At 70.2% G+C, this 115,343-nt stretch carries 93 protein-coding genes and 1 riboswitch; of the genes, 50 read left to right on the forward strand and 43 right to left on the reverse strand.

Annotated features, from left to right (window positions below; translation table 11 throughout):
- Nucleotides 1-47 precede the first annotated feature (47 nt).
- Nucleotides 48-395 carry an ATP-binding protein gene (locus tag AB0F17_RS45300; RefSeq protein WP_358036463.1) on the reverse strand — a complete coding sequence of 116 codons (348 nt, stop codon included), beginning with the start codon at nucleotides 393-395 and terminating at the stop codon, nucleotides 48-50.
- 385 nt (nucleotides 396-780) lie between these two features.
- Between AB0F17_RS45300 and AB0F17_RS45305 the strand changes: the two genes are divergently transcribed.
- Nucleotides 781-1,614: a helix-turn-helix transcriptional regulator gene (locus AB0F17_RS45305; RefSeq protein WP_358036465.1), complete on the forward strand. Its 834-nt coding sequence runs from the start codon at nucleotides 781-783 to the stop codon at nucleotides 1,612-1,614.
- 11 nt (nucleotides 1,615-1,625) lie between these two features.
- A complete protein-coding gene (locus AB0F17_RS45310; protein WP_358036467.1) occupies nucleotides 1,626-1,829 on the forward strand; it encodes a DUF397 domain-containing protein in 204 nt (67 codons plus the stop codon).
- A 233-nt stretch (nucleotides 1,830-2,062) separates the two neighbouring features.
- Here AB0F17_RS45310 and AB0F17_RS45315 read toward each other — a convergent pair whose 3' ends face one another.
- Complete coding sequence (locus tag AB0F17_RS45315) at nucleotides 2,063-3,007, reverse strand: acyltransferase domain-containing protein (RefSeq protein ID WP_358036469.1); 945 nt, start codon at nucleotides 3,005-3,007, stop codon at nucleotides 2,063-2,065.
- 113 nt (nucleotides 3,008-3,120) lie between these two features.
- Nucleotides 3,121-3,663: an SMI1/KNR4 family protein gene (locus AB0F17_RS45320; RefSeq protein ID WP_358036471.1), complete on the reverse strand. Its 543-nt coding sequence runs from the start codon at nucleotides 3,661-3,663 to the stop codon at nucleotides 3,121-3,123.
- 259 nt (nucleotides 3,664-3,922) lie between these two features.
- On the opposite strand from AB0F17_RS45320, the gene AB0F17_RS45325 reads away from it, so the two are divergent.
- Nucleotides 3,923-4,888, forward strand: a complete 966-nt coding sequence (locus AB0F17_RS45325; protein WP_358036473.1) for a DNA-processing protein DprA — start codon at nucleotides 3,923-3,925, stop codon at nucleotides 4,886-4,888.
- Nucleotides 4,889-4,890: 2 nt separating this feature from the next.
- The gene (locus tag AB0F17_RS45330) at nucleotides 4,891-5,715 is read left to right on the forward strand and encodes a hypothetical protein (RefSeq protein ID WP_358036475.1); all 825 of its coding nucleotides are present in this window, start codon (nucleotides 4,891-4,893) and stop codon (nucleotides 5,713-5,715) included.
- On the opposite strand, the gene AB0F17_RS45335 is transcribed toward AB0F17_RS45330, so the two are convergent.
- The 3 genes from AB0F17_RS45335 to AB0F17_RS45345 are packed head-to-tail and all read right to left on the reverse strand — an operon-like array spanning nucleotide 5,690 to nucleotide 8,982.
- Nucleotides 5,690-7,231: a hypothetical protein gene (locus AB0F17_RS45335; RefSeq protein ID WP_358036477.1), complete on the reverse strand. Its 1,542-nt coding sequence runs from the start codon at nucleotides 7,229-7,231 to the stop codon at nucleotides 5,690-5,692. The genes AB0F17_RS45330 and AB0F17_RS45335 overlap by 26 nt on opposite strands.
- Before the next feature lie 33 nt (nucleotides 7,232-7,264).
- Entirely contained in the window at nucleotides 7,265-8,098 is an 834-nt protein-coding gene (locus AB0F17_RS45340) for a carbohydrate ABC transporter permease (protein ID WP_358036479.1), read from the reverse strand.
- Nucleotides 8,095-8,982, reverse strand: a complete 888-nt coding sequence (locus tag AB0F17_RS45345; protein WP_358036481.1) for a sugar ABC transporter permease — start codon at nucleotides 8,980-8,982, stop codon at nucleotides 8,095-8,097. The genes AB0F17_RS45340 and AB0F17_RS45345 overlap by 4 nt, the downstream gene beginning before the upstream one ends.
- 200 nt (nucleotides 8,983-9,182) lie before the next feature.
- On the opposite strand from AB0F17_RS45345, the gene AB0F17_RS45350 reads away from it, so the two are divergent.
- From AB0F17_RS45350 to AB0F17_RS45375, 6 genes are all read left to right on the forward strand, one after another.
- Nucleotides 9,183-10,472 carry a sugar ABC transporter substrate-binding protein gene (locus AB0F17_RS45350; protein ID WP_358036483.1) on the forward strand — a complete coding sequence of 430 codons (1,290 nt, stop codon included), beginning with the start codon at nucleotides 9,183-9,185 and terminating at the stop codon, nucleotides 10,470-10,472.
- Complete coding sequence (locus AB0F17_RS45355; protein WP_358036485.1) at nucleotides 10,456-11,457, forward strand: Gfo/Idh/MocA family oxidoreductase; 1,002 nt, start codon at nucleotides 10,456-10,458, stop codon at nucleotides 11,455-11,457. Before AB0F17_RS45350 ends, AB0F17_RS45355 begins: the two co-directional genes overlap by 17 nt.
- On the forward strand, nucleotides 11,454-13,088 hold the full coding sequence (locus AB0F17_RS45360) for a heparinase II/III family protein (RefSeq protein WP_358036487.1): 1,635 nt from the start codon (nucleotides 11,454-11,456) through the stop codon (nucleotides 13,086-13,088). The genes AB0F17_RS45355 and AB0F17_RS45360 overlap by 4 nt, the downstream gene beginning before the upstream one ends.
- Nucleotides 13,078-13,815, forward strand: coding sequence for an amidohydrolase family protein (locus tag AB0F17_RS45365; protein WP_358036489.1), 738 nt, complete (start codon nucleotides 13,078-13,080; stop codon nucleotides 13,813-13,815). Before AB0F17_RS45360 ends, AB0F17_RS45365 begins: the two co-directional genes overlap by 11 nt.
- 68 nt (nucleotides 13,816-13,883) lie before the next feature.
- A complete protein-coding gene (locus tag AB0F17_RS45370; RefSeq protein ID WP_358036491.1) occupies nucleotides 13,884-14,690 on the forward strand; it encodes an amidohydrolase family protein in 807 nt (268 codons plus the stop codon).
- Nucleotides 14,669-16,015 (forward strand): transcriptional regulator, encoded by a 1,347-nt coding sequence (locus tag AB0F17_RS45375; protein WP_358036493.1) that lies wholly within the window; start codon nucleotides 14,669-14,671, stop codon nucleotides 16,013-16,015. Before AB0F17_RS45370 ends, AB0F17_RS45375 begins: the two co-directional genes overlap by 22 nt.
- A gap of 346 nt (nucleotides 16,016-16,361) precedes the next feature.
- Here AB0F17_RS45375 and AB0F17_RS45380 read toward each other — a convergent pair whose 3' ends face one another.
- The 6 genes from AB0F17_RS45380 to AB0F17_RS45405 form a co-directional block, all read right to left on the reverse strand.
- Nucleotides 16,362-17,069, reverse strand: a complete 708-nt coding sequence (locus tag AB0F17_RS45380) for an FkbM family methyltransferase (RefSeq protein ID WP_358036495.1) — start codon at nucleotides 17,067-17,069, stop codon at nucleotides 16,362-16,364.
- 42 nt (nucleotides 17,070-17,111) lie between these two features.
- The gene (locus tag AB0F17_RS45385) at nucleotides 17,112-17,807 is read right to left on the reverse strand and encodes a response regulator transcription factor (RefSeq protein WP_358036497.1); all 696 of its coding nucleotides are present in this window, start codon (nucleotides 17,805-17,807) and stop codon (nucleotides 17,112-17,114) included.
- On the reverse strand, nucleotides 17,804-18,943 hold the full coding sequence (locus AB0F17_RS45390; protein ID WP_358036499.1) for a histidine kinase: 1,140 nt from the start codon (nucleotides 18,941-18,943) through the stop codon (nucleotides 17,804-17,806). The genes AB0F17_RS45385 and AB0F17_RS45390 overlap by 4 nt, the downstream gene beginning before the upstream one ends.
- A 53-nt stretch (nucleotides 18,944-18,996) precedes the next feature.
- Nucleotides 18,997-19,200 carry a (2Fe-2S)-binding protein gene (locus tag AB0F17_RS45395; protein ID WP_358036501.1) on the reverse strand — a complete coding sequence of 68 codons (204 nt, stop codon included), beginning with the start codon at nucleotides 19,198-19,200 and terminating at the stop codon, nucleotides 18,997-18,999.
- Nucleotides 19,197-21,104, reverse strand: coding sequence for a GAF domain-containing SpoIIE family protein phosphatase (locus tag AB0F17_RS45400; protein ID WP_358036503.1), 1,908 nt, complete (start codon nucleotides 21,102-21,104; stop codon nucleotides 19,197-19,199). Before AB0F17_RS45400 ends, AB0F17_RS45395 begins: the two co-directional genes overlap by 4 nt.
- 678 nt (nucleotides 21,105-21,782) lie before the next feature.
- The gene (locus tag AB0F17_RS45405) at nucleotides 21,783-22,544 is read right to left on the reverse strand and encodes a DUF4352 domain-containing protein (RefSeq protein ID WP_358036505.1); all 762 of its coding nucleotides are present in this window, start codon (nucleotides 22,542-22,544) and stop codon (nucleotides 21,783-21,785) included.
- 108 nt (nucleotides 22,545-22,652) lie between these two features.
- Here AB0F17_RS45405 and AB0F17_RS45410 point away from each other — a divergent pair, with 108 nt between their 5' ends.
- Nucleotides 22,653-22,931 (forward strand): hypothetical protein, encoded by a 279-nt coding sequence (locus tag AB0F17_RS45410; RefSeq protein ID WP_358036507.1) that lies wholly within the window; start codon nucleotides 22,653-22,655, stop codon nucleotides 22,929-22,931.
- A gap of 33 nt (nucleotides 22,932-22,964) precedes the next feature.
- On the opposite strand, the gene AB0F17_RS45415 is transcribed toward AB0F17_RS45410, so the two are convergent.
- The 8 genes from AB0F17_RS45415 to AB0F17_RS45450 form a co-directional block, all read right to left on the reverse strand.
- Nucleotides 22,965-23,810 (reverse strand): (2Fe-2S)-binding protein, encoded by an 846-nt coding sequence (locus AB0F17_RS45415; RefSeq protein ID WP_358036509.1) that lies wholly within the window; start codon nucleotides 23,808-23,810, stop codon nucleotides 22,965-22,967.
- Nucleotides 23,811-23,849: 39 nt separating this feature from the next.
- Nucleotides 23,850-24,046, reverse strand: a riboswitch (cobalamin riboswitch).
- A gap of 14 nt (nucleotides 24,047-24,060) precedes the next feature.
- Complete coding sequence (locus tag AB0F17_RS45420) at nucleotides 24,061-24,972, reverse strand: cobalamin-binding protein (protein WP_358036511.1); 912 nt, start codon at nucleotides 24,970-24,972, stop codon at nucleotides 24,061-24,063.
- A gap of 176 nt (nucleotides 24,973-25,148) precedes the next feature.
- Entirely contained in the window at nucleotides 25,149-26,312 is a 1,164-nt protein-coding gene (locus tag AB0F17_RS45425; protein WP_358036513.1) for an ATP-binding cassette domain-containing protein, read from the reverse strand.
- 307 nt (nucleotides 26,313-26,619) lie between these two features.
- A complete protein-coding gene (locus AB0F17_RS45430) occupies nucleotides 26,620-27,333 on the reverse strand; it encodes a calcium-binding protein (RefSeq protein ID WP_358036515.1) in 714 nt (237 codons plus the stop codon).
- A gap of 120 nt (nucleotides 27,334-27,453) precedes the next feature.
- Nucleotides 27,454-28,005 carry a GNAT family N-acetyltransferase gene (locus AB0F17_RS45435; RefSeq protein ID WP_358036517.1) on the reverse strand — a complete coding sequence of 184 codons (552 nt, stop codon included), beginning with the start codon at nucleotides 28,003-28,005 and terminating at the stop codon, nucleotides 27,454-27,456.
- 4 nt (nucleotides 28,006-28,009) lie between these two features.
- Entirely contained in the window at nucleotides 28,010-28,612 is a 603-nt protein-coding gene (locus AB0F17_RS45440; protein ID WP_358036519.1) for a superoxide dismutase, read from the reverse strand.
- 59 nt (nucleotides 28,613-28,671) lie between these two features.
- Nucleotides 28,672-29,100 carry a Fur family transcriptional regulator gene (locus AB0F17_RS45445; RefSeq protein WP_358036523.1) on the reverse strand — a complete coding sequence of 143 codons (429 nt, stop codon included), beginning with the start codon at nucleotides 29,098-29,100 and terminating at the stop codon, nucleotides 28,672-28,674.
- On the reverse strand, nucleotides 29,097-29,912 hold the full coding sequence (locus tag AB0F17_RS45450; protein WP_358036525.1) for an MFS transporter: 816 nt from the start codon (nucleotides 29,910-29,912) through the stop codon (nucleotides 29,097-29,099). The genes AB0F17_RS45445 and AB0F17_RS45450 overlap by 4 nt, the downstream gene beginning before the upstream one ends.
- 105 nt (nucleotides 29,913-30,017) lie before the next feature.
- Here AB0F17_RS45450 and AB0F17_RS45455 point away from each other — a divergent pair, with 105 nt between their 5' ends.
- Nucleotides 30,018-30,170 (forward strand): hypothetical protein, encoded by a 153-nt coding sequence (locus AB0F17_RS45455; protein ID WP_358036527.1) that lies wholly within the window; start codon nucleotides 30,018-30,020, stop codon nucleotides 30,168-30,170.
- A 108-nt stretch (nucleotides 30,171-30,278) separates the two neighbouring features.
- Here the strand turns inward: AB0F17_RS45455 and AB0F17_RS45460 are convergent, their stop codons facing one another.
- The 5 genes from AB0F17_RS45460 to AB0F17_RS45480 are packed head-to-tail and all read right to left on the reverse strand — an operon-like array spanning nucleotide 30,279 to nucleotide 35,513.
- Nucleotides 30,279-31,187, reverse strand: coding sequence for an SIS domain-containing protein (locus AB0F17_RS45460; RefSeq protein ID WP_358036529.1), 909 nt, complete (start codon nucleotides 31,185-31,187; stop codon nucleotides 30,279-30,281).
- A complete protein-coding gene (locus tag AB0F17_RS45465; protein ID WP_358036531.1) occupies nucleotides 31,184-32,578 on the reverse strand; it encodes a hypothetical protein in 1,395 nt (464 codons plus the stop codon). The genes AB0F17_RS45460 and AB0F17_RS45465 overlap by 4 nt, the downstream gene beginning before the upstream one ends.
- Nucleotides 32,575-33,558, reverse strand: coding sequence for a BadF/BadG/BcrA/BcrD ATPase family protein (locus tag AB0F17_RS45470; RefSeq protein ID WP_358036533.1), 984 nt, complete (start codon nucleotides 33,556-33,558; stop codon nucleotides 32,575-32,577). The genes AB0F17_RS45465 and AB0F17_RS45470 overlap by 4 nt, the downstream gene beginning before the upstream one ends.
- A 17-nt stretch (nucleotides 33,559-33,575) precedes the next feature.
- Entirely contained in the window at nucleotides 33,576-34,655 is a 1,080-nt protein-coding gene (locus AB0F17_RS45475) for an AraC family transcriptional regulator (RefSeq protein ID WP_358036535.1), read from the reverse strand.
- Nucleotides 34,656-34,664: 9 nt separating this feature from the next.
- A complete protein-coding gene (locus AB0F17_RS45480; RefSeq protein ID WP_358036537.1) occupies nucleotides 34,665-35,513 on the reverse strand; it encodes a fumarylacetoacetate hydrolase family protein in 849 nt (282 codons plus the stop codon).
- 115 nt (nucleotides 35,514-35,628) lie between these two features.
- Here AB0F17_RS45480 and AB0F17_RS45485 point away from each other — a divergent pair, with 115 nt between their 5' ends.
- The 3 genes from AB0F17_RS45485 to AB0F17_RS45495 all read left to right on the forward strand — a co-directional run bounded on the left by AB0F17_RS45485 (nucleotide 35,629) and on the right by AB0F17_RS45495 (nucleotide 39,173).
- On the forward strand, nucleotides 35,629-36,924 hold the full coding sequence (locus AB0F17_RS45485) for a glutamate-1-semialdehyde 2,1-aminomutase (protein ID WP_358036539.1): 1,296 nt from the start codon (nucleotides 35,629-35,631) through the stop codon (nucleotides 36,922-36,924).
- Nucleotides 36,925-37,047: 123 nt separating this feature from the next.
- Entirely contained in the window at nucleotides 37,048-38,376 is a 1,329-nt protein-coding gene (locus AB0F17_RS45490) for a hypothetical protein (RefSeq protein WP_358036541.1), read from the forward strand.
- A complete protein-coding gene (locus AB0F17_RS45495; protein WP_358036543.1) occupies nucleotides 38,373-39,173 on the forward strand; it encodes a transporter substrate-binding domain-containing protein in 801 nt (266 codons plus the stop codon). The genes AB0F17_RS45490 and AB0F17_RS45495 overlap by 4 nt, the downstream gene beginning before the upstream one ends.
- On the opposite strand, the gene AB0F17_RS45500 is transcribed toward AB0F17_RS45495, so the two are convergent.
- From AB0F17_RS45500 to AB0F17_RS45540, 9 genes are all read right to left on the reverse strand, one after another.
- Nucleotides 39,170-40,180 carry an ABC transporter substrate-binding protein gene (locus AB0F17_RS45500; RefSeq protein WP_358036545.1) on the reverse strand — a complete coding sequence of 337 codons (1,011 nt, stop codon included), beginning with the start codon at nucleotides 40,178-40,180 and terminating at the stop codon, nucleotides 39,170-39,172. The two genes, AB0F17_RS45495 and AB0F17_RS45500, sit on opposite strands and share 4 nt — an antisense overlap.
- 133 nt (nucleotides 40,181-40,313) lie before the next feature.
- Nucleotides 40,314-42,620, reverse strand: a complete 2,307-nt coding sequence (locus AB0F17_RS45505) for a discoidin domain-containing protein (RefSeq protein ID WP_358036547.1) — start codon at nucleotides 42,618-42,620, stop codon at nucleotides 40,314-40,316.
- Complete coding sequence (locus AB0F17_RS45510; protein WP_358036549.1) at nucleotides 42,617-43,654, reverse strand: hypothetical protein; 1,038 nt, start codon at nucleotides 43,652-43,654, stop codon at nucleotides 42,617-42,619. Before AB0F17_RS45510 ends, AB0F17_RS45505 begins: the two co-directional genes overlap by 4 nt.
- The gene (locus AB0F17_RS45515) at nucleotides 43,651-45,072 is read right to left on the reverse strand and encodes an alpha-L-fucosidase (RefSeq protein WP_358036551.1); all 1,422 of its coding nucleotides are present in this window, start codon (nucleotides 45,070-45,072) and stop codon (nucleotides 43,651-43,653) included. Before AB0F17_RS45515 ends, AB0F17_RS45510 begins: the two co-directional genes overlap by 4 nt.
- Entirely contained in the window at nucleotides 45,069-45,248 is a 180-nt protein-coding gene (locus AB0F17_RS45520; protein WP_358036553.1) for a hypothetical protein, read from the reverse strand. Before AB0F17_RS45520 ends, AB0F17_RS45515 begins: the two co-directional genes overlap by 4 nt.
- Nucleotides 45,249-45,263: 15 nt before the next feature.
- A complete protein-coding gene (locus AB0F17_RS45525; RefSeq protein WP_358036555.1) occupies nucleotides 45,264-46,127 on the reverse strand; it encodes a carbohydrate ABC transporter permease in 864 nt (287 codons plus the stop codon).
- A gap of 11 nt (nucleotides 46,128-46,138) precedes the next feature.
- Entirely contained in the window at nucleotides 46,139-47,065 is a 927-nt protein-coding gene (locus AB0F17_RS45530) for a sugar ABC transporter permease (RefSeq protein WP_358036557.1), read from the reverse strand.
- Nucleotides 47,058-48,380, reverse strand: coding sequence for a carbohydrate ABC transporter substrate-binding protein (locus AB0F17_RS45535; RefSeq protein WP_358036559.1), 1,323 nt, complete (start codon nucleotides 48,378-48,380; stop codon nucleotides 47,058-47,060). The genes AB0F17_RS45530 and AB0F17_RS45535 overlap by 8 nt, the downstream gene beginning before the upstream one ends.
- Before the next feature lie 119 nt (nucleotides 48,381-48,499).
- Nucleotides 48,500-49,516 carry a LacI family DNA-binding transcriptional regulator gene (locus AB0F17_RS45540; RefSeq protein WP_358036561.1) on the reverse strand — a complete coding sequence of 339 codons (1,017 nt, stop codon included), beginning with the start codon at nucleotides 49,514-49,516 and terminating at the stop codon, nucleotides 48,500-48,502.
- An 81-nt stretch (nucleotides 49,517-49,597) separates the two neighbouring features.
- Between AB0F17_RS45540 and AB0F17_RS45545 the strand changes: the two genes are divergently transcribed.
- Entirely contained in the window at nucleotides 49,598-51,424 is a 1,827-nt protein-coding gene (locus AB0F17_RS45545; RefSeq protein WP_358036563.1) for a glycoside hydrolase family 35 protein, read from the forward strand.
- Here the strand turns inward: AB0F17_RS45545 and AB0F17_RS45550 are convergent, their stop codons facing one another.
- Complete coding sequence (locus AB0F17_RS45550) at nucleotides 51,425-53,344, reverse strand: beta-N-acetylglucosaminidase domain-containing protein (RefSeq protein ID WP_358036722.1); 1,920 nt, start codon at nucleotides 53,342-53,344, stop codon at nucleotides 51,425-51,427.
- A 2-nt stretch (nucleotides 53,345-53,346) separates the two neighbouring features.
- Nucleotides 53,347-54,450 (reverse strand): LacI family DNA-binding transcriptional regulator, encoded by a 1,104-nt coding sequence (locus tag AB0F17_RS45555; protein ID WP_358036565.1) that lies wholly within the window; start codon nucleotides 54,448-54,450, stop codon nucleotides 53,347-53,349.
- Between the two features lie 139 nt (nucleotides 54,451-54,589).
- On the opposite strand from AB0F17_RS45555, the gene AB0F17_RS45560 reads away from it, so the two are divergent.
- The 7 genes from AB0F17_RS45560 to AB0F17_RS45590 are packed head-to-tail and all read left to right on the forward strand — an operon-like array spanning nucleotide 54,590 to nucleotide 66,933.
- Nucleotides 54,590-57,679: a glycoside hydrolase family 38 C-terminal domain-containing protein gene (locus AB0F17_RS45560; RefSeq protein WP_358036567.1), complete on the forward strand. Its 3,090-nt coding sequence runs from the start codon at nucleotides 54,590-54,592 to the stop codon at nucleotides 57,677-57,679.
- Complete coding sequence (locus AB0F17_RS45565) at nucleotides 57,676-58,953, forward strand: extracellular solute-binding protein (protein ID WP_358036569.1); 1,278 nt, start codon at nucleotides 57,676-57,678, stop codon at nucleotides 58,951-58,953. Before AB0F17_RS45560 ends, AB0F17_RS45565 begins: the two co-directional genes overlap by 4 nt.
- On the forward strand, nucleotides 58,950-59,846 hold the full coding sequence (locus AB0F17_RS45570; RefSeq protein ID WP_358036571.1) for a sugar ABC transporter permease: 897 nt from the start codon (nucleotides 58,950-58,952) through the stop codon (nucleotides 59,844-59,846). Before AB0F17_RS45565 ends, AB0F17_RS45570 begins: the two co-directional genes overlap by 4 nt.
- A complete protein-coding gene (locus AB0F17_RS45575; protein WP_358036573.1) occupies nucleotides 59,846-60,682 on the forward strand; it encodes a carbohydrate ABC transporter permease in 837 nt (278 codons plus the stop codon). Before AB0F17_RS45570 ends, AB0F17_RS45575 begins: the two co-directional genes overlap by 1 nt.
- Before the next feature lies 1 nt (nucleotide 60,683).
- A complete protein-coding gene (locus AB0F17_RS45580; RefSeq protein WP_358036575.1) occupies nucleotides 60,684-61,985 on the forward strand; it encodes a glycosyl hydrolase in 1,302 nt (433 codons plus the stop codon).
- The gene (locus AB0F17_RS45585; RefSeq protein ID WP_358036577.1) at nucleotides 61,972-64,254 is read left to right on the forward strand and encodes a glycoside hydrolase family 3 N-terminal domain-containing protein; all 2,283 of its coding nucleotides are present in this window, start codon (nucleotides 61,972-61,974) and stop codon (nucleotides 64,252-64,254) included. The genes AB0F17_RS45580 and AB0F17_RS45585 overlap by 14 nt, the downstream gene beginning before the upstream one ends.
- A 9-nt stretch (nucleotides 64,255-64,263) precedes the next feature.
- Entirely contained in the window at nucleotides 64,264-66,933 is a 2,670-nt protein-coding gene (locus AB0F17_RS45590; protein ID WP_358036579.1) for a hypothetical protein, read from the forward strand.
- A 49-nt stretch (nucleotides 66,934-66,982) separates the two neighbouring features.
- Here the strand turns inward: AB0F17_RS45590 and AB0F17_RS45595 are convergent, their stop codons facing one another.
- Nucleotides 66,983-68,059 carry a helix-turn-helix domain-containing protein gene (locus AB0F17_RS45595; protein WP_358036581.1) on the reverse strand — a complete coding sequence of 359 codons (1,077 nt, stop codon included), beginning with the start codon at nucleotides 68,057-68,059 and terminating at the stop codon, nucleotides 66,983-66,985.
- A 119-nt stretch (nucleotides 68,060-68,178) separates the two neighbouring features.
- Between AB0F17_RS45595 and AB0F17_RS45600 the strand changes: the two genes are divergently transcribed.
- From AB0F17_RS45600 to AB0F17_RS45610, 3 genes are all read left to right on the forward strand, one after another.
- Entirely contained in the window at nucleotides 68,179-71,139 is a 2,961-nt protein-coding gene (locus AB0F17_RS45600) for a S8 family serine peptidase (RefSeq protein WP_358036583.1), read from the forward strand.
- Nucleotides 71,140-71,491: 352 nt separating this feature from the next.
- Nucleotides 71,492-73,099, forward strand: coding sequence for a phospholipase A2 (locus AB0F17_RS45605; protein ID WP_358036585.1), 1,608 nt, complete (start codon nucleotides 71,492-71,494; stop codon nucleotides 73,097-73,099).
- 169 nt (nucleotides 73,100-73,268) lie between these two features.
- Nucleotides 73,269-75,674, forward strand: coding sequence for a S8 family serine peptidase (locus AB0F17_RS45610; RefSeq protein WP_358036587.1), 2,406 nt, complete (start codon nucleotides 73,269-73,271; stop codon nucleotides 75,672-75,674).
- Here the strand turns inward: AB0F17_RS45610 and AB0F17_RS45615 are convergent.
- Nucleotides 75,656-76,864 (reverse strand): MFS transporter, encoded by a 1,209-nt coding sequence (locus AB0F17_RS45615; protein ID WP_358036589.1) that lies wholly within the window; start codon nucleotides 76,862-76,864, stop codon nucleotides 75,656-75,658. The two genes, AB0F17_RS45610 and AB0F17_RS45615, sit on opposite strands and share 19 nt — an antisense overlap.
- 289 nt (nucleotides 76,865-77,153) lie before the next feature.
- Here AB0F17_RS45615 and AB0F17_RS45620 point away from each other — a divergent pair, with 289 nt between their 5' ends.
- Nucleotides 77,154-78,218 carry a LysR substrate-binding domain-containing protein gene (locus tag AB0F17_RS45620; RefSeq protein ID WP_358036591.1) on the forward strand — a complete coding sequence of 355 codons (1,065 nt, stop codon included), beginning with the start codon at nucleotides 77,154-77,156 and terminating at the stop codon, nucleotides 78,216-78,218.
- Here the strand turns inward: AB0F17_RS45620 and AB0F17_RS45625 are convergent, their stop codons facing one another.
- Nucleotides 78,219-78,827 (reverse strand): TetR family transcriptional regulator, encoded by a 609-nt coding sequence (locus AB0F17_RS45625; protein WP_358036594.1) that lies wholly within the window; start codon nucleotides 78,825-78,827, stop codon nucleotides 78,219-78,221.
- A gap of 80 nt (nucleotides 78,828-78,907) precedes the next feature.
- Here AB0F17_RS45625 and AB0F17_RS45630 point away from each other — a divergent pair, with 80 nt between their 5' ends.
- The 6 genes from AB0F17_RS45630 (at nucleotide 78,908) to AB0F17_RS45655 (ending at nucleotide 88,520) form a co-directional block, all read left to right on the forward strand.
- On the forward strand, nucleotides 78,908-80,440 hold the full coding sequence (locus tag AB0F17_RS45630) for a carboxylesterase family protein (protein ID WP_358036596.1): 1,533 nt from the start codon (nucleotides 78,908-78,910) through the stop codon (nucleotides 80,438-80,440).
- A 203-nt stretch (nucleotides 80,441-80,643) separates the two neighbouring features.
- A complete protein-coding gene (locus AB0F17_RS45635) occupies nucleotides 80,644-81,036 on the forward strand; it encodes a hypothetical protein (protein WP_358036598.1) in 393 nt (130 codons plus the stop codon).
- Nucleotides 81,037-81,114: 78 nt separating this feature from the next.
- Nucleotides 81,115-82,116, forward strand: a complete 1,002-nt coding sequence (locus AB0F17_RS45640) for an MvdC/MvdD family ATP grasp protein (RefSeq protein ID WP_358036600.1) — start codon at nucleotides 81,115-81,117, stop codon at nucleotides 82,114-82,116.
- A complete protein-coding gene (locus AB0F17_RS45645; protein WP_358036602.1) occupies nucleotides 82,113-83,936 on the forward strand; it encodes an ABC transporter ATP-binding protein in 1,824 nt (607 codons plus the stop codon). Before AB0F17_RS45640 ends, AB0F17_RS45645 begins: the two co-directional genes overlap by 4 nt.
- Nucleotide 83,937: 1 nt before the next feature.
- Entirely contained in the window at nucleotides 83,938-86,907 is a 2,970-nt protein-coding gene (locus AB0F17_RS45650; RefSeq protein ID WP_358036604.1) for an amino acid adenylation domain-containing protein, read from the forward strand.
- Nucleotides 86,904-88,520: a tetratricopeptide repeat protein gene (locus tag AB0F17_RS45655; protein WP_358036606.1), complete on the forward strand. Its 1,617-nt coding sequence runs from the start codon at nucleotides 86,904-86,906 to the stop codon at nucleotides 88,518-88,520. Before AB0F17_RS45650 ends, AB0F17_RS45655 begins: the two co-directional genes overlap by 4 nt.
- Here the strand turns inward: AB0F17_RS45655 and AB0F17_RS45660 are convergent.
- A complete protein-coding gene (locus AB0F17_RS45660) occupies nucleotides 88,515-89,414 on the reverse strand; it encodes a LysR family transcriptional regulator (protein ID WP_358036608.1) in 900 nt (299 codons plus the stop codon). The genes AB0F17_RS45655 and AB0F17_RS45660 overlap by 6 nt on opposite strands.
- 80 nt (nucleotides 89,415-89,494) lie before the next feature.
- Here AB0F17_RS45660 and AB0F17_RS45665 point away from each other — a divergent pair, with 80 nt between their 5' ends.
- The 7 genes from AB0F17_RS45665 to AB0F17_RS45695 all read left to right on the forward strand — a co-directional run bounded on the left by AB0F17_RS45665 (nucleotide 89,495) and on the right by AB0F17_RS45695 (nucleotide 98,111).
- Nucleotides 89,495-90,736, forward strand: coding sequence for an MFS transporter (locus tag AB0F17_RS45665; protein ID WP_358036610.1), 1,242 nt, complete (start codon nucleotides 89,495-89,497; stop codon nucleotides 90,734-90,736).
- 2 nt (nucleotides 90,737-90,738) lie between these two features.
- Complete coding sequence (locus AB0F17_RS45670; protein ID WP_358036612.1) at nucleotides 90,739-91,629, forward strand: SDR family oxidoreductase; 891 nt, start codon at nucleotides 90,739-90,741, stop codon at nucleotides 91,627-91,629.
- A gap of 264 nt (nucleotides 91,630-91,893) precedes the next feature.
- Nucleotides 91,894-92,880 carry a 5-dehydro-2-deoxygluconokinase gene (gene iolC, locus AB0F17_RS45675; protein ID WP_358036614.1) on the forward strand — a complete coding sequence of 329 codons (987 nt, stop codon included), beginning with the start codon at nucleotides 91,894-91,896 and terminating at the stop codon, nucleotides 92,878-92,880.
- A complete protein-coding gene (locus AB0F17_RS45680) occupies nucleotides 92,877-93,779 on the forward strand; it encodes a deoxyribose-phosphate aldolase (protein ID WP_358036616.1) in 903 nt (300 codons plus the stop codon). Before iolC ends, AB0F17_RS45680 begins: the two co-directional genes overlap by 4 nt.
- Complete coding sequence (gene iolB, locus AB0F17_RS45685; RefSeq protein ID WP_358036618.1) at nucleotides 93,776-94,672, forward strand: 5-deoxy-glucuronate isomerase; 897 nt, start codon at nucleotides 93,776-93,778, stop codon at nucleotides 94,670-94,672. The genes AB0F17_RS45680 and iolB overlap by 4 nt, the downstream gene beginning before the upstream one ends.
- On the forward strand, nucleotides 94,669-96,621 hold the full coding sequence (gene iolD, locus AB0F17_RS45690; protein WP_358036620.1) for a 3D-(3,5/4)-trihydroxycyclohexane-1,2-dione acylhydrolase (decyclizing): 1,953 nt from the start codon (nucleotides 94,669-94,671) through the stop codon (nucleotides 96,619-96,621). The genes iolB and iolD overlap by 4 nt, the downstream gene beginning before the upstream one ends.
- On the forward strand, nucleotides 96,618-98,111 hold the full coding sequence (locus tag AB0F17_RS45695; protein WP_358036622.1) for a CoA-acylating methylmalonate-semialdehyde dehydrogenase: 1,494 nt from the start codon (nucleotides 96,618-96,620) through the stop codon (nucleotides 98,109-98,111). Before iolD ends, AB0F17_RS45695 begins: the two co-directional genes overlap by 4 nt.
- Before the next feature lie 72 nt (nucleotides 98,112-98,183).
- Here AB0F17_RS45695 and AB0F17_RS45700 read toward each other — a convergent pair whose 3' ends face one another.
- Nucleotides 98,184-99,218 (reverse strand): LacI family DNA-binding transcriptional regulator, encoded by a 1,035-nt coding sequence (locus tag AB0F17_RS45700; protein ID WP_358036624.1) that lies wholly within the window; start codon nucleotides 99,216-99,218, stop codon nucleotides 98,184-98,186.
- 169 nt (nucleotides 99,219-99,387) lie between these two features.
- Here AB0F17_RS45700 and AB0F17_RS45705 point away from each other — a divergent pair, with 169 nt between their 5' ends.
- The 7 genes from AB0F17_RS45705 to AB0F17_RS45735 all read left to right on the forward strand — a co-directional run bounded on the left by AB0F17_RS45705 (nucleotide 99,388) and on the right by AB0F17_RS45735 (nucleotide 109,094).
- Nucleotides 99,388-100,587, forward strand: a complete 1,200-nt coding sequence (locus tag AB0F17_RS45705) for a Gfo/Idh/MocA family oxidoreductase (protein ID WP_358036626.1) — start codon at nucleotides 99,388-99,390, stop codon at nucleotides 100,585-100,587.
- A 34-nt stretch (nucleotides 100,588-100,621) separates the two neighbouring features.
- On the forward strand, nucleotides 100,622-101,614 hold the full coding sequence (locus tag AB0F17_RS45710) for a sugar phosphate isomerase/epimerase (protein WP_358036628.1): 993 nt from the start codon (nucleotides 100,622-100,624) through the stop codon (nucleotides 101,612-101,614).
- 238 nt (nucleotides 101,615-101,852) lie between these two features.
- The gene (locus AB0F17_RS45715) at nucleotides 101,853-102,938 is read left to right on the forward strand and encodes a sugar ABC transporter substrate-binding protein (RefSeq protein ID WP_358036630.1); all 1,086 of its coding nucleotides are present in this window, start codon (nucleotides 101,853-101,855) and stop codon (nucleotides 102,936-102,938) included.
- Nucleotides 102,939-102,980: 42 nt separating this feature from the next.
- Complete coding sequence (locus tag AB0F17_RS45720; protein ID WP_358036632.1) at nucleotides 102,981-104,033, forward strand: ABC transporter permease; 1,053 nt, start codon at nucleotides 102,981-102,983, stop codon at nucleotides 104,031-104,033.
- 2 nt (nucleotides 104,034-104,035) lie between these two features.
- Nucleotides 104,036-104,845, forward strand: coding sequence for an ATP-binding cassette domain-containing protein (locus AB0F17_RS45725; RefSeq protein ID WP_358036634.1), 810 nt, complete (start codon nucleotides 104,036-104,038; stop codon nucleotides 104,843-104,845).
- Nucleotide 104,846: 1 nt separating this feature from the next.
- A complete protein-coding gene (locus AB0F17_RS45730; protein WP_358036636.1) occupies nucleotides 104,847-105,713 on the forward strand; it encodes a sugar phosphate isomerase/epimerase family protein in 867 nt (288 codons plus the stop codon).
- Nucleotides 105,714-105,965: 252 nt separating this feature from the next.
- On the forward strand, nucleotides 105,966-109,094 hold the full coding sequence (locus tag AB0F17_RS45735) for a LuxR C-terminal-related transcriptional regulator (RefSeq protein WP_358036638.1): 3,129 nt from the start codon (nucleotides 105,966-105,968) through the stop codon (nucleotides 109,092-109,094).
- 13 nt (nucleotides 109,095-109,107) lie between these two features.
- Here the strand turns inward: AB0F17_RS45735 and AB0F17_RS45740 are convergent, their stop codons facing one another.
- On the reverse strand, nucleotides 109,108-109,527 hold the full coding sequence (locus AB0F17_RS45740; protein WP_358036640.1) for a hypothetical protein: 420 nt from the start codon (nucleotides 109,525-109,527) through the stop codon (nucleotides 109,108-109,110).
- Nucleotides 109,528-109,683: 156 nt separating this feature from the next.
- On the reverse strand, nucleotides 109,684-110,721 hold the full coding sequence (locus tag AB0F17_RS45745) for a helix-turn-helix domain-containing protein (RefSeq protein WP_358036642.1): 1,038 nt from the start codon (nucleotides 110,719-110,721) through the stop codon (nucleotides 109,684-109,686).
- Nucleotides 110,722-110,803: 82 nt separating this feature from the next.
- Between AB0F17_RS45745 and AB0F17_RS45750 the strand changes: the two genes are divergently transcribed.
- The 3 genes from AB0F17_RS45750 (at nucleotide 110,804) to AB0F17_RS45760 (ending at nucleotide 115,324) form a co-directional block, all read left to right on the forward strand.
- On the forward strand, nucleotides 110,804-111,715 hold the full coding sequence (locus AB0F17_RS45750; protein WP_358036724.1) for an alpha/beta hydrolase: 912 nt from the start codon (nucleotides 110,804-110,806) through the stop codon (nucleotides 111,713-111,715).
- 61 nt (nucleotides 111,716-111,776) lie between these two features.
- The gene (locus AB0F17_RS45755) at nucleotides 111,777-113,615 is read left to right on the forward strand and encodes an ABC transporter ATP-binding protein (protein ID WP_358036644.1); all 1,839 of its coding nucleotides are present in this window, start codon (nucleotides 111,777-111,779) and stop codon (nucleotides 113,613-113,615) included.
- Nucleotides 113,612-115,324: an ABC transporter ATP-binding protein gene (locus tag AB0F17_RS45760; protein ID WP_358036646.1), complete on the forward strand. Its 1,713-nt coding sequence runs from the start codon at nucleotides 113,612-113,614 to the stop codon at nucleotides 115,322-115,324. Before AB0F17_RS45755 ends, AB0F17_RS45760 begins: the two co-directional genes overlap by 4 nt.
- Nucleotides 115,325-115,343: the final 19 nt, after the last annotated feature.

A 115,343-nucleotide genomic window follows, 5' to 3' on the forward strand; every position in this document is an offset into this window, starting at 1 on the left:
CCGCCCAGTCCTCCACCTTGATCACCCTCCAGAGTGACTGAAGGGGGTCAGTTTTCAGCCGTCGCCACGGGGTCAGTTTTCACCCGTCGTCGACACTGGAACGGGGTCGGCCACGCTGTGCTGCGGTCGGCCACCTCGGCTCGTACGCTCCGCCCTTGACGATGCAGTGAAAGGGTCATGGACGTTCTCGCGTGCACGGTCGCGTTGGTCACCACCTCAGAAATGACCGCGGTCATGTCGTCGGCCAGATCGGACAGTTCCCACGCGATGAGGGTCTCGCGTACGAGCCGACGTGCTCGGCTCACGGTTTCGGGTATGGCGGGCAGGTCCCGGCACACCTTTCCTTTATCGTCGTCTTGGATGGGACGCGGGCTGACGGAGTTAAGGTTCCTCATAGGTGAGGGGAGCTCCGAATTCCTGATCCAGTCCTCGGGCGGGTGGTTGCGTCACCATGCCCGAGGACGCCGATGGTTGTCTCCGCTCGCCGAATACTCGTCAAGCGGGGACGAGCAACATCGATCGGTGGCAAGCGATGTGAAGATCCCGACGCTCGCCGTAGCCGCTCCCCAGGCCGACATGCTGGGTCGACCTTGACTGCCGGTCGCTATGTCAACTTTTAGTGCCGTAACACCTACTCTCTGTTACGGGAGCGGCTAGCCTCATAGTGCTCTGGCCGACCCAAAGTCGCAATACCTAAAATCGGCAATACCTGAATCTGTGTTATGTGCGAATTGCCCCGATGTGCGAAGGGGAGTGAATTGCGTGGCATATAGCCCCACGGTGAGGAGAAGGCGTCTCTCCAATGCTCTACGCCAGTTCCGTGAGGCTGCTGGTCTCGACTCCAAAGAGGTCGCCCGGCGTCTCGGGTGGCAACCCAGCAAAGTGACCCGGATCGAACGGGATGAGTGGCGTCGGCCCACAATCAACGACGTCATGGACCTGCTCGACGTCTACGGTGTGACGGATGAGGCCAGGCGGCAGGCCGTGATCGCTCTGGCCCGAGAAAGCCGTCGGCGCGGATGGTGGGAGGAGGAGTTCAAGGACATCCTGGGCGGAGCACTCGTCGGCCTGGAATGGGAGGCCGCAGAGATCCAGACTTTCGAGGCGATTCTCATACCAGGTCTGCTTCAAACCGCCGACTATGCCAGGGCGGTCTTCAAAGGCGGACGGGTGATGGAGAAAGGCGACATCGAACGCCTTGCCGAGGCGCGCCTGGCCCGTCAACGGATCCTGGATCGCGAGGACCCGCCAGCCTTCTGGGCCGTGATCGACGAGGCCGCGCTTCGCAAGCACGTCGGCGGCGCCGCTGTGATGCGCGACCAACTCCACCACCTGTGCCGGATGGCCGAACGCCGGAACATCGGCATCCAGGTGCTCCCGGACGCGGTCGGCGCGCACACCTCGATGACCGGTGGGTTCGCGATCCTCGACTACCAAGCGTCCGAGGACCCGAGCATCATCTATGTGGAGGTCGGCGCGGCCGGTGATCTCTTTCTGGAGAAGCCTGAAGACGTGGCTCACTACCGGAAGAGTTACAGCTATCTTCGCGCATCCGCGCTGAGCGCAGATGCGTCTGTGGCGTACATTAAGGATCTAGCTAAACAGCTCAAGTAAGGGCGGACGGCATGGACATTACCCAATCCGGTCTTATCTGGCGCAAAGCCTCCCACAGTTCGGCGGAGGGGCAGAACTGTGTCGAGGTCGCGACGCTCCCTGGCGGAGGTCGTGCCATACGGGACTCCAAGGACCCGGATGGCCCCATGCTTTCGTTCACCCCGGGTGAGTGGGACGCGTTCATCAAGGGTGCCAAGGACGGCGAGTTCGGCTGACTCGAACGCGGGGGACGCGTCGGGCATCAGACTCTTCGGTTCCGGGCCGAGCAGCAGGTGCGGCGTGCGTCTCGGCCTGGATCCATGGCGTGTTTCTGGGCAAGACACGCGATGGCCCGGGCAGATCGCTAAGGGCCGAATCCTTGAACTGCGGTGCCTCAGAATCGATGAGACGAATCGATGAAGTCACGTCTCATCGATCATGAGGCGGGTCTGTGGGTGTCTCGGCCCGGTTAGATCGGGAAGTGGCCGCGGCGGATGCGCCAGTGGCCGCCGGCCTTCAGGTGGTCGATGATCGCGCGCTGGAGCGCGGTGCGGCGCGGCAGTTGGTCGAGCGGCGTGGTCAGAGTGCGGAACACGAACCGCAGCACCTCGACGTCGGCGTCCTGCCCCTCCGGCTCCTCGTAGAGCTCCAGCTCGAACCTCCGCTGGAACCGGACGATGTTGGAGTCCTCGGGCAGGTACTCCAGGAGCTGCGGGTCGAGCAGCCACGAGCCGCAGGAGAACGCCGTGTAGTGCTCGTCGGGAAAGTGGCGTGGGAAGAACGCGCGGGCCTGGTCGAGCGACGCCGCGACCGCCTCCGGGGTCATCGGCCCCGACTCGGGGATGTGCAGGCTGATGGTGCTGCCGCCGCGATGGTGCTGCAGCCGGCCCAGCTCGTAGATGGCGCCGCGCGCGTGCAGCGTCAGCCAGCTCTGCATGACCGGCCAGCCCTCGCGGTGCATCCGCCGGTCGATCGCGAGGTTGCGGCCCAGATCCGCGAGGGTCACCCACGACACGGCATCGGCGATGCCGTGGTCGCGGTGGTACCCCATGGCGACGTCGACCAGGGCCAGGTACGCGTACACGTAGAGATGCCGCCAGGCGGGGCCCCGTTCGCGCGGCAGCTCCGGACCGGGCGACAGCCAGCCGTGGCCCCCGAGATCGGCGCGGACCAGGGCGATCGAGCGGTCGAGCAGCCAGCGCAGCTCCGGAGTCCACAGCGGAGAGTCGGGGTCGGGCCAGCCCGCCATGATCTCGGCGGTATCGTCCGGCCGCACCGCGAGCCGGTCGAGGATCGCGGGCGCGTCGGCCTTGGCGGGCAGCGGAGCCGACGGCCGGTCGCCGGCGAGCCGGTGCACGCGGTCGACGTCCTCGACGGGTACGCCGAGCCGGGCGGCGGTGTCGTCCAGATCCACGCGGACGATCCTACGATCACGGCAACGCCACGGAGAAGAGTCAAGGGATCTACCTTTTATCCTGTTTTGTTGATCTCCTGGGCGCGAGAGGACTGCGAGCAGGTGAGTCTCGCTCAGCGGCACATCGCGTCGATGAGATCTGAGAAGTGCGGGAACTCCGCTCGTGCGGCGGTCACGATCTGGGTGGGGGCCCGGCGGCGGCCGGGTGCGTGTCGCTCGGCGATCGCATGGAAGGCCTCATTCGGCTGTGCGGGGGAGTCGGGGTCCGTGAAGGCCTCGGCGGGGCCCAGGCCGGCGGCGAACAGCCACAGGAGGTCGCCGAGATCCCGGGCGATCACCCCGCACTCACCCTCGGAACCGATGTAGACAACGGGCTGGCCGGTGATCGCCGTATCGGGCCGTACCAGCCAGAAGCCGGTGTAGTCACCCGCCCCGGTCGTGCCGAAGAAGCGGAACTCACTGCCGTCGACCTCTTGGTTGCCGGTCCACAGGCGGAACCACCACGCCGTCCGGTCGGGCTCCTCGAACCGATCGTACGGCTCGAAGTCACAGCCGCGGGCCTCGTCGGTCTCCTCGTCCCACTCCCACTCGAAGCCGACCTGGGCTACCTCGGCCAGAGCAGTAGGCAATGCGAGATCTTCGGATATGTCCGCCACCCCTGAGAGATTAAACGATCGCTTGAAAGCTGCTGCTGGAAACGTGGTGATTCAAGCGAGCCGGATGCCCACAGATCGCCCGGCAGCGCGGCCGGGGCTGTCAAAGCCCAATACGGCATAGCCGGTTCGTGCCAACCTCGGCGCGCCGGCTTGCCGACGTCGGCACCATAGGCCAGTGGAACCGCGCATCCCGTTGCCGCCTTGTCGGTGTCGGCGCGTACGTTCACCACCGAAAACCACGTTCGAGATGGTGATGACCATGACCATGACCACGATCGACGAGCGGGCCGCCGTCCTCGCCCTCACCAAGGCCACCCGCGACCAGCCCTGGTTCTACACCGCGCGCGTCATCCTCGACGCCGGCAGCGCCCTGGCGCTCCTGGACGGCGGCTACGCGTGCCGGGACGAGGACGACCAGGCGCACGCCGCCGCCATCGCCGCCCGCGTCCAGCCCGGCGACCTCTCCCGGGGTCGTGACCTCATCACCGCCATGCGTACCGAGGGCGTCCATCTCGTCACCGTGCTGGATGACGCCTACCCCGGCAACGCGATCTGGGCCTACGACCGCCAGCCGTTCCTGTGGACCCGCGGCCGCTTCCAGGCCGGGGACCATCGGGCGGTCGCCGTGGTCGGCGAGCACGACGCCGACCACGCGACCGCCGCAGCGCAAGCCCTGGCCGAGGCCGGGCTGACCGTCGTCGCGCCGTTGCGCACCGACCTGGACGCGGCCGTCCACCAGGCCGCGCTCGCCGCCGGTGGCCGTACCCTGGCCGTCCTTGCGGGCGGCATCACGGAGCCGGCCACGTTCGCCGCCGGTGGCCGTACGCTGGCGGTCCTCGCGGGTGGCATCGCAGAGGCGGCCACGCTCGGCGAGTACGCCAGTGTGGCCAAGCGGATAGCCGACCGCGGCGCGATCGTCTCCCCGTTCTGGCCCGGCACCGCCCCCACCGACCTGACCGTAACACTCGCACGCATCGCGACCTGCGGGTTGGCCGACTCCCTGTACGTCATCGACGGCGCCGATGGCGGGCCCTCAGCGAGGCACGTCGAGGAGGCGCTGCGGACCGGCAAGCGTGTGTTCGTGTCACAGTGGCTCCAGCAGGAACAGCCGTGGGTGGACAGGGCGGGTCTCCGGGGAGGCATGACTGGCGTCCAGGACATTGACGACCTGTGCCAGCAGGCGGTCAATCTCGTAGATATGACCCCTCGAACGCACACCTGCTGACCATGGGTGACGCCGAGGCGTTCACCCGCGAGTTCCTGCCGCTGTATCGCCCGGTTCCACCGGCACGGCCGGGCGTATGCCGGATCTGCCATTCGGGCCCGAACGACTCCACGGCCACCGGCGGGCCCTGGGCGACCTGCGCGAGCTGCAAGCGCACCACGGAAAACCTGTACGGGCACACCGAGCACGTGGTGCCGATCTCGCTGACCGCCAAGGACACGCAGCTGTACGACATCGTGGTCCGTAAAAGAGATCCCGTCGGCAGCGAGGGCAGGCGGAAGCGATCGGACTTTCTCGCCGCCACGGTGGCCTGCTTCTACCGGCAGCACGCCGGCTGTCTGCGGGGCCTGGCCGGCGGGCGCTTCACGGTGGTGGCCACCATTCCGAGCACCCGCACCGAGCGGCCCGTCGAGGCGTTCCACACCATGCCGCAGGTCGTCGGCAAGGTGGGCGCGCTGGCCGGCCTGCACCGGCCCCTCCTTCTGGAAGCCGATGACAGGCTGGCGCCGGTGTTCGCCGGCCGCCGGTCGCATCGGGAGGCGTTCCGCGTCCGAGGCGACGGCTTGGCCGGCGAGCGGGTGCTGCTGGTGGATGACCTGTTCGTGTCCGGCGCTCATGTGCAGAGCGCCGCGTCCACACTGATCGAGAAGGGCGCCGCGGCGGTGGTGGTGCTCGTCGTCGCCCGGTTGATCAACCCCGCGTCCAAGGATCCGTACAGCGCCCGGATCTGGCAGGAGTCGCACGACCGGCCGTTCAGTTTCGACCGCTGCTGCGTCAGCGAGCACCAAGACGCGCAGGCCGCTACCGGCGCCGGGCGTGCCAGTTGAGGTAGGCGACGCAGCTCAGGTAGGAGCCGTACTGCGGCTCGACGGCACGGGCGTCATAGATCGAGCGCGAGTGGGTGAACACCGCGTCGTCCCACTGCGCGATCGCCATCCAGCGCGGCGCCTGGAGATACTGCCCAGGGGTGGTGGTGCTGCCTGTGCCGTCGACCCGCAGGTAGGCGGTCGGGGAGCCGTCCGCGCCAATAGGGGCGATCAGGTTCTTGCTGTACGTACGCGCGAACCTGCCCATGTCCTGGCCCTTGAAGGCCAGCTTGTCGCGGAAGGCCGCAGCGGCGAACTCGACGTCGATCGCGCCATGGCTGAGGTCCTCGATGCTGCGGACAGGGGTGCTGGACGGGGTGTACTCCGAGACGTCGTCGGTCTTGGCGAAGCCGGTGTAGGTCTTGCCGAACGCGGGCCAGTACGTCCACACGTAGGCGTCGTCGGCGTCCACCGTGAGCTCGCGGGCGAACATGCGGGCCATCCGCCGGGTCCGGTCCCGGTAGAACGGGTCGCCTGTGGCCGCCGCCAGTTCGGCGTAGGTCTGGCCGAGCGCCAGGCTCTGGTTGGTGGGCTGCTCGGTGCCGTCGTAGGCGAGCGGGGTGCCCTTGTTCCAGACGTAGTAGCCGTACCCGTCGTCGGTCTGGCGCCACTCGTCGTCGTGAACGGCCGCCGCGTCCCGCGCCGCCTTGAGGTACTCGATCGCCTTGTGCCGGTACTTCGCCACGGCCAGCAGGCGGGGGGAGCGCAGGACGATCTTGGCGAACGACGCCATCGGGTAGGTGATCATCCCGGTGTGCACGGTGAAGACGACCGGCTGCGAGACGAACGGGGTCGCCCCCAGCACGGGCACCGCGTAGGGGGCGGACGGCGACGGCCGCAGGTCCTTGGCCGTCACCCGCGTCGGTGTCGGGAAGGCGTCGAGGATCCGGCGCACCGCGTAGTCCGCCGCGGAGGGGTCCAGGGACAGGTCGGGGAAGGTGGCGACCAGGTTGGTCCGGTTGTTCTTCACCTCCAGGGTGAAGCGGCCCTCGGACGTGCCCGCCGTGACGGTGGCGACCGCGTCGTTGGCGTAGGTGAGCGAGGTGCGTACCTCCAGCAGCGGCGTGCCGTCGGCGCCCTTCAGCGTGACGGTCCCGACGGTGTACGGCGCCGTCGCCCGCCAGGCCGGCAGCGAGCGACCGCGATAGTCCGTCACCCCGCGCGCCGAGTCGCGGCCGGCCAGCACCAGGTCGATGTTGGTGATCAGCCGGTCCAGGTAGTAGGTGTCCTTGTACGCCTCGTACATGCGGATGAATCCGGCCAGGACGTACGACTGCCCCCAGGCGAGCCCGCCGGCCTCGTTGGTGTCGCTCGGCTGCCCGGCGCCGCCGCTCGCGTGGAAGGTCCGGTCGAACAGGTCGAACGTCTCGCGCGCGGTGTAGTCGTAACCCGCCGCGGCGCGGGCGGTTCCGGTGAGGGGCGCCAGGATGCCCATGGCCAGGGCTCCGGTCGTGAATTGCCTGCGGGACAGGTGCATGGGACTACCTTCCGAGGGGGGTGGGACGCGGTGTCAGCCCTTGACCGCACCGCGCATGCCTTCGAGGACGTGGCGTTGCATGAGCATGAAGAAGACGATGACCGGCAGGATCGAGATCACCGTGCCGGCGGCCAGGCTGCGGACGTCGGTGCCCGTGATGCCCGCCAGGTAGGCGATGCCCAGCGCGATGGGGTAGAGCGAGGAGTCCTTGAGCACGACCATGGGCCAGATGAAGCTGTTCCAGACCGAGATGAAGCCGAAGACGCCGAGGATGGCCAGGGTGGGCCGGGCGGCGGGCAGCATGATGTGCCAGAAGATGCGCAGTTCGTGGCAGCCGTCGGTCCTGGCGGCGTCCACCACCTCGCGCGGCACCCCGGCGAAGGTCTGGCGGAGCAGGAAGATCCCGAACGCCGAGAGCACCCCGGGCAGGATGACGCCCAGATAGCTGTCGGCCATCCCGAGCTGGGAGACCACCAGGAACCTGGGCAGCAGCATGACCTCGCCCGGCATGAACATCGTGGCCAGGATCGCGAAGAAGATCAGGCTCCGGCCCCGGAAGTGCATCTGGGCCAGGGGGTAGGCGCACAGCGCCGACACCAGGATGTACAGCGGCACCGTCACGCCGACCAGGAGCACGGAGTTGAGCAGGTAGCGGAGAAACGGGATGGCCGTCCACGCCTCCTCGGCCCAGGTGAGCACCGGCGGCCGGGGGATGATGTCGGGCGGGAAGGAGAAGACGGCCTGTGAGGAGGGCTTGAGCGCGGCCGACAGCAGGATCAGGAAGGGGCCGACGAAGACCAGGGCGATCGCGACGAGCACCACGTACATGCCCGCGCGCCGCGCGTGGAAGGCGAGCCTGTGGGTCAACGCTCCGCCTGCTTTCCGCCGGTGAGCCGATAGTTGAGCAGGGCCATGACGATCAGCAGCACCCACAGGACGAGCCCGACGGCGCTGGCGTAGCCCATGTCGTACTTCTCGAACGCCTCGGACCAGATGTAGTAGCCGAGCATGAGCGTGGCGTCCTGCGGCCCGCCCTTCGTCATGACGAACACCGTGGTGAACGCCTGCATGGCGTCGAGCATGGCCATCGTGATCGCGACCGCGATGTAGGGCATCATCAGCGGCACCGTGATGCTCCGCATGCGCCGCCAGGTGCCCGCCCCGTCGACCCGCGCGGCCTCGTACAGGCTGACGGGGATCGTCTGGAGGCCGGCGAGGTAGATCATCATGTAGACGCCCATGCTCTTCCAGCCCTCCACCAGGATGAGCGCGGGCAGCGCCCAGGTGGGGTCGAGGAGGAACTGGACCGGCTCGTCGAGCAGGCCGAAGCCGGTGAGCAGCCAGTTGAGGACGCCCTGCTGGTGGAAGACGTAGTTCCAGGCCACCGCCACCGCGACCATCGAGGTCACGACGGGCAGGTAGTACAGCATCCGGAACGTCTTGATCCCCGGCAGCTTCTGGTTGACCAGCGCGGCCAGCGGCAGCGGCAGCACGACCAGCAGCGGGAACAGCCCGAGCAGGAACAGCAGCGAGTTGCCCAGCGCCGTCCAGAAACGGGCGTCACCGAGGATCTTGACGAAGTTGTCCACGCCGGTGAAGACGGGCGGGCTCACCCCGTCGTAGTCGGTGAAGGAGAGCTGGAGCGCGGTGATCGCCGGCCAGGCGAAGAAGACGCCGAACAGCACCAGGGCCGGGATCGGAAAGAGGTACGGCGTGTACCAGCGCTGTCCCGGGATCCGGCTGATGGCCATCGGCATCACATCCCTCAGAACCTAATTGTGCTGGCCGAAGCATGAATAAAAACTGGCCAGAATGTGGGCGGAGCCTATAAACAGCGGACGAAAGTCGTCAAGGTCCACGTGGACAGAGACTTGACGGCGCAAGCAGCGGACTGCCAAGGTGCCGAAAGAAGCATTAAGGACGGCCATAAGAGCCAGGAGGTCCCGCGGTGATGAGAAGAAGCGCCTTAACGGCAGGAGCGCTCGCCCTGGCGCTCCTGACGTCCGGCTGCGTCGCCGGCACGTCGGGCGGCACCGCCGGAACGGCCGACGACCAGCCGTTCGAGGGCGAGGTCGAGTTCTGGACGATCAACCTGAAGAAGAACTACGGCGCCTACATCGACGGCCTGATCGCCCAGTACCAGAAGGACCACCCCAAGGTCACCGTGAAGTGGGTCGACGTGCCCGGCCAGGACATGGCGACCAAGCTGCTCGCCGCGGTCGCCAGCGGCGACGTCCCCGACGCCGTCAACCTCGCCTCCAGCGACCTGGGCAGGTTCGTCCCGTCGCTGGCCCCGCTCGACGCCCTGTTCAAGCCCGCCGACCTGGCCGACTTCCAGCCGAACCTGGTCGAGCCGCTGCGCGTGGGGGGCAAGCTGTACGCCGTGCCCTGGTACAACGGCGGCACCCCGGTGGGCATCTACCGCAAGTCCGTCGTCACCAAGGCCGGCTTCGACGAGAAGGCCCCGCCGAAGACGTACGACGAGGCGCTGGCCCTCGCGGACAAGGTCTACGCGGAGACGAAGGTCTACGGCACCAACGACGTCCCCGGCATCAACGCCGCCTTGGTCCTGCGTTACTACGGGGTCGAGCTGCTGTCGGCGGACAAGAAGAAGGCCGCGTTCAACACCCCGCAGGTCGCCGAGTTGCTCGGCAAGTTCAAGAAGAGTTACGACAAGCACGGCATCGCGCCCGGCGCGGTCTCCAAGGACGTGCGTAACTTCCCGCAGACCCTGGACAACGGCCAGCTCGCCCTGTCCGCGGGCACGTTCGCCGCCACGCTGCTCAACATCCAGAAGAACGCGCCCGACGTCTACAAGGACCTCGCCGTCACCGAGCCGGTGCAGACCGAGAGCGGCGGCTACCTGCTCCTCGCCCAGCAGACCTTCGCCATCCCCAGGTCATCGGCCCACCAGCGGGCCGCGGCCGAGTTCATCAAGTTCTTCGCCAACGGCGCCAACCAGCTCGCCTTCTGCAAGCTGGTGCCGATCTACCCCTCGACGATCTCCTCGACCAAGGACCCCTTCTTCGCCGGTACAGGCGGCGACGACCCGATGGACGTGGCCCGCCGCGTCATCGTGAAGGGGCTGCCGAAGCTGGAGTACACCCCGCTCGGCACGCAGAAGGACATGGAGCTGTCGGAGTCGCTGGCCGAGGAGCTGAGAGCCTTCCTCCAAGGCTCCAAGACCGCCGAGGAAGCGCTCCAGGCCGCCGAGAAGCAATGGAATGACGCACTTGCCTAAGCTCAGAATCGGGATCGTCGGGGCCGGGATCATGGGTCGCGGCCACGCCGAGGTCCTGGCCGCCCACCCGCACGCCGAGATCACCGCGGTCGCCCGCCGTCCCCTGGACCACGCCCCGCAGGCGGTGGTCTACCCCGGCTACCGGGAGCTGCTCGACTCCGGCACGGTCGACGCCGTCTCGATCACCACCCCCGACCACCTGCACGCCGACGTGATGGTGGCCGCCGCCGAGGCGGGCGTGCACATCCTGGTCGAGAAGCCGTTCACCACGACGGTCGAGGACGCCGACCGCTCCGTCGCCGCGATCCGGCAGGCGGGCGTGACCGCGATGTGCCTGTTCAACCACCGCTGGGTGCCCGCCTACGCGCAGGCCAAGGAGCAGATGCCGCTCATCGGCGAGCCCGTCGTGGGCTACGCCCGCAAGGACGACACCATCCACGTGCCCACCGAGATGATCGGCTGGGCCGACCGCACCACCTGCGCGTGGTTCCTGTCCAGTCATGACATCGACCTGGTCACCTGGCTGTACGACGACCGCGTCGTGGAGGTCTTCGCCACCGCCCGCTACGGCAAGCTGCGCGGACTCGGCATCGAGACCCCCGACGCCATGCAGATCCAGGCCAGGTTCGCCGGCGGCGCGGTGGCCACGTTCGAGTCGGCCTGGATCTATCCCAGCACCTTCCCGACCATGGTCGACAGCTACGTCACCGTGGTCGGCGAGTCGGGCGTCATCCAGCTCGACCGGCAGAAGGAGAACATTCAGCTCGCCACCGAGCAGGCCTACTCCTACCCCCGGAACATGCTCCAGCGGGTGGTGCACGGCGTGCCCGCCGGCGCCTACCGCGACGCCATCCACCACTTCGTCGACTGCGCCCGTACCGGCGCTGAGCCCCTCGTCAGCGTGGAGAGCTCGCGGCACGTGACCGCCGTGCTCGCCGCCGCGCACGAGTCGGCCCGCACGGGGTTGCCGGTGAAGCCCGCATGAGTGGTGAAGCCGGCACGAGTTACGTCGAGAAACCGCCGCACGTCGACGCCGAGCGGATGCGGCACATCAGCGACGAGGCGCTGCTCGGCGCGCTGGGCGCCCCGAGCGTCGCCGAGGCCAGGCGCCGGCGGCGGGCCCGGCCGGTGCCCGCCGCGCTCGCCGCCGCCGGCGCGGACGAGCTCCTCGGGGTCGAGGTCGACTTCCTCGACAAGGGCCACGGCCGCTCCCGGCTGTACGGCTTCCACTACCTGCGCTGGATGAGCCCGCTGGTCACGGCCTACGCCGAGACCCGTGACCCGCGCTACGCCGCCGAGTGGGACCGCCTCTTCCGCCAGTGGTACGACGGCCGCGACCAGGTCCGGGGCGACTGGCCGGGCCTCGACGTCATCTGGTACTCGCTCGGCGTGCGGGCCCGCGCCATGTACGTCACCGAGGCCCTGGCCGTCCTCGCCGACGAGCCCGCGCTGAGCGACGGCTGCTGGCTGCGGATGATGAAGACCGTGCTCGGCGGCGCCCGCTGGGCCGCCGAGGAGCACGACGAGTTCAGGTACGGCAACTGGCAGTTCGCCACCGCCTGCGAACTGCTGCACACCGCCAGAATCTTCGCCGACCTGCCCGAATCGGCCGACTGGGCCGCCGTCGCGACGGACCGCGTCCTGGAACACCTGGAGCACGACGTACGGGCCGACGGCGGCCACCACGAACGCTCGCCCGGCTACCACGGCATGTGCCTCGAAGGACTCGGCCGGGCCGCGGCCGTCGAACCCGGGCTCGACGCGCACCCCCGCTACCAGGCCATGCGCCGCTGGCTGGCGGTCCTCGCGACGCCCGCCGGCTGGGTGCCGCACCTCCAGGACAGCGGCGTCGTCTGGCTCGACGGCGCCCAGCCCGCCGACGGCCTCGGCGGCGTCCAACCCGCCGAAGGCTCGCACAACCTGGCGGCCAGCGGCTACGCGACCTTCCGGCACGACCACTTCCACACGGTGATCAACTACGGCCCGTACATCGGTCACGAGCTGGAGCCGCACAGCCACCACGCCGCGCTCGACTTCGTGCTGTCCGGCTGGGGCGTGCCGCTGGCCTGGGAAGGGGGCGGCCCGCCGTCCTACGACGATCCCGGCTACTACGACTGGTACCAGGCGACCAGGGCCCACAACACCCTGCTGGTGCCCGGCCAGGAGTACACCGAGGACCGTCGCGCGGCCTGCGACCTGTTCTCCGTCACGCCGGAGGCCGACGTCTTCGCCGGGCACCACCACGGCTACAGCGCCCGCCACGACCGCGAGATCCGCTTCGTCAAGGGCCCCTCGCCGTACTGGGTGATCACCGACCGGATCGACGCCGAGGCGATCTGGCAGATCCACGGCCTGTCGCCGTGGACTCAGCGGGCCGGCGGATACGCCGGCGGCCGCGGCCCGGGAATCCTCGTCGTCCCCCTCGAACCGCCCGACGAGGTCCTGTACGGGACCGGCCCCGCCAGGATCCCCGACCCGCTGACCCGGACCGCCGAGTACGGCGAGATCCACTCACTCGGCCTGCGCCGCCGCGACGGCCGCTTCACGGTGGGCGTCTTCCCCTACCGTGACGAGCCGCCCTCGATCCCCGACAGATGGATGGTTCATGCTCATTGACGCAGACGCCATGCTCGGCCGGTACCCCCGCAGGGACACCGGCCCGGGCACGGTCACGGGGGCACTGGCCGGGATGGACCGCTTCGGCATCGCCGAAGCCGTGGTGAGCCACACCCTGTCATGGCTGCACGACCCCGGGACGGGCAACCGGGAACTGCTCGGCCTGGTCGCGGCCGAGCCCAGGCTCCACCCGTGCTGGGTGATGCTCCCCGACACGTGCGGGGAGACGGGCACGCCCGCCCAGTTCGTCGCCGCCGCCCTCGACGGGGGCGTCCGCGCCGTCCGTGCCTACCCCGCCGACCACGGCTACGACCTGGCGGGCAGGGACGCGGCGCCGATGCTCGGCGCGATCGCCGAGGCCGGGCTGCCGCTGCTCGTGGACGCGCCGCAGATCGGCTGGCCCGCCGTGGAGTCGATCGCGGCCGCGCACCCGGGCCTCCCGATCGTCGTCGGCTCGCTCGGCTACCGCCTGCTCAGGCAGGCGGCCGGGGTGCTGTCGCGCACCGGCAACGTGTACCTCGGGCTGGCCAACCTGTCCTCGCACCGCGGGCTCGAATGGCTCACCGAACGGTACGGCGCGCACCGCCTCGTCTTCGGCACCGGGGCCCCGCTGCGCGACCCGGCCGAGGCCGTCACCCGGCTGCTCTGGGCCGAACTGGACGACGACGCCGTGGCCGCCATCGGCTCCGGCACCCTGCTGGGCCTGCTCAAGGCGGAGGTCGCGTGAACCCGCTCGTATCCGCTCAAGGCGGAGGTCGCACGGACCCGCTCGTGTCGGCTCAAGGCGGAGGTCGCGTGGACCCGCTCGTGTCCGCGCTGTGGGAGCGGCGTCCGCAGAGCGACGTCCGGATCGTCGACGCGCACGCGCACGTCGGCCCGTACAGCCTGTTCTTCATCCCCGACGCGGGACCGGAGGCGATGGTCAGGGTCATGGACCGGTGCGGCGTGTCGCACGCCGTCATCTCCAGTCACCTGGCGATCCAGCTCGACGCCGCCGCAGGCAACGCCGCCACCGCCGCGGCGGTCGACCTCGCGCCCGGCCGCTTCACCGGCTACCTGACCGTCAACCCCTGGCAGGACCCGGTGGGGGAGCTGGAGAAGTGGGGCGCCGACGAGCGCTTCGGCGGCATCAAGCTCCACCCCGACCTGCACGACTACCCGCTCACCGGTCCGCGCTACACCCCGGTGTGGGAGTTCGCCCAGCGGACCGGCTGCCCCGTGCTCACCCACACCTACGACGGCTCGCCGTACAACGACCTGCCCATGGTGGATCACGTGGCGGCGGCCCACCCCGGCGTGGTGATCCTCGCGGGGCACTCGGGGGCCACCCCTCTCGGCTTCGAGGCCGCGATCGAGGTGGCACTCCGGCGCCCCGGGGTGATACTGGAGCTCTGCGGGTCATTCAACACCGGCGCTGACATTTCCAGAATGGTGCGTGAAGTGGGCGCGGACCGGGTGGTGTACGGGTCCGACTTCCCGTTCATTGATCTCCGGATGTCGCTCGGCCGGGTAATCTTCAGTGACCTTGCCGAGGACGACCGGGCGGCGGTGCTCGGCGGAACGATGACCCGCCTGCTTCGATGGCGTTCGGGACTGGGGTGATCAAGAACATGGATCGGTTGCGTCCCGAGACACGGTCCAGGGTGGGGATCGGGGTGGTCGGCCCGCACGACCTCGTCGAGCAGATCGTGATGGTCGGCGCCGACATGCCCGCCGCCGCCGACTGGCGGCTGGTGGGTGCCCCGCACGCTGGTGAGCACGAGACGTACGAGAAGTTCTCGCGGATCGCCGACAGCATCGACGTCGTGCTCTTCACCGGCCCGCTCCAGCACGACCTCGCCAGGCAGGCGGGCGAGCTGCCCGTCCCCGCCACGCACGTACCGATGAGCGGGGCCGCCCTCTACGCCAGCCTCCTGCGCGGGGTGCTCACCCAGGGCATCGACCCGGCCAGGGTGAGCATCGACTCGCTGCCCGCCGCCGACGTGGACGAGGCCTACGGCGAGATCGGGGTGAGCACCGCGGGCGTCCACCTGTCGGAGTACGACGAGCCCGAGTCCGTCCGCGGCTTCATCGGCTTCCACGAGCAGCTCTACCGGCAGGGCGCCACCACCGCGGCGCTGACCACGATAAGGAGCGTCGCCAAGGCGCTGACCGCCGCCGGAGTGCCCGCCCTGCGGATGATGCCGACCACCCACACCCTGCGGCTGGCCCTCAACACCGCGGCCCTGCTCGGCACCGGCAGCAGGCTGGAGGAGGCGCAGATCGCCATCGTCGTGGTCGAGCTCGCCATCTCTTCGCGGCCCAGCTACTCGGGGCCCGGCAACTACTGGCAGCAGGAGCTCAAACTCAAACTGCACCAGGCGCTGCTGGCCGACGCCCGCCTCATGGGGGCGACCGTGGCCCCCCGGGACGAGAACAGCTATGTCGTCACCGCCACCCTGGGCGCGCTCGGCCAGGCCACCGACGGGTTGCGGGCGGCGCCGTTCATGGACCGGATCCGCTCCGACACCGGCGTCGAGGTCGAGGTCGGCATCGGCCTGGGCAGCACCGCCAGGGACGCCGACGCCAACGCCCTGGTGGCGGTCGAGAAGGCGCGCAACGCGGGCGCGGCGGCGGCCTACCTGGTGGGCGTCGACGGCTCGGTGCTGTCCCTGCCGGTCCGCCGGCGCAGGCGCGTCGAGGCCGAGCCCGCCGTCACCACCAAGGCGGCCAAGCTGCTGGAACGGCTGATCGAAGGGCTCGACGACGGGCCGGACGCGATGGTGGTGGACGCCGAGATCGTCGCCGACGTGCTGGCCATCGCGCCGCGCAGCGCCCGCCGGGTGCTGCAGAGCCTCGCGGAGGAGGGACTGGCCTGGCCCATGCCGCCGGTCAAGGGCGTCCAGGCCGGCCGGCCGCGCCAGCCGTACCGGCTTGTGCGGGTTTAGCCACGCCTGAGCGGGTGTTGTGCGAGGTTGGCCGTTGTGTCCGAGGGGGACGGCGCACCGTAGCCCACGACCACGGACGCAGGACGCCTGGGCACTGCGGACAGGCCAGGACCCCGGCGACCAATGTCTGCGTCGACCCGGCCGGAGTCCAGCACCATGATCACAACAGCGGGCTCCTCGCACGTCGGTGAGCATGACTACCGCATCGCGGCCGGTCCAGGGGCCAACCCGTGTTGCCGGCCCACGCCGGACACCGTCCGCACACGACAGACACCATCGACACCCTTCACCGTCCCCGGGAACATCGGCCGACCGCGTCGGCCGATGGTCACGTCCGGGCCGCTCCTCAGGGAAGCCGGCTGCTGAACAGGTAGTTGCGGCGCCGATGGTCTATCGCGTCGGTCCTCTGCCAGTGGCCGCGCCGCCAAATGTACATGCGGTATCCCATCCTCAGCAGCGGCTCCGTCACGTCGGACGCGGCCATGCCGTACTTGTCGAGATGACGGTCCTCGATCTCCAGTAGGAGGTTGGGCCGGTGGCGCTCGATCGTGCGGTGCCCGCCTTCCAGGACCGCCGACTCGAACCCCTCCACGTCTATCTTCATGAAGTCGACCCACGGAATCTTGCGGGTCTCACACACGTGGTCGATGGTGTAAACGGGCACCTCCAGGGTCTTGCCCCCGGAATCACCCGGACGTTTCAACCCCGTCTGCAGGTGAGCCCAGCCGTGGTTGGGCAGCCCGAACCGGTACGGCAAGCGGAGCTTCTGCCGCCCGTTGGAGGGGCCGAGCGCGGCATTGGTGGCGATCACGTGGCGGACCCCCGTGGCCTGCCGTGCTGATTCCAGGATCTGGTACGGCAGGCGCAGCGGCTCGAAGCTGTGCACCCGCCCGGTGCTCCTCACTAGGCGGGCGAGGGGAAAGGTGTACATCCCGTAGGCGGCGCCGATGTCCAGGCACACGTCGCCACGCCCCACGAGCTGCGACAACCCGCGCAGTTCGGACTCCCGGGAGAGTGTGCGAGCCACCATGGCCGCCGTCGACAATCTGATCATGCCGAGGACGGTAGGAGTGAGATCGGTGCGCGCGGATCACCCTCAGGAGCGCAACCGTCTGCTCCGCCGTGCCTCTGCGGAGTGACGCCCGGCCACCACCAGGCCGCTCTCATAGGCCAGCACCACGGCTTGCGCCCGATCGCGCAGGTGGAGCTTGCCGAGGATCCGTCCCACGTGAGACTTGACGGTCTCCTCCGCAATCGTCAGGCTGCGCGCGATGTCGGCGTTGGACTGGCCGTCGGCGATGAGCCTGAGCACTTCGCGCTCGCGGGGCGTGAGCACGTTCAGCCGCAACGCCTCGCGCTCGTCGATCGACTGTCTGCTCGTGAACTCCTCGATGAGCCGCCGGGTGACCGACGGCGCCAGCAACGCCTCTCCCGCGGCCACCACGCGCACCGCGCTGATCAGATCGGCCGGCGGCGCGTCCTTCAGCAGGAAGCCGCTGGCCCCGGCGCGCAGCGCCGTGTACACGTAGTCGTCGATGTCGAACGTGGTCAGGATCACTACCTTGGTGCCGGGAACGCTCTCGACTACCCGCCGGGTGGCCTCCAGCCCGTCGAGATGCGGCATGCGGACATCCATGAGCGCCACGTCCGGCCGCGTCCTCCTGGCCAGGTCCACCGCCTCCAGACCGTCCGCGGCCTCGCCGACGACCGCGACATCGGCTTGCGCCGACAGCAGCGCCGCGAACCCTCCCCTGACCATCGCCTGATCGTCCGCGATCAGAACGGAGATCATTTCTCCCCCTGCGGCAGTACGGCCCGAACGGCGTAACGCCCGTCGGCCAGCGTTCCCGCGAACAGCTCACCACCCGCCAGGGCCACCCGCTCACGCATGCCCACCAGCCCGTACCCGGACCCGGGCATCGACTCCACCACCCCCGCCTCATTGACCACCTCGACCACGAGGTTCCGGCCGTCCAGGGCGATCGTCACCGCCGTCGCGGCACCGTTGGCATGCTTGATCACGTTGCTCAGCGCCTCCTGCACGATCCGATACACCGTGAGTGACATGGCCGCGCCAACCTCGGGAGTGTGCTCCGGCAGCTCCAGATGGACTGGCGTGCCCGCCCGCCGCGCCGACTCCACCAGCTCGGCGAGCCCGTCCAAGCTCGGTTGCGGTGCTGTCAGCGGGTCGTCCCGATCACCCCGCAGCACGCCGAGGAGCTGCCGCAGCTCAGTCAGCGAGGTGCTCGCGGCGGCGTTGATGTCGCGGAACTCCCGCAGCATCTCCTCCGACGCCCCGCCTTTGATCCGGTACGGGGCCGTCGAAGCCTGCACCGCGATGACCGACATGTGATGAGCCACCAGATCGTGCAGCTCACGGGCGATCCGCGCGCGCTCCTCCAGCAGCCGCCGCTTGCCGTACTCCTCCGCGACCCGCAGAGTGCTCAGCCGCCGCATCCTGTAGCTGTGCCCGATCATCGTCACAGCCAGCAGCACCAGGCTCCAGCTCACCATGGCCTGCACCACGTGCGGCGACTCGGGCCGTACCAAAAGCACTGACAACACCCCGGCCGCCAGTGTGGTCAGGAACGTAACGGCCGTGACCCGCCGCGCGGACACCAGCGCCAGGGTGAACATCACCGGCGCCTGTGTCACCGACTCACTCAGAAGCCAGGGCCGCCAGTCGGCGATGCTGAGCGCCGTCGCCAGGAGAAGCAGCCCCAGCATGAGCCACCACGCGACCATCGGCCGGTGCCACGCCACAACCACCGGCAGCCCGTATAACGCCCCGAACAGCACCCCGGGAACGCCCGCCCCGAGAACGACCGCGAACGCCCATCCATTGAGCAGGGCGGCCATTCCCGCGGCGACGAAGTACAGACCTCGCGGCACCATGGGCTTCCCCGGGTCGGCCGGGGAAGCGGGCACCCGAGCACGATGAGCGCTATGGACGATGCTCAACACCCCACAAACCTACGTGATCACCGAACCCGGCCCAGCGACCTCCCGGCGGCGGTCGACGAGGTCATCCTGCTTCTAGAGGCAGGGAAGGCGCAGTCGCTGCACTCGCCGCCGCTGGGCAGGCGGTAGTAGAGGCAGCAACTGCGCCGGACGAAGAATGGGTGGCCGGGCGTCGGCTCGGCCGGTTCGCCACACCCTGGAGGGATACCCCCACCGACGGTCATCGGGGTGTCGGGGTGTTTCGCAGGAGGAGAAGGGCGGTGTCGTCAGTGCGCTGCTCGTTCGTGATCGGACCGATGAGCGACTCCGCCAGGTCATGCAGGGCCTGGCCGGGCGCGGGGGTGAAACGGGCGGCCAGTTCGGCGATGGACTCGCCGAGGTCGCGGCCGGGTTGTTCGATGAGGCCGTCGGTGTAGAGGGCCATGACCGCGCCGGGTGGCATGTTCACGTCCGTGGTGACGTATTCGGCGTCGGGGTCGATGCCGAGCAGCAGGCCTGGGGAGGTGTCGATGACCTCGGCCGGGGCGCCGAGCAGGCCGAGGACCGGCGGTGGGTGACCCGCGCTGGCCAGGCCGGCGGTGCGCCGACGCGGGTCGAAGCTGACGTACAGGCAGCTGGTGAAGCGGTCGGTGTCCAGCTCGGTGAGCAGCCGGTTGGTGTGCGCGAGCACCTCGCCCGGGTCGGCGCCGGCGGTGGCGTGGGCGCGGATGGCGGTGCGTACCTGGCCCATGAGCGCGGCGGCGGTCATGTCGTGGCCTTGCACGTCGCCGATGACGGCCGCGGCCGTACTGTCGCTGAGGCGGATCAGGTCGTAGAAGTCGCCGCCGATGTCCATGCCCGGGGTGGCGGCCACATACCGGGCGGCCACGTCCAGGCCGGGGATCCGGGGCAACACGTGCGGCAGCAGGCTCGCCTGCAGGCACTGGGCGAACTGGTGCTTGTTGTCGTAGAGCCAGGCACGCTCGAACGCCTGGGTGATCAGTCCACCGAGCGCGGTCAACATGGCCTGCTCGCTGTCGCTGAACTGATGGGGACGGTCGTAGGCGATGACGCATGTGCCGATGGACCGCCCCTGCGCGACCAGTGGCAGCAGCGCCCAGGCGCCCATGTTGTCGATGTGGATGGCGTCGGGGTAGGTCTGGCGGAACTCCTCCCAGTTGGCGTAGAACGCCGCTCTGCCCTCGTCATAGCCGCGCGCCCAGCGGACCGGATGGACCACCGGACGGCCGTTGAACCCCTCCAGGCCCTGCTGGCTGTAGCCGCGTGAGGCGGCCACGCGCATCCGGCCGCTGTCCCAGGTGAGGATGGCCATCGCCTGGGCGTCGCACGCCGGCATGACGTGGTCGGCCACCAGGTCCACCACATCCTGCGCGGTCATCGCCCGTGCCAGGGAGACCGCCAGGTGCAACATGCCGTGTTGCCCGATCACCCGCGGACGCCGGTCGGCATCCTCGACGGGAGCCTCGGACGTGGTGATGGGCGTGATCCGCATGGTGATACCGGGCAGGCTCGGATAGCACTGGAACAACAGCCGCCGCCCGTCGGGGCAGCGGGCGGCGAACTGGGTGGCCCGGTGGCTGACGATCGCGGTCCGGCAGCGGTCTTCATAGATGGGGTCGTCCAGCCAGGGCAGCGCCGTGCCCAGGCGTTGGCCGACCATCTCGGACGCCTTCGCAGCCAGCAACTCCGCGGCCGGCGCCGTGATGAGGGTGATGCGCGCGTGCGTGTCCAGGTGACAGTAGCCCTCGGGCAGGCAGTTGAGACACGCCAGCGCGGTCAGTCCGGCGTACGGCCACGGCCGGTGAGCCTGGATTGGGTCCAAGATCCGGGGCAAGGGCTTGGGGATGATCGGCCGGCCCCGCTCACTCGCCCGGCGAAGCAGGTCGCCCATTCTGGCGCAGGTGTCGTCGATGACGTCGAGCTGACACCGGGTGAGCCCGGACTCGCCTCCCGTAGGCCATCCCAGGACGAACCCGCCCCAGATGGCACCACCGGAGCAGACCGGAGAGGCGGCCATCGCGAAGTGGTACGGCAGCGACAGTGCCGCCGCCGGGAACTCGCGGGCCAGGTCCACCCGATCGCTGAGCCAGGTCAGCCGCCGCTCACGCACCGAGACCGCAACGGGCACGCGATCATTCGTCCTGATCCTGGACCAGGTTCGGGCGATAGCGGCAGGAAGCCCTATCGTCGTCTCCATCTGCAGGAGCTGACGGCTTGCGTCCAGGACATACACGATGCCGAAATGGGCCCCGGCGCTGAACACGGCTTCAATCAGCAGATCGTCCAGGCGAGACGACTCCACCACCGCGCCCTGAATCGAGTCGCTACCCTGCGGTCCTGCCACAGCGCCCCCGGTTGCCGTACCAGAAGTCTGACAAGCGTTCGATCCAGTTCATGCGGCCCAAAGTACGTGCATAGGTCCATTGAGGGCCTAAAGCATACGTTTTGTTTTGGTTGGTGTTGAGAAATGTGTTTGTGAGAAGTTCCGGGGCAAGAGGCTGCCGCCCAGTCTCGGCCTCGTGGGTGAGCCTCGAATCGTGGAGCTGGTTCAACAATCATCTGCCGGACCGCGCACGGTCTTCCAGGTCACTGTCCGGACGTGACCGGGGTAGCATCTGGAAGCCGTTGCCGCCCGGTTGAAGCAGCGGATGGGGGATGCCCGTGTACGAGGCGGCTGTCCTGTCTGTCGCGCTGGACGACGTTCAAGCCGAACGCGACGAGCTCGCCGCCGAGAACAAGCGGCTGCGCGGCGTTCCGGAGCCGGGGGCCTAACCGTCGTATCGCGGCGGGAACTGCGGCTGTTGCATCAGTTGAGTGTCCATTCGCCCTTTTGATCAGCGAAACCGCTGTTCAGCGCGAACTGGAATTTGACCAGCTTCGCCGACTCCGGCACCTCGAACACGATCATGCCCTTGCGAGAATCATCCGCGTTGATCGTCGCGCTGCCGCCGAACGCCTGGCCTTCCCGCACCTCATAGATGGTCGACCGGTACTGCTGGCCCTCGCCGTCGATCAGCATGGCCCCGTTTCCCGGAGCGTCGCTGTACACAGCCTGGCCAACGTTGGCGAGCGTTACCTGAACGGCGACGAACTTGTTGCCGCTCTTCGGCTTCAGGAAGTCCTGTGCCGGCGAGGCGGGGTTCACCAGCTGGTTCACCGTCACGGTCATTTTCAGCCCGGGATCCGTTCCCTGCAGAGTGATCGAGCCGCCGACCGCCGCCGTCGACGGCTCCTTCTTCGCCGCCTCCGCCGTCGCCTCTTCCGTCGGCTGCTTCGACGCTGGCTCGCGGGACGGCAAGACCATGTTCGGCGAGTCGGCCTCAGTGACTACAACATCCCGGCCGGTGTCCCCAAGTACCACGACCAAAGCGGCGCAGCCTCCCAACAGCATCAGGGGAAGGCCAACGGCCAACAGCACGATCAGGCCCACGTTTCGGCGCGGTGGAGGCGGCGGGCTGGTGGGCGGCTGGTAACCGTACCCGTACTGCGGTGGAGGCCCGCCATAGCCATAGGGCTGTTGCGGCCCTGACTGGCCGTACGGATCCTGAGGCTGCTGCGGATAGCCCATTGGCGCGACTCCAGGGAGAGATGGGGACCTGTGAGACGCCCAAGCATCCTCTGGGTTGACCCCTCACGCCTGTCCGGATCTGGACACCCGTAGCAAGGGAGAACCTCTTTGACCGGGAACCTCACGCTCGACGTGTTCGTGGCCGCAGGGATCGTCGCCGCTGGGCTTGGCCTGCTCGCCGTACTCGGTCGCGGCGGTCGCTGGTTGTGGCAGTTCTTCCAGCGCCTGGACAACTTCTCGACAACCTGCGAGGCACGCCTGCCCAGCCCGGGGTGGCGGCGCGCCCCGGCCTCATGGAGCGACTTAAAGCTGGAAGACGGGCTGATCACGGTGGCGCATGAGGTGGCCACCAACGACGGCAGCTCCCTCAAGGACAGCGCGAGCTAGTTCGCGACTACCTAGGCTGGTCATCGTGTTCGTTCAGGTCTCTCCGGATCCCCGTACGGCCCGCTCCCACTGTTCGCGGCGGGTTTTGTCGGGGATGAGGGCGCAGTCGCCGCACTTGCCGCCGCTGGGTAGGCGGTAGTAGAGGCAACAGCTGCGCCGGACGAAGAACGGGTGGCCGGGCGTCGGCTCGGCCAGCTCACCAGTGCCGCGCAGCAATCCGATCTCCAGGAGGTCGCGGCCGAGGCCCACAGCTGCGGCGGCCAGGCCGGGGCTCTGCTGGGCCAAGGTATGGACGGTGCCCGCCAGGGCGGAGACGGCGTTGCCCCACAACAGGCCGGGCGCCAGTTTGACGATGCCGGTGATCGTCGCGGCCAGCGGTTCAAGCTGCTCGCTGACGACCTTGCGATGGAGCAGCGCGGCGACCTTGTCCGGAGCGCGTACATGCCAGCCCGTCAGGCGGTCGGCGCGCAGCGGCAGCGGACCACTGGGAATGGGGCGCCAGCGGAGATTCTCAGGCAGGACGTCGAGCAGCAGGCTGTTCCCGACGACCATACCGAGGGGCGGGGACCACAGGTGGGCGGCCAGACCCTGGAACAGGATGGAGGCGGCGATTCTACGCTCACGGGTGCCGAGCTGGTCCGCCACCTCGTCGATCTTCGCTGCCAGGACGTGAGAGCCGGTGAGCAGGTCCGGAAGCTGGTGCCAGTCGGAGTCATCCGAGCCCGGAAGGAGGAGCTCGAAGTAGCCGCCGATGGCGGTGATGTCGGCGACAGCAGCCGCGAGCGTGCGCTCGTCCGCGGGCTGCAGGCCGGACGGCTCCACCATCTTGGCGGCGGCTGACCCGGCGAACACGGCCACCTCTGGCAGGGGGCGCGGCATGGCGGTCACCGTCCTCTCTTGGGGAGATCCGCCCCAATGTCTTCGAGGAGGCGACCGCGTGAGTCTCCTGGCTCTCGGGTCGACGCTCACCCCGGCCTTCCCACCCGTGGGCAGTGGCCTTTCGCCGGGGATCACTCACCGATCACAGTGGCGGGACCGCGCCGGAATCACACCGGCTTCCTCGTTCCGCGCTCGCCAACGCTGACCATGCTCGCACACCACCCATCAACGACAAAGCGCGCGCCATCCATCAGACCCGATGCGCTTCCCCAGCTTTGACGGGAGCGCCGGCGTGCACACCGTGGAGCACCTGGGCAAGGACCTCCACCCCTCGTACCACGCGCGGCCCGGGCCTGTTGAAGTACGCCGGACCGTCCAGCACCCACACCTGGCCCGCGCGGACCGCCGGTAGGTCGGCCCAGCCCGGGTGCCGAGTCAGCAGGCGCCACTCCGCTCGCGTTCGCTCGGGAGGAAAGCCGCAGGGCATCAGCAGGATCACCTCGGGTTGGGAGGCCCGCACCCTCTCCCAGTCGATGGCGGTGGTGTGTTCGCCCGCTTCGGCCAGCAGCGGCTCACCGCCCGCTGCCCGGATCTGCTCGGGGACCCAGTGGCCGGCGGGCCAGAGCGGATCCAGCCACTCGATCGCCGCCACCCGTGGCCTCGGCCGGTCCGCGACCGTGGACCGCACTGCCGCGAGCTTGTCTTCCAGCTCGGCGACCCGCTGGGACGCCGCGTGCGCCACTCCAAGCGCCTTGCCGAGGTGTTCGATGGAGCGCAGCACCTCAGGAAGCGTGCGCGGTTCGAGACTGATCACCCGTGGGCCGGAGTCGAGCAGCCGCACCGCCCGCGACACCCCCGTGTAGGAGACCGCGCACACCTCACACAGGTCCTGCGTCAGCACCACATCGGGGGCCAGGTCCGCCAGGCGTTCGACGTCGAGCGTGTACAGCGACGAACCCTGGTGGGCGGCACCGCCCACCGCATCGGAGATCTCCCTGCTGCTCATCCGATCCGCGGCGAACTCGGCCGCCGTGACCACCGGCACCGCCTCCACCACCGCGGGCGGCCAGTCGCACTCATGCGTCCGTCCGACCAGGTCACCACCCAGCCCGAGCACCGCCACGATGTCGGTGGCGGCGGGCAACAACGACACGATGCGCATATCGCGACCCTAGCCGCGCTCCACGCTCGCCTCGCCTGACTCCTGCTCGACGCGCCTGGCTCGGATCCAGGGAACGCTCCGCCCCAGAGTCGAAGTCAGCCGGGCGAGCATCCAGCCCTCCCGACGGCGGTCGGCCAGCGATGTCCGCCTCGCCGTCGTGGTAGTCCTGGCGATCGTCAATGCCCGGCCAGTTGGGTGGCGAGTAGCCGGGTGTAGGCGCCCGGGTGGCCGAGGAGTTCGGCGTGGGTGCCGGTTTCGGCGATGTGGCCGTCGTCGAGGACGACGATGTGGTCGGCGGTGCGGATGGTGGACAGACGGTGGGCGATGACCAGGGTGGTGCGGTCGCGCCGTGCTGCGGACATGGCGGCGGCGACCTCCTGCTCGCTTTCTGCGTCGAGGTTGGAAACGGCCTCGTCCATGATGAGGATGGGGGCGTCCTTGAGCAGGGTGCGGGCGATGGCGATGCGCTGGCGCTGGCCGCCGGACAGGCGGGCGCCGAGTTCGCCGGGCAGGGTGTCGTAGCTGTCGGGCAGGCCGGTGATGAACTCGTGGGCGTGGGCGGCGCGGGCGGCGGCCTCGACCTCCTCGTGGGTGGCGTCGGGGCGGCCGAGGCGGATGTTGTCGCGTAGCGGGATGTTGAACAGGTAGACGTCCTGGGGGATGAGGGTGATCATCCGGCGTAGGTCTTCTTGGGGGAAGTCGCGGATGTCGTGGCCGCCGATGGTGATCGTGCCTGCGGTGACGTCCCACAGGCGCATCAGGAGGTTGGCGCAGGTGGATTTGCCGGCGCCGGAGTGGCCGACCAGGGCGATGGACTGGCCTGGGGCGATGTCGAAGGTGGCGCCGGTGATCGCTTCGGGGAGGTCGGGGCCGTAGCGGAAGCGGACGTCGTCGAAGCGTACGCGCGGCTCGATGGGGCCCGGGGGTGGCGCCTGCACGCGGTCTGTGACGGGCGCTGGGGTGTTGAGGATGGTCATGATGCGGTCGCCGGCGGCGATGACGAGGTTGAGGTCGCGGGCGACGTCGGTGACGGCGGTGACTGGGGCGAAGGTGGTCGCGGCAAGGACCACGGCGACCGGGAAGTACGCCGGTTCGCGATCGGCCAGGAGCGGAACATTGTCTTGGCGGGTGAGTATCCCGCGCTCTTCCAGGGCTTGCAGCAGGTCGGTCAGGTCCTCGTCCATCGGAACGGAGCCGGTCAGGGCTTCGGGAAGGCGCCGCATCAGCGTGTCGGGAGCCAGGATGCGGGTCACGCGTCCGTCGGGCTCGTGGCAGCGCCAGGTGCCGTTGGCGCCAGGGTAGAGCTGGTATCCGGGGGCGATGCGGAGCGGGCTGGTCATCCGGCAGGCCTCCGGAGGTGCGAGGTCGGGGATTGCGGTGCGGGAGACCGGGGGCGGTCTCCCGCGGTCGATCACTTGTCGTCGTCCTCGTTCCAGGCGAACTCGGTGTCGACTGCCGGCGTGTGTGCCCTCACGCAGACCGTGAGGTCCTCGATCTCTTCGAATGCGACATGTGCCATGGCCATCCTCCTCATGGATAGCTTGCACGTATCTCGCAATTGCGAGTTATTCGCAATAAGAACCGTAAGTGGCGACGCCAGGGTCGTCAATGGGTTGCGCCGTAGAGGACGGGGTTACTCGACTGCGATCACGGGATGATCTGCTCGCATCCGGTACGCGTCTCCAGGTCGAGCGCGCACTTGTCCTGGCCGGGGAAGTTGGGCCCGCCGTCGCCGTCGTCGTTGAGGCCCGCCCCGCCGCGGAGCGTGTCGTCGTTGTCGCCGCCGCGTAGGACGTCGCCGTTGCCGGGGCCGCCGTCCAGGTAGTCGTTGCCGTTGCCGCCGTCGATGAGGTCGGTGCCCTCCTCGCCGTACAGGCTGTCGTTGGCCATCCGGCCTTCGAGGAGGTCGCCGCCGCTTCCGCCGTACACGGTGTCGTTGTTGTCGAACGGGAAGCCGACCGCGCCCGTCGAGCCGTAGAAGGCGTCCTGTCCGTCGCCGAGCCTGATCAGGTCGTTGCCGTCGGAGCCGTACACGGTGTCGTTGCCGGGTCCGGCCTGGATCTGGTCGAATCCGCTGCCGTCTATGTCGCTTTGCGGAATGTAGCGGTCGTCGCCGTCGCCGAGGCAGACGATGTCGTCGCCGCCTGTGTCGGTCAGCTGGTCGTTTCCTCCCTGCAGGGCGATCACGTCGTTGCCGGGCGTGTCGCTGAGGACGTCGGCACCGGCCGTGCCGACGATGGTCGCGGTGTAGCCCTGGCAGCTCACGGCCACGGCTTGTGACGTCGCCGCCTGCGCCGGGAGGGCCGCCATCATGGGGATGGCGAGCAGGACCGCCGCGGTGGCGATGTTTCGGAGTTGCATCACACTTTCCTTCCTTGCGGATCTTGGATTGTGTGAGGCGGCTGCCGATCCTTCGCTCGACGGGCTACCCGCGGATGTCTCGTGTCCGGATCCGGCCAGCCGGTGAGTCACTCTAGGTCGTCACCCGGACTCGCGGAGCATGATGAGCCTGGTCCGGTCCTGACTTTTGTGGAGCGCGGCCACCCGCCAGCCCCGATGCCGGTACAGCCCCAGGGCCGCGACCGCTCCGGGATGAGTGGCAAGCCACCACGACGCGGTGGGGGCAGCGGTCAGGACCGCGTCGTGCAACCTGACTCCCAGCCCGCAGCCGCGCGCCGGAGGCAGGACCGCCAGTTCCTTGAGGGTGAAGTCGCCACGCGGCAGGCGAGAGGCCGTCAGCGCGAGCCGGGAGCAGCGCAGGCCATAGGCGAACCCGTGCAACTGATCGCTGAGGAAGGCCGCCGCCAGGGTGAACCCAGGAGTGAGCGCGTCGGCGGCCAGCCGGTCGGCGACCGCACGGGCCGTCTCGCGGGGCTCACCCCAGGGCGGACGGGTGAAGACCTCGCCTGCCGCGTCGGCCACAGCGGACAGGAAGCGGTCCACTTCGGTCGCCGCGATGGGGCGGATGGTGAAAGGAACGGCGCCCATCCGGCTTTCGCGGACCAAGCTGAGGCCGGCGGGCGCCGTGATCATGGGGTTAGGCGCCGCGGGCGGCGTCGTAGCGGGCGATGACGTCGTTCCAGTTGATCAGGCCCCACAGCTTTTCGACGTAGTCCGGGCGGACGTTGCGATACTGCAGGTAGTAGGCGTGCTCCCAGGCGTCGAAGACCAGCAGCGGGGTGGTGTTCATGCCGATGTTGCCGTGGTGGTCGTAAACCTGCTCGACGACCAGGCGGCGGCCGAGTGGCTCCCAGGCCAGCACGCCCCAGCCGGAGCCCTGAACGGTGGCGGTGGCGGTGGTGAGCTGCTTGGCGAAGGCGTCGAAGGAGCCGAAATGCTCAGTGATCGCATCGCCCAACTCGCCGTCGGGGCGGTCGCCACCGTCCGGGGACAGGTTCTGCCAGAAGATCGTGTGCAGCACGTGGCCGGACAGGTGGAACGCGAACGTCTTCTCCAGCCCGACCAAGCCGCCGAACTCGCCCTTGTCCCGCGCGTCCGCCAGCCTCTCCAGCGTGTCGTTGGCGCCCTTGACGTAAGCGGCGTGGTGCTTGGCGTGGTGCAGCTCCAGGATCTCTCCGGTGATCGCGGGCTCCAGGGCCGCGTAGTCATAGGGCATGTCCGGAAGGGTGTAGTCACCCATAGGTGTCTCTCCTCGATGGTCCTAACTGCATATATCTCGCAATAACAATAGCTACGCAACTAGCTGGCATCGTGGACGGCATGCCGACAACGCCGACAGCGGCCCCGTAGCAGTTGCCCGGTGGGCTCCATCTTGAAGCCGCTGTCCGCCATGACCTGGGCCACCGCTGGGTCCAGCCGGTCGGCGGGCACCTCGATGAGCAGGCCGCAGTGCTCGCAGATGAGGTGATGGTGCGGGGTCGTGGCGAGGCCGTACAAGGTCTGGCCGCCATGTTCGATGCTGTGCAGTACTCCGTACCCGGTCATCACCGTCACGTTCCGGTAGACGGTGGAGAGGTTGACCATCGGGTATGCGGAGGTCACCAGCCGATGCAGGTCCAGCACGCTGAGAGGCGTCGCAGCCTCCCCCAGAAGGTTCAGGATCGTCAGCCGGGGGACGGTCCGGCGCAGGCCGAGGCCGACCAGGGCCTCATCGATGTCGCCGCTCATGCCGGCCGAACGCGTACGGCGAAGACGACGGTTGCGGCGGCCAGAACGATCCCGGCGATCCATAAAGGGGCGCGCAGCCCGGCCACGGCTGCGAGCGCCCCGCCGGCCAGAGCGCCCAGCGGGGCGGCCGTCATCGACAGCGTGCGACTGGCGGAGTTGACCCGGCCGAGCAACTCGGCCGGAACCTCGCGCTGGCGCAACGTCACCGACAGCACATTCCACACCGCGAACCCGGCCCCCGTGCCGCCCCAGGCCAGCGCACCCGTCACCGGGTTCGGACAGGCGGCCAGTGCGAGATCGACAACCGCGCAGACAGCCAGCGCCGCGACCTGGAGCCACCGGCGGTCGAACCGGCGAACCAGCGCGGGCGTGACCATCGCGCCGACCACCCCGCCGACCGCGCCAGCCGCCAGCATCACGCCGTACCCGCCATCCGACAGTCGCATCGGCCCGACAGCCAGCAGCACCAGCGTCGACTCCCAGGCCAGCGTCACGAAGTTCAGCGCGCAGCCGGTCAACACCACTGTGCGCACCAGGTGCGGACGCAGCAGCCACCGCATACCGTCCGCCGCCTCGCGCGCCACCGCCCGCCTGACCGGCGCGATCGGCCTGGCCGTACGGATGCCAACAAGTAGCGCCGCCGCCAGCGCGAGCGTCACCGCGTTGAGCCCGAACGGCAAGGTCATCGCGGCGGCGAACAGCACCCCGCCCACCGCCGGGCCGGCCAGGTCCTGGCCCACCCGCTCTATCTCAAGGTAGGCCGGGTGAGCCGAGGCGGCGCGTAGCCCGAAGGTGCCGACGCTGTTCGGCACCCCAGCTTGGTGCAAGTGGGCGGCGAATGCCCGGGGTTCGGGCAACATGATCTGCCAGACGGCGCTGTAGCCGTTGGGTCCGTCGCCGTCGGCCGGGACGATACGGTGCAGGCTGGGCGTTTCGCCGACGAGGTCTGCCAGGAGCGCGGCATGGGCGCGGCGGTCGGCGAGCGCAGCGCCGCATGCGGGCAGGTTGTGGCGGGCGAGCGTGGCCGACAGCTCGGGCAGCCGGTAGTTGCGACCCAGGACTGCGGCTGATCTACCACCCAGCGAAACAGAAAGCCCTGGTCACATCTACGCGTGACCAGGACCTCAAAGGCGACCGGTTGGTGTCCGAGGCCGGTTCGTGCGGGCTCAGGCAGCGGGTCAGGCGTCTCCCAGGCGCACTCGGCCGCCGTACGCGGCCAGCAGGGCGTCGTTGTGCGCGTCGCCTCCAGGGGTGTTGGCGGACCTGTAGACGGGCGGCGCCTGCCCGGCGGCCAGGAACCGGCCCACCACGTCGGCGACCAGGAGCTGGGCGATCAGGACACCGGTCAAGTTCGACACGGGGCAGACGGCGCCGCCACCGGGCAACGGAAGGGTCGCGTCCGCGTACGGTGCGCCGTTGTCGATGACCACGTCGGCCAGCCCGGCCAGTCGCTCCCGCCCACCGGGGTAGCTCCCGGCACTGGTGTTGGCACCGGCACCGGCACCGGTGTTGGAACGGGCACCTGCGTCGGCACCTGCGCCGGCCCGGGTGGCGGCACTGGCGTCGGTGTCGCCACCGCCACCGCCACCGCCACCGCCACCGCCACCGGCATCGGCCCGCTCGCGCGTGGCGGCCTCGGCCGTGTGCGCCCTCGAGGTGATCGCGATCACCGGGTGCCCGCGGTCGCCCGCCAAACGGGCCATCTCGACGATTGCCGCGTTGCCGCCGGAGTTAGAGATGATCACGAAGACGTCGTTGGGTCCGATTTCGGCCAGCTCCCAGATGCGCAGGGCCAGCCCCGGTTCCCGTTCGATCTTCGGGTCGAGGATGTCCTGCGGCGAGGCGTCGCCGTAGTAGGCGAGGTCGCGGATGCCCAGCTGGTTCGCGGGCACCAGCCCACCGGCCCGTCCGACCAGCTCCAGCGCGACCGCCCTGGAGTGTCCCGTGCCGAACGTCTGCACCACCCCACTGGCCCGCAACCCGTCGTAGACCAGGCGCCCGGCCCGCCCGATCGCCTCCCGCTCCGCGTCGAGCACCCGCTCGACGGCCGCCCTGGCGACGTCCGCGTACCCGCTCTGGCCGATCACAGGTCCTCCAGCAGTTGTCGCGCGGCCCCAGCCAGTGCCTCGGCGCTGCCCGGAGCCACCTGGCTCACCAGCACTTCGTACTCGGTTCGCCCGTACGCCTCGGCGGTCGGCAGGTAGCCGGGGTACCCGTTGACGTATCCCAGCACCATGACCGGCCCCCCTGGGGTGATGCTCTCCGCCACGGCGAGGAACGGCTCGCCGGGCAGCCCCACCACGGACAACTCCCCGAGGCGGGCGGCGTGCACGTGCACACCGATTGGGCCTTCCCGCCCGCTGCGGTCCGGACGCGCCCGGACCCCCTCCAGCCTGCTGCGGGCAAGCCGGGCAGCGACCGGATCGCCGCTCGCCTCGGCCGCGCGTAGATCAGCGGCCAACGCGGCCAGATCCACGGCCCGATCCCCGGCTGACCCCTCGATCGGATCCACGGCCCGATCCCCGATCGGATCTCTGACTCGGTCCCCGGCCTGGTCCCCGACCGACTCCACGGCCCGATCCACTGGCACGGAGCCGGGCCCTTCGTCGAGCCTTGCCGGGGCGAGCTCCAGCCGTTGCGCTGCCCACGCGATCCCGGAGCCCGCCGACCAGGCGCGGGCTGGGGGTTCCCGCAGTAGCTCCAGGCAGCGGTCGGCGACTATCGCGGCGAGGCGGTTCAGCTCGGCCGCGTCCTGGCCGCGGCGGGTGTGGCGGGTGCTGATGTCGCCCGCCGCGCCGGTGGCGACCAGTGCCCACACGTCCGGACCGAGCCTCGCGTGCAGCGCCCGCCGTACGGCACCGACCAGGTCGGCGCTGACCAGACGGCTGGCGGCGGGCAGCACCGTGGGGTGAACGGGCAGCACCACCAGCACACCGGCGAGCTGCTCGTTCTCGCTCGCCTCGTCACAGCCGACGAGCCGCTCGTCCTCATCCGCAGTGTGGCGGACGGCGATCACGGTGAGGGGGACCACTGCCGGGGCGGACGGTCGGCTGCGGTCCGCGCCTACGCCGTGCAGCTCGCCGTGGTGTGCCTCCCCGTCGCACCGGTGCTCGTCCTCGATCGCCCGCTGTACGGCTGTGCCCACCGCTTCGGTCAGCCGGTCGAGCCATGGGGCGGGCGTCGGCCCTCCGCCAGGTACGCAGCCGGTCTCCGGTCCCGAGTGGGTGTGGCTGGCCGCCAGCCACAGCTCGCAGCCGAGCGAGCGGGCGTCCGATCTGACCCGGTGGGCCAGGTCTTCGTTCACGCAGATGATGTCGGCGGTCGCCAGCGCGAAGCGGCGTTCGCCGTCGAACCAGGTGATCGCGTCCACCGACAGCGGGTCCAGCAGGCCCGCCGACGGGCCGGGGCGGTCGAGGTAGCCGCCCATCGGGGTGTTGTCGGGAACGGGGAGGTTCGCCCTGCCATGGCCCACTCTCATCGCCGCACCGTCCTGATCATCGTTCCGTGGAGTCCCGGTTCTTCGGTGGCGGCCAGCAGGGCGGCGCCCGCGAGGCTGTCGCCGGCCGGTGGCCGGAGGCGGGCCCGGGGGAGGAGGTCGGCCAGTTCCGCCTCGAACCCGGCCCGCAGCGCCGGGTCGCGTAACAGCCGGCCGGTCCACGCCACGGGCACCTCCGCATCGCCGGGGAAGGCGCGGGCGGCCGCCGCCGCCGTGGCCGCCAGCTCGCGGGCCGCCTCGCCGACGATGGCGCGGGCCGTGTCATCGCGGGCCGTGTCGCTGCGGGTCGGGTGGTCGCGAGCCAGGGCGCCGCAGGTCGTGCCGTCGCAAGCCAGGTCGTCACGCGCCAGTTCGAGTACGTGCACGGCGAAGCCCGCCACCTGCGCCACGCCGTCCGGTGACAGGTAGAGCCTGGCGGGCAACCCGGCCAGGTCGCCGAAGACGTCGCGAGCTCGCCGGGTGAGCGGGCCGCCCGGGGCGCGGCCGTCGAATCCTCGGGCGGCCGCCTCCAGGCCGCGCCGCCCGATCCAGTAGCCGCCGCCCGCGTCGCCGTACAGGAACCCCCACCCGTCCACCTGCCGGACGACGGCCGGTCGGGAACCGGGACCGCCGTCAGTGCTCACGCCCAGGGCGATCGCGCCCGTGCCCGCCGCCAGCACGACGCCCGGCCCGCCCGAGAACGCGCCCGCGTGCGAGGTGACGACGTCCGTGGTGACCATCACCCGCCGGGCCGTCCTGAGCAGCCGGGTGGCCAGCCCTTCCGGGTCGTCGAGGATGGTGGTCAGGCCGAGGCAGACGGTGTCGAGGTCGCCCCAGCCGTCGCCGATCCGGGACAGCACCGCCTCCACCGGTGAGCCCTCGGCATAGGACAGGCCGGGCCTCTCGTACACCTCCTGGATACGGCCGCCGGTCGCGAGGGCGAGGCGCAGGCCCGTCTGGCCGCCGTCGATCGCCAGATCCATGCGCCCTCCATGACGAATCACGAGCCGGGCCGGAGCCCGGCCCTTCGGTATTCGGTCGGGGAACACCCGACGTGCCGCCTGAACGCGCCGCGCAGCGCCTTCGCGCTCAGGTAGCCGGTACGGGCGGCGATCACGTCGACGGGCAGCGGCGAGGTGGTCAGCAGCCGGCGCGCGTGCCGCAACCGCAGGCCGGTGAGGTGGCGCAGAAAAGTGGTGCGGCGCTCCTCGGCGAACAGGTGCGAGATGTAGAACGGGCTCGCGTTCACCGCCTCCGCCACCGTCGTCAGGCGCAGCCCGGGATCGGTGTAGTGCTCGGCCAGGTACGCCTCGGCCAGCGTGAGCACGTCGCGACGCGGTGGCGGCGGCATCAGCCGGCCGAGCGTCTCGCGCAGCCAGATGTGCAGGTAGGAGCGCTCGTGGATGTCGCCGACCGAGACGATGTCCTCGATCGGCAGCCGGGCGCACGCCTCCACCCAGTCGGTCGAGCCGTCGGTCAGCCTGGACCGGTTGGCCACGTCCACCACGAACAGCAGCTGTCCGATGAGCCAGTTGCGCAGCGTCCGGGGGTCCACGTCCGACTCGCGGGCGCACCGGTCCACCCATCCGGCGAGCAGCCCGGCCGCACCGTTGCGGTCGCCGGCCCGTACTCGCCTGGAGAGTTCCTGCTCGATGCGGACGGGAGGCGCGAGCGCCACCCGCGCGGGCGGCGGCGGGGCGATCACCCGGTCGCCGCCGAGCACGAGCTTGTAGTCGTTGGCCAGCCTGGCGTCTCGCTCGGCCGCCCCGCGGCCGTCCAGGCTCGGCGAGCCCAGGCTGACGGTGGCGGTCCAGGCCGTCTCGCGGACCATGTGCGCGCGCACCTCCTCCGCCAGCGCCGCCGCGTCGCTCATCAGGGCGTCGGGGTCGGCTCCGGTCAGCAGGACGAGCCACTCCTCGGGCGGCTGCGGGCGGCAGGTGGCCCCGGGGCGGCCGCGGGTGGCCGTCCGCACCACCTGGTCGGCCTGCTGGAGCTGGCGGCGCGCCCACGACCTTCCCCGAGCCTGCTCGGACGCCATGTAGTCGTCGATGTCCACCAGTGCGGCCACAGCGTAGTCCATCCCCCTACTTTAGGCGGACCGAAATTTGACCGTATTTACCAGTGTGCCGACTCCGGCCACCGTCGCCCGCATGGTGTCGCCGTCCTTGAGCGGCGCGATTCCGGCCACGGTTCCGGTCGCGATCAGGTCTCCGGGCATCAGCGTCATCCCGTTGGACAGGTCCTCGATCAGCTGGGGGAGGGCGAAGACCATCTGCTTGGTGTTCGCCCGCTGCCTGACCTCGCCGTCGACCTCCAGGACCAGCTCCAGCGCCTGCGGATCCGGCACCTCGTCCACCGTCGCCAGAAACGGGCCGACCGGGGCGAAGGTGTCGAACCCCTTCGACTGGTCCCATGGGACGTTCCTGGCGATGTTGGCGAGCTGCAGGTCGCGGGCCGTCATGTCGTTGATCACGGTGTAGCCGGCCACGGCCTCGTGCCACCGCTCGGCGGGCAGGTCCCTGGTGACCTGGCCGATGACGACCGCCAGCTCCACCTCGTGCTCCAGGTGGCGGGTACGGGCCGGCGCCACCACCGGCCGGTTGTGGCCGGTGAGCGCGGACGGCGGCTTGAAGAACAGCACCGGCTCGGGCGGCACCTCCATGCCGCTCTCCTCCGCGTGCGCCCGGTAGTTCAGGGCCAGACAGCAGATCTTCGTACAGGTGGCCACCGGCGGTTCGAAGAGCACCGCGCTCTGGTCCAGCAGGGGCCCCGCCGACCGCTCGTCCACCAGCTCGGTCAGCCGGTCGAGCCCGTGTACGCGCAGGGCGGCCACCGGGTCGTCGCCGAGGTCGGCCAGGCTGAGCAGGCCGCCGTCCGGGTGCAGGGCCACCAGCTCGACGGGGCCTGCGGGGGTACGCCGAATACGTCCAAGGAACATGACCGCAACCCCATCAAGGGCCCGCGACCACCACAAGCACCGAAATTTGCGCTGACAACCCGCTTCTTGTCCTCTTTCTTGTGGCCAGGCGACACTTCACCGTTTGATGGCCGACATGACCCGGACACTGGACGTCAGCCGCGACCTGTACACCACCGCCCAGCGTTACATCGCCGGCGGCGTCTCCAGCGACGCCCGCCGCATGGCGGGCGTTCCGCTCTACGTGGACCGGGCGGCGGGCGCGCGGCTCTGGGACGTCGACGGCAACACCTACCTCGACTACGTGCTCGGCCAGGGACCCGCGCTGCTCGGCCACTGCCCGCCCCCGGTGGTGGAGGCGGTCACCGCGCAGGTGGCCCGCGGCATCGTCTACTCCGCCCAGCACGCGGCGGAGGCCCGCGTGGCCGAACGGCTCTGCGCCATGGTGCCCTCGGCCGAGCGCGTCCGGTTCAACACGGTGGGCTCGGAGGCCGTGCACGCCGCCTGGCGGCTGGCCCGCGGCTTCACCGGCCGGCCCAAGATCCTCAAGTTCGAGGGGCACTACCACGGCTGGCTGGACCCGGTCCTCTACAGCGTGCACCCGCCCCTGGAGGCCGCCGGGCCCGCCGACCGCCCCGCCGCCGTCCCCGGCACGGCGGGCCAGCCCGAGGCCGCCGACCTGGTGGTCTGCCCGTGGAACGACCTCGGCGCCCTGTCCCGGCTGATGGACGAGCACGCGGGGCAGATCGCCGCCGTGGTCACCGAGCCGGTGCTCTGCAACACCGGCGCCATCGAGCCCGACCCCGGCTACCTCCAGGGTGTCCGCGAGCTCTGCGACAGCCACGGCAGCCTGCTCATCTTCGACGAGATCATCACCGGTTTCCGGCTCGCTCCCGGTGGCGCCCAGGAGTACCTCGGCGTCTCCCCGGACCTCTCGGTGTTCGGCAAGGCGATGGCGGGCGGGATGCAGGTGTCGGCGCTCGCCGGACGCGCCTTCGTGATGGACGCCATCACCTCCGGCAAGGTCGCGCACGCCGGTACGTTCAACTCCCAGCCCATCGGCATCGCCGCCGCCGAGGCGACCCTGCGCATCCTCGACGAGCAGCGGGACGAGGTGTACGGCACGCTGTACGCCCGAGGCCGGGAGCTGATGCGCGGCCTGGCGGAGGCGGCGGCCAAGGCGGGGGTCCCGATGCTGGTGGACGGGCCGGGGCCGGTCTTCCAGATCTACTTCACCGAGGCGTCCGCCGTGCGGAACTACCGCGACTTCGCGGCGACGGACCGGGCCATGATGGGCCGCCTGCACGCCGCGCTGCTCGACCAGGGGATCAACATGGTGCCGCGCGGCCTGTGGTTCCTGTCGACCGCGCACACCGAGGCGGACGTCGCCGCCACCGTCGAGGCGTTCTCGGCGGCGCTGAGCTCGCTCTGACGCACGGCAGCCCCCCTCTTGCGGATCTGCCGCGCCCGCGGCCATGCTCGATTTCGAGCACGAGTCGATCTCGGGAGGCGCGGTGCACACCCACGATCCTGGCCGCTCCCGCCGGAGCCGGTTATGACGGTGACGGCGACGCCTGCGGTCCGGCGCAAGGAGTCGGTCTCCGGGCGGGTGCGCACGCTGGCCGGGCTGTCCCTGCTGACGCTGGCACTGCTGCTGGCCGCGATCCTGGCCGGCGCGGCGAGTACGGGCTCCAGCCTGCGCACCACCGGGCATGACGCCGGACCGCAGGTGCTCGCCACCGCGGGCCTGTATCGGCAACTGTCGGAGATGGACGCGCTGGTGGCCGAAGCCCTGCTGCTGGGCAGGGAGTACGGCCCGCAGCAGCAGGCCGACCTGACCAGCTATGACCAGCGGCGGCTGGAGATCTCCGAGAGCCTGCTCAGGGCCTACCGGCTGGCCCTGGACAACCCCGCCGAGCAGCGCACGGTCGAGTCGCTGATCGAGGGGCTCGGCCGCTACGAACGGCTGGCGACCCAGGCCCGGCTGCTGGACACGCAGTCCAAGCACACCGCGGGACAGCCGCCCGACAACGTGGTCAAGGCCTATCAGCAGGCCACCGACCTCATGCACCGCGAACTGCTCCCTCAGGCCTACAACCTGACCCTGGAAACCGGGACGATCGTCAGGCGCGCGCACGCCGCCGAGCGCTCGGCCACCTCGCTGGCCCGCTTCGCCGTCATCGTCACCGGGCTGCTCGCGCTGGCCTGCCTGCTGGGCCTGCAGACCTATCTGACCAGGAGGTTCCGGCGGGTCTTCGCGCCGGCCCTGATGGTCGCCACCGTGCTCGCCGTGGCCGGTCTGGTGAGCGGTACGGCCCTGCTCAACCGGCAGGGCCAGGCGCTGGAGGAGGCCAAGCGCGGTGGGTTCGACGCGGTGCTCACCCTGACCAGGGCACGGGCGATCAGCAAGAGCATGTATGGAGACCAGAGCCGCTACCTGCTCGACCGCTTCCGCAAGGACACCTACGAACATACCTTCCTGGACAAGTCCCAGACGATCGCGGCCGTCGAGTCGACCAGCCTGCCCGACTACCAGAGCAAGCTGCATCCGAACTTCCAAGGCCTGCTCGGCAGCCTGACGGGCCAGGACCGGCAACGACTCTTCGCCGTCTACCAGAGGTTCCAGCAGGCCGACGCGCGGATGCGGACCATGCCGGCCGAGGCGGCGATCAAGTTCTGGGACGGCGAGCTCACCCAGACCTACGCGAGCTACGACAAGGTGCTGGAGGAACTGGTCCGGCGGCACGAGTCCGACTTCGAGCGCGCCATCGACAGCGGCGACGGAGCCCTGGAGACGCTGTGGCGGTCGATCCCCGCCGGGCTGGCCGCCGGCGCCCTGCTCATTCTGGCCGGCGTCTGGCCACGGCTCAGGGAGTACCGGTGAGGAAACTGCTGATCTGCCTGATCCTGCTGGTCAGCGCCTGCGGCGCCGCACGGCCGGCATCCCTCGTGGACCACGACGAGCTGATCGTCGCCATCCGCTCCGACGTCCCGCTGATCAGTTTCAAGGGGGCGGACGGCTCCTACGACGGCTTCAACATCGACGTGGCCGAGGATCTCATCTCCCGGCTGGGCAAGCGGATCCGCTGGCTGGAGATCAAGGCCGGCGACCAGCTCACCGTGCTCACGGACGGGCGTGCCGACCTGGTCTTCGCCCACATGTCGGTCACCCCGGAGCGGAAGAAGGTGATCGACTTCGCCGGGCCGTACCACGTCGACTTCCAGGACATCGCGGTACGGCCGGCCGACAAGGGCGTCATCCGCGACGTCCGCGACCTGGAGGGCCGCAAGATCTGCTGGGTGCGCGGCACCAACATCGCCCAGCGGATCGTCGACGAGCGCCGGGTCAAGGCGATCGTCGTCCCGGCACCCGACTACAACGTCTGCCTGGAGATGATCAAGGACGGCAGGATCGACGCCATCTCCACCAACAGCCAGATCCTGGCCGGGCTGCTCACCAAGCCGGGCGTCGACCTGCACCTGGTCGGCGCGACCTTCAACGAGCAACGCACGTCGATCGGCGTGCGCAAGGGCGACGTCGAGGGCTGTGAGGAGCTCAACCGGGCCATCACCGAGATGTACCAGGACGGCACGGCGAACATGCTGCTGGACAAGTGGTTCGGCAAGTCCGGCATCGACCTGTCGGTGGTCGCGGTTCCGCAGTTCGAGGGCTGCTCCTAGGCGGGCGGCCCGGCGATCTCCGCGCTGAACCTGTCGACGAGCGCCTGCTTGGCACGCCCGGCGATCTCCACGTCGTAGGAGACCAGCTTGACCGTCGCCAGGTCGACCGCCTTGGAGTGCGCCGGGACCTTGGTGTTGGTGGGCAGGGCGTAGAACTTCACCAGCGGCCCCAACCGCTGGGACGCCCCACTCAGCGCCCAGTCGACGTACTTGCGTGCGCTGCCGGGGTTGTGCGCCCCGGCCAGCACCGCCAGGCCACCAAGCTCGTAACCGGTGCCCTCCTGCGGGAAGGTCACCTGCAGGTTCGGATAGCCCTGCTCCTGGGCGGCGACGCAGTCATGGGAGAACACGACGCCGACCGCCGCCTCCCCCTTGGCCGCCTGCACGGCGGCCGCGCTGCCAGCGGTGTTGTATCTCAGCACGTTCGGGTGGAGCCTGCGCATGTAGCCGAGTGCCGCGTTCTGATCGCGGCCGCTGAGCTCCATCTGCGTCCACAGGCCGGCGTAGGCGGTTCCGGAGGTGGCCGGATGGGCGATGGCGACGCTGCCGCGCAACCGCTCATCCAGCAGCTCCCGCCAGGAGCGGATCGGCTGCATGCCGCGCTTGGCCAGCTCCTTGGTGTTGTTGCAGAAGGCCAGCACACTGACGTAGACGCCGCTCCAGGCGTTCTCCCGATCAGCCCACCCCTGCCGGATTTCACCGGATTTTTCGGATTTGTACGGCTCCAGCAGTCCCTGACTCTTGGCCGCTACGTAGGAGGCGGCCTCCCCGCCATGCCAGACATCGAACTCCTGCCGCGACCTGGCCGCCTTGATCCGCTCCAGCGCCTCTCCACTCGACAGCCGGACGAAGTCGGCCTCCACGCCGGTGGCATCGGAGAACCTCTTGACCATCATCGCGCACCACTGCTCGCTCGCGCCGCACGCGACCGTGATCTTGTCCCTTCTCGACGTCGAACAGCCCGCCGCCATCAGGACCGCTACCAATGCGATGGCTAAGGGCCTCATTGCCTCTCCAAGGGGTCGCCCGACGTCTCGCCCGTGTGCGCTCCCATTCGACACTCCGTCAGGAGAGTCACGCAACCGATCTCCGCTTGACCGTGAGGGTGGGTGGACGCCGTCGCGTCCACCCACCCGTGGCCTACTGGCCGGTGCGGTAGACGGCGATCTCGGTCATCGTCGGGGTGTACACCTCGGTCGGCACGTGCCCGGTGAGCGCCACCCGGAGCCGGGAAGTGGTCACGCTGCCGAAACCGGTCACGCTCAGGTCGTGTCCGATGCCGCCCGCGCGGCTGGCGAAGGTGACCCAGGCGCCGGTCCCGGCGTCCCATCGCTGCAGCGCGAACGACTGGACCCGGGGGTTGGTGCCGGAGTCGGTGTACTCGTCGAGGTACACCTCGTCGAAGGCGGTGTCCGCGCCGAAGTCGATGTCGAGCGTGATCGGATAGGTCGCGTCGTCGGCCGCCGCCCAGCGGGTCGCCGGGTCGCCGTCGGTCAGCTTCTCCGCGCCGAGCGTGCCGCCCGCGCCAGGGTGGGTCGAGCTCGCGGTGACCGGTTTGCCGAGGGCGAGGTCGACGCGGTCATCCGGCCCGTTCTCGATGGGGTCGTCGTCCACCGGATTGGTGACCTTCGTGCCGATCGGGCTCTCCGCCATGCCGGCGTCCGGTGCGTCGCCGTAGTAGATGTGCGTGCCGAGGAAGTCCTCGGTGCCCAGGTGGGGGTTGTACCGGCCGGCGTCGATGAGCGGTGAGTCGTCGCGCAGCTTGAAGTGCGCCGCGGCCGTCCGGATCTGGTTCACGCCCGCGCCGGTGACGTACTTCGCCGGATCGCCGACGAACCTCGGGTCGGCCCGCGACCCGGCCGGGTCGGCCGGTTCCTGGCCGGAGTGGGAGCCGCTCGCCTCGTAGTAGTCGTTGTTCGAGAAGACCGCCTGCCGCAGGGCGCCGGTCCGGCGGAACCACGGCGTCGACTTCGTGGTGGAGGAGTTGTAGAAGATGTTGTTCAGGAAGTAGACCCTGCTCAGGAACGTCTCGTCGTGGACGTAGCCGAGGTCCGCGCCGTCGTACACGAAGGTGTTGTTGGCGAAATAGGTCGGCGAGTAGTTCGTCGACAGCATGTTCTTCACGAGTACGCCGTTGTCGTTGACGCTCAGGTTGTAGCGGGCGACCGAGTTGGAGCTGTTGCCCATGTACGACATCCAGCCCGCCGCGTTGTCGTGCGAGTAGTTGAACTGGTAGGTGACGTTGAAGTTCGTGTATTCCAGATCCCACGGAGTGCCGTCGAACTCGTTGTCCGGGCCGCCGTAGACCTCGTTGTACTGCATGACCGAGTCGGCGCCCGCCCACAGATAGAGCGCGACGGACACCGCGTTGTATCGCTTGAGGTAGCCGTTGACCTCGTTGTACTCGACCGTCATGTTCTTGGTGTCGGCGAGCTGGATGGCGCCCTGGCCGATGCTCTCGGCGTAGTTGTGGCCGATGTAGACGTCACGGCTGTACAGGTCACGGGTGCGTACCCAGAGCTGCTCCCAGCCCTCGTGGAACTTCCCGTTCTCGTCGTACTGGCCGGCGTCCGCTCCGTCGGCGGCGAACCAGTTGAACGCGAACTGCACGGCGTGCAGCTCGACCTTCGTGAAGGTGTTGTTCTCGATCCGGACGTCCTTGAAGTAGTAGCCGCCGGTGCCGTACGACTTGTAACCGCGGCTGCCGAAGACCTGGAAGTTGACGCCGCCGTAGTGGATCTTCTGCCAGCTGCTCGGGCCGTCGAGATCGTGGACGTACACGTTCGAGACGCGGAAGTGGTCCATGATGCTGTCCGCGCCGGCCGCCAGGAGGTCGGCGTTGATGGAGACCATGATGCCGTCGCGGACGTAGGACCCGGTCGTGATGTCGCTGGCGAAGTTGTCGTCGTTGGACAGCTCGATGTTGTTGATCTCGAAGTACTGCTGGTTGCGCAGCACGATGGCCCCGGTCCGGCCGACCGTGTCGGGGTTCTTCGTGCCGTCGGCCCGGAAGGGGCTCGGCACCTTGCCGTTCGTCGCGATGTACGGCCGGCGGGCGCCCGAGTCGCCATAGGCCGAGATGGTGATCGGCTTGCCCGCGCTGCCCGACCCCTTCGGCCACAACTGCTCGTTGTTCCACTGCTGGCCGGCCTTGAGCAGGATGCGGTCGCCCGGCCGGAACGTCGTCGCGGTCGCCTTGGCCAGGGTGCGCCAGGCGGTCTGCGGCGAGGTGCCGGCCGCGCTGTCGCGACCGTTCGTGGCGTCGAAGAAGTAGTCCTTGCCGCCCGTCGGGTTCGGCGTGTTGCCCGGCAGGTCGGCCTTGACGGCGGCGGGGGAGCGGCCCGGGGCCGCGGCGGCGGACGCGGCGGGCGCGAGCGATCCCGCGAGGAGCGCGGCGAGCAGGGCGGCGAGGCCCAAACGCAGCGCCCGTGTACTGACAGGTTTCACTGGTGTCCATCCTCTGCGTTGATGGCGTCTGCGCTGATGGCGTCCACCGCCGCCGTGTCGACCTCGATGTCGCTGTCGTCCACCCGGCGCTGGAGGAACTGGTGGAACTTCTCCTCGATGAGCGACTGCCGGATCCGTCGGGAGTACTCGGCGAACGCCGCGTTCTCGTCGACGGTCCTGCCGTTGAGTTCGTAGTAGGTGATCTGGCCGGTGCCCGGGACCGGGGCGGAGATCTGGCCCGGTGCGAGCTTGCCGAGCACCGCCATGAGGTCCTGGTCCTGGGCGGCCGAGCCGCCGCCGTGGTGGGTGGCGGTCGTGAGCCGGGCGCCGGGCTCCCGGTCGGCGACCTTCGCCAGCCGGTCCGCCGCGGCCACCCGCCGCTGGAGTCCGGCCGCGAATTTTCCATAAGCGTCTTCCCCGGAAGCGCCGTCGGGCACCGGCACCGCGAGCTTCGCGTACGTGTACGTGGTCGCGTTGGCGCTCCAGGCGTCCCGGTCGGCGTCGAACGCCCGCCGGACGTCGGCGTCGGTGACCTGGAGCGTGCCCTTTCCGTTGAGCCGCTGCGTCAGCGCCGTGGTGAGCTGGGTGAGCCGGTGCGAGTAGTACTCCTCGGGGGAGAACTCCGCCAGGCCGTAGACGACCTCCCCCTTGGCCACGGCGTTGGCCCGCCGCTCGTTCTCGCCGGCCAGCTCGGTGAGGAAGTCCGCGTGGTCGGGGGAGCCGATCAGTCCCTCCTCCCGCGCGAGGACGAGCGTGGTCTTGTCCCGCCGGATCTCGTCGAGCGCACGGGCCGCGAGCCGCTGGAGCGCGGTCCTGTCGCCGGTCCTCGCGGTCCAGTCGGTCGTGTCCTGGAGGTGGTACTGGTTGCGTAACTCGTTCTCCACCTGGGGTGCGAGCCGTCGCATGTGGAACAGCAGCTCGTCACGGGTCACGGCGTGACCGTCGACGGAGGCCACCTCATCGGTGCGAAGGGCGAGAACCACGCCGGTGACCAGCAGGGCGGCGAGGGCGGTCAAGAGCAGGATGCGCTTCATGAGGTCGCTCCGATCACGGCCACGCAGGTGACGACGGGCGTGTCCCGGGCCTCGGGCACCTCGACCAGCACGGCGTCGACCTCGACCGGCGGGAACGTCAGGATGCGCTGGTAGCCCACCGCGCTCGCCCGCGCGAGCGTCAACCACCGGCCGTCCCGGCGACCCCGGACGACGACGTGCTCGATGCGCTGCCCCTGCGCGATGTCCTCGCCCACGGCGACCGCCTCGATCAGGCGGGGACCCGCGAACGTGAGTCGCACGCTGGGCAGAGCGTCGTCCGGCCGCCACGCCGCGCGCCCCCTGCCGGGCCACGCGGTCGCGACGTCGCCCGGGGCCCCGGACGACACCGTCGCGGTGGCCTCGACGCGCCGCGCCCGGAAGTCCTCGATGCGCCGCCCGAGCCGAGCCAGCACCGCGACGTCGGTGTCCCGCAGCCGCCCGTCACGGGCCGGCGGGACGTTGAGCAGGAAACAGGAGTTGCCGCCGACGGCCCGCAGGTAGATGCCGAACAGCTCGTCCGCGGAGCGGACCGCGCCGTCCTCGGCCGGGTGGTGGAACCAGCCGGGACGGATCGAGGTGTTCACCTCGGCCGGGTACCAGATCAGGTCGTCCTCGTGCCCCGCCAGCGCGGCGCGGCTGCCGAGGTCGCGGTCGTCGCTGCGGACCAGCCGGGCGAAGACGCCGTCGTCCGCCCGCTGCGAGCGGTCCGCGATCCGCTCGGCGTCCCGCAGGGCGCGCGGCACCACGCTCCACTCGTCGGGCCGGGTGTCCCCGGCCTCGTTGCCGCACCAGCGGACATCGGGTCCGCACACACTGATGACCGCGTCCGGCTGCAGCTCGCGGGCCATCGCGTAGTACCGCTCCCAGTCGTAGACCTGGCGCCTGCCGTTCGGGCCCTCGCCGTTCGCGCCGTCCAGCCACACCGCGAACACCGGCCCGTACCGGGTGAGCAGCTCGGTGAGCTGGGCGATGTAGAAATCGTCGTACGCGGTCCCGGCGCCGTAGGACGCCTCCGTGCGGTCCCACGGCGACAGGTAGATCCCGAACCGCAGGCCGTGCCGCCGCGCCGCGTCGGCCACCTCCGCGACCACGTCGCCCCGGCCGTCGCGCCAGGGCGAGGAGGCGACCGTGTACGTGGTGACGTCGCTCGGCCACAGGCAGAAGCCGTCGTGGTGCTTGCACGTGAGGATCACACCGGTCATCCCGGCGGCCTTGAGCGCCGTGATCCACTGATCGGCGTCGAGTCCGGCCGGGTCGAAGGCGGCCGGGTCGTCGTGCCCCTCGCCCCACTCCCGGTCCGTCATCGTGTTCATGCCGAAGTGGATGAACCCGTAGAACTCCATCGCCTGCCAGGCGAGCTGGCGCCCGCTCGGCCGGACCGCGGCCAGCGCCCGCCCATCGAGCACCTCCCCGCTCATCGGAAGCGCCGGTTGTACGAGGCGAGAACGGCCAGCAGCCCGGCGAGCCCGGCGAGCATGATCGCGAGGCTGCCCCACCCGACCGTGGTGCGCGCGGTGACGACGACGGCGACGCAGCCGGCCGCGGTTAGCGTCCGCGCGGTGACGAGCAGGACGCCGCGGGTCGATTCCTTCATGAGCCTTCCTCCGTGTCAGCCCTTCACGCCGCCGGACGCCATGCCTTCGGTGAGCCGGCGCTGGATGAACGCGTACAAGATGAGGACCGGAACGATCACGATGACCATGCCGGCGTACAGCCGCCCGTAGTCGGCCGCCGCCTTCTGCGCGGTCATCAGGTTGAGCAGACCCACCTGCAGCGTCTTGCCATCGCCTGGGAGCAGGGTGAGCGCGATGATGAAGTCGTTCCAGTAGGCCAGGAAGTTGAACAGGATCACGGTCGTGAGCGCCGGTCGCGCCATCGGCAGCATGACCCTGACCATGACCTGGAAGCGGGAGGCCCCGTCCAGGGCCGCGGCCTCCTCGAAGTCGGCCGGTATCGACCGGAAGTACGCGGTGAGCAGATAGATGGTGAACGGGATCGACGTGGCCGCGTAGACGAGCGAGAGGACCGCGGGGTTGTCGATGAAGAAGCCGCCGGGCAGCACGTCGACGAGCGCGCGGTCCCAGCCGACGAGCATGAGGAAGATCGGCACGACGATGTAGTTGACGTTGACGAACAGCCCGCCCAGCAGCGCGACCTCCACGAGGCCGCGGCCGCGGAAGTCGTACCGGGCGATGACGTAGGCCGCCGGCACGGAGACCGCCACGACGAACACCAGCCCGAGCAGCGTGACGAACACCGAGGTGAAGAAGTACTGGCCCATGCGCGCGGTGACGAACGCGTCGACGTAGTTGCGCAGGTGCAGGCCCTCCGGCAGCACCCAGGGGCTGCCGTAGAACTCGCTCTTGCGCTTGAGCGAGGCGAGCAGCACCCAGCCGACCGGCACCGCGATGGCCAGGGCGATCGCGGTGACGAGGACGTAGGTCAGCGCCCGGCGTGGGTTGATGGCGGTCATGGTGGCCGTCCTCAGAACCGGAGGGGCTCGCGCCGCGTCGCGCGGCTCACCAGGAGCGACACGAGGAAGGAGAACGCGAAGATGACGACGCCGATGGCCATGCCGTAGCCGTACGACGAGTTCGTGTACGCCTGCCGGTACATGTAACTCAGCAGGACCTCGGAGGAGCCGTCGGGCCCGCCGCCGGTCATCGCGCGGACGAGGACGAAGCTCAGGTTGACCGCGCTCATGACGAAGAACGTCAGCGTCGTGCGGAGGTTCTGCCAGATGAGCGGCAGCGTGATCGCGAAGAACTGCCGGCCGGCGGACGCGCCGTCGAGCGCGGAGGCCTCGTACAGCTCCTCCGGGATGCTCGACATCGCGGACATGTAGAGGACCATGTAGTAGCCGAGCGACTGCCAGACCATCGCGATCGCGACGGACCAGAGCACGAGGTCCTGGTCGCCGAGCCAGACCCGCTGCAGGGTGTCGAGCGACAGCAGCCGCAGCGTGCCGTTGAGCAGGCCGTTCTCCTGGTCGAAGACGGCGGAGAAGATCGCCGCGATCACCACCACGGACAGCACGCTGGGGACGTAGAGGACGAACCGGTAGAAGACCCGCCCCCGCAGTCGTTGCCGGGTCATGATGGCGGCGAGGAACAGGCCCATGCCCATCGTCACGACCGTGACGACGACCAGCAGCGCGACCGTGTTCTGGAAGGCGCGGACGAACTGCGCGTCATCGAGGAGCCGGGTGAAGTTGTCGAGCCCGACGAAACGCATGTCCGGCGAGAAACCGCTCCAGGTGTAGAAGGACATCCGGAACACGTTCACGGTCGGGACGATCATGAACACCGCGAAGAGCACGAGCGCGGGCAGGAGACAGGCGAGCACGAAGACGCCGTTGCCGCGCCGGCGCGCCCCCGTGCTCAAAAGGCCGCCGCCGGGCACGTCAGCCACCGGCCTGGCGCAGTTTCTCGCTCGCGGCGTCGAGCGCGGCCTGCCACTGGTCCTCGGTCTTGTCGCCGCTGATGATGCTGTTGGCGGTGTCGAAGAGCGTGGCCTTGATGTCGACGCCCTCGACGGGCGCGGTGCTGGCGAACCCGCCGACGAGCGCCTCGACCGACGTCTCGTCGTAGATCTTGTAGAACTCGGCGTTCTCCCCGGACAGGCTGCTCGCGATGCCCTTGATCGGCTGGATCGCGTTCGACCTGGCGAAGATCTTCGCCGCCTCGTCGGAGTACAGGTAGGCGACGAACTCCTTCGCCGCGTCCTTGTTCTTGGCGGCGCTGGGGATCCAGACCGACTCGACCGACGTCGTGAGGTAGCGCTTGGTGCCCACGACGACCGGCGGCAGCGGCGTCAGGCCCCACTGGAAGCCCTTGGCGCGCGGGGCGTCCTTCATCTCGCCGACGACCCAGGTTCCGTTCGGGATGAACAGCGTCTTGTTGTCGAGGATCGACTGCTGGTTCTTGGTGAAGTCCTGTTCGTTGGCGTATCCGACCGTGGTCGGCGCGGCGTACTTCAGCAGCCGGGTGGTGATGTCGAGAGCCTGCCGCGCCTGCGGGGTCTTCCACACGCCCTGCTTGTACGTCATGACGTCGGTGTAGAACTGTTCGCCCCCGACGTCGGCGAGGAGCGCGAAGAAGTACGCGTCGAGGTATCCGGCGGTCGGATAGGTGAACAGCGAGAGCCCCTGCTCCTTGACCGACTCGCCGAGCGCGAACATCTCCTCCCAGGTGGCCGGCACCTTCCAGCCCTTCTGGGCGAACAGCCCCTTGTTGTAGAAGAGCCCGCTCGGCGCGTAGTACATCGGCATCGTGTAGGTCTGGTCGGTGCCGTAGGGGTTGGTGTTGAGGTTCCCGACGATGCCCTGGATGAGCTTGTCGCCCACGGTCTTGTCCTCGCCGGGGACCTTCGCCTTCAGCACGGGCGTGAGGTCTTCGAGGGCCTTGTCCTTGATAAGCGTCTCGGTGAGCGCGGCCTTGCGGCCCTGGCCGAGCACCACGACGTCCGGGAACTTTCCGGCCTTCATGTTCGGGGAGATCTCGTCCTCGATGCTCTTCGAGATCTGTAAGCGCACGTCCACGTCGGGATGCGAGGCCTTGTACGCCTGAATGACCTGGGCGTACATGTCCCGGCCGTAGCCGCCTTCGAGAGCGGCGACGCTCAGGGTCGTCCGGCCGGAGTCCGAGCCGTCCCCGTCGGCCGAGCAGCCGGTGAGCAGCCCGAGCATCGCGGCGGCGGCGCTCGCGAGGACGAGTGGTCTCCTCATGGTTCTGGGGTCCTTCCCGTGGGGGGTCTGGATCGCTCGGCAGGGTCCGGACGTTGTTACAGTGGCATCGATAACATGGCGGCGCAAGAGGCACTTTACGGCCGGGCCGGCGCAGCGGTTCAGTGACGACGGGGCGGTGCGGTGGAGTCGCGGACCGTCAGTGACACGGTCGACTCGGCGGCGTCGGCGCCGGCCTCGTGCAGCAGCAGGGCGACGGCCGCCGCGCCGGAGCGGTAGAAGTCCTGCCGCACGGTGGTCAGCGGCGGGTGGCAGTAGGCCGCCAGGGCGATGTCGTCGACGCTCACGATGGACACGTCGCCGGGCACCGAACGGCCACGCTCGCGCAGGGCGCGGATCACCCCGAAGGCCATCTCGTCGCTGGCGGCGAAGACGGCGGTCACGTCTGGGATCATCGCCAGGACCTGCCCCTGCCGGTGTCCCGAGTCGGGCGACCAATCCCCCTCCAGCGGGGGCGGCGCCTGGATCCCGGCCGCGGCCAGGCACTCCTGCCAGCCCTGCCGCCGCTGGCGCGCCTCGATCCACTCGTCCGGGCCCGAGACGTGCCACACCTGGCGATGCCCGAGGTCGAGCAGGTGCTGCGTGGCGATGCGGCCGGCCTCCCGCTGGTCGATCCCGAGCACCCGGGCGCTCGCGGTGCGGGAGCCGTCGAGCGTGACGGTGGGGATCTCCCGGGTGATGTCCTCCATCTTCTGCGTCACCGAGATGAGCGGCACGGCGATGACGATGCCGTCCACGCCCTGGTCGGCGAGCTTGGACAGGGAACGCTCCATCAGGCCGGTGTCGAGCCCGGCGATGGTCGCGATGCTCACCGCGTAGCCGGCCTCGCCCGCGGCCGCCTCGACGCCGGCGGTCACCGCCGAGCGCGAGTAGTAGCCGCCGGACTGCAGCAGCACGAGCCCGATGGTGTGGCTGCGCCCGGAGGAGAGCACCCGGGCGGCGTTGTTGAAGCGGTAGCCGAGCTGGCCCACGGCGGCGAGCACGCGCTTCCTGGTCTCCGGGTTGACGTTCGGCGAGTCGCGGAGCGCGCGCGAGACGGTCTGCGCCGACACCCCGGCGGCCCTGGCCACGTCAGCCATGCTCGGCTGCCTCGCAGGCCGCTCGGTGGCCTCGGTCATCGCGCTCCTCCAGCCGTCGCCTTCCTTCGCTGAATCATACTGCCTTTGTTACGTATGGCATCGATAACATAGGCTGCCACCGTGATCGAGCTGCCCGCGCCGGACACCGCTCCGGCCCCGACGACCACTTCCGAGGGAGCGGCGCTCACCTGGCGCGGGCGCCGCCTGTACCGGTACGGCGTGCCCCACAGCATCCTGTCCGGGGGGCTGCACTACTTCCGCGTCCACCCCGAGCTCTGGCGGGACCGGATCCGCCGGCTCGCCGACCTCGGGCTCAACACGATCGACACCTACGTCGCGTGGAACTTCCATCAGCCCCGCGAGGACGAGGCGCCACGCTTCGACGGCTGGCGGGACGTGGAGCGGTTCATCCGCACGGCGGGGGAGGAGGGACTCGACGTCGTCGTCCGGCCCGGCCCGTACATCTGCGCGGAGTGGTCGAACGGCGGCCTGCCGAGCTGGCTCACCGGCCGCGACGTGGCGATCCGCAGCTCCGACCCCGCCTTCACCGCCGCGGTCGGCCGCTGGTTCGACGAGCTGGTCCCGCGCATCGCGGCGCTCCAGGCCGCCGAGGGCGGACCGGTCGTGGCGGTGCAGGTGGAGAACGAGTTCGGCAGCTACGGCGACGACCATGCCTACCTGGGCTGGAATCGCGAGGCGCTGACCGCGCGCGGCATCCGGGAGCTGCTGTTCACCGCTGACGGGCCCACCGAGCTGATGCTGGACGGCGGCACCCTGCCGGGCACGCTGACGGCCGTCACCCTGGGCTCCCAGCCCGACGCCGCCCGGCGCCTCCTCACGGCGCGGCGGCCGGACGAACCGTTCGTCGTCGCCGAGTTCTGGAACGGCTGGTTCGACCACTGGGGCGAGCGGCACCACGTCCGCGGCGCCGGCAGCGTCGTGCCCGCCCTTGAGGAGATCGTCGCCGACGGCGGCAGCGTGAGCATCTACATGGCGCACGGCGGGACCAACTTCGGGCTCTGGGCGGGCGCCAACGAGCACCAGGGCCGGTTGCAGCCCACCGTGACCAGCTACGACTCCGACGCCCCGGTCGCCGAGGACGGCACGCTCACCGCCAAGTTCTTCGCCGTGCGGCAGGTGCTCGGCGCGCGCGGACCCGTAAGGATGCCCGCGCGGATCCCGACGTTGCCGGCGGCGCGCGTCCCGCTCGTCCACCGCGCCGGTCTGCTCGCCGGACTCCGCGCCGTGCCCGCGCCCGCCTCGACGGGCCCGCGCCCGGCCTCGTTCGAGCGGCTCGGGCTCGACGCGGGAATGGTTTTGTACACCGCGCGTCCGCGTATCCCGGCGGGCGAGCACCGGCTCATCCTCACCGACGTGCGCGACCGGGCCCTTGTCTTCGGTGACGGCGCCTTTCTCGGCGTCGCCGACGCCGGTCACCAGGAGCTTCCGATCCGTGGAACCGGCGCCGTCGTACGCCTGGAGGTCCTGGTCGAGAACCTCGGCCGGGTGAACTATGGGCCGGGCATCGGCCGCCACAAGGGCCTGCTCGGTCCGGTCCTGGTCGACCGGCGGATCGTGCAGGGCTGGGACAGCACGCCGATCGCCTTCCAGGAGTGGTCCACCACGGAGCTGACCCGCGCGGTCACCGCCGGCCCGGCGTCCGCGGACGCCGGGTTCGCCGTCGCGACGGTGCGCGTCGGCACGCCCGCGGACACCTTTCTCGCGCTGCCGGGATCGGGCCGTGGCCTGGTCTGGGTCAACGGGTTCCTGCTCGGCCGCTACTGGGAGATCGGGCCGCAGGTCACGCTGTACTGCCCGGCACCGCTGCTCCGCGCGGGCGAGAACGTCGTGACGGTCCTGGAGCTGGAACGGCCCGGCGGAATCCTGGAGCTGCGGGACCGTCCCGAGCTGGGACCTCCGGAGGAGTACGTCGAGGAGTTCGGCTGATCACGACTGGAGCCGGGCATCGGCCGCGGCCAGGAAGACATCGAGCACCCCGTCGCCGACCTGGGGCTGGGCCGCGCCCCAGCGGTTGCGCGGCGGGCTGACCCGGACGGCTCGGGCCTGCCGCTGCAGCTCACGCGACTCGGCGAGCAACGCGCCTGCCTTGGTCTCGTCTCCGGCCTCCTTGGCCTGGAGCGCGTCGAGCATGGTCACCATCGCCCGGCCCCACAGCTCGGTGGCGTCCAGCCAGGACGCGGCGTCGTCGGCGAAGCCCTTCTGCACCGATCCGCCGCGGATGGTGGCCGGCGCCGTGGCGATGGCCTTCGCGTACGGACGCATCGCGGCGATCGCGCCGGCGCGCCGCCCGCCGTCCCACGCCCGCCAGAACTCGGCCACGCGCGCGGCGAGCTCGGGTGCCTGGGGTTGCCACGGGGTGCCGCCGAAGGTCGGAGCGATGTGCTCCAGGTCGCCGAAGACCAGCAGGGCCTCGGTGGCCGCCTTGTCGCCGCCGGCCAGATAGGCCATCGCGCGCGGCCAGCTCTTGCCCGCGTCGTACGCCCTGTCGTTCCAGGTGAAGTCCGCGGCGCCGAAGACCGCGACCTTGCTCGCGTACGGCTGGTTCATCGGGTTGGCCACGATGCCGGACAGGTGCGCGGCCAGGCCGCCCTCACGCTTGTCGTAGGGCGCCAGGAGCAGCCGGCCGCTGGTGTTGCCGTAGTCGTTGACCGGGTAGTTGTCCCAGACGAAGACCTTGCGGCCGAACAGCTCCGCCGCCTTCTCGGCCTGCGCGTTGGTGATCTCCGGCGGCACGGTGTCGGTGCCGGTCCACATCACCTCGATCGCGGGATCGAGGGATGCCCGTATGGTCTGCTTGTACGTGGTGTCGGTCAGATCGCCGTACTCGGTGGGCACCATCTGCAGCCGCTGGGCGCCGTCGTGGCCGGCGATGAAGTCGCGCTGCAGGTCGTTGAGCAGATCGACCTGGGCCTTCGCGGCGGCGGTGCGGCCGGCCGTGCCGTAGGCGGTCTCGTCCGCCGCGCAGTTCCAGCGGGTGTAGCTGATGTCGTCCAGCGGGATGGAGAACGCCCTGGCGCCCAGGTCGTAGAGCGCCTGCAGCTTCCGCTTGAGGATGTCGCGGTCCGCCTGGTCGGAGTAGCAGATCGACACGCCCGGGGACAGGGCGAAGGTGAAGCGGACATGGTTCGCGTCGGCCCGTGCCACCAGCTCGCCCAGCTCGGCGAGCTTGGCCGCCGGGTAGGGGTCGCGCCACTTGTCGCGGTGGTAGGGATCGTCCTTGGGCGCGTAGATGTAGGTGTTGGCCTTGACGTCGCCGTAGAAGTCCATCTGGTCGAGGCGTTCGGCATGTGTCCATGGCGCGCCGTAGAAGCCCTCGATGGTGCCGCGCAGCGGCATGGACGGGAAGTCGCTGACCTGGACCCCCGCCACCTTCCAGCCGCCACCGGAGGGGACGAACAACTGGCGCAGCGTCTGCACGGCATAGAACTGGCCCCCGGCGTCCTTGCCGCCGAGCGCGATCTGACGGCCTGAGACCCGTAACGCGTATCCCTCGGCCTTGTCCGGCACGACCGCGTCGCCGAGCGCCCGCGCGATGTCCGGGCGTGCGGCGGGGCCGAGGCGCACCGTGAGCAGGCCGGCGGCGGGGATCCGGTCAGGGGCGACGATGTCCACCCGGGTCGCGCCATGTGCCTTGAGTTCCCGTACGAGGCGGTCGCGAGCGGCGGGGTCGGTCTGGTCGTCGGCGACCACGAGCACCCGGCTGGTGACGACGGCGGCCGCGCCGACGCCGCTCAGCGATTGGGGCGTCGGCGACACCGAGGGTAAGGAAGGAGCGGCATAGGCCGAGGGGATGGGCCCGGCACACAGGGTGGCGGCCAGCGCGAGGGCTGCGGTGGGGGTGCGCATTTTCACGAAACTCTCCATTCGTCGATATCGGCTGGAGGTGCGGTGCTGGCGCGTATGACGAGGTCGGGAGTGGGGGCCTGCACCGCGCGGGGTTCTGGACGCTCGGCCATCACGTGCAGCAGTTCGGTCGCGGTGAGCGTGCCGAGCGCGTACGTGTCGCGGGTCAGCGCGGTGATCGGGGGATGCGGCAACTGGGTGAGGATGGAGTCGTCGAAGGACACGATGGAGACGTCGCCGGGGACCCGCACGGACCTCTCGGTGGCCACGCCCAGTCCCGCCGCCGCCATGACGTCGCTGTCATAGATGATCGCCGTGCACCGAGGGCTCGCCTCCAGCAACTGGCGCGTGGCCGACGCCCCCTGGGTGTCGGAGTAGTCGGTCGCCACGCTCACGATGTCGACGCCGAGCGATTCGCGCGCGTCGGCGACGGCCTGGAGACGGCGTTGTGTGTGCTGGTAGGAGGGAATGCCGCTGACATGGCCGAGGAACCGGTGGCCGAGCGCGGCGAGATAGGCGAGGACGCGGGTCATCGCCGCGTGGTCGTCGACCCAGACGCTGGTCAGCGGCAAGGGAGCCCCGTGGCCGCCCAGGATGACGGCGGGAATGCCGAGACCGGCGATGAGCCGCGGCCGGACGTCGTCGACCGTGAGGTCGAAGAGCACCAGCCCGTCGACCCGGTTCTCGGCGGCCCAGCGGCGGTAGACCGCCACCTCCGCCTGGGGGTCCTCGACGATGAGGAGCTGGGTGGCGATTCCCTCATTGGACAGGCGGGACTGCAGGCCGGACAGGACATGCGCGAAGAACGGCTCGACGCCCAGCGTGCGGGCCGGACGGGCGAGGACGATGCCGACCGCGTCGTTGCTGGCCCCTTTGAGGGAGCGCGCGGCCCGGTGCGGGCGCCAGTTGAGCTCCTCGGCGACCTCGAGGATGCGCTTGCGCGTCGCGTCGCTGATGCCAGGACGGGCGTTGAACGCCAGTGACACCGCCGAGACGGAGACGCCCGCCAGCCGCGCGATGTCGGTGCTCTTCAGCCGGGCCGGTGGGGCGGGCACCGAGGTCTCGGGGGAGCCGGTTGAAGCAGGCGGAATCTCGTCGTTCGGCGGCATCGCTCCTCCATCGTCGTTATGCAAACGAGATGATCCTCCCGCGTGACCATGAGAACTAAACCGTATTAGTCTTCGGTCACTTGCCACAACTAAAACGTTTCAGGCATATTGTCACACCTCCGCTACGGAGAGGTACGGGATGCACAACCACCTCAGCCGCACGCTCGAGCGGCTCGCCCGCGTGCGGCGGGATCGGATCCTGCCCCGGATTCACACCCGGCTGGGCGGCGTCGAGGTCGAGGCGTGGACGGTCGCGGACGACGGGGAGCCGGTGAGCGCCCGGCACGCCCTCGGGCTCGCCCACGACCCCGGCCGTACCGCACCCGGCTACCGCCCCTTCCCTCTGGGCGCCGCCTGGGGACAGGCCTGGGCCACGACCTGGTTCCGGATCCGCGGCACGGCCGGGCAGCAGGCCGGTCCCCTTGACCTCGTCCTCGACCTGGGCTGGTTCGACCACTCCGTGGGCGGCCACTGCGAGGGCCTGGTCTTCACCCCGGACGGCGCGATCGTCAAAGGACTGCACCCTCGGCAGTTCGATGTCCGGTTACGGGGCGACGGAGCCGTCCCCGGTCTGCTCGATGCCGACGGCTCGTTCCTGCTCTACGTCGAGGCGGCGGCGAACCCCCTGCTGCTCGGGTTACCGCCGTTCGTCGTCACCGATCACGGTGAGAAGGGGGCGGAGGAGGCGTTCGAGCAGTTCAGGCTGCGCCGCGCGGAGATCGCCGCGTTCTCGCCCGAGATCCACGCCCTGTCCTGCGACCTGGACGTCGTCGGCGGACTGGCCGCCGAGCTGAGCGCGGACGAGCCGCGTCACTGGCGGCTGCTGCGCGCGACAGAGGAGGCCCTGGACGCCTACGACGAGGCGGACGCCGAGGCCGGCGCCCGGCGGGCGCGCGCGATCCTCGCTCCGCTCCTGGCCGCGCCCGCGCACGCCAGCGCCCACCGGATCACCGCCGTCGGGCACGCGCACATGGACACGGCGTGGCTGTGGCCGCTGCGCGAGACGGTACGCAAGCTCGCCCGTACGGTCTCCAACGCGCTCGCCCTGCTCGACGCCGACCCCGCGCTGGTGTACACGATGTCGGCGGCACAGCACTTCAGCTGGCTCGAAGAGCATTATCCGGAGCTGTTCGCGCGCGTGCGGGACCACGTCGAGCAAGGCCGACTCGTCCCGGTCGGCGGCATGTGGGTCGAGGCGGACGGCGTCATTCCCACCGGCGAATCGATGGTGCGCCAGCTGACCTACGGCAAGCGCTACTTCATCAGCCGATTCGGCCGCGAACCACGGGAGATGTGGCTGCCCGACTCGTTCGGCTACTCGGGCGCCCTGCCGCAGCTGGCCCGCCGGGCCGGGTCCCGCTGGTTCCTGACCCAGAAGATCTCCTGGAACGACACCACGGTCTTCCCGCACCACACCTTCTGGTGGGAGGGCATCGACGGCACGCGGATCTTCACCCACTTCCCGCCTGCGGAGACGTACGCGGCCGAGGTGACCGCCCGCGAGCTCCGTCACGCGGTCACCACCTTCAAGGACAAGGCGATCGCCTCCCATTCGCTGCTGCCCTACGGGTACGGCGACGGAGGCGGCGGACCCACCAGGGAGATGGCCGAGCGGCTGCGCCGCTTCGCCGACCTGGAAGGCGCGCCACGGGTGATCTCCAGGTCGCCGGCGGAGTTCTTCCAGGAGGCCGAGGCCGAGTTGCGGGACGCCGGATCTCTGGAGCCGGTCTACCGTGGCGAGCTCTATCTGGAGCTGCACCGGGGCACCCTGACCTCGCAGACGGCCATGAAGCGGCACAATCGGCGCTGTGAGTCGCTGCTGCGGGCGGCGGAATATCTCAGCACGGCGGCGAGCGCACTGCACGGTACGCCCTACCCGCGTGCGGACCTCGACGAGATCTGGCGCACCGTGCTGCTGCACCAGTTCCACGACATCCTCCCCGGAACCTCCATCGCCTGGGTGCACCGCGAGGCCCGCGACACCTACCGGGCGGTCGAGGAACGGCTGCACGATCTGATCAAGCAGGCCACGGCGGCACTGGCCGGTGAGCAGGTCGGCGCCGTGGGAAGCGTGCTCCCCCCGTTCGCCGCGGCGGAAGCGAGTGCGGCCGTCGTCGAGGTCACCGACGGAGAGGCCGGCGGCACCGTACTGGATGACGGCCTGCTGCGGGTCGTGGTGGACGGCGGTGGCCACGTCGTCTCCCTGCTCGACCTGCGCGGGGGCCGGGAGGTCGTCCCGCCCGGACGGCGCCTCAACGAGCTGCAGCTCTTCCGCGACGAGCCGGTGCGCTGGGACGCCTGGGACGTGGACCGGCACGTGCTGCGCCACCCCCAGGTGCTCGACGAGGTCACGAGCCGGAGAGTGATCCACGACGGGCCCGACGCCGGCGTGGAGGTGGTCCGGCGGACCGGCACGTCGACGATCACGCTGACCATGTGGTTGCGGGCCGGCACCGGGCGGTTCGAGACCGAGTGCGCCGTCGACTGGCAGGAGCGAGAACGCCTGCTGAAGGTGGCCATCCCGGTGCGGGTCAGCGCGCGGACCGCGCGGTTCGAGACCCAGTACGGCTACGTCGAACGCCCGCTGCTCACGAACACCGCCTCCGAGGAGGCGATGTTCGAGGCCGCGATGCACCGCTACGTGCAGGTGGCCGACGGTGACTTCGGCCTCGCGATCGTCAACGACACGATGTACGGAGCCGACGCCCGCGCCGACGGCGACTCCACCGTGGTCCGGCTGTCCCTGCTCCGGAGCGCGCGCTTCCCCGATCCCCACGCCGACCAGGGCACGCATGCCTTCCGCTGGGCGGTGCTGCCCGGTGCGGACGTGCCGGCCGCCGTGGAGGCCGCCTACGCGTTCAACACACCCGACATCGCCGGGCCGAAGCGGCTGGCGCCGCTGGTACGCCTGGAGCTCCTGGCCGGGCACGCGCTCATCGACTGGGTGAAGCAGGCCGACGACGGCTCCGGCGACCTCGTCGTCCGGGTGTACGAGACCCAGGGCGGACGGGCGCGCGCACGGCTGCACTGCCGTGAGGAACTCGGCGCCGGAGCCGTCGCGTGGGAGACCGACCTGCTCGAACGGGAGCTCGCCGGCGACGAGGACCTGCCCCTGGCCGTGGGGCCGACGCGCCGTGCCGTGAGCGAGGTCCGGCTGGATCTCGGCCCTTTCCAGGTGGCGACCCTGCGGATCGCCGCCCCTGCATCACCCAAGGAGGACATCCAATGAAAAAATGGACCGGTGTCGCGGCACTCGCCCTGGGATCGCTACTGCTGTCCGGGTGCGGCGGCGACCCGACGCCGCAGGCCTCTGGCGGGGCGCTGTCGGGAACGATCAAGTTCCAGACCTGGAACCTGAAGAACGACAAGTTCACGTCCTACTTCACCGAGCTGATCGCGGCCTTCGAGAAGGAACACGCCGGCACGAAGATCACCTGGGTGGACCAGCCCGCCGAGGGCTACCAGGACAAGCTGTCGGCCGACGCCGCGGCAGGGGCGCTGCCCGACGTCGTCGACATGGGACCCGAGGCCGCCTACACCCTGGCCCAGGCGGGGGTCCTGCTCGACCTCACCAAGGCCGACCCCCAGGCCAAGAGCCTGTACCTGGACAAGGCGTGGGAGGCGATGACGTTCAGCGGGCTCGGCGGCGGAACCTACGGCTACCCGTGGTACCTGAACACCGGGCCGTCGTTCTTCAACACGGCGCTGTTCAAGAAGTGCGGTCTGGACCCGGCCAAGCTGCCCGCCAATTATGACGAGCTCTTCAGCCAGGCCGAGACCATGGCCAAGAAGTGCTCGGACGTGTCGATGCTCGCGCGGATGCCGGTCATCGAGATGTTCGGTGAGGCCGGCGTGCCCCTCATGGACGCCGCGGGCAAGCAGTTCACCTACAACGACGCCAAGGGCGTGGAGTTCGTCGAGCGCTTCAGGAAGCTGTACGCCGGCAAGGGCCTGACCCAGGAGTCGCTGAACAACCTCCAGACCAAGGAGGTGGAGGAGTTCAAAGCGGGCCGGCTGGCGTACCTGTCGGGCAGCTCCTACACCCTCAACGACCTGAAGGAGACCGCGCCCGACATCTACAAGGCGCTCGGGATCGGGCCGCGGATCAGCACCGCCGCCCCCAACATGTACATCGAGTCGCTCGTCGTGAACGCCACCGGCAAGAACCAGCCCCTGGCCACGGCCTTCGCCAAGTACGTGACCAACACCGCCAACCAGCTCGCCTTCGCCAAGAAGGCCTCGGTGTTCCCCTCGTCGGCGGGGTCGATGGACGACGAGTACTTCACCAAGGACGACGGCGACCCCGCCACGAAGACGCGGCTGGAAAGCGCTGCCCAGGTCAAGAAGGCGGTCGTGTGGTGGCCCCCGGCCTTCTCCGGCTCGGCCGACGCCGACACGCTCCGCGAGCAGATCGCCCAGGCCCTGCTGGGCAAGAAGTCGGTGCAGCAGGCGCTGGACGAGTCGGTCAAGTACTCCAACGACCGGCTGGCCTCGCACGGATGACCGACTCCACCCCCGCTACCCACAAGTGGCGCGTGACCCCCTGGTTGTTCCTGGTGCCCGGCCTGGCCGTGGTCGTGCTCCTGGTCCTCGTGCCGTTCCTGAACACGCTGAGGCTGGCGTTCACGGACTCCATGCTGCTGCGGCCCGGGGACTTCGTCGGGCTGGACAACTTCCGGCGGATGTTCGCCGACGAACGGTTCGGCACCGCGCTGCTGAACTCCAGCCTGTACGTGGTGTGCGTCGTGCCGTTCATGGTGGTGCTGCCCCTGGTCCTGGCCTCGCTGCTCAGCGGGGCCGGGCGGCTCATGGGGTTCTTCCGCACCACCATGTACCTGCCGGTGATCATGTCACCGGTGATCGTCGGCCTGATCTGGACGAACCTGCTCGACAAGCGCGGCCTGGTGAACGAGCTGCTCGGCACGCTCAAGGTCGCCGCCCAGCCCGTGCCGTTCCTCACCGACCGCTGGCTGCTGCTGTTCAGCGCGATGTTCGTCACGGTGTGGACGGGCCTGGGCTACTACATGGTCATCTACCTGGCCGCGCTGGCGAACATCGACCCGAGCCTGTACGACGCGGCGGCCATGGACGGCGCCGGCCCGGTGCGCGCCTTCCTGAACGTCACCGTCCCGGGCGTGCGCTCGACGATGGCGCTCATCGGCGTCCTGTCGTCCGTGGCGGCCTTCCGGGTCTTCGGCGAGATCTACGTGCTCACGAACGGCACCGGAGGGGTGGGCGGCGGCGATCTCACCATGACGATGCTCATCCAGCGCGAAGGCACCGGCCTGCAGGCGCGTACCGGATACGCGGGTGCGATCAGCCTGGTCATGTCCGTCATCCTCGGCGCCCTGCTGATCGCGCAGCTCGTCATGCAACGCAAGCAGAGGACCGGCTGATGCCCGCGCGCCGCCGCGTCTCGCCCGGTCTGGTCGTTCGCTACCTGGTCCTGCTGCTGATGGCCGTGCTGCTGGCGGGCCCGCTGCTGTGGCAGCTCTCCCTGTCGCTCAAGGGCGCCGGCGACGCGCTGTACACGCGGCCGCCCGCGCTGATCCCCGGCCATCCCACGCTGGGGAACTTCTCGACGGTGCTCGATCGCATCCCGGTGCCCCACTACCTGCTCAACTCCCTGATCGTGGCCGCCATGGCCGTCACCGGCAACGTCGTGGGCGCCACCTGCGCCGGTTACGCGCTGGGCAAGCTGCGCTTCCGCGGCCGCGGGGTGGCGACCGGCATCTGCGTCGCGGCCCTGCTCGTCCCGGCCGAGACCGTCCTCATCTCCCAGTTCCTGCTGGTCAGGGGGGCCGGTCTGGCCAACACCCTGCTGGGCGTCGTCCTGCCGACGATCGTGGCCGCCCTGAACGTGCTGCTCATGCGCAACGCGTTCGCCAACCTGCCCGCCGAGTTCGACGAGGCGGCCGTCATCGACGGCGCCAACGCCTGGCAACGGTTCATCCGCGTCTCCGTCCCCCAGGTCAAGGGCGTCATCACCGTCGTGGCGATCTTCGCCTTCGTCGGCTCGTGGAACGACTTCCTGTGGCCCCTCATCGTGCTGTCCGACGAGGACAACTACACCCTCACCGTCGGACTCAACCGTCTGCGCGGCACCTTCTACGACGATCCGCGCCTCATCGCGGCCGGCACGATCATCGCCCTGGTTCCCATCGTCACGTTCTTCGCCGTGCTGCAGCGCTACTTCTTCCGCGGGCTCGAAGCGGGAGGCTTGAAAGGGTGAAATGCTGAGATTCGGGGTCAACTACACGCCCTCCCGGGACTGGTTCTACTCCTGGCTGGATCCGGACTGGGCGGTCACCCGGCGCGACATGAAGGCCCTGGCCGATCTCGGCCTGGATCACGTCCGCGTCATGCCGCTGTGGCCCGTTCTGCAGCCGAACCGGACGCTGATCCGCCGCCGCGCCCTCCACGACGTGCGTCACGTCGTGGAGATCGCCGGCGAAGCCGGCCTCGACGCCAGCGTCGACGTCCTTCAGGGACATCTGTCGGGCTTCGACTTCGTGCCGAGCTGGCTGACGGACTGGCACCGGCGCAGCATGTTCACCGACCCCGACGCGATCGGCGCGCAGGCCCGATTGGTCGAGGCCCTCGACGAGCACCTGCACGACCTGCCCAACTTCCTCGGCCTGACCCTGGGCAACGAGGTCAACCAGTTCACCTCCGCCCTGCACCCGAGCCCGATGCCGGCCACCGCGCAGCAGGTCACGGCCTGGCTCCGGGCGCTGCACGGCGAAGGTCCGCGCGACCGGCGCCATTTCCGGCTCAACGCCGAATACGACGCCGTCTGGTACGCCGACGGTCACGCCTTCACCCCCGCGCACTCCTCCCGGCACGGCCAGATGAGCGTGATCCACTCGTGGATCTTCAACGGCACGGCGCAGGGGTACGGCGCGATGTCGCACGAAAGCGTCAGCCACGCCGCGTACCTCATCGAGCTGTCGCGCGCCTTCGCCCTCGACCCGGCCCGCCCGGTGTGGCTGCAGGAGGTCGGCGCGCCGCTCAACCACCTCACCGAGGACCAGGCGCCCGGCTTCTGCGAGGAGACCGTGCGGGCGGCGGCCGACAGCGACGCCCTGTGGGGTGTCACGTGGTGGTGCTCGCACAACGTGGAACGCGGGCTGGCCGACTTCCCCGACCTGGAGTACAGCCTCGGCCTGATCGGCGCCGACGCCACCGTCAAGCCGATCGGCAGGCGCTTCGCCGAACTGGCCGCGGAACTGCGGCACCGGCCACGCCCCTCCCCACGACGGGAGGCCGTCGTCGTCCCGGTCGACGCCGAGGACCTCCCCGTGTCCCGGGCGGAGCTCTCTCCCGGCGGCGGCGTCTTCGAGACCTGGATGAGCCGCGCCCGCGCGGGAGCCCGCCCCGCCGTGGTCACCTCCACGATCGCGGGCGACCCGGCGGAGCTGCGCGCCCGCGGCATCGAACGGCTCGTCCACGCCGAGCCGACGGGGCGCACGTTCTACAGCTCCGTCAGCGACGTGGAGGTACTCAACAGGACGGCCGCGCATGCTGAGCGTTGACCCCGGCAGCGGCAGCGGCGTCGTGGAACTGCTGCTCTCCGAACTTTCCTTGCGGGAGAAGGTCGGCCAGCTCAACCAGCGCCTCCTCGGGTGGCAAGCCGTCGAGCGGGCTCCCGGGGGCGGCTTCCGGCTCACCGACCTCGCCCGTGCCGAGCTGGACCGGTGGGGCGGGCTCGGCGCCCTGTACGGGGTCTTCCGCGCCGACGCCTGGTCGGGCCGGTCGTGGGCCGACGGCATCCGGCCGGAGGAACGCGCCGAGGTCGCCGCCCTCATCCAGGACGAGGTGTCGCGGGCCGGCGGGCACCGCATCGGGGTGCTGCTGTCCGAGGAGGCCCCGCACGGGCACCAGGCGCTGGGCGGGACGCTGCTGCCCGCCAATCTCGCGGTGGCCGCGGGGTGGGATCCGGCGCTGTTGGCCGAGGCCGCGGCCGCCGTCGCGGCCGAGCTCGCGGCCAGCGGGGTGCACCTGGCCCTGGTATCCGCGCTCGACCTACTGCGAGACCCACGCTGGGGCCGGGCGGAGGAGTGCTTCGGAGAGGATCCGCTGCTGGCCGCCGAGCTCACCAGGGCGTTGGTGATCGGCATGCAGGGCCTCGACCGCGCCGAGGTGGGGCGCGGGGGAGTCTCGATCGTGCTCAAGCATCTGGCCGCCCAAGGTGAAGCGGTCGGCGGGCGCAACGGACAATCCGCCGTCATCGGCCCCCGCGACCTGCGCGAGCTGCACCTCCCCGCCGTCCGGGCCGGGGTGGAGGCCGGGGCGCTGGGATTCATGGCGGCCTACAACGACATCGACGGGGTGCCGTGCTGCGCCAACCGCGACCTGCTCACCGGCTTCCTGCGGGCTGAATGCGGCTTCGACGGCATCGTCATGGCCGACGGCCTGGCCGTCGATCGGCTCACCGCGATGACGGGCGACGCGACGGCCGCCGCCGTGGCGGCGCTCGAGGCCGGCGTGGATCTGTCGCTCTGGGACGAGTCCTTCGGCCTGCTGGAGCAGGCCGCCACCGAGAACCCGAGGGTGGCCGAACTGGTCGACACCGCCTGCCGCCGGGTGCTCACGCTCAAGCAGCGCGTGGGCCTGCTCGCGGAGAGCCCACCTGCGGTCACCGCGCCCGGGGTCACGCTCGCCCTGGCCGGTCGCACCGCCGACGGCCTGTCCCGTCGGCTGGCCCGGCAGTCCCTGGTCCTGCTGCACAACGGCGGCGGGTTCCTGCCCCTCGACCGGCGGGCGCTGACCAAGGTGGTCGTCGTCGGCCCGAACGCCCGCGACGTCACCGCCCTGCTGGGGGACTACGTGCCGCCCCTGCCCGAGGGGTCGGCCGCCTGCCTGGACCTCGCCCTGCGGCAGGCGCTACCCCACGCCGAGGTGAGGTGCGTATCCGGAGCGCCGACGGCGGCCGACCTGAGCGGCGCCGAGGTGAGGTGCGTGTCCGGCGTGCCCACGGCGGCTGAGCTGAGCGGCGCCGACGCCGTGATCCTGGCGCTCGGCGGGACGAGCCACCGCACGTACGCGGAGGACTTCGCCGCCAACGGAGCGATCGCCGGCCCGGCGATCGTCGCCACCGCCGGGGAAGGCGTGGACCTGGCCGACCTCTCCCTGCCCGGCGGTCAGGACGACCTGGTCGCCGCCGTCCGTGCGCGGGCCCGCTGCCCCGTGGTGGCCGTCGTCATCGCCGGCCGTCCGCATGTGCTCACCGGTGTACTGGCCCACACCGACGCTCTGCTGTGGGCCGGCTACCCCGGTCCGCACGGAGGCCACGCGATCGTCGACGCGCTGCTCGGCGGCTACGAGCCGGTCGGCCGCCTGCCGTTCACCGCGCCACGCCATCCGGGGGCCGTGCCGGTTCGCCACAACGACCGGCACCCGGCCCACGGTGTCTACCAGGACGCGCCGGACCCGGTGCTCTTCCCCTTCGGCTCCGGCCTGCGCTACCGGCCCGTGCTGTTCGACGGCCTGACGGCATCAGCGGAGGCGGCCACGGTCCGGGTGAGTGTCGAGGTCGTCAACCCCGCCGACGCCGATGCCGAGGTGGTCGTGCCGCTGTTCGGGCGCCGTACCGGAGGTGTCGTGCTGCCTCGCCTGCGCGAGCTGCTCGCTTTCCGCAGGGTCACCGTCCCGCCGGGCGCCCGCGTCACCGTCGTCTGGAACCTGCCCGCGGCGCGCTGCTTCGCCGAGGGCGCGGCGGACCGGGCCGTCACCGACCTGTACGTCGAAGACCTCCACGAGACCATCAGTCCGCTCAGCAACCCAGCTCATTCTCAACAGTGAGGAGTTGTGATGGCCCGTTCACATCGCACCGGCAGACGGGTGACGACCCGCGCGGGCACCGCCGCCCTGGCCGCGATGCTCACCGTCGTGCTCGCCGCCGGAGGCGCTGCGGCCAGCGACACGCTGCCCTGGCCGGGTGACAGCGCGGCCGGCGCCGACCAGCCCTACCAGCACGGCTACTCCGTCACCGACCTGCTGCGCTGGAACCCCGCCGACGACGCCCACGCCGAGCTGTTACGCGCCAAGGTGCCGCTCCAGAAGCGCAACGCCGCCAACGCCGCCACGCAGCGCGTGCCGGCCCTGCCCGCCGACACTCAGCTGCTGACACTGGCCGGTGACTACGGCAACGCCTTCTTCGAAAGCCACCCTTACACCAACGAGTTCAGCCAGTACCTCTTCAACTACTGGCAGTACGCCGACTTCTACGCCTCCTGGCACGGCATGCCCACCGAGGGGGTGCCGGTGAGCTACTACGACCCGACCAAGGACTGGCGGGAGAAGTGGTTCGAGTTCGGGATGCTCAACCTGCCCAACCCCGGCTACACCAACGCGGCCCACGCGAACGGGGTGCGCTCACTGGGGTGCGTCTTCTTCTCCGACAACGACCGCGGCGACCAGACCTACGCCGAGCTCCTGGTCCGCGACGCCGACGGCGGCTTCCCCGTCGCCGCCAAGCTCATCCAGCTCGCCAAGTTCTACGGCTTCGACGGCTACTTCATCAACCAGGAGGCGAAGCTCGCGCCGGCCGACATCCCGGCCTACAAGCAGTTCCTGCGGCAACTGCGCGAGGGCGGCGTCTATGTGCAGTGGTACGACTCGATCAACAGCTCCACCGGCGCCATTTCGTACCAGAACGAGTTCAACTCGGTCAACGGCCCGTTCGTGCGCGACGCTCAGGTCGGCGACGTGTCCGACTCCATCTTCCTCAACTACTGGTGGAACAAGACCAAGCTCACCAACTCCAAGAGCTACGCCGCCGGCCTCGGCCTGAACGCCCGCAAGAGCGTCTTCGCCGGCGTCGAGGCCGGGCAGTACCAGTTCAACCAGCCGTACAACCTCGATGACAATCTCGACGCCGCCGGTGCGCCGATGAACGCCATCGCCACCCTCGGCGCCGACTTCGTCTCCTCCGACTACGCCGGCAAGACCGACGACGCCGCCCAGCGAGACGTCTTCGACCGGGAACGCCGCTGGTGGACCGGCTCCTCACAGGGCGCCACCACACCAGAGGGCACCTGGAAGGGAATCTCGAAGTACATCGCCGAACGCTCCGTCATCGGCGGCACCACGTTCGCCACCTCCTTCAACACCGGCCACGGCCTGTCCACCTGGACCAAGGGCCGGCTGTCCAACCCGAAGGAGTGGGGGAACGTCAACCTCCAGGACCTCCCGGTGACCTGGCAGTGGTGGATCGACGCGGCCGGAACCCCCCTCAGCGCCGACTTCGACTACGGCCCCGCGTACACAGCGGCGAGCCGGTTCTCGTACCAGAAGATCGGCGCCTACAACGGCGGCAGCTCCCTCGTCCTCAGCGGCACCCTGGACAGCGACAACACCGCGCGCCTGTACAAGACGGACCTGCAGCTCACCAAGCGCTCAACCCTCGACCTGACCTACAACAAGCCCTCGGCGAGCGACGACTCCGAACTCCGGCTCGGCCTCGTCCTCGCCTCCGACCCGGCCAAGGTGATCCAGCTCCCGCTGACCGGCTCGGGCCGGCACACCACGGGCTGGACCACCGGGACGGCGGACCTGTCGGCGTACGCCGGTCAGCGCGTCGCCGCGCTCGGCCTGGTCGTCGCGGCCGGCGCCCGCCCCATCCCGGGATATCAGGTCAACCTCGGCTCCCTGGCCCTGCGCGACGGCAAGGACAACACCCCTGTCATGCCGCAGGACCTGCGCATCACCGAACTGCTCCCCGAGACCGGAGAGCTGTTCCTGTCCTGGAAGCGCTCCGGTTACGACAAGGTACGCCGCTACGACGTCTACCTCGACGACACCTATCTCGGCGGGGTCTACGACGACGTCTACTACGTCAAGCGGTTCACGGCCACGTCGGGAACGATCAAGCTGGTGGCGGTCGGCCCGGACGGGTCGGAAAGCCCGGCGGCGACCACGACGTTCGACCTGTCCACGGCGCCAGGTGGGGTGAAGGCGTCGGCGAAGCCGGACGGCACGCTGACGGCAAGCTGGACCCCACGGGCGAACGGCGAGCCCATCACGCTGAAGGTGCAGAGCCTCGACACCGCCCACCCGTACACCAAGGAGGTCGCACTGTCCGGAACGAGCACGGGCACGACGCTGACCGGCGTACCCGTCAACGGCGGCGATCACCTCCTCACCCTGCGGTCGGGAACGGGCACGACCACCGGGGTACGCGGGACGTTCGCCGACACCGAGATCAGCCCCTATCCGGCCTCGGCGGTGGCGATCAACGGGAACACGTTCACCTTCTCCCGGCCGGCCCTTCCGGACTGGCACACCCTGACCATCCTTGAGGACGGCCAGGCGAAGTCGTTCGCGACGACCTACGGCTCGGGCGCCAAGCCGTACATCATCCGCGGCCGCACCACCCGTGCCGCCGAAACGGTGACCATGTCCGGTGCCACCAGCAAGGTGGTCGCCATCCTGGAGGACTACGCCGGCAACAAGGCCACGACCGTCCTGCGAGGCAACTGACCGCGAAAGCCCGCCCCCTCTCCGGGCACAAGGAGAGGGGGCGGCCGGGTCAGAGCCAGCCGCGGGCCGCGGCTTCCGCGCCGGCCTGGAAGCGGGTCGTCACGCCGAGGCGCTCCACCATGACGGCGATCTTGCGGGTGGCCGTCCGGGCGCTGACCCCGAGGTGCCGGCCGATGGCCTCGTCCTTGAGCCCGGCGTTCAGCAGGCGCAGCACGAGCAGGTCCTCCTCGGCCGGCCGCTCCTTCGCCGCGTCCGGAAGCCTGGTGCGCGCGAGCCCCGTGTCCGGCATGCCGGCGCCCGGAAGGCCCGCCAGAGGCCGCCCGCGCTCCCAGTAGAAGTCGAACAGTTCCACCAGCGCGTCGAGCAGCCGCGAGGGGTGCAGCAGCGCGATGTTGTCGTAGACCCCGTCCACCAGCGGGAACAGGCCGGCCTTGCGGTCGACGATGCGTAGCTTGAACGGCAGGTGCGCGACGAACCGGGACCGCTCTCCCTCTTCCGCGAGTCGTACCAGCGTCTCCAGACGGCCGGGGCGGTCCAGGGACTCGGGGCAGTAGACCACGCGGATGTCCACCCCGCGCGCCAGCAGGTTCCGCGTGCCGTCCAGCTCTGACTGGTTGGTGTCCTGAGAGTCGTCCGGGCGCCCCAGGTACGGCGGGCGGTCGAAGCCGAGCACTTCCACGCTGACCGTCCGCTGCAACTCGGTCATGACCCGCTTGACGGCCTCCTGCCCGGCCAGGATCTCCACGACCCCGTTCGGCGCGGCCGCCATCCGGCCGGAGTGGTAGAGCTGCTCGAAGTCCGAGACGACCGTCCTGACCTCGGCCAGCCGGGCCTCGGTCTCCAGGCGCCGCCGGTCCACCAGCCACTTGATCGCCGCCTCCGGCGGCACCGCCTCGTACCGGCCGGGTCCGGTACGGCGCAGCAGCCCGCCCTCGACCAGGCGGGCCAGCGCGGGGCGCACCCTTGCCGGGCCGACGCCCAGCCCCGCCGCCAAGTCCCCCGTCCGCCGGCCGGGCATGCGCAGCAGCAGCCGGTACACCCGCTCATCGAAGTCCGTGATGCCCACCGCGCCGAGCACGGACCCATCTACCAACGAGCACCTGCCGAAAATGTCGTTTTTAGTCATGTGGCCGAAAATGTCAGCACTATATCTCGACAGAGATCTTCACTGGGCGTTGACTCCGTATCGGCCCTCCGGCTGATCATCCCCGGACGGGTGACCAGGCTCATCCCCCTAGAGGAGCGATGTCCCCCAACCTCCGCGTTCACCGCGCGCTGGCGCTGGTCGCAGCACTGGCGGTCACCGCCGCCGCTCCGGCCGTCGCCCCACCCGCCGCGGCGTCGGCACCCTCCGCCACGGCTTCACCCGCCACCCCCACCTCGTACATCGTCACCCTGGCCGAGCCGCCGCTGGCCACCTACGACGGCGGCGTGGAGGGCATCGCGCCCACCAAGGGCGGCGAGGGCAAGAAGGTCGACACCTCCAGCGACCACGCCGAGCGCTACCGCGAGCGCCTGACCAAGCGACAGGACGAGGTAGCCCGCAGTGTCGGCGCGGTGGCCATGGTCCACCTGGCGGTCGCCTCCAACAGCTTCACCGCCGAGCTCACCCCGGCCCAGGCGCTGCGGCTGTACACGACCCAGGGGGTGGTCTCCGTCGTCCCGGACACCCTGCACAAGGCATTGGACGACCGCAACTCCACCGACTTCCTCGGCCTGTCCGGTGACCGCGGCCTGTGGACCAAGCTGGGCGGGACGGGCAAGGCGGGCAAGGGCGTGGTCGTCGGCGTCATCGACACCGGCATCTGGCCGGAGAACCCCTCCTTCGCGGGACCGGCCCTCGGCACGAAGCCGCCCACGTACGCCGACCCGTACCGGCCCTATCTCAAGGACGGGGTCACGGTCATGAAGAAGGCCGACGGCTCCAGCTTCACCGGCCTGTGCCAGAGCGGCGAGGAGTTCGCCGCGAACCTGTGCAACCAGAAGATCATCAGCAGCCGCTACTTCGGCGAGCTGTGGATGAAGTTCAACCCGCCCGAGCAGCGCGACGACTACATCTCCCCGCGCGACGCGCAGGGCCACGGCTCGCACACCGCCGGCACCGCGGCGGGCAACCACGCCGTCCCGGCCGCCGCCAACGGCATCGACTACGGAACGATCTCCGGCGTCGCGCCCGGCGCGGCCATCGCCGTCTACAAGGCGCTCTGGAAGGGCAAGGACGGTGGGACGACCGGCGGCTACACCTCCGACATCGTCGCGGCCATCGACCAGGCGGTCGCCGACGGCGTCGATGTGATCAACTACTCGGTCGGCAGCCTGTTCGAGTCGGCCGCCGACGCCCCGGTGCAGCTCGCCTTCCTGGCCGCCGCCGGGTCCGGCATCTTCGTCTCGGCCGCGGGCGGCAATTCCGGGCCCATCCCGTCCACGCTGGACAACACCTCGCCGTGGGTCACTACGGTCGCGGCCGGCACCATCGCGCCGTACCGGGCCGAGATCCAGTTGGGCGACGGCAGCCGTTACCGCGGTACGAGCACCACGGTCGTCGCCCCGCTCGGCCCCAAGACGCTGGCCACGGCTGTGTCGGTGAAGACCGGCACGGCCACCGACGGCGACGCGCGGCTCTGCGTGGCCGGCTCGCTCGATCCCGCCAAGACCGCCGGGAAGATCATCTACTGCGAGCGCGGGACGACCGCCCGCGTGGACAAGTCGGCCGAGGTCAAGCGGGCCGGCGGCGTCGGCATGGTGCTGGGCAACCCGTCCGACCAGGACACCGAAGCCGACCTGCACGCTGTGCCGACCGTGCACGTCAACACCCCGGACACGGGCAAGATCGCCGCGTACGCGGCCACCGCGGGCGCCACGGCCACCCTGCGCCCGATCTCCTCGGACAGTGTGCCGTACCCGGCGGTCACGAGCTTCTCCTCGCGCGGTCCCTCGGTCTCCGCCAAGGGTGACCTGCTCAAGCCGGACATCACCGCGCCCGGCGCGGCCATCCTGGCCGCCGTGGCGCCCCCGGGCAACGCCGGCAAGAACTTCGACTTCTACTCCGGCACCTCGATGGCCGCCCCGCACATCGCCGGCCTGGCCGCCCTCTACCTCGGCAGACATCCGCTCATGTCACCGATGGCGATCAAGTCGGCCATGATGACCACCGCCTACGACACCAAGACCCCGGACCTCTTCGCCCAGGGCTCCGGCCACGTCGACCCGGCCCGCATGCTCACGCCCGGCCTGGTCTACGACGCCGGCGCCAAGGACTGGTACGGCTTCCTGGAGGGCCTCGGCATCAAGACCGGCACCGGCGTCAAGCCTCTGGCCGGCTCCGATCTGAACTATCCGACCATCTCCGTCGCAGCGCTCTTCGGCTCTCGTACGGTCACCCGCAAGGTCACCGCGGTCAAGCCGGGCGTCTACCGGTCGGAGATCGAGCTGCCCGGCTTCAGGACCAAGGTCAAGCCGTCCGTTCTGGTCTTCAAGAAGGCGGGTGAGACCAAGGAGTTCACCGTCAGCATGGACATGCTGCCGGAGGCCACCGCGGCCACCGTCACCGGCAAGCTCACCTGGACCGGTGTGGGCACGAGCGTGCGCAGCGCGATCGTGGCCACCGCGCTGAGCGCGCGGGCGCCCACCGAGGAGAAGGGCACCGGCGCCGATGGCTCGCTCACCTTCGAGGTGACCCCGGGGGTGCGGAAGTTCTCGGTCAGCCCGTACGGCCTGGTGTCGGCGGACGACGTGCCGGGCAGCGTCAACGAGAGCGAAGAGTGGGGTCGCGAGGTCCCGTTCACGGTGCCCGAGGGCGCCAAGGCCGCCGCGGTCAAGATCCGCGCGGTGGACCCCCGGGCCCAGGTCGGCGGCGCGCTCATGTACGAGGAGGAGAACGGCACGCGCCAGTTGCTGTCCTGGGTGTTCAGCCTGGACGGCGACCACCGCCTGGTGCTGGGCGATCCGCGGCCCGGCAAGTACATCCTGGCCGTGCTGACACTCGGCGACCTGCCCGGCACCACGTCCACGGCGTTCACGACCCAGACGAACGTCGTGACCTCGAACAACGCGCGCGGCACGCTCACCGTGACACCCGCCGATCCGAAGGTGACCGTTGGCACGCCGTTCTCGCTGACCGCGGCTTGGACAAAGGCGACTGAGCGCACGAACACCGGCTACATCGAGTACCCCAACGGCAGGGGGACGATCATCACGATCAACTGATCTGTCGCAGCCGCTCCCGGTGACGCCCGGTCGTCGCCGGGAGCGGTTGCGTGCCGCCGATTCGACCATCCGCGGACCCGGCAGCGGGGGAAGGCGCCGCGTCTGCGACTTCCGTGGTAGACCGCGTCCCGGTGTAAGCGAACGAGGTGGCAGCGGCTACCGCGGATGGTGGACCGCCGGTTCAAACCGGGGGTTGAAGACTGGTCGCCGATCTCTCCATACATTTTGAGCACTGTTCCCCGCCGCACGCGGGGAGCCTTGCGCTCCACGAAAGGTACATCCTCGCCACTCGCGCCAGCGGTCGTGTCCGCGGCGCCGCGAGCATCTCTGCCTACGACGTAAGGAGAGCTTCATGAGGCGATTAACCATCGTCACGGCGGTCACCGCGGTGATCCTGCCCCTGCTGGCGGTCCTTCCCGGGCAAGCGGCTGCCGCCACGACGGCGGCGGACAGCGACCAGCCCGTCGGCCCCGGCCAGTACTTCTCCGACACCAAGACCTTCGAGCTCAACGAGATCGACGCCTCGGCGGGCGCGATCGGCCGCAAGCACGGCGTGGCCGCCGTGGACGGCAGCCTGGCCCAGCCGAAGGCGGTGCCGGCCTCCCGCGCCGACCTGTCGGTGTTCGGGCCGGGCTGGCAGGCCGAATTCCTCGGCGGAACGACCGGCCGGAAACTCGAGATTCTCAGCGACGCCGTCCAGGTCACCGAGCTCGACTCGGGGGAGAAGACCCGATACGCGCTCAAGAGCAGCGCCTCCTTCCCCGACGGCGGCGAGGTGCGGCGCTATGAGGCCGAGAACGGCTCCAAGCTCACCGAGACCACCCGGTGGGACGCGACGGCCGCCGCGATGCGCACCACCATCAGCGAGACGATCGCCACCGGCCTCGGGACGACGGAAGCGGGCGACGACGGGTTCATCGACGACAGCGGCAACCCGATCACCTCGGCCAACCTCAACCAGGTCTACACCTGGCAGCAGACGGGCGTCTCCCAGGGCGACACCTGGAGGGTGACGCGCGTCGGCACGAACGCCTTCGGGACCTCGACCGTGCAGTACGACGCGCAGGGCCGGGTCGCCACCGTCACCGAGCCCGCCCTCGGCGAGGAGCCGGAGAGCGTGCTGGCCTTCATCTACGCGACCTCCACCACGGCCACCGGCACGGCCTTCGGCGACTACGCGGGCCGCCTCAAGCAGATCACCCAGACATCCGGTTCGGGAACGCCGGAAACCGTGGCCGGCTACGGATACGACACCGCCGGTCTGCTGCGCAGCATGGCCGACCCGCGCGAGAGCGCCATCCCGCCGGCGACCTATGGCTACGACGCGACCGGGCGGCTGACCACGATCGACTCGCGCCTGTCGGGCGCCTGGGCTCTGGCCTACACCGGCGACTCCGCGCTGCCGGCCGCGACCGCCACCTCCACCACCCGGTGGCCGGACGCCTCCGCCAGTGCGCCGCCGGCGCTCGACTCAGCCGCTCCGGGCAGTGTCCCCAGCGGCGGCGTCGCGGGCCCGCTGTCGTACCCGGCCTCCTGCTGGGCCGCCGTGCACTGGCTGTACTACAGCCGCAACTGCTCGGCCTGGGCGGCGCACTACGGCTGGCACAAGCCGCTGTGGCGGCAGTTGCCCACCCACCGCTGGGTCGTCGGCATCGACCACGACCAGTGCACCAGTTCGCCGGATGCTCCGTCGGGATTCAATTTCCGCTCCGCCTGCGACATGCACGACTACGGCTACGGACTCATCGGGAACAACCTGAAGAGGTGGTATTACCCGTACTACCTCGACTGGAGCCGTAAGGACGACGTAGACGTCCTCTTCTACACCACTCTGCGCGACTGGACCTGCACCGCGTACAACAAGTTGGTGCGGCCGCTCTGCAGGAACATCGCGTGGACCTACCGGCAGTTCGTGCGCAAGGGCAATCCCAGGAACGGCGCGAACGCGACCAGGGATTAATGGCCTGGGCCCGCGGACGCCACCACCGAAGAAGAGCGATGCCGGTCATCGGCCGCCTTCTCTCGGTCGTGGTGGCGTCCGCGGCCTGAAACGGACAGCTCTCCCGGACCCGCCGTGATTCAGGCGTGGATGTTGTGAAGCTCCTTCGTTGTCCTGAGCGGAGACCGTAATGAACCGACGTCTGATTCGCCGCATCATCGCTGTGGCGGCGATCCTGCTCTCCTCGATGGCGGTCGCCGTCGACGTCTCCGCCTCGGCGCTGAGCCCGGAGACGCCGGCGGGCCCGTGGGTGGAGCCCGGTCTGGCGCAGAAACTCGCAGGCGGAGCCCGTACCAGGGTGAACGTGGTGACGAAGGCCCGCGCGGACCTGCCGGCCGCGGCGAGCGCCGGGCAGGTGCTCCAGACGTTGTCCGTCTTACCCGTGGTCACGCTGCGCGCGGACCAGGCGGCACTGGAACGGCTGGCCGCCCAGCCCGGCGTGGTCAGCGTGTCGGAGGACCGGCCGGTGCCGCCGACGCTCGGCCAGAGCACCCCGCTCATCGGCGCCGACCGTACGCGTGCGGCAGGTCTGACGGGCGAGGGAAGCGCGGTGGCGGTGCTGGACACGGGCGTGGCGGTCAACCATCCCTTCCTGGGCGGCCGGGTCGTGGCCGAGGCGTGCTTCTCGCCCATCGACCCCGACTACTCGGCCACCAGCCTGTGCCCGAACGGTACGGTCCAGCAGGACGGGCCGGGCTCGGCGGACTCGGAAAGCGGCCCGTGCGCGGACGTCGCACTGGACTGCGACCACGGAACGCACGTGGCCGGCATCGTCGCGGGTGACGGCGAGGGCGTGGACGGCGACGATGGCAGCGGCGTCGCTCCGGGGGCTGACATCGTCGCCCTTCAGGTCTTCAGCAAGTTCGACACCGAGGACTTCTGCGGGGTGGGCGGGGCGCCGTGCGTGCTCAGCTTCACCAGCGCCCAGCTGGCCGGGCTGGAGAAAGTCCGGGAGCTGAAAGGTGAACTACCCATCGTCGCGGCCAACCTGAGCCTGGGCGGCGGCAGATACACCGCGCCCTGCGACGGCGACCCCCGCAAGCCCGTCTTCGACAACCTCCTGGCCGCCGGGGTGGCCACGGTGATCGCCGCGGGCAACAACGGCTTCACGGACGCGATCAGCGCCCCGGCCTGCGTCTCCTCGGCCGTTGCCGTGGGCAGCACCACCAACGAGGACACGGTCTCCTCCTTCAGCAACCGCGGCCCGCTCCTGGACCTCTTCGCTCCGGGATCCGACGTCATCTCCTCGGTGCCCGGCGACGGATATCGCTCCATGAGCGGGACGTCCATGGCCGCCCCCCACGTCGCCGGCGCGCTGGCGGTGTTGCGCCAGGCCTTCCCCAACGCGGGCGTGGCCGAGCTGGGGTCGATGCTCAAGGAGACCGGCAGGAGCATCAGCTATACCGGCGCGACGACCCCACGGATCCAGCTCGACGACGCCGCCCTGGGAGCGAACCCGAGACCGGGGCCCGACCAGTACTTCCACACCCGCGGCCGGATCCTCGACAACGTCCAGCTCAGCGCCAACTCCACCATGGCGGTGCAGGTCGCCGGGGTGGCCGGACTGCCCGCTTCGGGGATCCGCGCGGTCGCGCTCAACGTCGCCGCCAAGGGTGACTGGTTCAACTCGGGCTCGCTGGCGGTGTACCCCTCCGACGAACAGGAGCCGGAGGGCAACGCGCTCTTCTACGACCCCAATCGCTACACCTCCACCATGGTCATCGCGAAGGTCGGCACGGACGGGAAGATCAAGGTGGTGAACAGGAGCACCGGCCCGGTGCGCGTGACGCTGGACGTCCACGGCCACACCCGCGCCCAGGCCGACGCCGCCGTGGGCGGCACCTACCTGCCGATCTCCCCGGTACGGCTCGCGGACCGGACCGTCATCCCGGCATGGGGAAACGTCCAGCTGGCGACCTCCGACATGACCGGCGTCCCCACCTCCGGCGTGAAGACGGTCGCGCTCACGGTGATGGTGAAGAGCGCCGCCACCGGAACGATACGGGCCTACGCCGCCGGCGACATCTACCCCGTCGACGCCAACATCGACTACCCGGCCAACACCGCGACGCAGTTCTTCACCATCGTCAAGCCCGGCACCGACGGAAAGATCAACCTCCACAACCTCGGCTCCAACACCGTGGAGATCTCCGTCGACGTGAGCGGCTATTACACCACCGCCCAGCGGGGATCGACCGTCAAGGCGATCCGTCCGACGTCGGTGGCCAAAGCCGTCACCATCACCGCGGGCGGCACCCGCGTGCTGACCTTCACCGGCGTGCCGGACATCCCCTCCTCCGGCGTCTCCGCCGTGGGCTTGACCGTCGCCGCGAAGGCGACCGCGAACGGGATCGTGTCGGTGGTCCCCCAAAGCGGACCGAGCACCGCCCGGGTGGTGGCGTACCCGGCGGGCAAGGACACGACCGGCTTCACGACGGCCGCGCTGCGGCAGGACGGAACGGTCGTGCTGAAGAACGAGGGCACCTCACAGGTAACCGTCTCCGTGGACGCCTACGCCTACTTCCCCGCCCGATGAACTGTCGCGCGGCCCCCGTGGCCCCGGGCGGCCGTTCGGCCGTACCACCAGGTGAGGGCGGCCGCGGCCACGGCGAGCACAGCCGCCAGCGGCGGGAGCAGCGCGGCGCCGGCGGCGTCGAGGGCGATCCCGCCGGCCGCGCCGGACAACGAGACCGCCAGGTACACCGCGGACTGATTCAGCGAGGCGACCATCGGCTGCGTGCCCGCCGGGGCGTAACTCATGATCAGGTGCTGCTGCGGCGTGGTGACCGTGAAGGAGAACACGCCGCAGGCCGCGACCGCCGGCAGCGCCGTCGCGTACGAGCCGCGCAGCGCCGGCACCAGGAGGAAGACGACGGCCAGGAGCAGCGTGCCGGCGATCACGACGCGGCGGGGCCCGCGACGGTCGGTGAAGTGCCCGGCCACCAGGTTCCCCACCGTGCCGGCCACCCCGAACACCAGCAGCAACACCGCCAACCGGCCGCCCTGACCGCCGGTGGCCGGCTCGTACACGGCGCTGAGGTAGGTGTAGGGGACGTAGATCCCGGTGAACGCCACGACCGTGGTGGTGAGCACGCCGAGCACCCGCCGGTCGGCGAGCGGGGCGAGTCGCCGCCGCCACCCGCCGGCCGGGCCGTGGCCGACGTCGGGCAGGCGGCCGGCGATGACCGGGATCACGACCAGGGCCAACGCCGTGACCAGCCACATCGTGGCCCGCCAGCCGAGTGCCGCGCCAACCGCGGTGCCCAGCGGGGCGCCGAGTGCCAGCGCCGACGTGAGTCCGAACATGACGATCGCGATGGCCCGGCCACGGCGCTCGTCCCCGGCGAGCGCCGCCGCGGTCGCGCTGGCGGTCGCCGCGTAGAGCGACGCGCCGCCCGCGGCGACCACCCGGGCCGCCAGCACCAGGCCGTACCCGGGGGCCAGCGCGGTGATCACGTTGCCCACGGCGAACAGCGCCAGCCCGGCGGGCAGCACGACCCGCCGCGACCAGCCCGCGGTCAGCGTGGCCAGCACCGGGGCCAGCACGGCGTAGGCGATGGAGAAGACCGTGACGAGCTGGCCCGCCGCGGCCACGCTGACGTCCAGCGACCGGGCGATCTCGGGGAGGATGCCGGCGATGACGAAGGCGTCCGTGCCCACGGCGAAGGTTCCGAACGCCAGGATCGCCGCGTACCCCTGCCATCGCCCGGTGGGTTCTCTCCTCACGATTGCCCCGCCCTCTCGGTACCCACGCGGGCCTGCGTGGAATGCGGCGCGGTCACCCGGACCGACGCCGCGTCGACGAGGATCTGCCGGCCGATCGGGCAGGCAGGAGCCGTAATAACGATCACAGAATCTCCATGACGGATTGTTCGAGGCGGGGGAGTGTGCCGATGCGACCAGACCGGTCGTCGGCGGGCGGCCCAGCCTGTCGGCGGGACCGCACGGCTCAGTCAACTCGGCCCGGCGGTGAACCTGAAGGACCGATTGGATCACCATTGATACCCTTGCGGATATGAATGATCTCGAGGTGCGGCAGCTCCGCTACTTCGTGGCGGTCGCGGAGGAGCTGCACTTCGGGCGGGCGGCCGAGCGGCTGGGCATGGCGCAGCCCCCGCTGTCCCGGGCGATCCGGACGCTGGAGCGCCGCGTGGGCGTGCGGTTGCTTGAGCGCACCACACGTCACGTCGCGCTCACCACGGCGGGCGAGGTCTTCTTGCGGGACGCGCGGACCGCCCTCGACGCGATCATCGCGGCCGGCCGGCGCGCCCGGCACGCGGGCCGGTCCGAGCCGCGGCTGCGACTCGCGCTCAAGGCCGACCATGACGCCGGGCTGCTGCCGCGGATCCTCTCCGCCTACCACGGCGAGGAAGCGGCGCTCGCGGTGGAGTTGGTGCTCGGCGGACGGGGAGAGCAGGCGCCGGCGCTGCGCGACGGCCGGGCCGACGTCGCGCTGGTGAGCGGCCCCTTCGACGAGCGCGGCCTGGACCACCAGCCGCTGCTGACCGAGCCCCGCCTGGTCGCCCTGGCGGCGGCCGATCCGCTGGCCGCCCGGTCACACCTGCGCCTGGCCGACCTCACCGGCCGCAAGCTCCCCAGCGGAGTCCCCGCCGACCAGGGCGGCTTCCCGTCGCCGTACGCCGCCGTCGCCCAGAGCGACAGTGAGCGGCCGTACGCCGCCATCGCCAAGTGCGTCAGTGAGCGGCCGTACGTCGCCATCGCCCAGAGTGATGGTGAGCGGCCGTACGTCGCCATCGCCCAGAGCGACGGGGAGCGGTCGCAGTCGACGCAGCGCGGGCTCGTGACCGCGTCCGGGCAGAGCGCCACGGACATGACGCAGATCTTGAAGCTGGTCGAGCTGGGAAGCTTCGTCTGCTTCCTCCCCGCCTCGATCGCACGAATCTACCCGCGGCCCGAGATCGCCTACCGCGCCGTCGACGACCTTGAGCCGATCACGCTGGCCGTCGCCTGGCCGCAGGACGCGCGCTCGGCGGCCGTCGCCGCCTTCGTCCGCACGGCCGCGGCGGTCGCGGAAGCCGCTCACACGGAGACGGGAGTGCCGCAGCGGGCGGCCACCTGATCACGGCAGTGACGGGCGGGTCCCGGGCTCAGCGGGGGCGAGGGTGGGGTGGGCGCCACTGAACACCGTCGAGAGGCGTAGCAGGCGGTCCGCCAGTTCCTCGGGGTCGAGGGGGTCGTCGGCGTCGATCAGCCAGTCGTTGACGATCGCGCCGGTCCCGCCCGTGATCAGCGTCGCGAAGTCCCGCACCGTGGCGTCGTCGAGGTCGCCGAACAGCTCCCGCACGCCGGCCATGGTGATGAGCGAGCCGAACAGCCTGTTCAGGGCCCGGGTCATGAGGAAGGCACACGATCCGGTGAGCATCGCGCGGTAGAAGGATCGGTGCCGGGCGAAGTGCCGGGCCATCGCCAGCGTGCGCGCGCGCCGCGATGCGCCGCCGTCCCCGACCTCGGGCATGAGCTCCCGTTCGACCAGGTCGGCCGCGGCCGCCACGAGGAGCGCGTCACGGTCGCCGAACTGCAGGTAGACCAGTTGCCGGCTGACGTCCGCGGCGTCGGCGAGGTCGGTGATGGGCAGCGCGGTGGTGCCACGCTCGGAGACCAGGCGTACGGCGGCGGCCATGAGGGCGGCACGGGAGCGGAGCACCCGGCGGTCTTGTCGATCCTGCATACCCCGAACACTAGACACGTGTTAAAAAATAGACAACTGTTAAGTCACTCGCCTGACGTGTCCGGAGCAAGGAGCCGCCGATGTCCGCACTCGAGTTCCCCGAGCCCGAAGTCCGTACCACCGCCGGTGTGGTGCGCGGCCGCACGGAGGACGGCCTGGTCGTCTTCCGCGGCATACCGTTCGCCGAACCCCCGATCGGGGAGGCTCGCTTCCAGGCGCCGCGGCCCGTGCGCGGCTGGGACGGCGTGCGGGAGGCGTACGCCTTCGGTCCGCCCGCCCCGCAGGACGCGAGCATGGCCGGCCGGGGCGGCGGCGGGTTCCTCATGGACACGGGCGACGACTGGCTGACGGTCAACGTCTGGACGCCCGACCCCGACCCGGCCGCCCGCCGTCCGGTGATGGTGTGGATCCACGGCGGCGCCTACAAGCTCGGCTTCTCCGGCAGCCCCGGCTACGACGCCCAGCACATCGCCCGCGACGGCGACGTGGTGTTCGTGTCGCTGAACTACCGCCTCGGCATCGAGGGCTTCGCCCGCATCGACGGCGCGCCCGCCAACCGGGGCCTGCTCGACCAGGTCGCCGCCCTGGAGTGGGTGCGGGAGAACATCACGGCGTTCGGTGGCGATCCCGGCCAGGTGACCGTGGCCGGTGACTCGGCCGGTGCCGGGTCCATCGTCGCGCTGATGGCCATGCCGAGCGCGGCGGGGCTGTTCCAGCGGGCCGTCGCGCAGAGCGTACCGGGCACGTTCTTCTCCGACGCCCTGGCCCGGGACGTCGCCACGGCCCTCGCCGCCGAGGCCGGCCTGCGCCCGACGGCCAGGGAGCTGTCGGGAGTGGATCCACGGCGACTGCCGGAGGTCGGGCAGGCGCTGGAGTCGAAGATGCGGCAGTACGAGGACCGCTGGGGCGCATTCGCGCACACGCTGTCCCTCTTCTCCCCGGTCGTCGACGGCGAGGTGCTGCCGGCCGCACCCTGGCAGGCGCTGGCCGGCGGCGCGGGACGGGACGTGGACCTGATCGTCGGTCACACCCGCGACGAGTGCCGCACGTTCCTCCTCCTCTCCGGGCAGCTCGGCAAGATCACCGAGGAGCAGGCGGCGGAGGCGCTGCGCCTCTTCGGCCCCGGCGAGGACGGCGAACGGGCCTACCGCGCGGCGTTCCCGGACGCCTCCGCCGAGGAACTGTACGAAGTCGTCCAGAACGACTGGCTGTTCCGCATGCCGACGCTGCACCTGGCCGACGCGCACACCGCAGGGGGCGGGCGGGCGTACCTGTACGAGCTGACCTGGCAGTCCCCGGGCAACGGCGGAATGATGCGCGCCTGCCACGGCCTGGACGGCCCGCTGCTGTTCGGCACCTACGACGCCCACCTGGGCCCGGTGGCCATCGGCCCCGAACACACCGCCGAGGCCCGCGACCTGACGACCCAGATCCGCACGGCCTGGACCGCCTTCGCCACCTCGGGCACCCCCGGCTGGCCCGCGTACGACTCCCGGCAGCGCCTGACCCGGATCTTCGACACGCCCGGGGCGGTCACCGCCTACCCCGAGGAGACGTCACGCCGCTTGTGGCAGGAGCACGTCTTCGAGACCCTTCCCCTGCTGACCGGCTGAGCGGAGCGTGCATCGAGGTCAACTTCTGCGGTATGGGACAACCGGCGACCACTCTCGCAGGCCCGGCATCGTACGGCAAAAGTGTACCCGGATATCCAACCGCAGACTGATTGCCAGGACGGAGGCAAATCCTACGCTGAGGCCGTCGGTGGCCGACCTGGAAAGTCGCCAGGTTCATTCGGACCTCAAGAGGAGATTGCTTGATGGCATACGACCTCACCATCAAAGAGCGGGCCAGGAAAGAGCTGTACCATCTGCCCTTCCGCCTCGGCCGCTCCTTCCTCGATTTCGAGGAGCACCGTACGATCGAAGAAATAGCCGACCTCCGCCAGGAATACGCGGCGCTGCCGGACCAGGCCAAGCCCTTTGGCTATGCCTTCCAAACCGTGTTCGGCCCGGACCTGCTCGTCGTGGAGACGCAGGTGCTGGAAGGCGTAGGCAAGCAGAAGTACGATCCTGACGCCCAGATCTGGGGCACCTCGCACCAGCGGATCGACATGAGCAACATCTGGCTGCCGACTCAGTTCATGACCGGCACGGTCTACAACTGCTCGCCGGACTCCAAGTTCGACTCCAGGAACGACTCGGCCTGCTGATCGCCGACGGACCGGGCCTGCCCGCGAGGGCACGCCCGGTTTCCTTGCCCCCTTAGACAGAGCAGAGGAGCGATTCTCATGCCTCGTTCCACCGTCATGATCCTCACGCAAGAGTTCGACGTGACCGCCGACTGCGTCGTCAAGGTATTAAGTCAGCGGGAGGACGTGGAAGTCTTCCGCTATGACACGAGTTATTTCCCGGTGGATTCGTGTCTTTCCTACGCCAGTACCGGGTCCGGCTGGCTCACAGAGCTGACGGACTACAAGTACGCGGAGCGCAGGCTCGACCTCGAAACGGTCCGCTCCATCTGGTACCGGCGGCCCACGGATTTCCGAGCAGCTGATTTCCTGTCGGCTCCGCACCGGGAATTCGCCCTCAGCGAGAGCCGGCACGCCGTGGGCGGCATCATGCTCGGCCTGCCCACCCTCTGGGTGAACAGACCCGACCACGAGGCGCGCGCGGATTACAAGCCCTTTCAACTGCGCCTGGCCCAGGAACTCGGGCTGCGCATCCCCGACACGCTGATCAGCAACGATCCCGCTCGCGTCCGCGCGTTCTATGAGCAGTGCGACGGTCGGATGATCTATAAGGCGCTCAACAGCGGTCTGATCGAAGACCCGGGCGGCTGGCCCGGCGGCCTGCTGACCAGTGACGTCACCAGCCTGCCGGATGAGCTCCTGCAACGGGCCCGCTACGCGCCCGGCATCTATCAGAGGCGGGTGGACAAGGCGTACGACCTGCGGATCACGGTCATCGGCGATTCGGTGACCACGGTTCGCGTGGACACGACGCCTGCCGATGGCAGTCCGGCGGCGACCGACTGGCGGGGTTCGGTGGAATCAGACGCGACGTGGACACTCGCTACGCTGCCCGGCCAGGTGGAAGCCGCGCTGGGCAGGCTCATGGGCGCACTCCGGCTCAATTACGGCGCCGTCGACATGGCGGTGACCGAGGCGGGAGAGTATTACTTCTTCGAGGTGAACCCCTCCGGCCAGTTCGCCTGGCTGGACGACGAGATCGCCGGGCTCGGACTGGTGAAGACCATGGCCGACTACCTCGCGGCGGGTAAGACGGGGTGAACGTCGCGCCGGCCGCCAAGCGACGAGGCATCGGGCTGATCGTTGTCGACACAGTCGTCCTCACGTGGCGGGCTTCGCGATGGATGATGTGCGGTCCCCTGCTCTTGACCGGTGCCCAGAGCGGGATTCTGGCTCTGCAGCTGCTGGTGGCGGGCCATTTGCTCGACACGGTGACGCGGGGGGCCGCCGGCCCTCCGCCGGCCGCGCAACTGGCGCCCTGGATCCTGGCCGCGGCCCTGCTGTTCGGCGGAGACACCCTCGTCAACGCCGTGCTGCGCGAGCGTGAGTTCATCCTGGGCGAGACCGTCGGACGGTTCGTCGAGCGGCACGTCCTCCGCATCAGCACGGAAGTCGAGCTTTCCGCCTTCGACGACCCGGATTTTCACAACCGGCTGAAACGCGTGGACATGGGGACCGGCCAGCCGGTCATCCTGCTGCAGAACGCCTTCTCCCTGTTGTCGTCCGCGGTCACCGCGCTGGGCGCGATGGCCGCCCTGTTCCTCATCAACCCGTGGTTGGGGGCCGCGATCCTCCCCATCGCCGTCCCGGCGGGGCTGCTCTCCTCGAAACGAGGGCGCGAATTCTTCGATTTCCTGTACGGCTTCACACCGCGAGATCGAGAGCGTGAATATCTCGGCTCGGTCCTGCGCAGCCGGGAACACGCCAAGGAGATCCGGGCGTTCCAGCTCGGGTCCTTTCTGCTCGGACGGCACCAGCGCATGCATCGGGAGAGGCTTCACGAGCTGCGCCGGTTCGCCCGGCGCCACATCGCGCGGGCGGTGGCGGCGGCGGGAGCGGCGGCCGCCTGCGTGGGGATCAGCTTGGGCCTGGTCACCTGGCTGAGCGCGCGGCGCGAGTTGAGCCTCACCGAGGCGGCTCTCGCCATCGCGGCCCTTGCCGTGCTGAGCGTGAAACTGAGTCAGGTCGGCAGGGCTGCCGGGATGCTCAAGGAGTCCTCGCTCTACCTGACCGACTATGCGGAGTTCGCCAGGCTGCCGGTTCCGCTCGCGAGCCGGCGTGCGGCGGCGCCGTCCGCTTCCGGATTCGCGGAGATCGTCGTCGACCGGGTGTCCTTCGGCTACCCGGGTTCGGGGCGCGTGCTGCGCGAGGTATCCATGCGGATCCCCGCGGGTGGCGTCGTGGCCGTCGTCGGTGAGAACGGATCGGGCAAGACGACCCTGGTCAAGCTGCTGTGCGGGTTGTACGAGCCGTCGACGGGATCCTTGGCGTGGTTGGACGCCCACGGTGCCGAGACCGCTCCGTCGGCCTCGGTTCTCTTCCAGGACTTCGGCCAGTATCTCGTATCGGCCCGGGACAACATCGGCTTCGGCGACAGCGTCTCGATGGACGACGGAGACGCCATCCGGCGCGCCGCCCGCGCGGCCGGTGCCGACGGCGTCATCGACAGGCTTCCCGCCGGCTACGACACGATCCTGGGACCGGAGTTCATCGGCGGGACCGACCTGTCACGCGGCCAGTGGCAGCGGCTCGCGCTGGGGCGAACCCTGTTCCGGCGATCCAGCCTGGTCATTCTCGACGAACCCGCCGCGGCGCTGGATCCACGGCGAGAGTACGAGTTGTTCGCGAACCTGCGAGCCAGCCTGGGCGGGCGGACGGCGCTGATCATCTCTCACCGGTTCTCGAACGTCCGCCACGCGGACCGGATCTACGTCCTCGAACAGGGCCGGATCGTAGAAGAGGGCTCGCACCTTGACCTGATGCGACAAGCCGGAATGTACGCCGAGCTCTTCACCATGCAGGCGAAGGGATATCGCGACGTCGGCGCCCCGGCCGACCACACCGCTGTGGGAGGGCCTTGATATGCGAAGCGCGTGGCTGACCGGAGATCCGGCTCCGGCCGCCGAGCCGATCGACCACCTGATCCGGCAATGGGCCCGCAGCACCCCCGAAGCGCCCGCGATCGTCGGCGAGGAAGGCGCGATCTCGTATCGGGAGCTCGACCGCCGCGCCGACGCCTTCGCCACGATCTTGCATCGTCGAGGACCGCGGTGGCCGGGAGACGTCGTGGGAGTTTTGTCGCCCCGCTCGCCCCGCACGGTGATCGCTCTGCTCGGAATCTGGCGGGCCGGCTGCGCCTATCTGCCGCTGGATCCCGATGCTCCGCCGCTTCGCCGGCGGGCCATGCTGCGAGCGGCCTCGTCGGTCGCCGTCGTGGGGCAGGAGGAGGCGTACGGGCTCGATCTGCCCGTCATCTCGATCGACGCGGCCGAGCACCCGGCTCCCAGCCCGCCTGCGAGCGCGGCGGACCCGGACCGCCCGGCCTGCGTCATGTTCACATCGGGCACGACCGGTGAGCCCAAGGGGGCGTTGATCACGCACCGGGCCGTCCACCGGCTCGCGTACGGAGTGCCGCAACTCGACGATTTCGGGCCCGGGGACGTTGTCCCGCAGTTCGCCCCGCTGGCTTTCGACGCCTCCCTCTTCGAGATCTGGGCCACGCTGGCGCGAGGGGCGTGCGTCGCCGTAGCGCCGCCGGGACCGCTGGGACCGGCGGAGATCGGCGACACCATCGGCCGGTACGGGGCGTCCACCGCGTGGTTGACGTCGTCGCTGGCCAATGAGGTCATCACGGCCAAGCCGGAGGCGCTGGGCACGCTGCGCCACCTGCTGACCGGCGGAGAGCCGTTGTCGCGCGCCCACATCGTCGCCGCGCACCGGTGCCACCCTGGCCTGCGGATCACGAACTGCTACGGTCCCACCGAGTCCACCACGTTCGCCACGACGTTCACCACGTCCTCCGAGCCCCGCGCCGATACGCCGAATGTTCCCATCGGGACGCCCCTTCGCGGCACCGACGTCGGCATCGTGCACGAGGACGGGAGCGTCGCGGTCGCGGGCGAGGTAGGAGAGATCTGGATCGGCGGGTCGGGGTTGGCACTGGGCTACTGTGCCGATTCTGCGCTGACCGGTCAGCGCTTCGTCCCCCATCCTCTTCATCCGGGACGCCTGGCCTACCGCACCGGAGATCTGGGCAGGCTGCTCGCCGATGGGAACCTGGACATCCTGGGCCGCAACGACGACCAGATCAAGATCTACGGCCATCGCGTGGAGCCCCGCGAAGTGGAAGCCGTACTCCTGGCCTGCCCCGGCGTGTCGGCCGCTGCCGTGATCGCCCGCGATAGGAGGCTGGTCGCGTACCTGGTCGGCTCGGCCCGCGACGCGCGGCGACACGTGACCGAGCGGCTCCCGTCCTGGCTGGTGCCCAGCGCCTTCGTCGAGCTCGCCCGTCTGCCGTTGACCGCGAACGGGAAACTCGACACCGTGCTGCTTCCCGCACCGGTCCTGACCGGCGATCGCCCGTCCATCCCCCCGGCCACGGAGGACGAGCGGCTGCTGGCGGCGATCGTCGGAGAGATCCTGGGCGTCGAGCGGGTAAGCGTACGCGACGACTTCTTCGCGCTCGGCGGCGATTCCTTCCTCGCGATGCGGGTCGCGAGCCGAGCCGGGGCCGAGGGCCTCGGCTTCCCCACCCGGCTCCTGTTCCAGCATCCGACGATCGCGGCACTCGCCGTCGCCGCACGTCACCACCGTGCGAGCCATGATGTGCCGCCGGAGCCGCCCGACGAGGGCGGAGGCCTGGACAGCATCCCGATCATCAAATGGTTCCTGGGATCAGTCACTGAATTCCGGAACCACTACAACCAGGCCATGCTGCTGTCCCTGCCGGACCCCCTCGACCGCGGTGCCCTACGGGCCGCGCTCAACGCGCTGGTCAGGCACCACGAAGCGTTCAGGCTGAGAGTCGACGGCGGGCGCGTCGAGATCGGCGACTTCGAGCCGTGTGACGACCTCCTGCTGGACGACACGACCAGCCAAGCCGTTCAGGCCGGCCTGGACGTGGAAAAGGGGCCGCTGTTGCGGGCGGGAATCGTCCAGGGACGCGCGCTTCTGGCGGTGCACCGCCTCGCGGTCGACATCGCGTCCTGGCCGGTCGTCATCGACGATCTGAACGCGGCGTACGTCGGCGCGGCGATCCCCCGCCGCACAGGAGCCACTCTCGGCGAGTGGGCGCGCGCGATCGACGGCTACTCCCGCAGCGGCGTCCCCTTGCACCAGCGCGCCTTCTGGGAAGAGATCTGCCGTACGCCAAAGGGCTCACCGGCAGCCGCCACCGGCACCTTCCGTGATGCCGACTCACTGTCATCGGAGATTCCGCCGCACGAGACGGAGCATTTCACCAAGCTGGTCGAAGCCCACGGCGCCTCTCTCCACTCGGCGGTCCTGGCGGTCGTGGGCGGAGCGCTATGTGACTGGTCGGCCCGCCGTGACGTGCTGATCACGGTAGAGGACCACGGCCGCACGGCCGAGCCCTTCAACGACATCGATCTGTCGCGGACCGTCGGCTGGCTGACGCTGCGGTACCCGGTGCGCCTGGCCCTCGGCGAGCGGCGCTCGTGGGACGGGAAACTCAAGATGGTCCAGGACCGCCTCGCGAAGGTGGCCGATCGCGGACTCGGCTATCAGTTGCTGGGACTGCCTCTTCCCATCGAGGTGGGTTTCGGGTACTTCGGACGGGCTTTAGACGCCCTAGGGCAGCGCGGCGCGTCGAATCCGTTCCGCCCGGTTCCCGGGCCTACGGGTGAGCCGGTTGATCCACGGATCAACCGGCCTTATCAGCTCTACATCACGGCTCTGCTGACCGGCGGAAGCCTGGTGTTGACCGTGGAGTACGCCCGATCCCTCCACCGGCGAGACGACATCGAGGGCCTGGGGGAGGCCATGCGGCAATCGTTCGAGGCGCTCCGGTCGTCTTTGGAGGCCGGTAGGTGAGTGCGGACGTCATCATCGTTCACGGACCCGACAGCGGCCGGAACGCCCGGTCGGCCCGGCGCCTCGCCGATCAGGTGAGCGACGGGGGCGGGTTCATGACCGTCCAGGGCCGGACCAGCCCCGACGAACTGCTGGCGTCAATGGCAAGCGCTCCGGGCCGATCAGCCGACGTCGCCGCCTTTCTTCGCAACATGCGCCACCCCTGGCAGCCGCGCTTGGCTGTCGCCGCGGCGGCCGGATGCCACGTTCTGCTGCTGACCGGCTTCGAACGTAACCTCAAACCGTCCGCCGGCCGCCGCCACGTGATAGCCGATCAGGAACTGGAGCAGTTCCTCGATCGCTGGCACGGCCCTGTCGTCATCGCCAGCCGCCATGCCTTCCGGCTGGCGGGAGCGCGGCTGCCGCAGCGGCGTGTGCGAGCCGCTGCCAAGACCGGCCCCCGCGTCGTACCACCTCCCGAAGCCCACCTGGCCGTCGCCGAACGCTGGACGCGCGTGGCGCAAGCCGCCGACACGCCTTGGCCTACCGTCGCCGCCCTGCTGGAGGCCCGGTACCGGTTCGCCCGAGCGGGTGATTCCGCGCGGGCGTATCAGGTGACGATGTCAGCGGTTCGGGTGCTGAATCGCCACGGTGCGGTGTCCTGGCGCGAGCACATCCTGCGCGAGGCGTACGACGACGTCGAGTGCGGCAGCCGTGAGGCCGCTGACCTGCTCTGGGAGCTGGGGTTGAGCGCACAGCAGCGGCAGGATCACGAATCCGCCCGGGCCCTTTATCTCCAGGCCCAAGCGCTCTTCGACGAGTGGCAGGACGAAGCGGGACGTGCCAGGAGCCTGCACCAACTCGGCATGCTCGCCGAAGCCGAAGGCCGGCTGGATCACGCGAGAGCCTTGACGTTGGAGGCCATGGCCATCTTCGACAGCCTGGGCGAGCGAAGCCGAGTCGCCGCCGGCCGGCGAGAGCTGAGCCGGATCGCTTCCGCGAGAGGCGACTCCGTACAGGCGGCAGATCTGGAGCGGCAGGCGCTCACAGACTTCGAACGTCTCGGCGACACGTTGAACGTGGCCCGCTGCCGACAGCGACTCGCCCAGCTGGCGCATGCCGCTGGAGACTCCGGCGAAGCCATCGCCCAGCTGCGGACGGCGCTCAAGGACTTCGAACGTCTCGGCGACACCCTGAACCTGGCACGCTGCCGGCAGCAGCTCGGTCAGCTGACTGATTCGAAAACCCACCTCGACCTGGCGGCCAGGGAATTCCAGCAGGTCGGTGACGCGGCGGCTGCGGCGGTCTGCCACTACGAGATTGGCATGAGCGAATGGTTACAGGGAAATCACTCCCAAGCCATTGCCGGCACCCGGGCGGCGCTGGCCGCCTTCGACCGGATCGGCGACCTCGCCGGCATGGCCGACTGTCACCAGCAACTCGGGGGGCTCCTGACCACGAGCGCCCGTCCCCGCGAGGCCGTGCCCCACACCCTTCAAGCGCTGCTCCTGCACAGCAGACTCGGACTGCCCGTCGATGTCGACGAGGAGTGGTTGAGGCAGCAACGAAGCCAACTCGGCGCGGAATCCTTCACCACGATCGCGGGGGAGGGCGTCGATCACCTGAAGTCATGAGCCCGGCGGTCTTGAGGCTTCCGCTGCCGAGATGCCGAGGGCGGACAGGAACGCCGCGGCGGCGGGGGATGGCGGGAAGCTGCTCCAGATGAGGTGCTCCATGCGGGCGGGGGCGTCGCGTAGCTGGAGGACGGGCAGGTCGGGGAGCTCGGACACGAAGGCGGCGGGCAGCATCCCGATGCCCAGGCCCTGCCGGATCAGGCGAGCCATGAAGTCCACGGTCGTCACCTCGAAGGCGACCTCGCGCCGGACCGCGGCCGCTGTGAACGCCTCGTCCGACTGGGCCCGCGCGGCGGTGCCCGGGGGGAAGTCGACGAACGGTTCGTCCGACAGCTGGTGCAGGTCCACGCGTTCCTCGTCCGCCAGGGGGTGACCGGGCGCGACGACGGCGACGAGGTCGCCGCGCGCCAGTTCGTGGCCGCGAACGCCCTTGGGTCGTACGCCCACGGGCAGCCCCAGGAAGGCGACGTCCAGGGTGCCCTGTCGTACCCGTTCGATCAGCTCTTCGCTGGCGCCCGAGCGGAGGCTGATCCGCACCTGCCGATGCCGCAGGTGGAAGCGCTTCAGCGCGGTCGGCAGATCGATCGCCGCGACCGTGGGGATGGCGCCGATGGCGAGCCGGCCGCGGATCTCGCCGGCGACGGCGGCCACCTCGGCGCGGGCTCGTTCGGCGGCGTCGAGGGCCTGGCGGGCCGCGGGGAGGAACGCCTCGCCGGCGGGGGTCAGCCGGACACGGCGGCTGGTGCGGTCGAACAGTTTGGCGCCCAGCTCACGTTCCAGGCGGGCGATCTGGTGGCTCAGCGCGGACTGGACGACCAGGCACTGTTCGGCGGCGCGGGTGAAGTTGTTCGTCTCCGCGACGGCGACGACGTAGCGCATTTGCTGGAGCTCCATGGATCAATCGTGATACACGATCGTTGTCGATGACAAACATGTGTTGGACTCATTGATCGTCTGTCGTCGAGGCTGGGCGCATGATGACGACGAGACCTCACATGGACGGCGGCCTGTCGCGCGGGCTGCTGCTGCTCATGTCGACGGCGACCGGGCTGGCGGTCGCGGGAAACTACTTCGCGCAGCCGCTGCTCGACCTGATCGGCCGGGAACTGGGGGTCGGGCCATCGTCGGCGGCGCTGGTGGTGACCGCAGCGCAGAGCGGGTACGCGCTGGGGCTGATCCTGCTGGTGCCGCTCGGCGATCTGGTGGAGCGGCGGCGGCTGGCGGTCTCGCTCTACGCGGCGACCGCGGTGCTTCTGCTGGTGTCGGCCTCCGCCGCCAACGGCATGGTGCTCTTGGCCAGTACGGCGCTGACCGCGCTGACCTCGGTGGGAGCGCAGGTGGTGGTGCCGTTCGCGGCGACGCTGGCCGACCCGGCCGAGCGCGGCCGGGTGGTCGGCACGGTGATGACCGGGCTGATGCTCGGCCTGTTGCTGGCGCGGACCGCGTCCGGAGTGCTGTCGGAGCTGGGCGGCTGGCGGACGATCTACTGGGTGCACGCGGTCCTGATGGCGGTGATGGCCGTGCTGCTGCGGGTCTTCCTGCCCCGGCTCGGTGGCGACGGCCGGCACCTGTCCTACCTGGGGCTGCTGCGCTCGACGGTGGCGATGTTCCGGTACGAGCCGTTGCTGCGGTGGCGGTCAGGCATCGGCGCGCTGAGCCTGGCCTCGTTCAGCGTGCTGTGGACGGCGCTGACCTTCCTGCTGGCGCGCTCGCCGTACGGCTGGTCGGAGTCGGCCATCGGCCTGTTCGGCCTGGTCGGTGTCGTGGGCGCGCTGACCGCCACGGTGGCGGGGCGGCTGGCCGACCGCGGGCACGTCCAGAGGGTGACCGGCGGCGGGACGGTCCTGCTGCTGCTCTCCTGGTCGGCGATCGCGGCGGGGGCACGCTCGCTGGTCTGGCTGCTCGTCGGCGTGATCGTGCTGGACCTGGCGCATCAGGCGCTGCTCAACAGCAGCCAGAACGTCCTCTACGTGCTCCGGCCCGAGGCCCGCAACCGGATCAACTCCGCCTTCATGACCTCCTTGTTCCTCGGCGGCGCGGTGGGCTCCGCGCTGACGTCGGTGGTCTGGGTGAACGGCGGCTGGAGCGGCGTGTGCGTCCTGGGCGCCATCCTCTCGGCCGGCACCGTCGTGCTGTGGGTCCTGGAGCGCGTCACCGTCAACCGGGCGGCACGGAAGCCCCTGGTCCGAATCCCCGTCACCACCACAGGAGAATGAGCGTGTCACGAACCGTACTGATCACCGGAGCCACCGGAACCGTGTCCACCGCACTGATGAAGGCGCTGGACGGGGCCGAAGTGGACCTCCGTGCTCTCGTCCGCGAAGAGTCCAGAGCGGACGGCCTTCGCGAGCGGGGCGCCGAAGTCGTCGTCGGCGACCTCGATGACGCCCGCTCGCTGCCGCCCGCCTTCGAGGGCGTGCAGGACCTGTGGCTGCTCACCCCGAACGGCCCGCGCGCTCCGGAGCACAACATGAACGCCGTGTGGGCCGCACGCCAGGCCGGTGTGGAGCGCGTCGTGCGCTTGTCCGTCGTCGGCGCGGCCCACGACGCGCCGAACCGCAGCGGCAGACTGCACGCGCTGTCCGACCGGGAGACCGAACGGTGCGGCCTGCGCTGGACGATCCTGCGCCCCCACTGGTTCATGCAGAACCTGCTGAACGAGGCGGGCGACATCTCCGCCACCGGCACGTTCTCGCTGAACCTGGCCTCGGCGCGGATCGGCATGATCGACGTCCGCGACATCGCCGAGTGCGCCGCCCGCGTGCTCCTCGACGACCCGGACCGCCACCACGGCGAGACGTACACCCTCACCGGGCCGCGCTCGCTGACGTTCGACGAGGTCGCCGACCAGTTGGGTCACGCTCTCGGCAGGTCCATCACGTACCTGCCGGTCAGCGACGACGCCAAGCGCAAGACCCTGCTCGGCTACGGCGTCCCGGCCTGGATCGTCGACATGCTCGAGGAGTACGCGCGGGCGTATGCCTCCGGCTGGGGAGATCTCACCACCGATACGGTCGCCGGCCTCCTCGGCCACCCCCCACGCGACCTCGCCGACTTCGCCCGCGACCACGCCGCGGCCTTCACGCTGAGGCACCTTCCCTCAATATGACAGTACGCTAAGATGTCAGGACAAAGTCTTGACGCAGGGTCTATCGGCAAGGCAGGCTGAATATCATCGCCGACCATCTTGACCTGGGGCGGACCGCGGCGCGCTGGTGTTGTGGAGCCGGGCGATCTGTCGAGGGCCCGTACCGCTTTTCGTGATCGAAGGGATCGAGCAGCCATGACCACTCCGTCCACCCCGCCGGTGGCCGCACTCCATCCGAGCGCCGGGCACCGGCTCGCCTGGGCGCGCGCGGCGGGGGCGTAAGCGATGGCGCAGTCATACGACCTGGTGTCCATGGGCCGGTGCGGGGTGGACATCTACCCGCTCGACCACGGCGTCGGCCTGGAGGACGTGGAACGGTTCGGCAAGTTCCTGGGCGGCAGCGCGACCAACGTCGCGGTGGCCGCGGCCCGGCACGGACGCCGCGCGGCGATCATCACGCGTACCGGGCGGGACCCCTTCGGCCACTTCGTCCGGCGGGAGCTGCGCGGCTTCGGCGTGGACGACGTCTTCGCCGGTGAGGTCGACGGGCCGCCGACCCCGGTGACGTTCTGCGAGATCTTCCCCCCGGACCATTTCCCGCTGTACTTCTACCGCTATCCGATCGCGCCCGACCTGCTGATCGAGCCGGAGGAGGTTCCGATCGACGCCGTGCGCGAGGCCGGGGTCTTCTGGGCCACCGTCACGGGGCTGTCGCAGGAGCCGTCGCGCTCGGCGCACTTCGCCGCCTGGCGGGCCCGCGGCCGCCGCGCGCACACCGTGCTCGATCTCGACTACCGGCCGATGTTCTGGCCGGACCCGGGCGAGGCGGGCGCGCAGGTGAGCCAGGCGCTGGAGCACGTCACGGTGGCGGTCGGCAACCGGGAGGAGTGCGAGGTCGCGGTCGGGGAGGCCGACCCGCGGCGGGCGGCGGACGCCCTGCTGGAGCGGGGCGTGGAGCTGGCCATCGTGAAGCAGGGACCCAAGGGGGTGCTCGCCGCGACCGCGGACGAGCGCGTCGAGGTGCCGCCCTTCCCGGTGACGGTCGTCAACGGGCTCGGAGCAGGCGACGCCTTCGGCGGCGCGCTGGTCCACGGCCTGCTGTCCGGCTGGGACCTGACTCGCATCCTGCGCTTCGCGAACGTGGCGGGCGCGATCGTCGCCGGCCGGCTCGAATGCGCTGACGCGATGCCGACGGAGGCCGAGGTCGAGGCGGTACTGAAGAGCGCGGAGCTGAAGAGCACCATGCCGAACACTGAAGAGGACGGACGATGACGATCCAGACGCCGAGTCGCCCCGGCATCGCCGATCTGACCGAGATCCGGGTACGCGAACCGCGCCGGATCGCCGAAGGCTGGGCCGCCCGCCGGCGGCGCGACCTGGTGGGCGCGGACGGCAGGCTGCTCATCGTGGCCGCCGACCACCCGGCCCGCGGCGCGCTCGGCGTCCGCGCGGACGCCAGGGCGATGGCCTCGCGCAGCAACCTGCTGGAGCGCCTGACGACGGCGCTGTCGCGCCCCGGTGTGGACGGCGTGCTCGGCACCCCCGACATCCTGGACGACCTGCTGCTGCTGGGGGCGTTGGAGAACAAGGTCGCGATCGGCTCGATGAACCGGGGCGGTCTGCAGGGCGCGGTCTTCGAGCTGGACGATCGCTTCACCGCCTACACCGCGGCGGAGATCGTCGCCCGCGGCCTGGAGGGCGGCAAGATGCTCACCCGGATCTGCCTCGACGATCCCGGCACGGCCGCCACGCTGGAGGCCGGCGGCCGGGCGGTCAGCGAGCTGGGCGCGCACGGCGTCATGGCGATGGTGGAGCCGTTCCTGTCGGTCCGCCGCGAGGGCAGGGTGCACAACCTGCTCGACCCCGACTCGACCATCACCTCCGTCCACATCGCCGCCGGGCTCGGCGCCACCAGCCAGCACACCTGGCTGAAGCTGCCCGTGGTCGAGGAGCTGGAGCGGGTCATGGACGCCACGACCCTGCCGACCCTGCTGCTGGGCGGCGACCCCGGTGGCCACCCCGACGAGACCTACGCCAAGTGGGGGAGCGCCCTGCGGCTGCCCGCCGTGCGGGGACTGGTCGTGGGCAGGGCGCTGCTGTTCCCGCCCGACGGTGACGTGGCCGCGGCGGTGGACCTCGCCGCGGGGCTCGTACACGGAGGCGGTTCATGAACGACAACGAACGCTGGGTCCGGCCGTACGGCACGGCCGCCGACGGGCCCTTCCAGGTGTCGATCACCGACGCCGTGCCCGGGTGGGCCCGCACGAGCCTGCGCGTGGCCACGCTGGCGCCGTTCGAGCGGGTGGAGCTGGACACCGGGGACAGCGAGGTCATCGTGGTGCCCCTGCGGGGCGGCGCCGACGTCACGGCCGTCGACCACGCGGGACGGCACCACAAGGCCCGGCTGGCCGGACGCGACAGCGTGTTCGCCGGGCCCACCGACGTCGCCTACGTTCCCAGAGACGCCGCCCTCACGGTGACCGCCGGCGAGCGCCCGGCGAAGATCGCGCTCTGCGGAGCCAAGGCCGCAGAACGCACCGAGCCGCCGCCGTTCCGGCACCTGGCCGCGGCCGACGTCCCCGTCGAGCACCGCGGCGCCGGCGCGGCCGCGCGCCAGGTGCGGAACTTCGGGATCCCGCAGGTGCTCGACGCCGACTCGATCATCGCCTGCGAAGTGATCACACCCGCCGGCAACTGGAGCTCCTACCCGCCGCACAAGCACGACGAGGAGCGCGACGGCCTGGAGACCGAGCTGGAGGAGATCTATTACTTCGAGGTCGAGGCCCGGCCGGACGCCCCCGACGGCGCGGACCCCGTCGGCTACCAGCGCGTGTACGGCACCACCGAACGCCCCATCGACGTCCTCGCCGAGGTCCGCACCGGCGACGTCGTCCTCGTCCCGCACGGGTGGCACGGCCCCGCGATGGCCCCGCCCGGCTACGACCTGTACTACCTCAACGTGATGGCCGGCCCCGGCGCCACCCGGGCCTGGCTCATCTGCGACGACCCCGCCCACGCCTGGATCCGCCGGACGTGGGCCGAGCAGCCGGGAGGAACCCGATGACCGGCACGGTACGCCTGACCGTCAGCCAGGCCGTCGTGCGCTTCCTGGCCGCCCAGTGGAGCGAACGCGACGGGCGGCGGCAGAAGCTGTTCGCCGGGTGCTTCGGCATCTTCGGCCACGGCAACGTCGCCGGGCTCGGCCAGGCGCTGCTGCAGGACGAGCTCGCCGACGACCATCCGGACCGCCTGCCGTACGTGCTGGCCCGCAACGAGCAGGCGATGGTGCACACGGCCGTGGCCTACGCCCGCCAGAAGGATCGCCTCCAGACCTGGGTCTGCACGGCGTCCGTCGGCCCCGGCTCGACCAACATGCTCACCGGGGCGGCGCTGGCCACCATCAACCGGCTGCCGGTGCTGTTGCTGCCCTCGGGCACGTTCGCGACGCGGGTGGCGGGGCCGGTGCTGCAGGAGCTGGAGGCGCCGTACGCGGCGGACGTCACCGTCAACGACGCCTTCCGCCCGCTGTCGCGCTTCTTCGACCGGGTCAACCGGCCCGAGCAACTGCCCTCGGCGCTGCTCGCCGCCATGCGGGTGCTGACCGACCCCGTGGAGACGGGGGCGGTGACGATCGTGCTGCCGCAGGACGTGCAGGCGGAGGCGTTCGACTGGCCGGTGGAGCTCTTCGCCCCGCGGGTCTGGCGAGTGGGCCGGCCACTGCCGGAGACCGCCGACCTCGCCGAGGCCGCGGCGCTGATCGCGGCGGCCCGGCGGCCGTTCGTCGTGGCGGGCGGCGGGGTGCACTACTCCGGCGCCGAGGACGCCCTGCGCGCGTTCTGCGAGGCGACCGGCATCCCGGTGGGGGAGAGCCAGGCCGGCAAGGGCGCGCTGCCGCACGGCCACCCGCAGGCGATGGGCGCCGTCGGCTCGACGGGCACCACCGCCGCCAACGCGCTGGCCAGGCAGGCCGACCTGGTGATCGGGATCGGCACCCGCTACAGCGACTTCACCACCGCCTCGCGCACCGCCTTCCAGGACGCGGGCGTGCGCTTCGTCAATATCAACGTCGCGCGCTTCGACGCCGGCAAGCTGGCCGGCCTGTCGGTCGTGGCCGACGCCCGCGAGACCCTGACCGCGCTCACCCAGGCGCTGGACGGGCACCACGTGGACCCGGCCTGCCGGGAACGGCAGGCCCGGCTGTGGCACGAGTGGGACGACAAGGTGGAGGCGGCCTACAACCCGCCCCCGGAGGTCACCGGCGCGCTCGCCGACGGCGTGCTCACCCAGGGCACCGTGCTCGGCAGCGTCAACGAGCTGTCCGACCCCGCGGACGTGGTGGTGTGCGCGGCCGGCTCCATGCCCGGCGACCTGCACAAGCTGTGGCGGGTACGCGACCGCAAGGCCTACCACGTCGAGTACGGCTACTCCTGCATGGGCTACGAGATCCCGGGCGGCATCGGCGTCCGGCTGGCGGACCCGGGCCGGGACGTCTTCGTCATGGTGGGCGACGGCTCGTACCTGATGATGCCGACCGAGTTGGTCACCGCCGTCCAGGAACGCATCAAGATCATCGTCGTCCTGGTCCAGAACCACGGCTTCCACTCCATCGGCTCGCTGTCGGAGGAGCTCGGTTCGCAGCGCTTCGGCACCAGCTACCGCTTCCGCGACGAGGCCACCGGCCGGCTGGAGGGTGACCGGCTGCCGGTCGATCTGGCCGCCAGCGCCCGCAGCTTCGGCGCCACCGTCATCGAGGTGCGCGACCGGCGGGAGCTCGAACAGGCGATCAAGGACGCCAAGGCCGCCCCGGCGGACGGCGGCCCCGTCGTCATCCACGTCGAGACCGACCCGATGGTGCACGCCCCGGACAGCGAGTCCTGGTGGGACGTCCCGGTCAGCCAGGTCAGCGAGCTCGGCACCACCCGCCGCGCCTACGAGCGCTACACGACGCACAAGGCCGCGCAACGCCCCCACGTGGCCCCGACACCCCGCGACCCGGAAGGACCAGTACGTTGACCACCCGCATCACCCACCTCATAGGCGGCCGTTCCTGGGAAGGCACTTCCGAGCGCGCCGGTGACGTGCACAACCCCGCGACCGGCGCCCTCACCGGCCGCGTCGACCTGGCCTCCGCCGACCTCGTCGGCCAGGCCGTCGCCACGGCCAAGGCGGCCTGGACCGGCTGGTCCGAGACCTCGCTGGCCAAGCGCGCCCAGGTGCTGTTCGCGTTCCGCGAGCTGCTGCACGCGCGCAAGCACGAGATCGCCGCGCTGATCACCGCCGAGCACGGCAAGGTCCTCGACGACGCGCTCGGCGAGGTCACCCGGGGGCTGGAGGTCGCCGAGTTCGCGTGCGGCATCCCGCACCTGCTCAAGGGCGGGTTCAGTGAGAACGTCTCCACCCGGGTCGACGTGTACTCCATCCGGCAGCCGCTCGGTGTCGTGGCCGTGATCTCGCCGTTCAACTTCCCGGCGATGGTGCCGCTGTGGTTCGTCCCGATCGCCATCGCCTGCGGCAACGCGGTGATACTCAAGCCCTCCGAGAAGGACCCCTCGGCGGCCGTCGCCATGGCCCGCCTGTGGACCGAGGCCGGCCTGCCCGACGGGGTCCTGAACGTCGTGCACGGCGACAAGGAGGCCGTGGACGCCCTGCTCACCCATCCGGACGTGCGGGCCGTCTCGTTCGTCGGCTCCACCCCGATCGCCCGCTACGTCTACGAGACCGGCACCGCGCACGGCAAGCGGGTGCAGGCCCTCGGCGGCGCCAAGAACCACATGCTCGTCCTGCCCGACGCCGACCTCGATCTCACCGCCGACGCCGCCGTCAACGCCGGCTTCGGATCGGCCGGCGAACGCTGCATGGCGATCTCGGCGCTCGTCGCGGTCGACACCATCGCCGACGAGCTCGTCGAGAAGATCAAGGACCGGATGCGCAAGCTGCGCACCGGCGACGGCACCCGGGGCTGCGACATGGGCCCGCTGGTCACCCGCCAGCACCGCGACAAGGTGGCCGGGTACGTCGAGGAAGGCAGCGCCGCGGGCGCGACGCTCGTCGTGGACGGCCGCGCGGGGGACTTCGACGGCGGCGAGGACGGCTTCTGGCTCGGGCCCACGCTGTTCGACGACGTCACCCCCGACATGTCCATCTACCGCGACGAGATCTTCGGCCCGGTGCTGTCCGTGGTCCGCGTGCGGTCCTACGACGAGGGCCTGGCCCTCATCAACGCCAACCCGTACGGCAACGGCACGGCCATCTTCACCAACGACGGCGGGGCGGCGCGGCGCTTCCAGAACGAGGTGGAGGTCGGCATGGTGGGCATCAACGTGCCCATCCCGGTGCCGGTGTCGTATTACTCCTTCGGCGGCTGGAAGAACAGTCTGTTCGGGGACACCCACGCGCACGGCACCGAGGGCGTGCACTTCTTCACCCGTGGCAAGGTCGTCACCTCCCGCTGGCTCGACCCTTCGCACGGCGGGCTCAATCTCGGTTTCCCGCAGAACGACTGACCGCCCATCGCGAAAAGAAAGGACAAGGATCTCTCATTAAAGGGTAAATCCGAATTCCCGGAAACCATTACGTCATCCGGCGGTCCGCGGGGAAAGGCCGGTGCTGCCACGGACGATCAGACGTGTGGGAAGCAGGATCTCGCGGCGTTCCTGATGTGCGCCGTCCAGCCGGTCTATGGCCGCCCGGACGGCGAGCCGGGCCTGCTCCAGCGGTAACTGGCTCACGGTCGTGAGGGCCATGCGGGGGTGCCGCGCCATGAGGCTGTCGTCGAAGCCGGCCACCGACACGTCGGCCGGTACGCTGCGGCCCCCGCTCTCCAGCGCCTCGATCAGCCCCAGCGCGGTGCGGTCGTTGAACGCGACGATGGCGGTGACGCCCGCGCCGGAGTCGAGGTGCCGCAGCGCCTCCGCCCCGTGACGCTCGGTGAGCCCACCGGGCAGGACGACGGCCTCGAGCCCGTGGCGTTGCACGGCGGCCTGGTAGGCGCCCCGCCGGACGGCGGAGATGTGCCCCGATCCGCCGTCGACGTGCGCGATGCGCCGGTGGCCGAGCGCCACCAGGTGATCGACCACGTCGGAGATGCCCTGCTGGTCGTCGGCGCGGACCACGTCCACGTTCGGCAGGTTGAGCGGGCGTCCCACGCAGACCGTCGGGACGTCCTCGATGAGGGCGGCCAGCTCGGCCTCGGGCATCGTCGGCCCCAGCAGCAGGAGCGCCTCGCACCGGAAGTCGATGAGCGTCTCGATGGCGCGCCGCTCGTCGTGGGTGGCGGTCATGGCCCCCAGCACGGTCTCGTACCCGGCGGCGTCGACCGTCGACTGGATCTCCTCGGCGAGCTCCCCGTGGTAGACGTTGCTCGGCAGAATGGTCACGCCGATGAGCCGCGTCCGCCTTTTGGCGAGGAGCGTGGCGTTCCTGTCCTTGCGATATCCCAGGCGCTCGGCGACGGCCAGGACGCGCTTGGTCGTGGCGGCGCTCGGTCCCGCCGAGCCGCTGAGCACCTTCGAGACCAGGCCTTTGGACACGCCCGCGGCGGTGGCGACATCAAGGATCGTGGGCCGGCGGCGCCCTGGCCGGGGCGGTGTCGGAGCGGTGTGGTCGGCCATGCGGTCACCATAATGCCGAAGGCTTTGTCAGCACAAACCCTTGACATATGCCTGTAACAAGTCGCATGCTCGGCGCATTCACTTAAACCGGTTTCCAAACCGGCTGTGCGGGCGGTTTACGCGATGCGGACGCCCCTATTCAGTTACGCCCATGATCCAAGGAGCTGGCATGCCCAACGACCACATCGGCGTCGCCGTCATCGGTGCCGGGATGGCCGGCAGATCGCACGCCGCCGGCTATCGCAGCGCCACGACGACGTACGACTCGGGTCTTCCCGACGTGCGGCTGGTGGCGATCGCCGACGTGAACGAGCACTTCGCGCGGGAGACCGCGCGCCGGTTCGGGTACACGCGAGCGGAGACGTCCTGGCAGGCCGTCGCCGAAGCCCCCGACATCGACGTCGTGAGCGTGGTGGTCGCCAATCATCTGCACCGGGAAGTCGTCGAGGGGCTCCTGGCGGCGGGCAAGCACGTCCTGTGCGAGAAGCCTTTCGCGCCGACCCTCGAGGAGGCCGCGGCCATGGTCGCCGCGGCCCAGGCCAGGCCGGAGCTGCAGACGGGGGTCGGCTTCACCTTCCGCCGTTCGCCCGCGATCGCGGCGGTCAAGCGGCTGGTCGACGACGGGTCGACGGGGCGGCCGATCCACTTCAACGGCCACTACTGGTGTGACTACGGCGCCGACGCCTCGGGGCCGATGAGCTGGCGCTACAAGGGCGGCCCGGGCTCGGGCGCGCTCGCCGACATCGGCAGCCACCTCGTGGACCTCGCCGAGTTCCTCTGCGGCCCGATGCGGTCCGTCCGGGGGACGACGCTGTCGACGTTCATCACCGAGCGCGCGCTGCCGCTGGGCGCCGCGGTCGGGCACGCCGCGGCGACGCTGAGCGACGAGCGCGAGCCGGTCGAGAACGAGGACCTGGTCACCTTCACCGCGACCTTCGAGTCAGGGGCCACGGCGACCATGTCCGCCTCCCGCGTCGCGCTCGGTCTGGCGAACTCCCTCGGCTTCGAACTGTTCGCCGAGAACGCCGCGGCGACCTTCGACCTGCTGCGGGCGGGCGAGTTCGGCTACATGGACCGCGCGGTGGACGGGCCCACCAAGGGCTACCGGCAGGTGGCCGTCGGCCCGGACCACCCCTACCTCACCGGCGGCCTGCCCATGGACTTCCCCGGGGTCGGATACGGCCAGAACGACCTGTTCGTCTTCCAGGCCCGGGCGTTCCTGGAGCAGGTGGCCGGGCTCGACCGGCTGCCCAGGGTGCCCTCGTTCGAGCACGGGCTGCACAACCTGCGGCTTCTCGCCGCCATCACCGAGTCGGCCCGCAACGGCGGCGCCGAGGTGAAGATCTCCTCACCCGCGTCCGCCCTCTGATCCACCAGCCATTTCAGCGAAGAAACGAGGACCCATGAAGCTCGGCGCCTACACCGCCTGCCTGCACGACAAACCGCTGCCCGAGGCCTTGGCCATTCTCAAGGGAATGGGTCTGGACAGCGCGGAGATCAACTCCGGCGGGTTCATCCCGGAGCCGCACCTCCCGATCGACGAGCTGTTCGCCAGCGAGCAGGCCCGCCAGGACTACCTCGGGCTCTTCGCCGAGCAGGGGATCACGCTCACCGCGCTCAACTGCAACGGCAACCCCCTGCACCCGAACCCCGTCGTGCGGGAGAAGCACGCGAACGACCTCCTGCGGTCGCTGGAGCTGGCCGCCCTCCTGGGCGTCCATCGCGTGGTCGCCATGTCGGGCACGCCCGCCGCCAGCGCCACCGGGACCAACCCGGCCTGGAACGTTCTGCCCTGGGACAGCGCCTACCTCGACGTACGGGACTACCAGTGGAACGAGGTCGCGATCCCGTTCTGGAAGACGGTCCAGTGGCGGGCGGCCCACTTCGACGTCAAGGTGGCCATCGAGATGCACCCGCACAACGTCGTCTACAACCCGGCGACGATGGAGCGGCTCGCCGAGGAGATCGACGCGACCCACGTCGGCGCCGAGATGGACCCCAGCCACCTGTTCTGGCAGGGCATCGACCCCGTGGAGGCGATCGGCCACCTCGGCTCGCTGGTGTACAACGCCGCGGCCAAGGACACCAGGATCAACCCGGCGGCGCGGGTGAACGGCGTCCTCGACGACCGATTCGGCCGGGTCCACCCGGACGAGCCCGGCGCCGTCGGCCTCGGCGGGCCCTACACCCTGTCCCGCTGGCCGGAGAACTCCTCCTGGGACTTCGTCGCCGTCGGCCGCGGCCACGACGTCACCTGGTGGACCGCCTTCCTGCGGGCGCTGGAGAAGGTGGACCCGGACATGGCCGTGAACATCGAGCACGAGGACCAGGAGCTCGACCAGCTCGAGGGCCTGGCCGCCGCGGCCAAGACCCTGCTCGAGGCCGCGGGCCGCTAGACCGCACGGCCCTCGTGGGAACACCGAGCGGCCCGCACCATCGGTCACATCGGCACCACCAAAGCCACATCCCCGACCGCTTCGCGTGAATCGGCGTGACCCGCTGTGAACGCGTGAGCGCGCACTCAGGCCCGCGATCGGCCTCGCCGGTCGGCCATCCGACATACCCCCCGATATACCGCGCGCTCCGACCGAGACATCGGTCACGCCGGCGCATCACACGAAGGAGTACCGCAAAATGGAAGGCACACGAACCCGGCGTCCGTCCGGCCGCCCCAACCGTCTCCCGCTGACGGCGATCGGCCTGTTCGCCGCCCTGGCCCTGACCGCCTGTGCCAGCGGCAAGGCCACCACCGGCGCCGAGAGCCAGCCCGCCGCCGGCGCGTCCAGCGCCGCCGCGGCCCCCGCCGGATCCGGTGGCGGGAAGGTGTCCCTCTTCGTCATCGGCGGCAAGTCCGACGACCCGTTCTGGTCCGCGGTCAAGCGGGGCGTGGACGACGCCGCCAAGGTCGTCCAGGCCAACGGCGGCAAGGTGACCTGGCTCGGCCCGCAGAACTATGACAACCTCGGCCCGGACGCCGCCAAGCTCATCCTCAGCGCGAAGAGCCAGGGCGCCACCGCCATCATCGGCGCCGACTGGGTCCCCGAGGCGCAGAACGACGCCTTCAAGACCGCCTCCAGCGGCGGCGTCCCGGTCTTCCTGTTCAACGCCGGCGGTGCCGAGCAGGCGAAGAACGTCGGCGCGCTGACCTACACCGGCTCCGACGAGCAGTCGGCCGGCAAGGCCGGCGGCGAGTACTTCGCCAAGAACGGCGCCAAGAACGTCCTGTGCGTCAACACCCTTCCCGGCGCCGTGAACACCGAGGCCCGGTGCAAGGGCGTCGCCGAGGGCATGAGCAGCGGCGGCGGCAAGTCCACCCAGCTACCGCTGCCCTCGTCCAACTTCGGCAACCCGACGGCCGTGACTCAGGCGATCAAGTCGGCCCTGCTCAAGGACGACTCCATCGACGGCGTGGTCACCATCAGCACCGGAGACGCCGACAGCTCGGCCGCCGCCATCGACCAGGCGGGCGCCGGAGCCAAGATCAAGCTCGGCACGTTCGACATGAACGAGGCCCAGCTCAACCGCATCAAGGCCGGCAAGCAGCTCTTCTGCATCGACCAGCAGCCCTACCTGCAGGGCTACCTCGCCGTGTCACAGGCCTACGCCTACAACGCCTACGGGCTTCTCCTCGCGCAGAACACGTTGATGACCGGGCCCGCCATCATCAACGCCGACAACGTCAGCGCCGCGATCGCCGGTGTCCAGGCCGGCGTCCGCTGACCCGCCTGGCACCGCCCGTCACTCCTATGAGGTGGTAGAGCAATGACCGTCCAGATCTCCGACACGGCCCGACCGGCAGCGGCCGGGACGTCGTCGGGACGTTCCCTGCGCAATCTGACGTACCGTCCGGAGGCCGGTGCCCTCATCGGAACCTTGGGCGTCTTCGTCTTCTTCGCCATCTTCGGCGGCACCCACTTCCTCGCCGCCGCCGGCACTGCGGCCTGGCTGAACGTCGCCGCCGAACTCGGCATCATCGCCCTCCCGGTCGGCCTGCTCATGATCGCCGGCGAGCTCGACCTGTCGGTCGGCTCGGTGCTCGCGGCGAGCTCGATGACCATGGCCATCGTCTCGGGCTACTGGGGCGCCCCGATGATCCTCGGCATCGTGCTCGCCCTCGGCGTCGGCGTGACGGCAGGAGCGCTCAACGGGCTCATCGTGACGCGGACCAACGTGCCGTCGTTCGTCGTCACCCTGGCGACCCTGTTCGGGATGGCCGGGCTGACCCTCGGGCTGTCCCGCGTGATCACCGGTACGACCAGCGTCGCCCTCAACCCGGACCCGGGGTCGAAGGCGGTCTTCGGCACCCTCATCGCGGGCCAGTTCGAGGTGGCGATCCTCTGGTGGATCGTGGTCGCGCTCGGCGTCGGGTGGATGCTCCAGATGACCAAGTACGGCAACTGGATCCTCGCCGTGGGCGGCGACAAGGAGAGCGCCCGCGCGGCCGGGATCCCGACCAACGGGCTCAAGATCGCGCTGTACATCGGGAGCGGGTTCGGCGCCGCCCTGGTCGGCGTGATCCAGACCATCCTCTACAACGGCGCCCAGGTCGCCAACGGGCAGTCGTTCGTCTTCAACTCCATCATCGCGGTCGTCGTCGGGGGCGTCCTGCTGACCGGCGGCTACGGATCCGTCGTCGGAATCGTCTTCGGCACCCTCACCTTCGCGATCGTCAACCAGGGCATCTACTACACGGGATGGAACTCTGACTGGGCGAGCTTCATCCTCGGCGTGCTCATCCTCGCCGCCGTCCTCATGAACAACACGTTCCGCCGGTTGGCGCTGTCGCACGCGCCGCGTTCCGGAAAGAAGGCCTGATCATGACCCAGCCACTCCTTCGCCTCACAGACGTGGGCAAGTCGTTCGTCGGCACGAACGCGTTGGCGGACATCTCCCTGGAGGTGCACGCGGGACAGGTGCTGTGCCTGCTCGGCGACAACGGGGCCGGCAAGTCCACCCTGATCAAGATCCTGTCCGGCTTCCACGCCCCCACGAGCGGCACCATCGAGGTGGACGGGCAGCCTGTCGTCTTCAAGAGCCCGCGCGACGTGAGCGCGTACGGGATCGCCACGGTCCACCAGTTCGGCGGCACCTTCCAGCTCATGAGCGTCGGCCGGTCGTTCTTCGTGGGCGTCGAGCCCACCAAGGGCTGGGGACCCTTCAAACGCTTCGACAAGGGCCTGGCCGGGGAGATCGCCGTCCGGGAGATGCAGTCCCTCGGCATCACCCGGGTGACCGACGGCAAACGGCTCGTCGGAAGCCTGTCCGGCGGCGAGCGCCAGGCCCTGGCCATCGCCCGGGCCGTCTACTTCGGAGCCAACATCCTCATCCTCGACGAGCCGACCGCCGCGCTCGGCGTCAAGGAGGCCACGCACGTCCTGAGGATCATCATGCAGGCCCGCGCGAAGGGCGTCGCGGTCATCTTCGTCACCCACAACGTCCTGCACGCCATGATGGTCGGCGACCACTTCGCGGTCCTGATCCACGGCCGGAAAGCGGACGACTTCCACAAGGGCGAACGGACCCGCGAACAGATCACGGATCTGATGGCGGGCGGCGAGGCCATGGCGGACCTGGAAGCGGAACTCGCCGCGCTGGAAGCGTCGGCGGGATCGACCGGAAGGAGCTGAGATGAAACTCGCCCTCGACCCGTACATGCTGCGGTCCGTCCCGCTGCTGGAGCTCCCCGGCGTCGTGGCCGATCTCGGCTACGAGTACATCGAGTTGTCGCCGCGGGAAGACTTCATGCCGTTCTTCCTGCATCCCCGGGTGGACGACGCGGGAGTCAGGGCCTTCAAGCGGGCCCTCGACGGCGCCGGCGTGCAGGTCGCCTCGATGCTGCCGCTCTACCGGTGGTCCGGCCCCGACGAGGACGAGCGCGAGGCCGCCGTCCGCTACTGGAAACGCGCCATCCAGATCACCGTCGACCTGGGCTGCACCGTCATGAACAGCGAGTTCAACGGCCGCCCCGAGCAGGCGAGCCTGTCGGAGGCGAAGTTCTGGAGGTCGATGGACGAACTGCTGCCGATCTTCGAGCGTGAGGGGGTGCGGCTCCGCCTCGAACCGCACCCGGACGACTTCGTCGAGGACGGCAAGGTCGCCGCCGACATGGTCCGCGGCATCAACTCCTCGCTCGTGTCGTACCTGTACTGCGCCCCGCACACCTTCCACATGGGCGGCGACATCGCCGGGATCATGCGGTACGCCGGTGACAAGCTCACCCACCTGCACGTCGCCGACTCCTACGACCACACCGGCTCCAGCGGCCTGCGCTACATCACCAACCCGCCCGGCAACCCCGTCCGGGTCCACCAGCACCTCGACATCGGCCAGGGCGAGGTCGACTGGGACGAGTTCTTCGACACCCTCGGTGCCATGGACTTCGCCCGCACCCCTGACGCGATCATGACCGTCTGCGTCTTCGCCTGGGAGGAACGCGCCCGCGCGTCGAGCGTCTTCATGCGCGAGGAGATCGCCAAGCGCACAGCGAACTGGTGACCCGCTCAGTACGAGCGGGTTCCGGCGGGTGGCCTCGGCCCGGGTGAGTTGCAGGTTCACGATCCTCCAGCGGCCGTGCCCGCGGACGGCGACGACCGTGCAGACGAAGTCCCCGCTCCAGTCCGCGCCCCGGTACCGGGCGCGCTGCGACTGGATCCCGCAGCCGACGGCCATCTGCCGGTTGCCACGCACGGTGTTCGCGGACATCGGCCAACTGGCCGAGGCTTCGTCAGGTGGCAGAATTGTCCGGCCATGACCAGCGACACGACGCGTCAGCGCCCGGACGGTCGAGCATCGATCCTGCCGACCGGCACGGTGACGTTCCTCGCGACCGACGGAGAGGTCGCCGTGTTCGAGTCGGCGGCCGAGGCGGTGGCCGCCGCCATGGACCCTCGGCACGGTGACCGGCGCGTCGCGCTGCACACCGGCGAAGGCCATGTCAGGGACGGCGGCCGGTACACCGGCCCGGCGGTGCGCCGGTGCGAACACCTGGCGGAGCTGGCGCACGAAGGCCGGACGCTGCTGTCGGCGGCGGCCGCGTCCGCTGTCGCCGAGTCCCTTCCGGCCGGGGTGTCCCTGCGTGACCTTGGCGTGCACCGGCTTCGGGACCTGTCGTCGCCGACCCGGGTCTTCGAGCTGTGCCACGGCGATCGCGCTGAGAGCCCGCCGGTGCGCTCGCTGGACGCTGTCGCCAACAACCTGCAGGTCCAGCTCACCAGCTTCGTGGGCCGGGAGGCCGAGATCGACGCGGTGCGCACGCTGCTGGCCGGGCAGCGGCTGGTGACGATCACCGGCACCGGCGGCTGCGGCAAGACCCGGCTGGCCGCGCAGGTCGCCGCGCACACGGCCGAGCACTGGCCGGGCGGCGTGTGGTGGGTCGATCTGGCCGGAGTCACCGATCCGGGGCTGGTCGCCGAGGTGACCGCCCAGGCGACCGGAGTGTTCGTCGAGCCGGGTCTGGGCGCGCTGCGGTCGCTGACGCTGCGGTTGCGAGACCGGACCACGCTGGTGTGCCTGGACAACTGTGAGCAGGTGCTGGACGGCGCGGCCGAGGTGGCCGACGCGCTGCTGCGCTCCTGCCCTGAGGCGGTGGTGCTGACGACCAGCCGCGAACCGCTCGGCGTACCGGCGGAAGCGGTGTGGCGGCTGCCGCCGCTGGCTCAGGACGAGGCGTTGACCCTGTTCGTGGAGCGCGCCAGCCTGGTCCGGCCGTGGTTCACGCTCGACGCGTCGAGCGAGTCCGCGGTATGCGCCATGTGCGCGCGCCTGGACGGCATTCCGCTCGCGCTCGAACTCGCCGCGGCGTGGTTGCGGACCTTGACCCCGCAACAGATCGAGGGGGAGCTTGATGACCGGTTCGCGCTGCTGGTGCGCGGGCCGCGCGGTGCCGTCGCCCGTCAGCAGACCCTCGCCGCGTCGATCGCGTGGAGCCACGACCTGCTGGACGAGCCGGACCGGGTGGCGTTCCGCCAGCTCGCGGTGTTCCCGGGCGGGTTCACCCACGACGCGGCCCGCGCGGTGAGCGCGGGCCGGCTGGACGCGCTGGCCCGGCTGGTGGACAAGTCGCTGGTCGTCGCCGAGGAGCGGGACGGCGGCGCCCGCTACCGGATGCTGGAGACGATCCGCCAGTACGCCGCCGAACGCCTGCGCGAGGCCGGTGAGGTCACGGCCACCCGTGATCGTCATCTGGACCACTACCTCGCCGTCGCCGAGGCGGCCGAGCCCGAGCTGGAGCGCGACGCCGACGCGTGGCGGGTGCGGTCGCAGGCCGAGCACGACAATCTGTGCGCGGCCATCGACTGGGGGCTGTCGGCGGCGGACCCCGAGCGCGGCCGCCGGCTCGCCGCCGCGCTGCCGTGGCTGTGGCACCTGAACGGGCACGGACACGAGGGCATCGAGTTCCTGCGGCGCGCGATCGGGCGTGCGCCGGACGACCGGTCGGTCCTGCAGGCCCGGCTGCTCACCGGCATCGCGCTGGTCGCCGACACCGCGAGCCCGCTCGACCTCGAACTCCAGGCGTCGCGGCGGGCGTTGGAGATCGCCACCGAGCGGGGCGACGAACGGCTCCGCTGCCTGTGCCTGGTGCTGGCCGCGGTCGGGCAGTTCTACACGGACTTCGACGCGGCCTGGGAGCTCGCGCTCGAATCGGCCGACTCCGCCGAGATCATCGGCGACGGCTTCGTCCGCCACGCGGGGAGCGCGCTGCGCGGGATCATCCTGCACCTGCGCGACCAGCACAAGGAGGCGACGCCACTGCTGCACGAGGCCGTCGAGGGGCTGGTGCGGCGGCACCGGGGCGTGGCCGCCACGGCAGCCGCCTTCCAGGCTTCGAGCGCGCTGTGCACCGGTCAGGTGTCCGAGGCCCACCGGCTCGCCGAACGGGCGGTGCGGTTGGCCGAACCGCTCGGCGACGTCCACCGGGTCGGCGCGACCCGCTGCGTGCTCGCGCTGGTCCACGGCGTCGAGGGCGAGATCGACGCGGGACTGCGGCTGATGGAGCCGGTGCTGCGGTTGGTGGAGGGTGCCGAGAACGAGGTGTTCGTGCCCGGCATGGCGGGGGTGCTCGGCACGCTGCGGCTGTGGCGCGGCGATCTCGACGAGGCCGTGCGATGGCTGGAGCGCGCGGCCGGGTCCACCGACAGCGGGGTGGAGACGTATCTCGCGGCGCAGGCGCTGCCGCTACTCGGCGGGGCGCTGCGGCACTCCGGCAGGTTCGAGGAGGCCGGCGGTGTGCTGGAGCGGGCCGTCACCGTCGCCCGCCGGCTGGGCATGCCCCGCGCGCTGGCCGACGCCTGCGAGCAGCAGGCGCACCTGGCCGAGGCCGACGATCCGGCCCGGGCGGCCGACCTGCACCACCAGGCCCTGGCCGCGCGGGTTGAGCATGGGCTGCGCACCCAGTGGCCCGACAGCCTGGACGCGCTGGGCGCGCTCATGGCCCGGACCCGGCGGTTGGTCGAGGCGGTGCGCGTGCTCGCCGCCGGCGCGGCCGCCCGGGAGACCATGGGCTGTCCGCGCCACCCCGTGGACCAGCCCGCGCACGACGCGGCGGTGGCGGGCTTGCGCGAAGCGCTGGGAGACGACGCCTTCACCGAGGCGTGGGCCGCGGGCACCGGCCTGCCCCTGGACGAGGCGGTCGCCTACGTCCGCCGCGCCCGGGGCACCCGCGCACGACCGTCGACCGGCTGGGCCAGCCTCACGCCCACCGAGCTGAACGTGGTCCGGCTCGTGGTGGAGGGCCTGAACAACCCCGAGATCGGCGCCCGGCTGTTCATGAGCCGTGGCACGGTGAAGATCCACCTGTCACACGTGTACGCCAAGCTCGGGGTCGGCAACCGGACGGAGCTGGCCACGCTGGCCGGCCCTCGGCTGGTCAGAGACTGACTCCCGCGGGGTGCTACCCGCAGTTGCCCCACTTCTGACGGCCACCGCTGGCGACGGCCGGGTCGTGACCGAGCGGCTTGATCGTGCCCCAGAACTTCACGCACCTGCCCTGGGCCCAGTACTTCACCGGACCCGCGTAGGACTTGAAGTCGCCCTTGTCCGTGCGCACGGTCGGGTCCTGCTTCGTGTCCTTGATCGGCTTGGGCATGACCGTGAGCTGGGCGCTGACCGGTGTCTTCGTGCCGACGAAGCTCGACTTGATCGTGACCACGCAGTTGTACCCGTTGCCGCGGTTGTAGAGCAGGTAGACCGTGCCGTACTGGCGGCCGCTCGAGGTCTTGACCGGCTGTGAGCCGCCGGTGATGCGCGCGAAACCGGAGCCGCAGATGCTCTCCGGGCTCGCCGCCGCGGCGGCGTTCGCGGGGCTCGCCACGACACCGCTGAGACAGAGTGCCGCTGTGAGGAGGACTGCCTTTGCCGGCATTCGCACCTGATCGTCCCTTCGTAGTTCTTGACCAAAGATCTCGACAAGCATGCCCGAAAATTGGTTATCGGTCCAGGCATTAGGGACAAACGGCAGATCTCTCCGCTAGCTGTCGTTGAGGAGCCGCCATGTGGTGAGGGCGAGTCTGGCGCGTGTCAGTCCGGTGGGGTGGGTGAGGTCGATGTTCAGGGTTTTGGTGAGTTGTTCGATGCGGCGGGCGACGCTGCTGTGGTGCAGGTGGAGGAGGTCGGCGGCTTGGCGTAGGGAGCCGGTGGTGCAGTAGGCGTCGAGTGTTTCCAGATCTTCTGGGTTGTCGGCCATGCGGATGATGGCGGCTATGTCGGTGTTGTCGCGGGCGGTGTCGGGGGGTATTTCGGCCAGGAGGGTCAGCGCGCCCAGGTCGTCGTAGTGGATGACCGGTTCGCGTGGGGTGGTGAAGCGCAGGGCGGTGCGGGCTTGCTGCCAGGATCGGCTGGGGCTTTCCGCGGCGCCGATGCCCGCGCGTACACCCGCCGGGAGTCGGGCCGGGTCAACGGTGGTGGCCAGGATGGCGCCCGCGTCGGCGAGTGGTGCGGCTTTCACTGGGCGGGCCGGGCAGATGAGGCCGGCGATCCGGTCGAGGGGGAGGTGTGAGCGTACGGCGAGGACGTGAATGGGCAGGTCGGCGGCGAAGCCCAGCAGGCGTAGTGCCCGGGCGGTGGCGGGGTCGTCGCTGTTGGTGCTGATGGCGAGTTCGACGAGCGCGGGGTCGGCCATGGTGGTGCGGGCCGGGCCGTATCTCTCGACGACGGCCGCGGCGGCGATCGCGAGCCGGTCCAGGAGCATGTCGTCGAGGGGGACGGGCGCACCTGGGCGTTCCAGCCACACCGTGCCGATCTCCTCCTCGTCGAGGGTGATCGGCATCGTGGTGGACGCGGGTGCCGGCGGGGTGGATGCCTGCATGCCGTCGCACGAGACACGGATCACGCGCCCCGTGCCGTGGAGCCGGATTCCGGCCACGCATTCGGCGAGGACCGCCGAGGCGCGGGCGAGCGCGGGGAGATCCACCCGCCGGCGCATCAGCGTGTCGTAGAACATGACGACGCGAATCGCGCCTTCGGCCTCCGCGTCCAGATGCGACAGCCGTAAGGCCAGTGCCTCCATGAAAAAGAGACTATGCGCCGATCGGCGCACTATTTCGACAGAACACACGACGGATGGCGGATGATCGCGACGGGTGACGACCATGAGGATGGGCGCCATGGACCCCGAACTGGAAGCCTTCATCCCCTTGTTCCCCTCGGCCGACCTGACCGACCCGGTCACCGCGCGCAAGAACCTCGCCGAACTGGCCGGTGCGGCACCGGTGCCGGACACGGCGGGAATGGAGATCGAGGACCGGATGGTGCCCGCCGATCCGGACGTGGCGGTGCGGATCTATCGCCCGCGCCAGGCACTGGGCGCCATCGTCTGGCTGCGTGGCGGTGGGTTCGTCATGGGCGACCTGGACACCGAGCACCCGTGGGCGTCCCGGGCCGCGGCCGGCTCCGGCGCGGTGGTGATCTCGGTGGGCTACCGCCGGGCTCCCGAGCAGCGGTTCCCGGCCGCGCTGGACGACGCCTACGCCGTACTGACCTGGGCGGCCGAGCACGCGGCCGAGCTCGGCATCGACCCGGCCCGCATCGCGGTCGGCGGTCACAGCGCGGGCGCGGGGATCGCGGCCGCGGTGGCGCTGCGGGCGCGCGACGAGCAGGGGCCGCCGATCCGCTTCCAACTGCTCAACCAGCCCGAGCTCGACGACCGCCAGGTGACCTGGTCGGCACGGAACTTCACCGATACGCCCTGGATGACCCGCGACAAGCTCGCCGCGACGTGGCGGCACTATCTGGGCACCGCGCCGGCCACGCAGTACGCCGCCCCGGCGCGGGCCACCGACCTGTCCGGCCTGCCGCCCGCCTACATCGCCACGGCGGAGTTCGACCCGCTCCGCGACGAAGGCATGGGCTACGCGATGCGCCTGCTGGAGGCGGGCGTGTCGGTCGAGCTGCACCAATGGTCCGGCACCTTCCACGGGTCGCAGGCGATCCTGTCCGCCGAGGTGTCCCAGCGGCAGCTCGCCGAACTCACCGGAGCCCTGCGCCGTGCCCTGGCCGAGTGAGGCGATCGAGGTTGGCCGAGACGAGGTTGGCCGAGATGAGATTGATGGCGACGGGAAAGAGATGACAACCACTGACCTTGCCGAGGCGACGGGACAGTCCACGCCGTCATCGGATGCCGATTCCACGGCGGGACAGAGCATGGCAGGGCTGCTGCGCCCGCATCTCGGGAGTTTCACCGCCGTCATGATCCTCCAGGTCATCGGCGCTGTCGCGGGTCTGGCACCGCTGCTGGCAGTCGTCGAACTGGGTCGAGCTCTGTTGTCGCCCGGCCCGATCGATCACGGCCATGTCTGGTTCGTCGTGATCGCGGGGGCGGCCGGGTTGTTCGTCCGGCTGCTGTTCACAGCCGCGTCGTCCGGGATCGGGCACCTTCTCGACGGGCAGGTGCAGCTGTCGTTTCGCCGGCAGCTGGCCGCGCGGCTGGGGCGCGTACCGATCGGCTGGTTCTCCCGGCGCCGGACCGGCGAGCTGGCGAAGGTGGTGGGGGAGGACGTGAGTGCCGTACATCCGTTCATCGCCCACACCCCCGGCGAGCTCGCCTCCGCGTTCGTGGTGCCGCTGGTGTCGCTGATCTACTTGTTCACCATCGACTGGCGGCTCACGCTGATCACACTGATACCGGTGGTGCTGGCGGTGGCGCTGGTCCCCCTGATGATGTTCCCGACCCGGCTGCGTGAGCAGGAGGAGTTCGACGCGGCCATGGGACGGATCTCGAGTTCCGTCGTCGAGTTCGTGCAGGGCATCTCGGTGGTCAAGGCGTACGGCGGATCCGGGCGCGCCCATCGTAAGTTCCGCACGGCTGCGGACGATTTCGTCGGCATCTTCTACCGGTGGGTGCGCGGCATCTCCGGGATCGCCGCGGGGATGCAGCTGGTGCTGTCGCCGCCCTTCGTGCTGCTGGTCGTGCTGATCGGCGGTGCGGCACTGATCACGGCCGGCGCCATGGCCCCGGCCGGCCTGCTGCCCTTCCTGCTGCTGGGACTGGGCCTGACCGCTCCGGTGGCGGCACTCGGCCACGGCTTCGACGACATGCAGGCCGCCCGGCGCGCGGTCGGACGGATCCGGGACGTGCTCGACGTACCGTCGCTGCCGGAGCCTGCCCACCCGGTCGCACCCCACGGACACCGGGTGGAACTGCGTGATGTTCGATTCGGTTACGAACCCGATCACGAGGTGCTGCGCGGGATCGACCTGGTGCTCGAACCGGGGACGGTCACCGCGATCGTCGGGCCGTCGGGAAGCGGGAAGTCCACGCTGGTTCAGCTGTTGCCGCGCTTCTTCGACCCGACCCACGGTTCGGTCGTCCTGGGCGGTGCCGATCTGCGCCAGATCGGCAGCCGGGAGCTCTACCGGATGGTCTCCTTCATGTTCCAGGACGTTCGCCTGCTGCGCGCGTCGGTGGCGGACAACATCGCGCTGGCGGTACCGCATGCCGACTTCGATGACGTGGTCCGCGCCGCCCGGCTGGCGAATATTCATGAGCGAATTCTCGAGCTGCCACGCGGATACGAGTCGGTCATCGGTGAGGACGCCGGACTGTCGGGTGGCGAGGCGCAGCGGATCTCGCTGGCCCGCGCACTGCTCGCCGCCACGCCCGTCCTGGTGCTCGACGAGGCGACCTCCTTCGCCGACCCGCAGACCGAACAGGCGGTGCGCCGGGCCCTGGCGACGCTGGGGAGCGATCAGACGATTCTGGTCATCGCCCATCGCCTGGAGACGGTCGCCGACGCCGACACCGTCGTGGTGCTGGAGAACGGGTCGATTGTCGAGCGTGGCAAGCCCGCCGAACTGCTGGCACGGGACGGGAGGTTCGCCGCGTTCTGGCGATCCCACCGATCGGCGATCGCCGGCGAGATCGAAACCCCTGGTGGCGTACCGCAAGGAGACGAGCCCCGATGATTGGAATGCTGCTGCGTGTGCTGGGACACCAGTACGCCCAGCCGGTACGGCGCACCGTGGCCCTGATGACGGCCACCGCGGTGGTCGAGGGTCTGTCCTACGCGCTGCTGGTTCCCGTACTGCGGGCACTGTTCGGTAGCAGCCCCGGAGATGCGCGGCCCTGGTTGATCGCGTTCGGGGCCGCGGTCGCGGTCTACGCGGTGCTGCGTTATGTCAGCGATCTGTCCGGTTTCCGCGTCGGGACCACGCTGTTGCGCGGTATGTATCACCGGCTCGGCGACCATCTGGCCCGATTGCCGATCGGCTGGTACAGCGCCGGTCGTGTCGGAGAGGTGTCCGTCATGGCCAGCCGTGGCCTCCTGCAAGCGATGAGCGTGATCGCGCACCTGCTGGCACCGTTCATCTCCGCTTGTGTGACTCCCCTGACGATCGTGGTCGTGCTGCTTGCCTTCAACTGGCAACTGGGGCTGGCCGCGTTGGCCGCCGCTCCGATCGTGGCGGCGATCCAGATCTGGACGGGGCGCTCGACGGCCGCCGGCGACGCGGAGAGCGCCGAACGCGGCCGTGAGGCCACCGGGCGAGTCATCGAATATCTCCAGGCCCAGCCGGTGCTGCGGGCCGGCGGCCGGACCGTTGAACGCTTCCGGTTGCTCGACGACTCGCTGCGTGAGGTTCAGCGCGCGTCCCGCCGTTCCACGCTGTCGGCGCTGCCCGGCGTCGTGGGCTTGACGCTCACGGTGCAGGCGATGTTCACCGTGCTGCTGGTCCTGGGCGCCTACCTCGCGCTCGGCGGGAGTATCGGCGCGGCGGAGGTTCTGTCGATCCTGGTGCTCGGCGCCCGCTGCGCCGATCCGCTGCTGTCGCTGGCCGAGATCGGTGGCAAACTGCGCGGCGCACGTGCCGAGCTGGCCAGACTCGACACGGTGTTGCGGACCGAGCCGCTGCCGGAACCTCGCGAACCGATCCAGCCGGTACGCCATGACCTGGAGTTCGAGTCCGTCGCCTTCCGGCACGGCGACCGCACGGTGATGGACGACGTGTCGTTGTCCGTGCCGGCGGGACAGCGGCTGGCCGTGGTCGGCCCGTCGGGTGCCGGTAAGAGCACATTGCTGCAGTTGCTCGCGCGGTTCTACGACGTGGACGCGGGCGTGGTGCGTCTGGGGGGTGTGGACGTGCGCGCGATCAGCACCGAGGTGTTGATGGCGCGGTTCGCCATCGTTTTCCAGGACGTCTATCTCTTCGACGGCACGATCGAGGAGAACGTGCGGCTCGGCCGCCCCGACGCCGACGAAGCCGAGGTGCGGGCGGCGGCGACCGCGGCGCGGTTGGACGAGGTGATCGAGCGGCTGCCCGGCGGATGGGCGGCGCATGTCGGCGAGGGCGGCGCGCTGCTGTCGGGTGGTGAGCGCCAGCGTGTCTCGATCGCGCGAGCGCTGCTGAAGGACGCGCCCGTCGTCCTGCTGGACGAGGTGACCTCCGCGCTGGACCCGGTGAACGAGGCGGCGGTCCACGAAGGAATCGAACGCCTGATGGCGGGCCGGACGGTGGTGATGGTGGCGCACCGGATGCGGACCGTCCAACGCGCCGATCGTGTCGTCTTTCTGGACGGGGGCCGGATCGTCGAGGAAGGCGGCCACGACGAGCTGCTGCGCCGCGGCGGCCGCTACGCCGATTTCTGGGAGATCGCCATGACACCGGTGGCGACGTGAATGAGCCGGTGAGTTGCCA

Source organism: Nonomuraea sp. NPDC026600, assembly GCF_040638335.1.
Classification (GTDB): Bacteria; Actinomycetota; Actinomycetes; order Streptosporangiales; family Streptosporangiaceae; genus Nonomuraea.

Excerpts from the sequence above, each read along its gene's own strand:
- AB0F17_RS45300 (WP_358036463.1), bottom strand. The coding sequence starts at position 395 with ATGAGGAACCTTAACTCCGTCAGCCCGCGTCCCATCCAAGACGACGAT.
- AB0F17_RS45310 (WP_358036467.1), top strand. The coding sequence starts at position 1,626 with ATGGACATTACCCAATCCGGTCTTATCTGGCGCAAAGCCTCCCACAGT.
- AB0F17_RS45325 (WP_358036473.1), top strand. The coding sequence starts at position 3,923 with ATGACCATGACCACGATCGACGAGCGGGCCGCCGTCCTCGCCCTCACC.
- AB0F17_RS45330 (WP_358036475.1), top strand. The coding sequence starts at position 4,891 with ATGGGTGACGCCGAGGCGTTCACCCGCGAGTTCCTGCCGCTGTATCGC.
- AB0F17_RS45335 (WP_358036477.1), bottom strand. The coding sequence starts at position 7,231 with ATGCACCTGTCCCGCAGGCAATTCACGACCGGAGCCCTGGCCATGGGC.
- AB0F17_RS45345 (WP_358036481.1), bottom strand. The coding sequence starts at position 8,982 with ATGGCCATCAGCCGGATCCCGGGACAGCGCTGGTACACGCCGTACCTC.
- AB0F17_RS45350 (WP_358036483.1), top strand. The coding sequence starts at position 9,183 with ATGAGAAGAAGCGCCTTAACGGCAGGAGCGCTCGCCCTGGCGCTCCTG.
- AB0F17_RS45355 (WP_358036485.1), top strand. The coding sequence starts at position 10,456 with ATGACGCACTTGCCTAAGCTCAGAATCGGGATCGTCGGGGCCGGGATC.
- AB0F17_RS45360 (WP_358036487.1), top strand. The coding sequence starts at position 11,454 with ATGAGTGGTGAAGCCGGCACGAGTTACGTCGAGAAACCGCCGCACGTC.
- AB0F17_RS45365 (WP_358036489.1), top strand. The coding sequence starts at position 13,078 with ATGCTCATTGACGCAGACGCCATGCTCGGCCGGTACCCCCGCAGGGAC.
- AB0F17_RS45375 (WP_358036493.1), top strand. The coding sequence starts at position 14,669 with ATGGCGTTCGGGACTGGGGTGATCAAGAACATGGATCGGTTGCGTCCC.
- AB0F17_RS45380 (WP_358036495.1), bottom strand. The coding sequence starts at position 17,069 with ATGATCAGATTGTCGACGGCGGCCATGGTGGCTCGCACACTCTCCCGG.
- AB0F17_RS45385 (WP_358036497.1), bottom strand. The coding sequence starts at position 17,807 with ATGATCTCCGTTCTGATCGCGGACGATCAGGCGATGGTCAGGGGAGGG.
- AB0F17_RS45395 (WP_358036501.1), bottom strand. The coding sequence starts at position 19,200 with ATGACCGTCGGTGGGGGTATCCCTCCAGGGTGTGGCGAACCGGCCGAG.
- AB0F17_RS45405 (WP_358036505.1), bottom strand. The coding sequence starts at position 22,544 with ATGGGCTATCCGCAGCAGCCTCAGGATCCGTACGGCCAGTCAGGGCCG.
- AB0F17_RS45415 (WP_358036509.1), bottom strand. The coding sequence starts at position 23,810 with ATGCCGCGCCCCCTGCCAGAGGTGGCCGTGTTCGCCGGGTCAGCCGCC.
- AB0F17_RS45420 (WP_358036511.1), bottom strand. The coding sequence starts at position 24,972 with ATGCGCATCGTGTCGTTGTTGCCCGCCGCCACCGACATCGTGGCGGTG.
- AB0F17_RS45425 (WP_358036513.1), bottom strand. The coding sequence starts at position 26,312 with ATGACCAGCCCGCTCCGCATCGCCCCCGGATACCAGCTCTACCCTGGC.
- AB0F17_RS45430 (WP_358036515.1), bottom strand. The coding sequence starts at position 27,333 with ATGCAACTCCGAAACATCGCCACCGCGGCGGTCCTGCTCGCCATCCCC.
- AB0F17_RS45435 (WP_358036517.1), bottom strand. The coding sequence starts at position 28,005 with ATGATCACGGCGCCCGCCGGCCTCAGCTTGGTCCGCGAAAGCCGGATG.
- AB0F17_RS45440 (WP_358036519.1), bottom strand. The coding sequence starts at position 28,612 with ATGGGTGACTACACCCTTCCGGACATGCCCTATGACTACGCGGCCCTG.
- AB0F17_RS45445 (WP_358036523.1), bottom strand. The coding sequence starts at position 29,100 with ATGAGCGGCGACATCGATGAGGCCCTGGTCGGCCTCGGCCTGCGCCGG.
- AB0F17_RS45465 (WP_358036531.1), bottom strand. The coding sequence starts at position 32,578 with ATGAGAGTGGGCCATGGCAGGGCGAACCTCCCCGTTCCCGACAACACC.
- AB0F17_RS45470 (WP_358036533.1), bottom strand. The coding sequence starts at position 33,558 with ATGGATCTGGCGATCGACGGCGGCCAGACGGGCCTGCGCCTCGCCCTC.
- AB0F17_RS45475 (WP_358036535.1), bottom strand. The coding sequence starts at position 34,655 with ATGGACTACGCTGTGGCCGCACTGGTGGACATCGACGACTACATGGCG.
- AB0F17_RS45480 (WP_358036537.1), bottom strand. The coding sequence starts at position 35,513 with ATGTTCCTTGGACGTATTCGGCGTACCCCCGCAGGCCCCGTCGAGCTG.
- AB0F17_RS45485 (WP_358036539.1), top strand. The coding sequence starts at position 35,629 with ATGACCCGGACACTGGACGTCAGCCGCGACCTGTACACCACCGCCCAG.
- AB0F17_RS45490 (WP_358036541.1), top strand. The coding sequence starts at position 37,048 with ATGACGGTGACGGCGACGCCTGCGGTCCGGCGCAAGGAGTCGGTCTCC.
- AB0F17_RS45500 (WP_358036545.1), bottom strand. The coding sequence starts at position 40,180 with ATGAGGCCCTTAGCCATCGCATTGGTAGCGGTCCTGATGGCGGCGGGC.
- AB0F17_RS45510 (WP_358036549.1), bottom strand. The coding sequence starts at position 43,654 with ATGAAGCGCATCCTGCTCTTGACCGCCCTCGCCGCCCTGCTGGTCACC.
- AB0F17_RS45515 (WP_358036551.1), bottom strand. The coding sequence starts at position 45,072 with ATGAGCGGGGAGGTGCTCGATGGGCGGGCGCTGGCCGCGGTCCGGCCG.
- AB0F17_RS45520 (WP_358036553.1), bottom strand. The coding sequence starts at position 45,248 with ATGAAGGAATCGACCCGCGGCGTCCTGCTCGTCACCGCGCGGACGCTA.
- AB0F17_RS45525 (WP_358036555.1), bottom strand. The coding sequence starts at position 46,127 with ATGACCGCCATCAACCCACGCCGGGCGCTGACCTACGTCCTCGTCACC.
- AB0F17_RS45535 (WP_358036559.1), bottom strand. The coding sequence starts at position 48,380 with ATGAGGAGACCACTCGTCCTCGCGAGCGCCGCCGCCGCGATGCTCGGG.
- AB0F17_RS45540 (WP_358036561.1), bottom strand. The coding sequence starts at position 49,516 with ATGACCGAGGCCACCGAGCGGCCTGCGAGGCAGCCGAGCATGGCTGAC.
- AB0F17_RS45550 (WP_358036722.1), bottom strand. The coding sequence starts at position 53,344 with ATGCGCACCCCCACCGCAGCCCTCGCGCTGGCCGCCACCCTGTGTGCC.
- AB0F17_RS45555 (WP_358036565.1), bottom strand. The coding sequence starts at position 54,450 with ATGCCGCCGAACGACGAGATTCCGCCTGCTTCAACCGGCTCCCCCGAG.
- AB0F17_RS45560 (WP_358036567.1), top strand. The coding sequence starts at position 54,590 with ATGCACAACCACCTCAGCCGCACGCTCGAGCGGCTCGCCCGCGTGCGG.
- AB0F17_RS45565 (WP_358036569.1), top strand. The coding sequence starts at position 57,676 with ATGAAAAAATGGACCGGTGTCGCGGCACTCGCCCTGGGATCGCTACTG.
- AB0F17_RS45570 (WP_358036571.1), top strand. The coding sequence starts at position 58,950 with ATGACCGACTCCACCCCCGCTACCCACAAGTGGCGCGTGACCCCCTGG.
- AB0F17_RS45575 (WP_358036573.1), top strand. The coding sequence starts at position 59,846 with ATGCCCGCGCGCCGCCGCGTCTCGCCCGGTCTGGTCGTTCGCTACCTG.
- AB0F17_RS45580 (WP_358036575.1), top strand. The coding sequence starts at position 60,684 with ATGCTGAGATTCGGGGTCAACTACACGCCCTCCCGGGACTGGTTCTAC.
- AB0F17_RS45585 (WP_358036577.1), top strand. The coding sequence starts at position 61,972 with ATGCTGAGCGTTGACCCCGGCAGCGGCAGCGGCGTCGTGGAACTGCTG.
- AB0F17_RS45590 (WP_358036579.1), top strand. The coding sequence starts at position 64,264 with ATGGCCCGTTCACATCGCACCGGCAGACGGGTGACGACCCGCGCGGGC.
- AB0F17_RS45595 (WP_358036581.1), bottom strand. The coding sequence starts at position 68,059 with ATGACTAAAAACGACATTTTCGGCAGGTGCTCGTTGGTAGATGGGTCC.
- AB0F17_RS45600 (WP_358036583.1), top strand. The coding sequence starts at position 68,179 with ATGTCCCCCAACCTCCGCGTTCACCGCGCGCTGGCGCTGGTCGCAGCA.
- AB0F17_RS45605 (WP_358036585.1), top strand. The coding sequence starts at position 71,492 with ATGAGGCGATTAACCATCGTCACGGCGGTCACCGCGGTGATCCTGCCC.
- AB0F17_RS45610 (WP_358036587.1), top strand. The coding sequence starts at position 73,269 with ATGAACCGACGTCTGATTCGCCGCATCATCGCTGTGGCGGCGATCCTG.
- AB0F17_RS45620 (WP_358036591.1), top strand. The coding sequence starts at position 77,154 with ATGAATGATCTCGAGGTGCGGCAGCTCCGCTACTTCGTGGCGGTCGCG.
- AB0F17_RS45625 (WP_358036594.1), bottom strand. The coding sequence starts at position 78,827 with ATGCAGGATCGACAAGACCGCCGGGTGCTCCGCTCCCGTGCCGCCCTC.
- AB0F17_RS45630 (WP_358036596.1), top strand. The coding sequence starts at position 78,908 with ATGTCCGCACTCGAGTTCCCCGAGCCCGAAGTCCGTACCACCGCCGGT.
- AB0F17_RS45635 (WP_358036598.1), top strand. The coding sequence starts at position 80,644 with ATGGCATACGACCTCACCATCAAAGAGCGGGCCAGGAAAGAGCTGTAC.
- AB0F17_RS45640 (WP_358036600.1), top strand. The coding sequence starts at position 81,115 with ATGCCTCGTTCCACCGTCATGATCCTCACGCAAGAGTTCGACGTGACC.
- AB0F17_RS45650 (WP_358036604.1), top strand. The coding sequence starts at position 83,938 with ATGCGAAGCGCGTGGCTGACCGGAGATCCGGCTCCGGCCGCCGAGCCG.
- AB0F17_RS45660 (WP_358036608.1), bottom strand. The coding sequence starts at position 89,414 with ATGGAGCTCCAGCAAATGCGCTACGTCGTCGCCGTCGCGGAGACGAAC.
- AB0F17_RS45665 (WP_358036610.1), top strand. The coding sequence starts at position 89,495 with ATGATGACGACGAGACCTCACATGGACGGCGGCCTGTCGCGCGGGCTG.
- iolC (WP_358036614.1), top strand. The coding sequence starts at position 91,894 with ATGGCGCAGTCATACGACCTGGTGTCCATGGGCCGGTGCGGGGTGGAC.
- AB0F17_RS45680 (WP_358036616.1), top strand. The coding sequence starts at position 92,877 with ATGACGATCCAGACGCCGAGTCGCCCCGGCATCGCCGATCTGACCGAG.
- iolB (WP_358036618.1), top strand. The coding sequence starts at position 93,776 with ATGAACGACAACGAACGCTGGGTCCGGCCGTACGGCACGGCCGCCGAC.
- iolD (WP_358036620.1), top strand. The coding sequence starts at position 94,669 with ATGACCGGCACGGTACGCCTGACCGTCAGCCAGGCCGTCGTGCGCTTC.
- AB0F17_RS45700 (WP_358036624.1), bottom strand. The coding sequence starts at position 99,218 with ATGGCCGACCACACCGCTCCGACACCGCCCCGGCCAGGGCGCCGCCGG.
- AB0F17_RS45705 (WP_358036626.1), top strand. The coding sequence starts at position 99,388 with ATGCCCAACGACCACATCGGCGTCGCCGTCATCGGTGCCGGGATGGCC.
- AB0F17_RS45710 (WP_358036628.1), top strand. The coding sequence starts at position 100,622 with ATGAAGCTCGGCGCCTACACCGCCTGCCTGCACGACAAACCGCTGCCC.
- AB0F17_RS45715 (WP_358036630.1), top strand. The coding sequence starts at position 101,853 with ATGGAAGGCACACGAACCCGGCGTCCGTCCGGCCGCCCCAACCGTCTC.
- AB0F17_RS45720 (WP_358036632.1), top strand. The coding sequence starts at position 102,981 with ATGACCGTCCAGATCTCCGACACGGCCCGACCGGCAGCGGCCGGGACG.
- AB0F17_RS45725 (WP_358036634.1), top strand. The coding sequence starts at position 104,036 with ATGACCCAGCCACTCCTTCGCCTCACAGACGTGGGCAAGTCGTTCGTC.
- AB0F17_RS45730 (WP_358036636.1), top strand. The coding sequence starts at position 104,847 with ATGAAACTCGCCCTCGACCCGTACATGCTGCGGTCCGTCCCGCTGCTG.
- AB0F17_RS45735 (WP_358036638.1), top strand. The coding sequence starts at position 105,966 with ATGACCAGCGACACGACGCGTCAGCGCCCGGACGGTCGAGCATCGATC.
- AB0F17_RS45745 (WP_358036642.1), bottom strand. The coding sequence starts at position 110,721 with ATGGAGGCACTGGCCTTACGGCTGTCGCATCTGGACGCGGAGGCCGAA.
- AB0F17_RS45750 (WP_358036724.1), top strand. The coding sequence starts at position 110,804 with ATGAGGATGGGCGCCATGGACCCCGAACTGGAAGCCTTCATCCCCTTG.
- AB0F17_RS45755 (WP_358036644.1), top strand. The coding sequence starts at position 111,777 with ATGACAACCACTGACCTTGCCGAGGCGACGGGACAGTCCACGCCGTCA.
- AB0F17_RS45760 (WP_358036646.1), top strand. The coding sequence starts at position 113,612 with ATGATTGGAATGCTGCTGCGTGTGCTGGGACACCAGTACGCCCAGCCG.